This is a genomic window from Sphingobacterium sp. GW821-FHT03E03, from assembly GCF_059420745.1.
Window position 1 is genome coordinate 57672 of record NZ_JBWKUH010000011.1, and the last position, 115343, is coordinate 173014.

The 115343-nt window shown below is 38.9% G+C and carries 94 protein-coding genes (2 of these 94 cut by a window edge); 41 read left to right on the top strand and 53 right to left on the bottom strand.

The window, feature by feature from the left end; all coding sequences use genetic code 11:
• The 6 genes from AC07UV_RS13875 to AC07UV_RS13900 all read left to right on the top strand — a co-directional run.
• Positions 1–341 carry the 3' portion of an NADH-quinone oxidoreductase subunit 5 family protein gene (locus AC07UV_RS13875; protein WP_495184180.1) on the top strand. 1714 nt of this gene lie to the left of the window's left edge, so only the last 341 of its 2055 coding nucleotides appear in the window; its start codon lies off the left edge, out of view; its stop codon occupies positions 339–341.
• Positions 342–344: 3 nt separating this feature from the next.
• Positions 345–1946 carry a complex I subunit 4 family protein gene (locus AC07UV_RS13880; RefSeq protein WP_495184181.1) on the top strand — a complete coding sequence of 534 codons (1602 nt, stop codon included), beginning with the start codon at positions 345–347 and terminating at the stop codon, positions 1944–1946.
• Between the two features lie 6 nt (positions 1947–1952).
• Entirely contained in the window at positions 1953–3434 is a 1482-nt protein-coding gene (locus AC07UV_RS13885) for an NADH-quinone oxidoreductase subunit N (RefSeq protein WP_495184182.1), read from the top strand.
• A 110-nt stretch (positions 3435–3544) separates the two neighbouring features.
• Complete coding sequence (locus AC07UV_RS13890) at positions 3545–4150, top strand: DUF4254 domain-containing protein (protein ID WP_282252262.1); 606 nt, start codon at positions 3545–3547, stop codon at positions 4148–4150.
• 4 nt (positions 4151–4154) lie between these two features.
• Entirely contained in the window at positions 4155–5180 is a 1026-nt protein-coding gene (locus AC07UV_RS13895; RefSeq protein ID WP_495184183.1) for a glycosyltransferase family 9 protein, read from the top strand.
• Entirely contained in the window at positions 5177–6286 is a 1110-nt protein-coding gene (locus AC07UV_RS13900; protein ID WP_495184184.1) for a glycosyltransferase family 4 protein, read from the top strand. The genes AC07UV_RS13895 and AC07UV_RS13900 overlap by 4 nt, the downstream gene beginning before the upstream one ends.
• Here the strand turns inward: AC07UV_RS13900 and AC07UV_RS13905 are convergent.
• The 3 genes from AC07UV_RS13905 to AC07UV_RS13915 form a co-directional block, all read right to left on the bottom strand.
• On the bottom strand, positions 6283–6948 hold the full coding sequence (locus AC07UV_RS13905) for a glycosyltransferase family 32 protein (RefSeq protein ID WP_495184185.1): 666 nt from the start codon (positions 6946–6948) through the stop codon (positions 6283–6285). The two genes, AC07UV_RS13900 and AC07UV_RS13905, sit on opposite strands and share 4 nt — an antisense overlap.
• Positions 6949–6952: 4 nt before the next feature.
• Positions 6953–8020 (bottom strand): glycosyltransferase family 4 protein, encoded by a 1068-nt coding sequence (locus tag AC07UV_RS13910; protein ID WP_495184186.1) that lies wholly within the window; start codon positions 8018–8020, stop codon positions 6953–6955.
• Positions 8021–8124: 104 nt separating this feature from the next.
• Complete coding sequence (locus tag AC07UV_RS13915; RefSeq protein ID WP_495184187.1) at positions 8125–9303, bottom strand: glycosyltransferase family 4 protein; 1179 nt, start codon at positions 9301–9303, stop codon at positions 8125–8127.
• Between the two features lie 266 nt (positions 9304–9569).
• Here AC07UV_RS13915 and AC07UV_RS13920 point away from each other — a divergent pair, with 266 nt between their 5' ends.
• The 4 genes from AC07UV_RS13920 to AC07UV_RS13935 are packed head-to-tail and all read left to right on the top strand — an operon-like array spanning position 9570 to position 13683.
• Positions 9570–10814, top strand: coding sequence for a glycosyltransferase family 4 protein (locus AC07UV_RS13920; protein WP_495184188.1), 1245 nt, complete (start codon positions 9570–9572; stop codon positions 10812–10814).
• A 1-nt stretch (position 10815) separates the two neighbouring features.
• Positions 10816–11835 (top strand): glycosyltransferase family 2 protein, encoded by a 1020-nt coding sequence (locus AC07UV_RS13925; protein ID WP_495184189.1) that lies wholly within the window; start codon positions 10816–10818, stop codon positions 11833–11835.
• 2 nt (positions 11836–11837) lie between these two features.
• Positions 11838–12695 (top strand): alpha-1,2-fucosyltransferase, encoded by an 858-nt coding sequence (locus tag AC07UV_RS13930; RefSeq protein WP_495184190.1) that lies wholly within the window; start codon positions 11838–11840, stop codon positions 12693–12695.
• 19 nt (positions 12696–12714) lie between these two features.
• The gene (locus AC07UV_RS13935) at positions 12715–13683 is read left to right on the top strand and encodes a DUF6492 family protein (RefSeq protein ID WP_495184191.1); all 969 of its coding nucleotides are present in this window, start codon (positions 12715–12717) and stop codon (positions 13681–13683) included.
• Here the strand turns inward: AC07UV_RS13935 and AC07UV_RS13940 are convergent.
• From AC07UV_RS13940 to AC07UV_RS13950, 3 genes are read right to left on the bottom strand one after another with little or no spacing between them, the layout of a single operon-like run.
• Positions 13646–14734 (bottom strand): DegT/DnrJ/EryC1/StrS family aminotransferase, encoded by a 1089-nt coding sequence (locus AC07UV_RS13940; RefSeq protein WP_495184192.1) that lies wholly within the window; start codon positions 14732–14734, stop codon positions 13646–13648. The two genes, AC07UV_RS13935 and AC07UV_RS13940, sit on opposite strands and share 38 nt — an antisense overlap.
• Positions 14700–15101: a sugar 3,4-ketoisomerase gene (locus AC07UV_RS13945; protein WP_495184193.1), complete on the bottom strand. Its 402-nt coding sequence runs from the start codon at positions 15099–15101 to the stop codon at positions 14700–14702. The genes AC07UV_RS13940 and AC07UV_RS13945 overlap by 35 nt, the downstream gene beginning before the upstream one ends.
• The gene (locus AC07UV_RS13950; protein WP_495184194.1) at positions 15101–16090 is read right to left on the bottom strand and encodes a glycosyl transferase; all 990 of its coding nucleotides are present in this window, start codon (positions 16088–16090) and stop codon (positions 15101–15103) included. Before AC07UV_RS13950 ends, AC07UV_RS13945 begins: the two co-directional genes overlap by 1 nt.
• Positions 16091–16221: 131 nt before the next feature.
• On the opposite strand from AC07UV_RS13950, the gene AC07UV_RS13955 reads away from it, so the two are divergent.
• A complete protein-coding gene (locus AC07UV_RS13955; RefSeq protein ID WP_495184195.1) occupies positions 16222–16713 on the top strand; it encodes a SixA phosphatase family protein in 492 nt (163 codons plus the stop codon).
• Positions 16714–17006: 293 nt separating this feature from the next.
• Here the strand turns inward: AC07UV_RS13955 and AC07UV_RS13960 are convergent, their stop codons facing one another.
• From AC07UV_RS13960 to AC07UV_RS13975, 4 genes are read right to left on the bottom strand one after another with little or no spacing between them, the layout of a single operon-like run.
• A complete protein-coding gene (locus AC07UV_RS13960; RefSeq protein ID WP_495184196.1) occupies positions 17007–17825 on the bottom strand; it encodes a hypothetical protein in 819 nt (272 codons plus the stop codon).
• A 1-nt stretch (position 17826) separates the two neighbouring features.
• Positions 17827–20397, bottom strand: coding sequence for a TonB-dependent receptor (locus tag AC07UV_RS13965; protein WP_495184197.1), 2571 nt, complete (start codon positions 20395–20397; stop codon positions 17827–17829).
• A gap of 18 nt (positions 20398–20415) precedes the next feature.
• Complete coding sequence (locus AC07UV_RS13970) at positions 20416–21429, bottom strand: FecR family protein (protein ID WP_495184198.1); 1014 nt, start codon at positions 21427–21429, stop codon at positions 20416–20418.
• Between the two features lie 2 nt (positions 21430–21431).
• A complete protein-coding gene (locus AC07UV_RS13975; protein ID WP_495184199.1) occupies positions 21432–22046 on the bottom strand; it encodes an RNA polymerase sigma factor in 615 nt (204 codons plus the stop codon).
• A 235-nt stretch (positions 22047–22281) separates the two neighbouring features.
• Here AC07UV_RS13975 and AC07UV_RS13980 point away from each other — a divergent pair, with 235 nt between their 5' ends.
• From AC07UV_RS13980 to AC07UV_RS13995, 4 genes are all read left to right on the top strand, one after another.
• On the top strand, positions 22282–24282 hold the full coding sequence (locus AC07UV_RS13980) for a thioredoxin domain-containing protein (RefSeq protein ID WP_495184251.1): 2001 nt from the start codon (positions 22282–22284) through the stop codon (positions 24280–24282).
• Positions 24283–24319: 37 nt separating this feature from the next.
• On the top strand, positions 24320–24817 hold the full coding sequence (locus AC07UV_RS13985) for an FKBP-type peptidyl-prolyl cis-trans isomerase (protein ID WP_104383926.1): 498 nt from the start codon (positions 24320–24322) through the stop codon (positions 24815–24817).
• Complete coding sequence (locus tag AC07UV_RS13990) at positions 24798–25607, top strand: SMUG2 DNA glycosylase family protein (RefSeq protein ID WP_495184200.1); 810 nt, start codon at positions 24798–24800, stop codon at positions 25605–25607. Before AC07UV_RS13985 ends, AC07UV_RS13990 begins: the two co-directional genes overlap by 20 nt.
• A 578-nt stretch (positions 25608–26185) precedes the next feature.
• Positions 26186–26926, top strand: a complete 741-nt coding sequence (locus AC07UV_RS13995; RefSeq protein ID WP_495184201.1) for a hypothetical protein — start codon at positions 26186–26188, stop codon at positions 26924–26926.
• A gap of 118 nt (positions 26927–27044) precedes the next feature.
• Here the strand turns inward: AC07UV_RS13995 and AC07UV_RS14000 are convergent, their stop codons facing one another.
• The 6 genes from AC07UV_RS14000 to mnmC2 all read right to left on the bottom strand — a co-directional run bounded on the left by AC07UV_RS14000 (position 27045) and on the right by mnmC2 (position 35997).
• Positions 27045–28190, bottom strand: a complete 1146-nt coding sequence (locus AC07UV_RS14000; protein ID WP_495184202.1) for a metallophosphoesterase — start codon at positions 28188–28190, stop codon at positions 27045–27047.
• An 11-nt stretch (positions 28191–28201) separates the two neighbouring features.
• Entirely contained in the window at positions 28202–29653 is a 1452-nt protein-coding gene (locus AC07UV_RS14005) for a RagB/SusD family nutrient uptake outer membrane protein (protein WP_495184203.1), read from the bottom strand.
• Positions 29654–29766: 113 nt separating this feature from the next.
• Complete coding sequence (locus AC07UV_RS14010; RefSeq protein WP_495184204.1) at positions 29767–33114, bottom strand: TonB-dependent receptor; 3348 nt, start codon at positions 33112–33114, stop codon at positions 29767–29769.
• Positions 33115–33250: 136 nt separating this feature from the next.
• Positions 33251–34444 carry a FecR family protein gene (locus AC07UV_RS14015; protein WP_495184205.1) on the bottom strand — a complete coding sequence of 398 codons (1194 nt, stop codon included), beginning with the start codon at positions 34442–34444 and terminating at the stop codon, positions 33251–33253.
• A gap of 196 nt (positions 34445–34640) precedes the next feature.
• On the bottom strand, positions 34641–35219 hold the full coding sequence (locus AC07UV_RS14020; RefSeq protein ID WP_495184206.1) for an RNA polymerase sigma factor: 579 nt from the start codon (positions 35217–35219) through the stop codon (positions 34641–34643).
• Positions 35220–35331: 112 nt separating this feature from the next.
• Positions 35332–35997: a tRNA (5-methylaminomethyl-2-thiouridine)(34)-methyltransferase MnmC2 gene (gene mnmC2, locus AC07UV_RS14025; RefSeq protein ID WP_495184207.1), complete on the bottom strand. Its 666-nt coding sequence runs from the start codon at positions 35995–35997 to the stop codon at positions 35332–35334.
• A 284-nt stretch (positions 35998–36281) separates the two neighbouring features.
• On the opposite strand from mnmC2, the gene AC07UV_RS14030 reads away from it, so the two are divergent.
• A complete protein-coding gene (locus AC07UV_RS14030; protein ID WP_282252226.1) occupies positions 36282–37541 on the top strand; it encodes a dicarboxylate/amino acid:cation symporter in 1260 nt (419 codons plus the stop codon).
• Here the strand turns inward: AC07UV_RS14030 and AC07UV_RS14035 are convergent.
• On the bottom strand, positions 37538–38521 hold the full coding sequence (locus AC07UV_RS14035) for a lipid A-modifier LpxR family protein (RefSeq protein WP_495184208.1): 984 nt from the start codon (positions 38519–38521) through the stop codon (positions 37538–37540). The two genes, AC07UV_RS14030 and AC07UV_RS14035, sit on opposite strands and share 4 nt — an antisense overlap.
• 371 nt (positions 38522–38892) lie before the next feature.
• Here AC07UV_RS14035 and AC07UV_RS14040 point away from each other — a divergent pair, with 371 nt between their 5' ends.
• The 4 genes from AC07UV_RS14040 to AC07UV_RS14055 all read left to right on the top strand — a co-directional run bounded on the left by AC07UV_RS14040 (position 38893) and on the right by AC07UV_RS14055 (position 44284).
• Positions 38893–39300: a cytochrome c maturation protein CcmE domain-containing protein gene (locus tag AC07UV_RS14040; protein ID WP_120260530.1), complete on the top strand. Its 408-nt coding sequence runs from the start codon at positions 38893–38895 to the stop codon at positions 39298–39300.
• A 20-nt stretch (positions 39301–39320) separates the two neighbouring features.
• Complete coding sequence (locus tag AC07UV_RS14045) at positions 39321–41780, top strand: heme lyase CcmF/NrfE family subunit (protein WP_495184209.1); 2460 nt, start codon at positions 39321–39323, stop codon at positions 41778–41780.
• Positions 41780–42541: a Rossmann-like and DUF2520 domain-containing protein gene (locus AC07UV_RS14050; RefSeq protein WP_495184210.1), complete on the top strand. Its 762-nt coding sequence runs from the start codon at positions 41780–41782 to the stop codon at positions 42539–42541. The genes AC07UV_RS14045 and AC07UV_RS14050 overlap by 1 nt, the downstream gene beginning before the upstream one ends.
• 186 nt (positions 42542–42727) lie before the next feature.
• Positions 42728–44284, top strand: coding sequence for an FMN-binding glutamate synthase family protein (locus AC07UV_RS14055; protein ID WP_495184211.1), 1557 nt, complete (start codon positions 42728–42730; stop codon positions 44282–44284).
• Positions 44285–44425: 141 nt separating this feature from the next.
• Here AC07UV_RS14055 and AC07UV_RS14060 read toward each other — a convergent pair whose 3' ends face one another.
• From AC07UV_RS14060 to AC07UV_RS14070, 3 genes are all read right to left on the bottom strand, one after another.
• Positions 44426–44869 carry a MarR family winged helix-turn-helix transcriptional regulator gene (locus tag AC07UV_RS14060; protein WP_223582003.1) on the bottom strand — a complete coding sequence of 148 codons (444 nt, stop codon included), beginning with the start codon at positions 44867–44869 and terminating at the stop codon, positions 44426–44428.
• Between the two features lie 287 nt (positions 44870–45156).
• Positions 45157–45933: an amidohydrolase gene (locus AC07UV_RS14065; protein WP_120260124.1), complete on the bottom strand. Its 777-nt coding sequence runs from the start codon at positions 45931–45933 to the stop codon at positions 45157–45159.
• An 82-nt stretch (positions 45934–46015) separates the two neighbouring features.
• Entirely contained in the window at positions 46016–46984 is a 969-nt protein-coding gene (locus AC07UV_RS14070) for a polyprenyl synthetase family protein (protein ID WP_495184212.1), read from the bottom strand.
• Between the two features lie 110 nt (positions 46985–47094).
• Between AC07UV_RS14070 and AC07UV_RS14075 the strand changes: the two genes are divergently transcribed.
• Both AC07UV_RS14075 and AC07UV_RS14080 read left to right on the top strand, forming a co-directional pair.
• The gene (locus tag AC07UV_RS14075; protein WP_495184213.1) at positions 47095–48264 is read left to right on the top strand and encodes a glycosyltransferase; all 1170 of its coding nucleotides are present in this window, start codon (positions 47095–47097) and stop codon (positions 48262–48264) included.
• A complete protein-coding gene (locus AC07UV_RS14080) occupies positions 48261–48590 on the top strand; it encodes an iron-sulfur cluster assembly protein (RefSeq protein WP_282252209.1) in 330 nt (109 codons plus the stop codon). Before AC07UV_RS14075 ends, AC07UV_RS14080 begins: the two co-directional genes overlap by 4 nt.
• A gap of 117 nt (positions 48591–48707) precedes the next feature.
• Here the strand turns inward: AC07UV_RS14080 and AC07UV_RS14085 are convergent, their stop codons facing one another.
• Positions 48708–49949, bottom strand: coding sequence for a cation:proton antiporter (locus AC07UV_RS14085; protein WP_223581990.1), 1242 nt, complete (start codon positions 49947–49949; stop codon positions 48708–48710).
• Positions 49950–49952: 3 nt separating this feature from the next.
• Positions 49953–50432: a cation:proton antiporter regulatory subunit gene (locus AC07UV_RS14090; protein WP_077438826.1), complete on the bottom strand. Its 480-nt coding sequence runs from the start codon at positions 50430–50432 to the stop codon at positions 49953–49955.
• A 480-nt stretch (positions 50433–50912) separates the two neighbouring features.
• Here AC07UV_RS14090 and AC07UV_RS14095 point away from each other — a divergent pair, with 480 nt between their 5' ends.
• Together AC07UV_RS14095 and AC07UV_RS14100 are read left to right on the top strand one after the other, a co-directional pair.
• A complete protein-coding gene (locus AC07UV_RS14095; protein ID WP_495184214.1) occupies positions 50913–53942 on the top strand; it encodes a SusC/RagA family TonB-linked outer membrane protein in 3030 nt (1009 codons plus the stop codon).
• 13 nt (positions 53943–53955) lie between these two features.
• Positions 53956–55578 (top strand): RagB/SusD family nutrient uptake outer membrane protein, encoded by a 1623-nt coding sequence (locus AC07UV_RS14100; protein ID WP_495184215.1) that lies wholly within the window; start codon positions 53956–53958, stop codon positions 55576–55578.
• 78 nt (positions 55579–55656) lie between these two features.
• Here AC07UV_RS14100 and AC07UV_RS14105 read toward each other — a convergent pair whose 3' ends face one another.
• Positions 55657–56436 (bottom strand): MBL fold metallo-hydrolase, encoded by a 780-nt coding sequence (locus AC07UV_RS14105; protein WP_282256158.1) that lies wholly within the window; start codon positions 56434–56436, stop codon positions 55657–55659.
• A 114-nt stretch (positions 56437–56550) separates the two neighbouring features.
• Here AC07UV_RS14105 and recJ point away from each other — a divergent pair, with 114 nt between their 5' ends.
• The 3 genes from recJ (at position 56551) to AC07UV_RS14120 (ending at position 60672) form a co-directional block, all read left to right on the top strand.
• Positions 56551–58251, top strand: coding sequence for a single-stranded-DNA-specific exonuclease RecJ (gene recJ, locus AC07UV_RS14110; RefSeq protein WP_495184216.1), 1701 nt, complete (start codon positions 56551–56553; stop codon positions 58249–58251).
• Positions 58252–58403: 152 nt separating this feature from the next.
• Positions 58404–59138, top strand: a complete 735-nt coding sequence (gene lptB / locus AC07UV_RS14115; protein ID WP_120260132.1) for an LPS export ABC transporter ATP-binding protein — start codon at positions 58404–58406, stop codon at positions 59136–59138.
• Between the two features lie 19 nt (positions 59139–59157).
• Entirely contained in the window at positions 59158–60672 is a 1515-nt protein-coding gene (locus AC07UV_RS14120) for a GH3 auxin-responsive promoter family protein (RefSeq protein ID WP_282252199.1), read from the top strand.
• Positions 60673–60739: 67 nt separating this feature from the next.
• On the opposite strand, the gene AC07UV_RS14125 is transcribed toward AC07UV_RS14120, so the two are convergent.
• The gene (locus tag AC07UV_RS14125; protein WP_167457296.1) at positions 60740–60898 is read right to left on the bottom strand and encodes a hypothetical protein; all 159 of its coding nucleotides are present in this window, start codon (positions 60896–60898) and stop codon (positions 60740–60742) included.
• 318 nt (positions 60899–61216) lie between these two features.
• Between AC07UV_RS14125 and AC07UV_RS14130 the strand changes: the two genes are divergently transcribed.
• Positions 61217–62287 carry a branched-chain amino acid aminotransferase gene (locus AC07UV_RS14130; RefSeq protein ID WP_495184217.1) on the top strand — a complete coding sequence of 357 codons (1071 nt, stop codon included), beginning with the start codon at positions 61217–61219 and terminating at the stop codon, positions 62285–62287.
• A gap of 142 nt (positions 62288–62429) precedes the next feature.
• Here AC07UV_RS14130 and miaA read toward each other — a convergent pair whose 3' ends face one another.
• The 4 genes from miaA to pdxA form a co-directional block, all read right to left on the bottom strand.
• Positions 62430–63356: a tRNA (adenosine(37)-N6)-dimethylallyltransferase MiaA gene (gene miaA / locus AC07UV_RS14135; protein ID WP_495184218.1), complete on the bottom strand. Its 927-nt coding sequence runs from the start codon at positions 63354–63356 to the stop codon at positions 62430–62432.
• Between the two features lie 45 nt (positions 63357–63401).
• The gene (locus tag AC07UV_RS14140; protein WP_495184219.1) at positions 63402–63992 is read right to left on the bottom strand and encodes an IS1096 element passenger TnpR family protein; all 591 of its coding nucleotides are present in this window, start codon (positions 63990–63992) and stop codon (positions 63402–63404) included.
• Between the two features lie 46 nt (positions 63993–64038).
• A complete protein-coding gene (locus AC07UV_RS14145) occupies positions 64039–65472 on the bottom strand; it encodes a CCA tRNA nucleotidyltransferase (protein WP_495184220.1) in 1434 nt (477 codons plus the stop codon).
• 223 nt (positions 65473–65695) lie between these two features.
• On the bottom strand, positions 65696–66751 hold the full coding sequence (gene pdxA / locus AC07UV_RS14150) for a 4-hydroxythreonine-4-phosphate dehydrogenase PdxA (RefSeq protein ID WP_282252191.1): 1056 nt from the start codon (positions 66749–66751) through the stop codon (positions 65696–65698).
• A gap of 137 nt (positions 66752–66888) precedes the next feature.
• Here pdxA and rsmA point away from each other — a divergent pair, with 137 nt between their 5' ends.
• From rsmA to AC07UV_RS14165, 3 genes are read left to right on the top strand one after another with little or no spacing between them, the layout of a single operon-like run.
• Positions 66889–67668: a 16S rRNA (adenine(1518)-N(6)/adenine(1519)-N(6))-dimethyltransferase RsmA gene (gene rsmA / locus AC07UV_RS14155; RefSeq protein WP_104383896.1), complete on the top strand. Its 780-nt coding sequence runs from the start codon at positions 66889–66891 to the stop codon at positions 67666–67668.
• A 1-nt stretch (position 67669) separates the two neighbouring features.
• Positions 67670–68848, top strand: coding sequence for an FAD-dependent monooxygenase (locus tag AC07UV_RS14160; RefSeq protein ID WP_495184221.1), 1179 nt, complete (start codon positions 67670–67672; stop codon positions 68846–68848).
• Positions 68838–69782 carry an NAD(P)-dependent oxidoreductase gene (locus AC07UV_RS14165; protein WP_495184222.1) on the top strand — a complete coding sequence of 315 codons (945 nt, stop codon included), beginning with the start codon at positions 68838–68840 and terminating at the stop codon, positions 69780–69782. The genes AC07UV_RS14160 and AC07UV_RS14165 overlap by 11 nt, the downstream gene beginning before the upstream one ends.
• On the opposite strand, the gene AC07UV_RS14170 is transcribed toward AC07UV_RS14165, so the two are convergent.
• A complete protein-coding gene (locus AC07UV_RS14170) occupies positions 69779–70642 on the bottom strand; it encodes a UbiA prenyltransferase family protein (RefSeq protein ID WP_495184223.1) in 864 nt (287 codons plus the stop codon). The two genes, AC07UV_RS14165 and AC07UV_RS14170, sit on opposite strands and share 4 nt — an antisense overlap.
• Positions 70643–70827: 185 nt before the next feature.
• Here AC07UV_RS14170 and acs point away from each other — a divergent pair, with 185 nt between their 5' ends.
• Complete coding sequence (gene acs / locus AC07UV_RS14175; protein ID WP_282252184.1) at positions 70828–72744, top strand: acetate--CoA ligase; 1917 nt, start codon at positions 70828–70830, stop codon at positions 72742–72744.
• Between the two features lie 52 nt (positions 72745–72796).
• On the opposite strand, the gene AC07UV_RS14180 is transcribed toward acs, so the two are convergent.
• The 15 genes from AC07UV_RS14180 to AC07UV_RS14250 all read right to left on the bottom strand — a co-directional run bounded on the left by AC07UV_RS14180 (position 72797) and on the right by AC07UV_RS14250 (position 94982).
• Positions 72797–73024 (bottom strand): hypothetical protein, encoded by a 228-nt coding sequence (locus AC07UV_RS14180; protein WP_495184224.1) that lies wholly within the window; start codon positions 73022–73024, stop codon positions 72797–72799.
• Positions 73025–73069: 45 nt separating this feature from the next.
• Entirely contained in the window at positions 73070–73501 is a 432-nt protein-coding gene (locus tag AC07UV_RS14185) for a nuclear transport factor 2 family protein (RefSeq protein ID WP_282252182.1), read from the bottom strand.
• A gap of 842 nt (positions 73502–74343) precedes the next feature.
• Entirely contained in the window at positions 74344–75663 is a 1320-nt protein-coding gene (locus AC07UV_RS14190) for a DUF4302 domain-containing protein (RefSeq protein WP_282252181.1), read from the bottom strand.
• Between the two features lie 3 nt (positions 75664–75666).
• Complete coding sequence (locus AC07UV_RS14195; protein ID WP_495184225.1) at positions 75667–77037, bottom strand: substrate import-associated zinc metallohydrolase lipoprotein; 1371 nt, start codon at positions 77035–77037, stop codon at positions 75667–75669.
• A gap of 3 nt (positions 77038–77040) precedes the next feature.
• Entirely contained in the window at positions 77041–78513 is a 1473-nt protein-coding gene (locus AC07UV_RS14200) for a RagB/SusD family nutrient uptake outer membrane protein (RefSeq protein WP_495184226.1), read from the bottom strand.
• 11 nt (positions 78514–78524) lie between these two features.
• Complete coding sequence (locus tag AC07UV_RS14205) at positions 78525–82151, bottom strand: SusC/RagA family TonB-linked outer membrane protein (RefSeq protein WP_495184227.1); 3627 nt, start codon at positions 82149–82151, stop codon at positions 78525–78527.
• Between the two features lie 253 nt (positions 82152–82404).
• Positions 82405–83562: a FecR family protein gene (locus AC07UV_RS14210; RefSeq protein WP_495184228.1), complete on the bottom strand. Its 1158-nt coding sequence runs from the start codon at positions 83560–83562 to the stop codon at positions 82405–82407.
• A gap of 46 nt (positions 83563–83608) precedes the next feature.
• The gene (locus AC07UV_RS14215; protein ID WP_495184229.1) at positions 83609–84136 is read right to left on the bottom strand and encodes an RNA polymerase sigma factor; all 528 of its coding nucleotides are present in this window, start codon (positions 84134–84136) and stop codon (positions 83609–83611) included.
• 780 nt (positions 84137–84916) lie between these two features.
• Entirely contained in the window at positions 84917–85222 is a 306-nt protein-coding gene (locus tag AC07UV_RS14220; protein WP_495184230.1) for a hypothetical protein, read from the bottom strand.
• 837 nt (positions 85223–86059) lie between these two features.
• Positions 86060–86926: a DUF4302 domain-containing protein gene (locus AC07UV_RS14225; protein WP_495184231.1), complete on the bottom strand. Its 867-nt coding sequence runs from the start codon at positions 86924–86926 to the stop codon at positions 86060–86062.
• Positions 86927–86936: 10 nt separating this feature from the next.
• Complete coding sequence (locus tag AC07UV_RS14230) at positions 86937–87842, bottom strand: zinc-binding metallopeptidase (protein ID WP_495184232.1); 906 nt, start codon at positions 87840–87842, stop codon at positions 86937–86939.
• A 2-nt stretch (positions 87843–87844) separates the two neighbouring features.
• Positions 87845–89461 (bottom strand): RagB/SusD family nutrient uptake outer membrane protein, encoded by a 1617-nt coding sequence (locus AC07UV_RS14235; RefSeq protein WP_495184233.1) that lies wholly within the window; start codon positions 89459–89461, stop codon positions 87845–87847.
• Between the two features lie 11 nt (positions 89462–89472).
• A complete protein-coding gene (locus tag AC07UV_RS14240; RefSeq protein ID WP_495184234.1) occupies positions 89473–93024 on the bottom strand; it encodes a SusC/RagA family TonB-linked outer membrane protein in 3552 nt (1183 codons plus the stop codon).
• A 232-nt stretch (positions 93025–93256) separates the two neighbouring features.
• A complete protein-coding gene (locus AC07UV_RS14245) occupies positions 93257–94408 on the bottom strand; it encodes a FecR family protein (RefSeq protein WP_495184235.1) in 1152 nt (383 codons plus the stop codon).
• 52 nt (positions 94409–94460) lie between these two features.
• Positions 94461–94982, bottom strand: coding sequence for an RNA polymerase sigma-70 factor (locus AC07UV_RS14250; RefSeq protein ID WP_282252167.1), 522 nt, complete (start codon positions 94980–94982; stop codon positions 94461–94463).
• Between the two features lie 349 nt (positions 94983–95331).
• Here AC07UV_RS14250 and AC07UV_RS14255 point away from each other — a divergent pair, with 349 nt between their 5' ends.
• The 7 genes from AC07UV_RS14255 (at position 95332) to mnhG (ending at position 101117) form a co-directional block, all read left to right on the top strand.
• The gene (locus AC07UV_RS14255) at positions 95332–97641 is read left to right on the top strand and encodes a putative monovalent cation/H+ antiporter subunit A (protein ID WP_495184236.1); all 2310 of its coding nucleotides are present in this window, start codon (positions 95332–95334) and stop codon (positions 97639–97641) included.
• A gap of 102 nt (positions 97642–97743) precedes the next feature.
• Positions 97744–98163: a Na+/H+ antiporter subunit B gene (locus tag AC07UV_RS14260; protein ID WP_495184237.1), complete on the top strand. Its 420-nt coding sequence runs from the start codon at positions 97744–97746 to the stop codon at positions 98161–98163.
• A complete protein-coding gene (locus tag AC07UV_RS14265) occupies positions 98163–98519 on the top strand; it encodes a Na+/H+ antiporter subunit C (protein ID WP_495184238.1) in 357 nt (118 codons plus the stop codon). Before AC07UV_RS14260 ends, AC07UV_RS14265 begins: the two co-directional genes overlap by 1 nt.
• Positions 98516–100024, top strand: a complete 1509-nt coding sequence (locus AC07UV_RS14270) for a proton-conducting transporter transmembrane domain-containing protein (protein WP_495184239.1) — start codon at positions 98516–98518, stop codon at positions 100022–100024. The genes AC07UV_RS14265 and AC07UV_RS14270 overlap by 4 nt, the downstream gene beginning before the upstream one ends.
• A gap of 19 nt (positions 100025–100043) precedes the next feature.
• Positions 100044–100502, top strand: coding sequence for a Na+/H+ antiporter subunit E (locus tag AC07UV_RS14275; RefSeq protein WP_223581930.1), 459 nt, complete (start codon positions 100044–100046; stop codon positions 100500–100502).
• The gene (locus tag AC07UV_RS14280; RefSeq protein WP_259180157.1) at positions 100499–100774 is read left to right on the top strand and encodes a monovalent cation/H+ antiporter complex subunit F; all 276 of its coding nucleotides are present in this window, start codon (positions 100499–100501) and stop codon (positions 100772–100774) included. Before AC07UV_RS14275 ends, AC07UV_RS14280 begins: the two co-directional genes overlap by 4 nt.
• Entirely contained in the window at positions 100764–101117 is a 354-nt protein-coding gene (mnhG, locus tag AC07UV_RS14285; protein ID WP_259180156.1) for a monovalent cation/H(+) antiporter subunit G, read from the top strand. Before AC07UV_RS14280 ends, mnhG begins: the two co-directional genes overlap by 11 nt.
• A 141-nt stretch (positions 101118–101258) precedes the next feature.
• On the opposite strand, the gene AC07UV_RS14290 is transcribed toward mnhG, so the two are convergent.
• Positions 101259–102350, bottom strand: a complete 1092-nt coding sequence (locus AC07UV_RS14290; protein ID WP_495184240.1) for a lactonase family protein — start codon at positions 102348–102350, stop codon at positions 101259–101261.
• A gap of 412 nt (positions 102351–102762) precedes the next feature.
• Here AC07UV_RS14290 and AC07UV_RS14295 point away from each other — a divergent pair, with 412 nt between their 5' ends.
• The gene (locus tag AC07UV_RS14295) at positions 102763–104112 is read left to right on the top strand and encodes a peptidylprolyl isomerase (RefSeq protein ID WP_454881752.1); all 1350 of its coding nucleotides are present in this window, start codon (positions 102763–102765) and stop codon (positions 104110–104112) included.
• Positions 104113–104196: 84 nt separating this feature from the next.
• Here the strand turns inward: AC07UV_RS14295 and AC07UV_RS14300 are convergent, their stop codons facing one another.
• The 8 genes from AC07UV_RS14300 to AC07UV_RS14335 all read right to left on the bottom strand — a co-directional run bounded on the left by AC07UV_RS14300 (position 104197) and on the right by AC07UV_RS14335 (position 113796).
• A complete protein-coding gene (locus tag AC07UV_RS14300; protein ID WP_282252146.1) occupies positions 104197–105081 on the bottom strand; it encodes a DUF4440 domain-containing protein in 885 nt (294 codons plus the stop codon).
• A 172-nt stretch (positions 105082–105253) separates the two neighbouring features.
• The gene (gene cysS / locus AC07UV_RS14305) at positions 105254–106720 is read right to left on the bottom strand and encodes a cysteine--tRNA ligase (protein ID WP_282252144.1); all 1467 of its coding nucleotides are present in this window, start codon (positions 106718–106720) and stop codon (positions 105254–105256) included.
• Positions 106721–106741: 21 nt separating this feature from the next.
• The gene (gene der / locus AC07UV_RS14310; RefSeq protein WP_495184241.1) at positions 106742–108043 is read right to left on the bottom strand and encodes a ribosome biogenesis GTPase Der; all 1302 of its coding nucleotides are present in this window, start codon (positions 108041–108043) and stop codon (positions 106742–106744) included.
• 154 nt (positions 108044–108197) lie between these two features.
• Positions 108198–109055, bottom strand: a complete 858-nt coding sequence (locus AC07UV_RS14315) for a hypothetical protein (RefSeq protein ID WP_495184242.1) — start codon at positions 109053–109055, stop codon at positions 108198–108200.
• Between the two features lie 4 nt (positions 109056–109059).
• Positions 109060–110556: a hypothetical protein gene (locus AC07UV_RS14320; protein ID WP_495184243.1), complete on the bottom strand. Its 1497-nt coding sequence runs from the start codon at positions 110554–110556 to the stop codon at positions 109060–109062.
• Positions 110557–110599: 43 nt separating this feature from the next.
• Positions 110600–111727, bottom strand: a complete 1128-nt coding sequence (locus AC07UV_RS14325; RefSeq protein ID WP_495184244.1) for a TlpA family protein disulfide reductase — start codon at positions 111725–111727, stop codon at positions 110600–110602.
• Positions 111728–111782: 55 nt separating this feature from the next.
• Positions 111783–112043 (bottom strand): hypothetical protein, encoded by a 261-nt coding sequence (locus AC07UV_RS14330; protein ID WP_495184245.1) that lies wholly within the window; start codon positions 112041–112043, stop codon positions 111783–111785.
• Between the two features lie 115 nt (positions 112044–112158).
• Positions 112159–113796 (bottom strand): vitamin K epoxide reductase family protein, encoded by a 1638-nt coding sequence (locus AC07UV_RS14335; RefSeq protein WP_495184246.1) that lies wholly within the window; start codon positions 113794–113796, stop codon positions 112159–112161.
• A gap of 241 nt (positions 113797–114037) precedes the next feature.
• Between AC07UV_RS14335 and AC07UV_RS14340 the strand changes: the two genes are divergently transcribed.
• Positions 114038–115343 carry the 5' portion of a peptidase domain-containing ABC transporter gene (locus AC07UV_RS14340; RefSeq protein WP_495184247.1) on the top strand. Its footprint extends 881 nt past the window's final position, so only the first 1306 of its 2187 coding nucleotides appear in the window; its start codon is at positions 114038–114040; the stop codon falls past the right edge of the window.

A 115343-nucleotide genomic window follows, 5' to 3' on the forward strand; every position in this document is an offset into this window, starting at 1 on the left:
GCTTTGCACTGAAAGCATCGTTCAATCAAGGTTATATCAATGAACTATACCAATGGATATTTGTTAGTGGCACACTAAAACTGGCTCAGTTCTGTTATTGGTTTGATCGTTTTGTTGTAGATGCCCTAATCGCTTTTGTTCAGTTTATCGTCTTATCGCTCTCTCAGTTGAGTGTGTGGATAGACAAATATATTGTAGACGGCTTTGTCAATGCTGTTGCTTCTGTAGCTTACTGGACTGGTAACCAAGTTCGCTTGGTACAGAACGGCAAATTACAGACGACATTGTATTCCGTTTTTCTATTCGTTTTACTTGGTTTAATTTATCTTATATTTTTTTAGGAAATGCCTATTTTATCCTTACTGATATTTTTACCGCTTCTGGCGACGGCGTTTATCCTCGCCCTACCAACACGATATAAATCGAGTTACAAATATATTGCCTTAGCGTTTACAGCAGTGCAATTTGTACTTGCGGGTATATGCTATGCAAAATTTGACGCGAGCCAAACAGGCATCCAAGACCTGGCAGGATACCAGTTCGTTGAACAACTTCCCTGGATTCGCCTGGACCTCGGCTCCATCGGAAAATTAGAGATAGACTATCTCATCGGAATAGACGGTATTTCCATGCCATTATTACTATTGAGTGCTTTTGTGATGTTGATGGCGATCGGTGCTTCTTGGAATATACAGAAAAGCCCCAAAGGATATTTCGCCCTACTTATGGTCCTCAACATGGCTGTAATGGGTATTTTCTGTGCTTTGGATTTCTTCCTGTTCTATTTATTCTATGAGGTCATGCTTTTGCCGCTCTACTTCCTGATTGGTATCTGGGGCGGGGCACGCCGTGAATATGCTGCCATAAAATTCTTTCTCTATACGCTCTTTGGTTCGGTATTTATGCTATTGATCATTGTAGGCTTATATTTTTCGGTTATCAACCCCGAAACTGGGGCACATACCTTCAATATGATCTACATGATGAATCCACAGAATTATTTAGGGGACTCAATCTTCGCTTGGGATGGTTATCAGGAAATATTGGGTATTTCGGCCAGATTAGTTGGTTTTGTGGTGCTTTTTTTCGCTTTTGCAATCAAAGTACCCATTGTACCATTACACACCTGGCTACCTGACGCACACGTCGAGGCCCCCACACCGGTATCCATTATTTTAGCAGGTATCCTGTTGAAAATCGGTGGCTATGGTATTATCCGTATCTGCTATAGCATTTTCCCGGACATGGCCGCCCTGTCCAATTGGTGGCTTGGTCTGATCGGCGTCATCTCCATTATCTATGGGGCATTAAACGCCTTAACTCAAAAAGATTTAAAACGGATGATCGCCTATTCATCGGTCTCCCACATGGGCTTTGTATTGCTTGGTATAGCCTCATTGACAGCCGAAGGAGTTTCTGGTGCGATGTTCCAGATGATCTCCCACGGTTTTCTATCCGCAGCACTTTTCTTTCTTGTTGGCGTGGTTTATGACCGAGTACATGATCGAAATATCTATAGCTTCAGAGGTTTAGCCCAGCTCATGCCCAAGTATACCGGTTATGTTGCCGTTGCTTTCTTTGCTTCATTGGGACTTCCTGGCTTCTCCGCATTTATCGGTGAAGCATTTGTTATCATCGGTTCGTTCAATGCGGCGAGTGTCGGTACAGGGCTCCCTCGCTGGATGGCCCTAGCAGGTTCAATTGGTATTCTCTTGAGTGCAGCTTATTTGCTATGGACACTTCAACGGATGTTTTTTGGAGAGATCAGACTCAAAGGTGGCGAATCTTGGGCCAATGCATTGACCGATGTCAACAGCCGCGAACAGCTGATTCTATTTCCAACCTTGGCGCTTGCCCTTTTACTTGGTATTATGCCATCCTTGGTATTTAGCAATCTAAATGCAAGTGTATTGAATCTCGTCAGCTTTATCCAACAATTTATTTAATCCAGCATGCTCGCATTCAGTCCATATATCAGTTCATTTATTGATCAAATTATCGTTAGTATTCCCTATTTCAAACCGGAATTAACGCTGATCATTACTTTTATAGGTAGTATTATCGCGAGTCTTTTCGTAGATAAATACTGGGACAAAGCATCTTTTACGATTACAATAGCTGGATTATTGTTGAGTGGTTGTTATCTATTGGGACAAGGATTAAGCCATGTGGATATGGTTGGATTCTTCGACATGATCCACATTGATACATTCGCAACATCGGCACGTGTGATTATCCTGCTGTCGACCCTACTGATTACGATCTTTATTCAACAACGTCATCAGCATGATCGCCCTTTGGGAGATCTGTATGCTGTTGTATTGACCGCAACCTTGGGATTGAATCTCTTAACCATGTCGAGCAACTGGCTGATGATCTTCATCGCAGTAGAAACAGTATCGATCAGCTCGTACATTATGGTCGGTTATTTTTCATCCAATAAAGTACAATCCGAAGCAGCGATGAAATACGTACTCTTTGGATCTATATGTGCAGCCGTTATGCTCTATGGCCTATCGCTGCTTTACGGTTTCACGGGAAACTTAAATTTTGATGCGCCAAGTCATATTGCGGGTCTGATGGAGGCCCCGAAGCTAATGATCAGTATTGCCCTCTTATTTTTACTGACCGGTATTGGTTTTAAACTAAGTTTTTTCCCATTTCATGTTTGGAGTCCTGACGTTTATCAGGGGGCACCGACCGTGATTACCACGTACCTAGCGACTGTACCTAAAATTGCCGTTGTAGTCCTGCTATCTAAGTTACTTGCAGCCTGGCTTGCAGTATCCTTTTATTTCAGTGATTTCTTGGCTTATGTTATCATCATTATAGCTATTGCGACCATGTTGATTGGTAATCTGGCGGCCCTGCGTCAACAGGATGCCAAGCGCATGATGGCCTATTCTTCTATTGGCCACACGGGCATATTGTTGATGGCAGTACTGGTCTATCAAAACAATGAGTCAAACGTTTTGCTGTTCTATTTATCAATTTATGCATTGATGAATATCGCTGTTTTTATTTTTATCAACAGCTTAGAGGTCAGTCTAGGCAACACCTCAATAGACTCTTATAAAGGATTAGGTAAACAATCACCTATATTATTCACCTCATTTTCGATCGTCTTAATCGCATTGATAGGTTTGCCGCCTACTGCTGGATTTGTCGGAAAGCTACTCATATTTTCAAAAGTATTCGAGCAGTATCAGAACTTCCAATCCTTCGGTTTACTTGCTTTATTAATTGTAGGGGCACTAACATCCGTAATTTCACTTTTCTATTACTTTAAGATTCCGTTGAATGCCTTCTTAAGAGACAATCTAGATCATTATTTAGTCAAGTCCAATCCTTTACTCCTCGGTATTGGTCTATTTTGTACGATTGCAGTGATCTTGTTTGGATTATTCCCAGACGTCTTACTGTCTATATTTTAAAAAAACATTTTAATTCTTTTCTCAATAGTTGGTTTTTCCAATTCATTTTACTGTTTTTATACAACACCTGAAGTTAAGGATAACTCCATAATATATTTTATATTTGTAACATGATTAGTGCAATAGCAAATCCCATTTTTCAACGTGCTATCCAGGATTACCACGTATACGATCAGATTGATCATCCAATCCAGAATCCGTATGACAAACAATCCCTAGAACATCTACTGTACCTAAAGTGCTGGATTGATACCGTACAATGGCACATGGAAGATGTTGTACGTAATCCTGCCATTGATCCCAAGGACGGTTTATACTGGAAGCGACGCATCGATGAGTCTAATCAGTATCGTACAGATACAGTAGAATATATAGACAGCTACTTTTTACAGAAATACCAAACTATCGAAGCATTGCCTTCAGCAAAAATCAATACGGAAAGTCCAGCTTGGGCCATTGATAGACTGTCCATTCTGGCGCTAAAGATTTATCATATGGAGCAGGAGACACTTCGTTCAGATGCTTCTGAAGCCCATATCTCTGCTTGTCAGCAAAAATTGAACATCTTGCTGGAACAACGTACAGATCTTTCACAAAGTATCGACGAATTGTTGACAGCGATTGAATCAGGTGAAAAATACATGAAGGTCTATAAACAGATGAAAATGTATAACGATCCTGAACTGAACCCTGTACTTTATACATCCGGAAAATAAAGACATGTCTTTGCCGCAGCGAATCATAGTAACCCGGTTTTCGGCCATGGGCGATGTTGCCATGGTGGCCTCTGTGTTGAAAGAATTTTGTCAACAATATCCTACGGTAGAGATTATCATGGTCAGCCGTCCTTTTTTTTCACCATTCTTTGATGGCATAAAAAATATCAAGTTTCATGCAATTGAACCTAAGACAACCCATAAAGGCCTTTTTGGATTAATCAGATTAAAAAATGAGCTGGCTCAATATGGTACAGATGCTGTAGCTGATCTACATTTCAATTTACGCTCGCGTGTATTGGATGTATTATTTTCTCTTTCTGGAATAAAGGTCAAACAACTGGACAAAGGTCGTGCAGAAAAGAAAGCCCTGACGCGCAAAGAAAATAAGGTTAAGCATCAATTGAAGCTAACTGTAGAGCGCTATGCAGATGTATTCCGTGCTTTAGGTTTTCACTTTGAACTGAGTCACAAATTGGCTTCTAATTTGCAAGATGTCCCCAAAACGGCATTTAGCATGTTTGGCAATTTCGAACGAAAAAAAATTGGTATTGCGGCTTTTGCGCAACACCGATATAAAATTCTTTCGATGGTAAAGATGAGGCAGATCATAGATCACCTGGCACATCATGGATATGACATATTGCTTTTTGGAGGAGGTCAGGAAGAGTTTCAAATCGCGCAAAACTGGACCGAAAGTTTTCCAAACACCTACAATACCATTGGAAAATTTACGTTGAGAGAAGAACTGGATATCATATCAAATCTGGATCTGATGATCAGCATGGATTCCTCCGGGTTGCACATGGCTTCTTTGATGGGAGTAAGATGCCTATCACTATGGGGCGCAACTCACCCATACGCGGGATTTACGGGTTACGGGCAACAATATGAGGACTGTATCCAAGTGGAACATCCCAACCGTCCAAGCGCTGTCTACGGCAACAAACCTTGCGATTGCGATGGTACAGAAGCGATTGATTTAATTACAGCAGAAATGGTGATCGAAAAAATAACAGCGATAAGATGAGGTTAGGATTTGATGCAAAGCGTTTTTTCAACAACGCGTCAGGCTTGGGCAATTACAGCAGAGATCTGATACGCATTTTATCAACGTTTGCTCCGCAAAATGACTATATCCTCTATACGCCTAGTACCTCTGTCGAAAGGTATGCTAAGCTCGTCGACCCTGAGCAGATTAAGACGCCAAAAGGATATATTAATCAAAATTTCCCAAACCTCTGGCGCACAAAAAGAATAGTATCGGATTTGAAAAAAGACCAGATCAATATTTTTCACGGTCTTTCCGGAGAAATCCCTGTTGACTTGGCTCCGGCGAAAATTAAATCTATTGTTAGCATGCACGATTTAATTTTTATGCGATACCCTTCACTTTATCGTCCGATAGATCGGTGGATCTATAAAAAGAAATTTGCGCATGCCTGTCGCCGGGCAGACAAAATTGTCGCCATCAGTAAACAGACCAAAAATGATATTGTCGAGTTTTTCAATATCCCTCAAGAAAAAATAGACATCATCTATCAAGGTTGTCACGAGGCATTTAAGATAACAAAAACAGCCGATGAAAAGCAACAGCTCAAGAAAAGCTTAGGTCTTCCCGATGAATTCCTATTGAATGTGGGAACGATAGAAGAACGTAAAAACGCATTATCAATTGTGAAAGCGATTGAGCATATCGATATTCCCTTGGTTATTGTGGGCAGAAGCACGAAATACCAGCTTCAGCTGCAAGAGTTTATCCATAAACATCAGATGGAAAACAGAGTATACTTTCTTAGCGGCTTGAATATGTGGGAGCTGTCAGTACTCTATTCCTCAGCCCTTGCATTTATTTATCCATCTATTTATGAAGGGTTTGGTATCCCTATTATTGAAGCCCTATATTCAGGTACACCTGTAATTACTACAGATTCGGGCGTTTTTCCAGAGGCGGGTGGCCCAGCTTCGTTGTACGTACAACCGCACGATATTGATCAGATTCAGCATGCAATTGAATTTATTTTAAGCGACAGCAATTTACAGCAAGAAATGTCTGTAAAAGGATTAGCCTACGCACAGCAGTTTAACGATGATAACCTCGCTGCGCAATGGGAAAAACAATATTTAACACTTTAGTTCTCCGATTTCACAACAGTTACTACTTTCTGTAGTTTTTTCCAGTGTTGTGACCGATCTCCATAAATCAATAATTTACCAAGCTTGTATTTAAATTTCATTATCCCCTTGTAGTCATCCGGCACAATGCGATAAGAGACTGTTGGGTCTTCATTGATGACATCATTGACGGCCCTCGTATAAACTGTTGGTCCGGTCATGCCATGCACGTCATGTGGGTATTTATTTTGCTGAATATTTTCAACAATATACTTTATTGTTCGCTCCAGAAAAGGATGTCCCTTTTCAAATACCAACGCCCATTGCGCAAAAAGATTTTGGTGATTCTTTTCGCGTGTGATGACGGCATGGTCATCTTCTTGTAGGTATTTATCTAGATTAACGAGAATATCACTATCCAGATCCAGGTATACTCCACCATAGACATATAAGACGGCATAGCGAAAAAAATCAGCTTTTGCCGCTCCGATCTGCAATCTACTATATGCCTTATACACTTCTTTATCAAATGATTCCTTTATAAATGCATCTACGCGTTGGTCGTCATAAAACTCATAGCTGTAGCTCTTATTCTTACGTCTAAAGCGCTTGATATATAATTTCGTTAACCAAGGGATTTGGTTCGTCTTAAATGTCTGATAGATTACTTTTGGTATAGCCATTCCCTTATTTCAAAAGTTTCTTATAAAGTTCCCAATATTCACCTGCCGCCTTATCCCATGAAAACTGGGCAGCCCAAGATTTAATTTCAGGAGTACGATCCTCACCGTGGATAATACCAATCAGGCTGGATTTCCCAAATTCGATCAAATATTCTGGGTCTGTGGATTCTAAAAAGAATGCTTCAGGACCACCGATTTCAGGGAGACAGGTATAGGTAGATAGCAGTACCTTTTTACCAAAGGACATGGCTTCAATAACAGGTAACCCAAAACCCTCCGCGATAGAAGGAAAAGCAAATAAAGAACAATCTTTTAAGTAATTATATTTCTCTTCTTCCGTTATTGGCCCAGTGAGCCGCAGGCGTTCCGCAACCCCGAGTTCAGCGGCTAAATCAAGAATATACTGATTATAATCCGGCTCCGCGATAATTCCACTGATTATCAATTCCAAATCATTTCCCACCAATAAATAAAGCAACGTATGAAAATTTTTCTTACGGTTTATGGTACCAATAGAATAAATGAAGGGTTTATGTACACTATTGTGTGCTATATCTAACTGATCCAAATAGTACTGATCAATATTATTCCCATTATAAATTACATGAAGTGGTTTTCCCTTTAAATTACAATAATCTTCAAGGTCTTTCTTTACATAATGGGATATCGCAACAATAACATCTGCTTTATCCAAATTATTCTGCAAGCTTTTCAAGTACTTTTTTTCCTTTTCGACCGACTTTTTTTCCTTTAAGAAGTTCAGGTCATGGATCGTAGAAAGGACCTTGATTTTATTATTTCGTGGAAAATATGAACTAAGTTGGAACGTAGAATGCCAAAGATCACTATTGGAAAATCGCGGCATCCAGAACTTCTGCAGCGATTTTTGCTGGTAATAGTTTGCCTTGGAGCCAAAATCTTCATTGGCAGGGTTATTTGTATAAAATACCATTGCATAAGGATCGGCCGTCTTATTCAATAAAGCATTTCCTAGTTGTTTACAAAAGTGATATAAGCCCGTATGAGGATATTTCATCCGTTCGGCATCAAATATGATCTGTTTTTTCTTCATTCGCTATCGTTAAACAAAGATAGGCTGTTCGGTTTGTTTTTCATATTTTTTATCCCCAAATCAGCATTGAAATTTCCAGGATGGGATTTGCCTATTGAATCATTTTATGGATTTTCGGATAGAAACGTTGCATTCAAAAACTCTTCTTCCTGTGCTATGGTATGGTTCGCGGCAAAGTATGCCAATCCTTCCTGACGGATGGTATGATAGTAAAGTTCATCCAAAAAGAGACGATTGACCGCTGAAGCAAATTCTTTCCCAGATTCGGTCACGATACAACCGTTTTGCTTTTTATTAAATAAACCATCTATTCCACGCGGGTTAGTAACCACAGGCAGCCCATAGGACAATGCTTCAACAACCTTGATTTTTATTCCAGTACCGCTGATCATCGGACATATCGCTACTTTGACATCTCGATACTGCGCATCCAAATCGTCTACCATTCCTAATTTAATAATCTGTTTTGTATCTGGAAAGTGCCCACATATTTTACCAATGACAACAATCTTTATATTAGGGTCGATATACGGTAGAGCGTTCTTCAGGAACCAATCCGCTCCTCTAACATTATGTGGATTATCACTGGCGATATAGATAAGTTTAGCCGAGGTACTGTCTTCTTGTCCTTCTAAAACATTTTGTTTAAATGAGATGGGAAGCTGCTGTATTGAACAACTTGTAAATTGCTCAAAAATATATTTTTCCTCAACCGAATAGGTCCATATCTCATCAAATTGATTGAGAATTTTGAGTTCGTTCTTGAAGATCCCCGATATTCTGGAATGATTTCCTTTATGGCAGGTGGCGTATTGGCCGGTTATAAAATCGTGCGTGTCAATAATCGCCTTTTTGCAATTTTTCAGCTCGTTGATCAGATTTCCCCAATGGACATAGCTGATTATCGCAAAATCATATATCTCATCCTTTGTGATCGACCTGAAATTCTTTTTCAGGTACCAGGTTGTAAAATCTATTTTATGCCTAAAGTAGTTGAACAATACCTCGGGTATTTTATATTTGAATAAGTACTGAAGAAAAGTCGATCGAGGAACTTTACGGTCAATTATTTTAAGGTTGATTGCAGGGTAAGCAATCCTAAATTTTTCAATAGAGGCATCATCCCAATTCCCCCAGAGGCGCTCAGTCACATAGTCTACTGTAAATTCTTGGTTCTTGTGATTAAAATAATCAAGCATCTGAGTGAATCGAGTGATATTACCCGCTCGCCCCTGATAAGGATTATCTGGTACAAAGTAAAGGATCCTTTTTTTGTTGGACATTTTTGTTTAAGATCTATGAATGTAAAGTCATTTTAGCTATCGAAATAGATTACCCGCTTTCAACTAATGACAGGATTGTTATCATTAATAACGGCAATAACAACAAAAATGTGACATTGAAATAAAACAATTCTTCTACAGTTCGACTTTGGTAAAACACAGTAATAAAATATTTAAATATTACACTAGCCAATAGTGACTAAGGGACACCTATTTAAAATTCCTATATCCATTATATATAATTCCTTTAAATATTTACTATTTTTATGAGCGATTTTTTTCGAAATAATCTTTGTAAAGATATTAAAACTCCACGCCTTATCCCACTAAATAGATCATTGGAAATGCATAAATTAAAAAAATGGGCACTTACGATTTCTTCATTAATCAAATATCCCGTTATCAAACGAAAAATAAAAGCAATTGATTCCGAAATACTCTTTATTTTCCCCGTGATGGATATTGGAGGTGCTGAAAGAGTGCATATAGAGATTATGAAAACCATTAGAGATAAGCATCCAACATGCATTATAACAAATTATTCAAAAAATAATGACTTGAGGTCAGAATTCGAAGCTGTTGCGCATATTATTGAACTGGAACGGTGGGGATGGAAAGCAAAATTTCGTAGAAAAATGGCGAAAGAACTAGCTAAGAAAATCAATTCCAACCCAAATAGTGTGGTATTTGGTTCAAATAATTACTTTTTTTATGACCTTCTTCCTTCTTTAGATGACAACATTTTAAAGATAGATCTTTCACATGCATTTGTTGGTGAAAATACAGCGTCTTTTGACAATTATTCACTGCCCTATATTAGTAAGATAGACAAAAGGATAATCTTGGGCGAAAATCAAAGAAAAAAACAGATCCAATTTTATATAGAAAAAAATATAGACTCCGCATTTCAATCAAGGATCAAGATCATTAAGAATAAGATAGAAAAGCCAATCGCTATTTCAGAAAAAGATTATTCGAAAGATCTTACTGTTTTATTTATCGCGAGGAATTCTTATGAAAAGAGACCAGAGCTCTTAATTGAGATTGCAAATATCTGCTATAATCTGAAATTACCTTTTAACTTTAAGATGATTGGCGATTTTGAGAATTTTAAGGCAAAAATTTCACAAAATACAGCGATCATTGGAAGAATTTCGGACAGAAAACAACTAAACGAGCACTATAAATCTGCACATCTGATTGCCATAACGTCTCTTTTTGAAGGATTTCCAATGGTCTTACTTGAAGGTATGTCTCTAGGTGTTGTTCCTATTAGCACTAATGTAGGCGAAATATCTTGTTTTATTAGTGAGCAAAGTGAAAATGGTTTTATTATAGAAAATACAATGGACGATAGCGACATTATCAATGCATTTATTGATAAACTAAAATATATTAATGATAATCGCTCTCTATTAAATCGCCTTAGTAAGAATGCCATGAAATTGGTAGATGAGGAATTTAGTGAAACTATGTTCAACAAACAGTACAGAGAGTTATTAATTAAATAAAATGTTAGAAAAAGCAGATATCAAAACAGTCCCTACTATAACGGTATTTATGCCTGCCTATAACGCAGGAAAATATATTAAGGAATCCATCTCCAGTATTTTAAATCAGACGTATACCAACTTTGAGCTTTTAATTATAAATGATGGGTCAATAGATAATACGCTTGAAATCATAAGCGATTTTAAAGACAGGAGGATTCGAGTAATTAACAATGATCAAAATATGGGATTGCTGTATACGCGAAATCTGGCACTAGTAGAGGTAAATACTGAATTTATTGCTATTATGGACAGTGATGATGTTGCAATGCCAGAACGATTAGCAATACAATTAAAAGAGCTATCTGACAATCCGAATATTGCATTAATAGGATCACAAGCATCCATGATCGACGAAAATGGGAAAATTATCCAAGAAAAAATGTATCCTGTAATAGATGAAGAGCTCTTAAAGGCTTCTATTCCCTTTTATAATGCATTTGTCCATTCTTCAGTAATGATAAGAAGTAATGTTTTGAGAGATTTAGGTGGATATAAAGAAGATTATGCTGAAGATTATGATCTATTTCTAAGAGCCGCTACTCAATATCGAATAAAGAATCTACCGGACATTCTTATTCATTACCGAAATCATGTTTCAGGTATATCAAAGGAGCAAGTTAATCAAATGGATGGTAATATTGAGAAAATTAAAGCAAAATATCTTTCTCTTTTACAACTGCCTTCCGAAAAAAAATACCAGAAAATGCTAACACCGCCGTTTATATGGGATAATATTGAAATTAATGAATACAAAAAATTCTATATTCAATTGTTTGATCGTATTACTGACTCTAATAAACGTCCACTTTCGGTTCAAAAATTTATATTTGAAAAATGGCATGATGTGATCATGAAAAATGGAGGAAAGGATACGCTCATTTTATTTTTTACCAAACCATTCTTTAATTGGAATTATTCAACAGTTAAGCAGTTAAGAAGAGCTTTCAAAAATTCCATTAAAAATATACTAGAAAAATAGAAATGAAGATTGTTAAATTTTTAGGAGGCTTGGGTAATCAGCTATTTCAGTATGCTTTCTTTTTGGCATTGCAACAAAAGTTTAAGCATGTAAAAGCCGATTTAATAGATTTTGAAGATTATCATTTACACAATGGATTCGAATTAGAGCGTGTATTTAATATCATCCTTCCAGAGCTAAGCACATTCGAAACAAATATTTATACCAGAAACAATAACAAATGGCTATGGCGAAAATTAAGGCGATTATATAATACAAAACATATCTATATTGAGGAAACGATTCCGTTTTCTTATATGAAAGAAATTTTTGATGATAACAAAAGCCGCTATTATTGGGGATACTGGCAACATATTGACTATATTAATCAAGTAGTTCCAATTCTTCGCCAACAGCTTAAATTCCCCACCTTGGAGGGCGCTGAAAACATACGTATACAACATTTAATTCAACAACAGAACGCAATTTCATTACACGTCCGAAGAGGAGATTACCTTCAGGAGCCACTATTTAAAGATATCTGTACAGAAGAATACTATCAAAAGAGCATACAGTATATGCTTGAAACAAATGAATCACCATTATTTATAGTATTTTCCAATGATATAGGCTGGTGTAAAACGCAGTTTAAAAATTTGAATGCGATTTTTGTTGAACACAATAGTGGAATTAATAGTTTTAGAGATCTACAATTAATGTCGCAGTGTAAACATCATATTATTGCCAATAGCAGCTTTAGCTGGTGGGGTGCCTGGCTAAATGATAGTCCGGACAAGATTGTTGTCTCCCCACGAAAATGGATAAATGACCCCACGGTGGATACTTCAGGCATAGTTTTACCGACATTTATTACTTTTTAACTTCTTTTAATTACTATTGATGCAATCTTTAGCTAATAATCCACACTATGATGTAGTCATCTGCGTCGGCCCACAGCACATCGAAATTGCGAAGGTCGTGATCAATCAGGTTAAGCGATTTTTTCAGGCACAACAGATCTATGTCATAACAAACGCCTCTCATTTCGAAAAGTTTCAGGTTTTAAGTCTATCCAACTTAGTTCTTGTTAACGAAAATGAATTATTTGACCAATTCAATTTTCAATCCGTAGCTGACTTTCTAAAACAAAGAATAAATAATGGAGATCGAGCCGGATGGTACTTCCAGCAGTTCTTAAAAATGGAGATTTCCAAAATTATCCAAAGTGACTATTATCTGATATGGGATGCAGACACCATCCCATTAAAACCAATCGATTTCTTTGATAAAGAAGAAAGAGCACTTATCCACAAAAGTGAAGAAAATCACAATCCTTATTTTGAAACATTGGAACATATTCTTGGCCTGAAAAAAACAGTCAACTACTCATTTATATCTGAACATTTTATGGTTCAAACAAAGCTGATGCAAAAACTGTTACTTGAACTCAGCACAAATGCGGGGAATCAGGCCTGGTCGTATTATATCCTTGAAAATATAGCTACAAAAGATATTGCACTTTCGGGATTCTCGGAATATGAAACTTACGGTAATTTCCTTAATTCAACCTTCCCCGACGATTTTCGCTTACGAAACTCTCCTTCGGAATTATTAAATACAACTAGAAATGGCAGCATGATTTTGGGCACTCTACCAAATACAAAAGACCTCAATTTTTTAGAGGTCTTAGGTTTACATTATGTGACATTCGAAATCTGGCAAGATATTAACCCCAAAAAGATTAAAGCCAACAAAAGACGTATTGCCTTATTTTTTTTCTTGGAAAAAATTCCATTGATAAGATCTCTGAATAAATTAATTATAAAAAACTTTAGGAAAATTTATTCATTACCTCAACCACTCTATTAATATCCTCTTCTGTATGGCCATAGGAAATAGGAAGGCTAAGTATTGTTCGATGAATTTCTTTTGAGATTGGATAGCTTGCCTCGGATAAAATCCCCTCCATCGCCTTCTGTTGATGTGGAGCTATAGGATAGTGGATTTCTGTTCCGATACCATTATCAAAGAGATATTTTTTCAATCTATCTCGTTCAGGATGTCGTATCGCGAAGATATGGTAAACATCCTGCATATCTGCTCGTACAGTCGGAAGTATAAAATCAGACTTTAATGCACGTAGATAAATTGCAGCTAATTTCTGTTTATGTGCGGTAATTTTATCCAAATACTTCAATTTTACGGACAAGAAAGCTGCCTGCAATTCATCTAGCCTTGAGTTATACCCGACCTCGTCGAAAACATATTTAGCAGAAGAACCATAATTCCGTAAGGTACGAATAGATTTATTTAATTCCTGCTCTTTACAGGTGATAGCTCCCGCATCCCCCAAGGCACCTAAATTCTTTGTCGGATAAAAGCTGAATGCGCCAAAATTGCCAAATGAACCTGCCTTTTGGCCTTTATAAATAGCACCATGTGCTTGTGCACAATCCTCGATAATTTTTAAATCATGTTGATCCGCAAGCTGTAGAATTGGATCCATATCACACATTTTTCCATAAAGATGGACAACAAGGATCGCTCTCGTTCGCGCTGTAATAGCCACCTCAATTCTTCCAGGATCAATATTATAGGTATTCATATCTGGCTCTACCAGGACAGGTTTTAGACCAACCTGCATAATCGCGAGTATCGATGCAATGTAGGTATTAGCAGGAACAATCACTTCATCGCCCGGATTAAAACCAAAATAACGTAACGACAAAACCAGCGCATCCAAGCCCGATGCTACTCCGATACAATGCTCAACACCACAATAGCTCGCAAATGATTGCTCAAATTGTCCAACTTCTTTTCCCAAAATATACCAGCCTCCATGCAATACCCGCTGGAAAACGTTGGTATATTCATCCATAAATTCCTTATTGACTTGCTGTAAGCTCTCGTAAGCGATCATGTGTAAAATATGGTTCGTAGATATAATCTGTTAACTCAAAATATTCGGAGGCAAGGACCATAAGAATGGCATCTTCGGTAAAGTCAAACATCTGATGCCAGTCCTTGGGTTCCAAAATCAGACATTGATCTGGCGAATGCAGTTCAAAAATGCATTCATTAACCCCATCCTGGTTATAGATCGCACAACTTCCTTTTAAGCAAATTGCCGCCTGTATCGTTTGATGATGTCGATGTCCCCCACGGGTAGAGCCATCCACCCCATAGATATAAAATATCCGTTTCACATCGAAAGGAATTACTTTTTCGATCACCGTTAGATGCCCCCGATCATCGGTGAATGTTTTGAGATCAATTTGGTAAGCCATTATCTTAAAAAGTAGGATTGGTGATAATACTGTTGAAATTTTCCGAATACATATAACTTAAACATGCGGCGAAGTGAGGTTCTAATACGCGGAATTTCATCTGTTTCATGAAATTTAAGAGAATGCGATAGCAATCTGATCTCTCGACCAGAATCTTTCAAAACTCTTATATAGGGTTTGTATAAAAACTCTATATCATTATCGCTAATTGCGTAGCCACCAGCTAGTGTAAAAGAATTCTTTTCTGCATATTTTAAAGCTTGGAAATGATAGAATATAATGGGAAAGAAATGCTTACTAGCCAACTCCTTACCCCAAACTTGCCCTATTTTACAATCAAAATCATATTGTTGAACATTCCATGGGGCGACACCACCCCCTAAATGCTCCAAAACATGTACGCCCGTAAACATTGTCGTCCATAGATCCAAGTATTTTTGATCTCCAAAACGGCCCGGCTCTCTGCGATTATAACACCATTCTATACAAGCTGCACGCCACCATTCCAGGACTGCCATACCTTCAGGTGAATTTTTAAAGTAGACAAACTGAACACAGTAGGTTCCACCCGATTCACTATCTTCATACATTGGAGTATATCGGTGTGGTGTGATAATTACAGACGCACCTTTAGCCTCCTCTATTAAAACGTTAGGATCAGCATAGAAAAATAAATCAGCATCCAGATAAGTACAATTGGATAAACCAAACTTTTGAATGCTATGTAAAATAATTGAAGGTGTACAGGTCCAGCAATATTCGCCTGCTGTACGAGTAGGTTTTATAGCCAATAATTGCTCGTCTTCAAAATCTGATAAGGAAATAATAGTTGCTTTGGGAAGTTGCAATCTTCTCAGCGTATCATAACATTCATCATCAAATGCAAAAATATACAGATGAAAGTCCCGCGCGCACTTTTCAAGCGAACGGTACATGGCCAGTCCCCTTGACAGATACAGTGAATTAAATAGGGTGCAAAAATTATTCATATATTATGTACTTTTTTCAAAACTTCATTTATTATTATTTGTATTTATATTCAATACTTGCTGTCTCTTGTCTCAAACACAATGAAATGCAGAACAAAAGCGTTAATAGTATAGAATCAAAAATTTTAATCATGGACAACAGTAAGAAACTCTATATCATCCGACACGCCAAAGCCGAAACCATTCCCGGGATTAACGACTTTGATCGCGCATTAACATCTGAGGGCATACAACATGCGAAACAGGTAGCAGAGAAGCTGGCGACCAAAGTCACACTCAATGAAAACAGTCTTGTCATCAGTTCACCCGCCAATAGGGCCTTACAGACCGCCCATGTTTTTTTAGAGGTAATGGGCTCGCCCCAATTTGATATCCAGCTAGAAGAATCCATATATGAATGCACCTACAAACATTTACTGTCAGTCATCAATACCATCCCCGATCACATCGATCATGTATTACTCTTTGGACACAATCCGACATTAACTGACATGGTTGAATACCTGACACGGAAGTCGGCCTACCTGCGTACTTCATCATTTGCAGAGATTAAACTCGATACCGGTTTTACCTTTCAAATGCTCAGTGGTAATTGCGCGGATCTTTTACAGATCATTGATTAAAATTCTATTCAAAGAACAAATAAGCTCCAAAGGATAATCGTCTTATCTCTTCACTATGTTCAGCGAAGTTGATAAGACGTTTCAATAATGACATCCTTTTGTGGAAATAGTCCCAATACTTTTTTAGAAATTTTTATTTTTTTTAATCGGCCGTAATCGTTGTATTAATAGCTCCAAACTGGGCATCGCAGCTATTCAGATAATTAAAGAATGGAAAAGACCAAAGTGATTTCAGCAGAAGTGGTCTTCCGCTGTGAATGTATTAACCATAAGGTAAAAGATAATAGTTCGGACTACCTGCTGTTTCTAATATCTTTCATCGGGATCGTCCTATAAACTCCATCCATAGCATAGAAAAAACCAAGCGTATTACCCGAAACATTTCCTTCCACATTTGCAGGAACCGCAGACAATAGGCCCTTCCATTCCGTCTCTTGAAAGAGGTTGTAAAGGAATCGAGCATAGCGTGGTGAGACAGAAAGCTTAAACACCATCAGACTATCCTTTTTTGACATCTCGTAATTATAGGTACGTCCAAGCAATGTATTGAGTACATTGGGAGCACCCAAGCGGTAACTATAACTAAAAGGCAACCGGAAGGTAGAGATATCTTCATTTGAAAAATCTTTCTGGGGTACAATCAACCATTTATTGGAAGTTTTCATACCAAATAGATGTTTGCTTACCTTGACTTCCCAATTGTTATTTAAGCTGCTCTTTTCAACGGGTAAAAAAGCTTTTTCAATAGGTACAGTCGGCACTAATTGGTCCTCTGCTTCATACACCTTACCGTTCAATGTTATCCGTAACTGAAAGATATTTCCGACAGTATCCTTCAGATTAAATAGCTTACCCATATAGAGACCTTCTCCCAATTCTTCGAATTCGATTGTATTTGGTCCGTTAGCGATCTGGACAGTAGCACCTGTAACCCCGACAGTCATCCCATTTGAATGCAATCCATCTAATTTTTTCAATTGGATATACTGCTCTTTATACATCGTATTAATCCCACCTTCAACTATCATATCATAGGACTGTCCTGTATCCACAAGTGACTTCTCGCAAGAAAGTAGCAGGCAACAACCTATAAAAATCAAAAACACTCTCATATTAAAATCTCATTGCGTAACTGATTGATGGTACCCGTCCAGAGAACGAGTTTTTTTTGATAGCCAAGTTCCCATTGCCATCTTCCGAGAAACTATAATAAAGCGGATTCCGCTGATCAAAAACATTGTATAAGCCAAAATTCAATGTATGCCGTGTGCCCCGTTGCCGTTGTTTTCTAGTTTCCAGATCTACTGAGCAATTCAGATCCAATCGACTAAATGTGGGCATACGCTGAGAATTACGCCTGGAATAAACCGGTACATAAATTCCTTCATATTCCATAAATCCAATTGGATAAGTCAAAGGTCTACCGGTATGAATTGTATAGAAAACACTAAAATGAACACTGCGTCCCAAGTCATAAGACAAATTACTCTTAAGCACGTGAGGGATATCAAAGTTAGCTACATATTCCCTCCCTTTGTTGATTCCATTTATCTTGCGGAAAGACCTGGACCAACTATAGAGTACACTAGCTGACAGATCTCCAAAGCGCTGATTGATTGATAATTCCAATCCATAAGCCCGACCATTTCCTTGTCGCAACTGCGTTTCGATAAAAGGATTGAGAATGAGCTGTGCATGGTCAATCAACTCGACCTGATTTCCCATTTTCTTCCAATAGCCCTCTAGCCCAATATTGCCTTTATACATTAATCTATTGACCCGAAAAGAAAGTACATCTGCATACTGGGGTTTTATATTTGGCCCCGCGGGTACCCATGCTTCCAAAGAGGAAAATGCGAGCTCATCATTTTGCAAGAGTTGCAAGTATTGATAACTCCGACTATAGCCCAACCGTAATGCATAATCTGCCCCCAATTTATATTGTAGCGAGAGGCGAGGTTCCAAACCATAATACGATTTCTTTTTTTCGGCATCATTTGCCAATGGTTTGGACTGACCAACACCGAGTAGATAATAACGTCCAAAAGACGTATTAAAGAAAGCATTTACCCTAGTTCCGATGATAACGCGAAACGCAGAATCTACTTTCCAGTTGAAAGAAATATAACCCGCATAATCATAGGCCTGCGCCCTAAAGATATTATCTTCGTTATTGCCATTTATAGGAGATATCTCCCCTGGTTTAAAACGATGCAGTGTCCCCTGAAGTCCAAAATCCAAGGTCCGATCTAAACCCATAAAATAGGTGAAATCCGATTTCAAACTGAAATCACGTATTCGAGTCAGCCAGATTTGATTATCCGGAGATTCCGGTTTACTGATATCCAACTTATTATGGTAATCGCTGAATATCGCGGAGAGGTTCAGAAACAATCGCGAACTATGCACATGGTTCCAACGTAAGGTTGAAGTCCAATTGCCCCAGCGATTTGTATTTTTATTCGGTGAGGTAACTTTGTCCTGGCCATAATACCCAGATAAATAGATACGATTTCTATTGTCAAGTGTATAGTTCAATTTAATATTATAGTCACTATAGATACCTTTTACGTTAAACAGGCGGTAATCCGTGTTCAATACATTGGATAGGCTGGTCCGTGCAGTAGCAATAAAGGCACCTTTACCTTTTTTAATAAACGGTCCCTCTGCTCCCAGTCGTGTAACAAGCAAACTGGCTCCGCCAAAAACATGGAAATTATTAGCATCACCATCCCTCGTGCTCATATCCATAATAGAGGAAAGACGTCCACCTAAATTTGCAGGAAGTGCATCTTTATACACTTGCGTATTTTTTAAGATATCTGAATTAAAAACAGAGGTTAAACCAAATAAATGTGAAGGATTATAGACCACCGCCTCATCAAGAAGAATTAAGTTCTGATCCTTGCCACTCCCGCGGACAAATAAATTACTTCCTCCTTCCGTCAATCCGTTGATACCGTTTTGCATTTGTAAAACCTTCATAATATCGGCTTCACCTTTATAAAATGCATTTCTGCGCGCTCGGGGCCAGTTGATTTTGTCAGTAAAATGACCTGTATATTGGACTATCAATGAAGAATCTATATCCACCACAACTTCATTTAGGCTCAAATCAGCAGGTGCAAGCTTTATAAGTACGTAGCCATCCTCCAATTGGGAGCTCAAGCGAATTGCTCGAGTCTTATACCCCAAATAGCTGACAAAACAACTGTAATCTCCCTGTGGGAGCGTAAGTGAATAAAATCCATATTTATTGCTCAAGTTACTTTTATTCTTCTCAGGGATCATTAAAGTCGCACCGATCAAACTTTCTCCGCTCAAACTATCAACAACGCGTCCTTTGATGGTAAAACCCTTATCCTCCCTATAGAAAATCAATGCCCGATTGATCATCGTAAAACCGATTTTCGAATCCTTCAGCAAATAATGTAGAATATCTTCCAGACTGGACTTATTGAAATTTGTGCCATAGATGATATTTCTATTGAAGATCTGCTCATCATAAGACATTGACAGGCTATAATTCCGATGAATTTCTGTCAAAATCTGAATAATCTCTTTATTTTTGGTATCAATGGACACCCTGATATCAGATAAATTGTTTTGAGCCAGCGATTTCGATCCAGTCAAAATAATCAGCCCGAAAAAAACGAGAAAACGATACAGAAAAATACCCTTCATATCAATAATCCCCAATCGCTATTCGTAGATACTATATCCTTTTTTACTCGCTTTCCATTTCACATTTAAAGTCTTGGAAAGAATCTGCACAATTTCATTGAGCGATTGTCCATCAAAATACATGCTCAATTTCCGTGATTTCAGATCCTCACCGACCACAACGATATTCGACTGAAAACGCTTTCCAAGATCCAAACAGATATTATCTAAGCGTTCATTGGAATAGCTGAGTTTCTGCGCAACTTTATCATCATTGTCCGGAGGGCTAAGATCTATCTTTGACAGAGAGGCTGTCTCATGTTTAAAAAATCCTTTTTCATTCTTTCGCAGAATCAGTTCTTTTGCAGAAGGTCCTTTTCCACTGCTCAAGGCCACAATCCCCTCTTTCACCAACACTTCTACATCTTTGGCGATCAAATTGATTTCAAAGGCAGTCCCTATATCGCGTACATAATTATTGGCTAGATCAACTACGAAGGGCGATGTACGCTCATGCTTCACATCAAAAAAAGCTTTTCCTTTTTTTAGTTCAACAAAACGTTGCTGGTCGAACGTACGCTTATTGAATACAGCTTCAGCACCCGCATGTAGTACCATGACAGAACTATCGGGCAATACGATACGTTCCTGCGTGGCTGCTCCATACAATCTGACTTCATAGCCCATCCAACGGTCGAAGTTCAGGTAGCTAGCAAACCCAACCAATAGTAACACTGCTGCTGCAACGAGTTTTGTCCAGGGTTTCCAGATCGTTTTTATTGCAGGAGGTTTCTGTTCTTCTTTATCCGCAGTTTTTTCATCCAACTGATGTTTAAATCTTTCCCATTGACTATTGGTATCTACATTTTTATACTGCTCCAGCACAATAAGGTCACTGGATATCATTCTGACTTCATCGTATAGCTTACGGTTTTCCAGATCCTCAGAAAACCAACGTTCAAGCAACAGCCTTTCCTCTGCGGAAATAACCCCATCCAATTCTTTCTGGATCAGGTTATAAGGAATAAATCTTGAAGTATTGTTTTCTTCCATATCTATAAGATAATAAACTGAACAAAAAGTCCTAATGAAAAAAATAAAAAGCCAATTAAGAGCAATAGATAAGTTCTTTGTTTGGCCAATGCGACCCGAATTTTATCATAGGCGATGGTCAAATGATTTTTAACGGTTTTAATGGAAATCCCCAATTGATCTGCAATTTCCTGCTGCTTCATCTTATCATACTTACTCATCAGAACGATTTTTCGACACTGTGGCGGCAGACTCTCCAGTATACTTTCGATCATCAGCAGTTTAGACTCATATCTCGCAGCTAGGTCAGCTTGATCATTATCCTCCGCCAGATCCAGATCTTTGATATAATCATTATTTCGATCCAGCAGACGCTGATTCTTTTTGAGGTGGGTAAGGGAAAGATTGATGACACTGCGTGATAGATAAGCTCCAAGTGATTGATTAATTGCTAGCTTATCCGCATTTTCCCATAACATCATAAACACATCGTTTGTCAACTCTTCGGCGATCGCTTCATTTCTCACGTACCGAAAAGACAATGTATACAATTTACGGAAATAGGCTTTATAAATAGTTTCAAAAGCATCTCTGTCTTTATGAACTATCTTTTTGAGCAGGTCAACGTCGTTTGACATAGGACTTCGGTAAAGCTAATAATAATCGCATGTAAAAGTAATGAATTTCATCAAATTAACCTGTTCTTATTGAAATGAAAAAATAAAGTTATTCCCCCCCAGAAATAAGGTATTCTCCAAGACAAAACACCAAATAACAATCAGATTTCTTCTTCTGAATATCTCTTCTTAAACGAAGAAACAGAAAGCTATGCTACAACAATTATCTTTCCTCCATTTTCACTACCTTCGTCTTATGGCGAATCAACTTCAGTTTGAAAACTCCCCTTATCTTAAGCAACATGCACACAATCCCGTGGATTGGATGCCATGGGGAGCCGAAGCCTTAAAAAAGGCAAAAGACGAAAATAAACTTATCATTGTTAGCATAGGTTATTCGGCCTGCCATTGGTGTCATGTGATGGAACGAGAAAGCTTTGAAAACTCGGCTATTGCTCAGACCATGAACAAATTCTTCGTCTCCATAAAAATCGACCGGGAAGAACGCCCAGATATTGATCAAGTCTATATGCTCGCTGTTCAGCTGATGACCAACGCTGGTGGATGGCCTTTGAACTGTATATGTCTACCTGATGGCCGTCCGATTTATGGCGGTACCTATTTCAAACCGCACGACTGGCAGAATATCCTGTTGCAAATTGCTCAAATGTGGGAAGAGAAACCAGAAGTCGCTTTGGATTATGCTAATAAATTAACCAGTGGCATCCAACGGGCTGAGAAACTTCCCATCCACCCCATTCCCGAACAATACACACACAAGGATCTCGAAGAAATAATCAGTCCATGGAGCGAAACCTTCGATAAGAAAGAAGGTGGTTATACAAGAGCTCCTAAATTTCCGCTCCCCAACAACTGGTCTTTCTTTTTAAAATATGCTGTACTCACTGGCGATCAAGCCACATTGGATCATGTGCATTTTACCCTGAAAAAAATTGGTTCAGGTGGAATCTATGACCAGATTGGTGGTGGTTTTGCCCGTTATTCAGTAGACCACTACTGGCATATCCCTCATTTTGAAAAAATGTTGTACGATAATGGCCAATTACTTTCCCTTTATGCCGAAGCTTATCAACTGAATAAAGATCCATTTTATAAAAGAATAATCGAAGAAACGATTTCTTGGACTGAGCGGGAAATGCTTGCCCCCAATCATGGTTTCTACAGCGCACTTGATGCGGATAGCGAAGGTATTGAAGGAAAATACTACTCTTTTTCAAAAGCCGAATTCGATGAAGTGCTGGGCAAAGACGCCGAGCTATTTAGTCAATATTTTAATATTACCGAAGAAGGCAACTGGAAGGAAGAACATACGAATGTCCCCATTTGCGCCATTAATGCAGACCAGCTAGCGACAAAGGTCAATATGTCAGCTGACGAATGGGCAGATTTTTTAGAAACTACCAAGCGGAAACTATTTGATTATCGCGAACAACGTATTCGACCGGGACTCGATCATAAACAATTGACAACCTGGAATGCCCTCTTATTGAAAGGGCTAATAGATGCCTACCGCAGTCTTGGCACGAAGCATTTTTTGGATCTCGCGCTAAATAATGCCGCGTTTATTTGTGCAGAGCTAATTCGGGACGACAATTATTTATTGCATCAACCACAGGATGAAAATCGTGCAATAGCAGGGTTTCTAGATGATTACGCTTTTACCATAGAGGCCTTTATAGCACTGTATGAAGCTACATTTGACCAAAAATGGTTGACCATAGCCCAACAACTGGCAGACAGGGCTATTGCATTATTTTATGATGTGGAGCAAAAAACATTTTACTATACCTCGGCTGAAGCTGAAGAACTGATCGCCCGAAAAAGTGAGATTATGGACAATGTGATACCCTCCTCTACCTCCACAATGGTTCGTCAATTGAAACGCTTAGGATTACTTTTTGATAATGAAAATTATACCGCGATAGCCGATCAATTGCTGGCTAATGTATTTCCGCAAATCAAGACTTACGGTTCCGCCTATTCAAATTGGGCAATATTATTGCTAGAAGAAATATATGGGATCAATGAAATCGCGTTGACAGGCGAGGATGCTCTAGCTTTTCGCGAGGAACTGGATCAACATTATATCCCCAACAAAATTGTGCTCGGCGGCATGGAAGAAAATCTTCCATTATTAGAGAACAGAATTGGAAAGGAAACAAAAGCATATCTTTGCAAAAATAAGACATGTAGTCTTCCACAAGATTCCATTACAGCGTTAATAAATTATATTTAATAAACGGTAGCCTTAGGCTCCCAAAAATCAAAATCAGATGGCTATAAAAGCAAACGACGTCGTAGCATTGACGTACAGACTTCACACAGTAGAAAACGGTGAAAAAGTTTTCGTTGAAGAAACAACTGCAGAACAACCTTTAGACTTCTTATATGGTGTAGGTATGATGTTGCCTAAATTTGAAGAAAACATCGCTGACTTAAACGTGGGTGACAAAATTTCTTTCGAATTGGTTCCAGAAGATGCTTACGGTGAAAAAGACGAAAGAGCATTCGCGCAATTGCCTGTAGATATGTTCAAAGAAACAGGTTTACCTCCAGTAGGTGAAGTATTGCCTTTGCAAGATAACCAAGGAAACCAATTCCGTGCTGTAGTTGCTGAAGTAACTCCAGAAATTGTTATTGCAGATCTAAACCACCCAATGGCTGGTAAAACGTTGAATTTCGATATCGAAATCTTAACTGTACGCCCTGCTACTGAAGAAGAATTGTCCCACGGACATTCTCATGGTGTAGATGGCACGCAAGGTCACTAATCAGATCTCAAAATATAAACAAGAAAAGGGCGTCAATCGACACCCTTTTCTTGTTTATAATTCTCTTCAGAATCCGTATATTTCTTCCAAAGCATCCATTATGGTCACATTTGCCGAAAAAGTAATTACATTCAACAAACAGCTCGACTATCACGGGGATCTTCCTGTCGATTTCAATGTCATCAACCCCTACCTCGACAACCCCGAGACACTAATCGTCATGCAGCAATTTTACAATAAGTACTATAATGACAATCTCCAACGTAAATTTATCATCGGAATCAACCCCAGCAGACATGGTGCAGGCGTAACCGGCGTTCCTTTTACCGACACCAAAAGGCTATACAGTGCCTGTGGTATAAAAATGCAATCTGCCCATACACATGAAATCTCCTCGGTCTTTATGTATGATATGATTGAAGCTTATGGCGGTCCTGAAGTTTTCTATAGCCAATTTTACATCAACTCCCCTTTCCCGCTAGCCATCGTTAGACATACAAAACCTGACAATTGGATTAATGCAAACTATTACGACGATAAGCAGCTTTTTGAAATGGTCAGACCATTTATGGTTGAATCCCTAAAACAACATATCAACATGGGACTCGAAACGGAGGAAGTCTTTGTCCTCGGAAAGAAAAATGCAACCTTTTTAGCCAAAATCAACAAAGAGGAGAAACTATTTGGCAAGATGACCATCCTGGATCATCCCCGTTATATCCAACAATATAAATCAAAAGACAAACAACTGTATATTGACAACTATATCCGTCTGTTAAGTGGCTTATAAAATGTGGATAAGCATGTTAATTCACTGAACATCAATTCTATTTATGTTGATAAGTAATCTAACTTATTAAAGAACTATTTGGTCTATTTCTCCATTTACCAATTATAAATGCGTGGAGTAGCTCCAATAGTGTCTCATTGGTGTTACTTTTCAGAATGGAGTCCGTGTTTTATCGACTATTAACTCTCTTTCGAAGATGATTCGGGGCATCTTTAGGCCTTATTCGTACTTACGAGCAGATAAGAGCGTTTTCTGACAGCCATGCTACCGCCTTGTCTCCGTGTATAACTCGGACTCACCACGGACTCATGTCGCTCTCACCATGGATACACCCTTACCATGATACGGAGATGCATCGGAGGAGATGCGAAAGGGCATCGAAGCAGGGGGCTTGCGTCCATGCCATATCCGCTATAAATCTTTACTTGAAAGGTTTATCAAAAAATCAACTGCAAATTTCATAATGCTCATTTACCAGCCATTATCATTTTTATAAAGCCCCATACTTACCAATTTCCATTTTCTTAAAAAGAAACAATTATTTGTTTTTCAGAATTTTAAATACTTAAATTCAATCTATGGCTATACTAGAAAACGGTAGTTTGAAAGGCTTGGTTGGGAACCTTGTCTTTCGAAAATCAAATGAAAAAACAATTGTGCAAACTGGCCCAGGACATAAAACAAAACAAACGAAGGCAACAAAAGCCGCCGCGATAGATTTTGGACACGTTAGTACCGCAGGATCCCGTATCAGACATATAATGGGCGAAATACACCTGAATATGCACGACAGTACCATGCACAACCGACTCATCAATCACTTAAAAAGAGTGACCCGGGCAAACAGAGCTCTTGTGGGCGAAAAGACAGTCCGTGGTGGAAAAATTGATCGTCTCATCAATTTCCAGTTCGTCGAAAAATGCCACATACACGATTTCATGCATTTCGACCCAGAAATAAAATTGTTGGACACAAAGCAAATCGCCATACAGTTTCCAAAGTTTGATATGCAAAAAGATATTCATCGCCCGAGATACTGCAATCTCATGAAAATAAATTTGATGATCGCCATATTCAATTTTGACAAGCAGCAATATATTCGCTGGCATAAACACCAGATTCCATTAAACTTACAGGCATCTTCAAAAGATGTTGAATTGGAAGAATTACTATTTGATGTCAACTATCAAGATGCTGAGACAGTACTTATTGGAATGAATATCGAATACTATGAAAGATTTAGCGACAATTATACTCTGCTAAATAATAAAGATTTGCATCCCGCCGCAATTGTCGGTGCATTTATTATTGATCCCTAAATGATCGATCATTCGTATATAATCACTTTAAATGATGTTTCCTTTCTGGTATCGATAATACAACAAAAGGCCTGAATTAAATTCCGGCCTTTTATCATTAATGCGATGCCTAAGCGATCTAATTTACTGCTTTATTCTTGGTAATGTCATCGTAGATTACCTTAATTTTACCGCCCTCGATTAGCAGCCCCCGGCTACGTCCTTTCAGTCGGTTGGACTCGTTACTGACATTCACACCGTACACTTTTCCTTCATAAAAACTACTTACTTCAGGGAAAATGGTATGCCCAACAAAAATATGCTTAGCACCATATATTTTCATCATACTATTCAAATCCTCTTCACCCAACGGATGGTATTTTTCCTCCTTTACCACCATACCACGGTACCATAATGGGCCTTCGCTGCCAAAGAGAAATGATGCCGCCTCCGACTGCTGCCGCTCTTCCTTAGTATGAAACAGATAACGGCGAACAGAATCGTTGACTGCAGGAATAGTCCATTTTGGATCCAGCATTGCCGTACTCAGCCCCGCATGTACAAAAAGATAATCACCTATTTGCTCCATCGTATTCTTGCTCTGCAGCCATCGACCCAATTCTGTTTCGGATGACCAAAAATCACGGTAACTTTTACCAATGGAATCTGCTAATACCTTATATTTATCCTGCGTATATTTATAATTTCCACGCATCAACATTTCCTCATGATTGCCAAGCAAAAAATGAACCTGTCCTCCAGCCTTAACGGCTTCATGTTCCAATTTATAGATCAGCCAAAAAATCGGCAGGACATCTTTTCCCCGATCAAATACATCTCCTATAATGACAAGTTGATTTTTTCCAAAAGTCCATTCATAATTTGTACCGATCACCTTTTGCGCTTTTAGAATAGCATAAAAAGAGGCAAAGTCACCGTGCGGATCGGAAAGCACCATAATCTTGTCAGTAGGACGATAAACCCCTTTGGGAACTGTTATCGGGTGACGTGAAACCTCAAAATGATATTGACCATCTTCTGTGGACACCGAGAAAGGCTCTTTAAGCGAATTATCGATCTGTATCTTTCCATCAACTACGCGTACAGATTTGGTAGCTCCCGCTTCGTAGAATAAATATGGGCCATCATGTTGCCCCAGTAGTTGTTGGGTCTGTGCGCGCAACTGCTGAAAACCAAACAATATAAAAAGTAAAAAGTACCGTGTACTGATCCAAACTGGATCAGTACATAGGTGTTTAAGATTATATTTCCGATTGTTTTGCATTGTGACGTATTTTAATAACCTGTATTTTGAACAATATTTGGATTTACGTCTATTTCCCTTCTCGGAATAGCCATCTGCGTTTTGAAGTATGTTCGGTCAAATGACTTTGTCTCTGGTCGCAATAAGGGCGAAACGTGCGCCTTACCTTTACGTTCTATCCGCAGGTTATTGCGCATTGCATCAAATAAACGATGACCCTCACCAACGAGCTCACGACGACGTTCTTCCATCACACGGTTCAGGTCCACCGTTCCACTTACCGACTTTGCCGGATTGGCGCGTTTGACAATGGCATTTAAATAATTAAGCGCATTGCTATTATCACCCAATTTCACCGCTGCCTCAGCCGCAATCAAATATGCTTCCGATAAGCGAAGCACGGGAATATCAGCAAACTCTGGATTTTCGTTCTCCGCCATGTTGCCCGGATATTTATTCAAATAGTAATAATCGACCTGCTTGCTGGTATATTTAGTAATCACTTTTTGACGCACATCATTCGGATCATCTTTAAGCAAATTCATATAATCATCTGAAAGAATAATGTCATTGTACCCCAGGCGCCACAACAGGTTGCCAGTCCCCTCTTTTGAGTCACTGGCCTCTACTTTGGTATTTGACAACTGAAACAATATTTCGCTTGTAAAGTCCTTCGACCACACCGTCGCATACTCCTCGTTTTTCCACAATTGGTATTGCCCTTTTTTTGAACTTGCCGCTGCTTCGGCATTTTTGATCAACGCGGCAGCCATTGAAAAGGCCTTTGCATTTTCTCCAGTATAGAGATAAGCCCGCGCCAATACTTGCTCTGCAGCGAATCTATTCAGCTTACCATCATTTCTTGCTGTGCTCAATAGACTATCTGCCCCTTCAAGATCTGTAATAATCTGGGCATATACCTCCTTAACTGTATTTCGTGCAGGCTTACTTGTAGACACATGCTTCTCCGTCTCGATAGGCACCCCTAAAGAAGCGCCTTGATTTACCGCGTACGGTGCACCAAATACTTTGACCAAGTCGAAATGGGCTATCGCACGCATGGTTAATGCCTGGCCCTTGATGTCCTTGAGCACATCGGTCATTTGATCAACTGGCACACCATTTACATAGGCCAATACTCCGTTTGCATTACGGATCACACGGTAAGGTTGATACCAAAGTGAGGATGGTGTATTATCCTTATTAAAGTCAAAAAGATAATAACCTGCTGCACGCTTTGTGTCACCATTGGCGAGCATATCCTCGCCAGTGACATCAGCGTAGTACGTCATGCGCGCGCCGTAATATTCATAACCACGCATAATATCGTAAATACCATTTAATGCGTAACTCGCCTCATTTGCCGATTTAATGGCCTCCGAACTTTCAGTCGAGGTGCTTGGCTGTGCTGTCTCCAGCCATTTGTTGCCACAGCCTGTCAGCAATGTACAGGACAATAACGCTATTGATACTATATTCTTCATCTCTATTTTATTTTTTCCCATCATACTGGTGGGATGATTACCATGATTAAATTTTAAAATTCCCTTCATCTGAAAAATGAAATTATAATCATGAACGAATCAGTGCTTGCTCCTTAAAATTTAACATCCAAACCGAAGGTTACCGTCTTCAATTTAGGGGATTCGAAATATACCACTCCATTTACAGGTACCTCAGGGTCGTAGTTTTTATAGGCCGCAAAGGTCAGTAAGTTCATACCAGAACAGAAAGCTCGGATATTATTCACTTTTAGTCTACGGGAGATATGCTGCGGAATAGAAACCCCGAAAGTCAGGTTTTTCAAACGGATATGGTCAGTAGAATGCACACGGCGTGTATTGGCCACACTGCTCATGTCATATTTATTTCCGACCATAAACATCTCAATATCGGTTTCATCGCCTGGCTTTTGCCATCTCCGCTCGTAATATTTTGGAATATTGTCATAACCTGTTTTACCACCCAATTCCGTTTTCTGCGCACCACTGTCATAGGAATTTCCACCTAGGGAATAAGTCCAGGTGAAATTCAGATCCAGGAATTTATAACGGAATGTGTTGGTAAAACCACCCACAAGTTTTGGATCTGCACTCTTATACAATATCCGCGTTGCAGCAGTATAATCTTCGGTGGTTTCTCTAGAACCTGGTTGAGCAGGATCATTGATGTAATATTGTGGGACACCAGTTTCTTTGTTGATCCCTGCAAATTCAATTAAATAATAGCTATACCATGGTTGACCGATGCGGTGAATCTGTGTTCCATCCCGCAGTTCCAAACTACCATCAGATAAGGCAATCGTCTTATTACGGTTCATTCCAAAGTTTAAGCTCGATGTCCATTTAAATGCACCATTTCGTAGAATATCTGCATTCAAGTCGAGCTCAATACCCGAATTGCGAATCGTTCCAATATTGCTCAGATAGGATGAGAATCCCGTTGTATAAGATGTAGGAACATCGTTCAACAAATCCGATGACTGACGTTGGTACCATTCAAAGGTAAGCCCCAGTCTTTCAAACAAACGTAAATCTAAACCTATATTGAGGTTATTCTGTTTTTCCCATTTCAGACCCGGATTTCCAATCTGGATCTCCCTTATGCCAGGGTTATTCCTATACGGAAATCCAAAACCTGTCAAATCCATATAGGTATAGTAGCTGGATGGCAAAGTACCATTGGTACCATATGAAACACGGATTTTACCATCACTGATTACATCATTTAAAGATGCCATAAAGTCTTCTTTTGTAAACTTCCAAGCTCCGGACAACGACCAGAATGTTCCCCAGCGGTTGCTGCGGTGGATACGCGAGCTACCATCCATACGAATACTACCTCCTAAAAAGTACTTGTCATCAAAATTATAATTAGCGCGCGACAGGTAAGAAAGCAAACGCCATTCACTATTGGATCCCGAAGCATCAATCAAAACCGAACCATTGGACAATACCGTTTTATCCACGGTCGGAAAATTGTCCTTGGCACCGCTCAATCCTTCTTTACGATAAGTATTCACTTCATAGCCTCCCAATATATCCAAATGATGCTTCTCCGCCAATGTTTTGGTATAGGTTAGGCTATTGCGCCATACCATTTGTTTATAATCCGAAAAACTTGTGGTCAAGGAACCATTCGTTTTTTCGCCATCCGAGGTACGGGGATCCGACCAAGAGTTATAGCGGGTTGTTGTATGATCCAGACTAAAGGTTGTATTAAATACTAGACCATCAATGAATTTGTAGTTTGCAAAAACCGTATTGAATGAGCGGTCACCTTTTTCCCGTCGGAAATTGTATAAGGAAGAAGCCTTGGGATTACGTGGGCCATTGGAAAAGAAATCCAGGAAGAAAGATCCATCTTCGTTATAAACCGGCTCTGATGCCGTAATTTTATGCCGTGAAGAATAGATTGGCGAGGTATAACCTCCCCCTTCAGAATTGACGTCCTGTGTAATATTGGAATACAGGATATTGGCTCCCAATTCCATCTTTTCACTCATTTTGTACTTGACGTTCAACCTCCCAGTGAGGCGCTCGAAGCCCGATTGATAGGATAATCCCGTTTGGTTGGTATATCCCATGGATGTATAATAGGAAAGTTTGCTATCTCCACCCGAAGCAGATATATCTGCATTTCTGAAAGGTGAGTTGCGACGAAACAGTTCCTTTTTCCAATCTACCCAGCCGCTTGTCGGCTTAGGTGCATATTTATCAATATTTGCCTGCGCATAATCTTCAATCTGGGTCTCATCCGTTATCTTATCCAGGTAGCGAGCTCTATTGCGCAGGCCCTCCAAAAGCATCTCACGTCGTTGTGGCCCATCCATCACTTCACGAAAATCTGTTGCCTGACTTGATAATCCATAGTCTCCCTTCACTGAAAACACAGGTTTACCTGCTTTACCGGACTTGGTGGTAATTAAGATCACACCACCTGCAGCACGTGAACCGTAAAGGGAAGCTGCCGCCGCATCTTTGATGACGGTAATTTGCTCGATATCGGAGCTATTTATGGTCGACATCACATCCAATCCAGCATTATTCGACTCACTTGAAGCAATATTTTCGGACATCACAGGTACACCATCGATAACGAACAAAGGTTTGTTGGAGGCATTAATGGAACCCATACCACGGATACGGATATCGGTCGCTCCTCCAGGTTGTCCCGATAGGGAGTTCACCTGAACACCAGGTGCATTGCCCTGCAGCATGGTCGAAAAGTTGACTGCCGGAACATCCGCCATCCGGTCGGTACGAATCGTAGAAGCCGATCCCGTATAATCTGCCTTCTTAAAAGTTCCATAGCCCGTGACTACTACTTCCTCCAGATTGGATTGGCTAAACTGCAGACTTACGTTGTGTGTTTCCCCATTGACTTCAACCTCCTTGCGGTCGTAACCTAAAAAACTGAAAACTAGCGTCGCTCCGCGGTTGGCAGCAATCGAATAATTTCCGTTTTGATCTGTACCTACAGTCGCTTTTGTACCCTTTAAGGTAACACTTACACCTGAAAGGGCCTTACCCTGCTGATCGGTGACCTGACCATGAATGTTCTTTTGCAACTCAAGCGTGTTGTCTTTCGCTGTGCCATGCGAGCGATCAATCGCCAAATCAGTCTTTCCAGCCTTAACAACGATTGATTTCCCCTCCTTAAAATAGGTTAAACCATGTGGAGTAAGGAGCTCTGTCAAAGCACGATCCAAAGGAACGTTATTGAAATCAACCGTAATAGCAGGCGTATTATTTACGATTTCTGATTTGCACAGAACAGTATATCCGGTCTGCTTTTTGATTTCACGAAATACGTTGACGATCGAACTATTCTTCTTTTTAATATTTACTGTCTGGGCAAAACTTCCAGCATGGAGCTGCCCCAGTGTAAATAAAAGAAGCATAATAATCATTTTCATAATAATGAGGTATTTATACTTTTTCATTACATTTGATTGGTTTGTTAGTTTAATAAACAGTTAAGCGCGTTTTCATAAAATTTCGGACCAAAATGTGCTGGGGAAGTACCACCTTCCTCAGCTTTTTGATTTAACGAAATAGGATATAGGTTGTTTTTGGCTCTTATTTCATCAATCGGACCCTCCTTCCTTCGATTTGAACCTTAATTTTATCATCGGTCATCTTTATGATTTTTAACACTTTATCAAAATTATCAAGTCGTGAGACTGAGCCCCATAGTTTCATCTTGGCTAAACTCGGGTCGATATCAATCTCAATGTCATACCAGCGTGCTACCTGAGCGAGCGCTGTTCCCAAAGGCTCGTTATTGAACATAAATTCGTCATTCTTCCAAGCAATACTTTCATCCACGGGTATCTGTTGTACAGAAAGTTCTTCCCCTTGTACCGAAGCCTGCTCCCCCGGCTGAAGTAGCCTTGTCTTTCCTGCCGGAACGGAGACTTTTACTTTACCCTCCAGCAGAGAAACTTTGGACTCCTTCTCTTTTGGAAAAGAATAGACATTGAAATGAGTTCCCAACACTTCGACTTTTTCCTTTGCTGTAACGACGATGAATGGCTTTCCAGCTGCTTTGGCTACTTCAAAATAAGCTTCCCCATCCAGTTCTACCACACGTTGTTCATCCGTAAATTTATTTGGGTAGCGCAGGCGTGTATCAGCATTGAGCCAAACCTTGGTCCCATCTGCAAGGGCGATCTGATATTGTCCACCACGGGGAGTTGACAAGATCATCATGCGTTTTTCATCTTTTGCAGTCGCCAAGGCGACTGAACCATCTGTATAGGTTATCTCATCGCCCATCACGATCCCCATCTGCTGTTGATCAAGTCCGATACCGGTACCATCCGCAAGCTGAAGAGTGGCTCTATTTCCACCGGGAAGAAGATTTTCCGCCAATTTAACAGCATCAACAGGAGTAGCAGAATCCGACGTATTTATCCCATCTCGTTTATTTATTTGCCATATTCCCAAGCCAACAACAGCAATAAAACAAGCCGCGGCAGCATACCAACCATACTGCCTCCATCGGTGTTTGGGCTGTTGATCTGCCTGGGCCTCGATTTTATCCATAATATTCGACAGAATCCTTTGTTCTTGCGTCTGATCTGACGTCGAAAATTCCTCGTAAGCTTGTAATTCTTTCCGCAAATTTGCCGGATCTTCCAATTTCTTAGCCAAGTCCTGTAATTCTGGATATTTTTCAAACAGCATGCTTAATTCGGCATGCTTATCAGGGAGAATTTCCCCTTTTAGGTAAGCTTGAAGTAATTGAATAATATAATCTGTCGTATACATGGTGTTCTTTTCATTTCCTTGTTGACGATAGAAACACGAAGCATAAGATTATCTTACAGATAAAAAATACAAAAAGAATTAAAAGGCTGTGTATCAGGAAAATATTTTCAAAAAAAAAAAAAAAACATTAAACCTTATATTGCGGAAGCAATAGATGCTGTTAGACATTGATTTCCTGTTTTCTACTTGCTGTCTGTTACTTACTGACAAAGGATAGGAATGCAATAAGTGTTAAAGCATCCTTTGCCCCCAAAAGCCCTCTAATAGTATTCACTGCGCGGGAGCGGTTCGTGTATACAGCGGCTGGACTCATTTGCAGTTGGTCTGCAATTTCTTCTACAGTCTTATCTTCCAGATAAGTTAGATTAAAGACTTCTTTTTGTTTTTCAGGCAATTTTTCAACTTCATTGAAGATGGCATGTACCAGTTCTGCATGAATCATCTTTGAAAAAGCATCGTGGTCATCCGTAAGTAGATCCTCATAATTGGATAAAGGTTCTTGAATACCTTTTGTACGTTTGTCCCGAATAGCATTGAGGCTGGCATGTTTTGCCGTAATATAAATAAAAGCTCTCAGACTTTCCATCGAATGAAAATCGCATCGACGGGACCATACCTTAACAAAAACATCCGCTACAATCTCTTCCGCGACATCGACCTCTTTCAGATATCGAAGAATAAAGAAAAGCAGCTGTTTGTAGTACTTATGATAAATAGCCACAAACCCTGTCTGGTTGTCTTCCTTCAAACTGTCTATCAACTGTGAATCTGTCATGAGGTAGCGGAAAGTGAACTATTAGGTTAGCCTTAATATCAGGGCTAAATTAGAAAACACTTTTTAGATTATCAAACAGTTAACAATAATTTAAAATGGAACAACAGGCTGTTTAGAGTTTTGTCGCCCGCAACATTTCTCTTTTTCCCGGAGCCCCCGGAGCCTTCTCAATAGAGAAACCCAGTGATTTCATACTGCGTTTGAGATTACCGGTAATGGCATAAGTAACAAAAACACTACCTGGTCTAAGGAATTGCGCGACATGCGCCAATGCCACATCGCTCCACATTTCGGGCTGATGTATGGCTGCAAAAGCATCAAAATACACCACATCGAATCTTTTTTCGGATTGGAAATCCATCAATAAGGTATGGGCAATGGTGAGTTGTAAGCGTTCGTGAATTTGCACCTGTTGCTGCAATGCGGCTTCATAATTATTCAGATAAGCCGACCAGACAGCTGCATCCACGTTCTCATTATACCCTGTCTCAGCGATAGTCGTTAGAGGCAATGGGAAACCTTCAATTCCGACATAGTCTACCTGATAAGACTTGTCCCCAATGTGTTCAGCTGTTTGCAGAAAGTTCAATCCTGTACCAAATCCCACTTCCAAAATAGCAACCTCCGAAGCTCCCGTTTGTTGTACGAAATGATCCAAACCGGTTTTGATAAATACATGTTTACTTTCCTGAACAGCGCCATGCTTAGAATGGTAGCATTCACCTATCTCCGCATTGTACAATGTTTTGGAACCATCTGCGGTTGTTACAAAATCCATCTTAGTCATTATATTTTTGATAAAGTAAATATCCCATACGCATCGCCCGATCCAACACGCTGTACACCAGATCGCCACAAAAACAGCATAAGCCTGTGACACAAGCTGCGCTCACATTCTCAGGTTCTCCCAGTCACAGTGATGGTCTTCTGTATGTATATCCGCTCAAAGATAAAAAGCTGGGTCGAATAAATCCCGATTAATCTTTATCCAAGTGTTAAAATGAAAATAATCGATAAAAAGATTATTTTAGCGTCATAAACGCTAAACAATCACAGAACCTAATGGAATACTCTGCAAAAACTTTTATACAGAACTATGGCAGCATCCTGCTCCTCCTTCTTGGCATCGGTATCGGAAGTTTAATTGGGGTCTTTTTTCCACATTTTGTGAACAACCTGAAGCCAATTGGGGATATCTTCCTAAATCTGCTCTTTGTCAGCGTCATACCGCTGGTCTTTTTTGCCATAGCTTCGTCTGTAGCTAATATTGAAGGGGACAGCGTATTGGGCCGTATTATCGGCATGATGTCACTCGTATTTGTAATCGGCATTTTGGTTGCAGGTATAACAAGTGTTATTTTCCTCTACCTATTTCCTGTTAGTTCCGACCTCCCTATTGAACAAGCGAAGGAAATCATTGACACCGCCTCACAGGACTCTTGGGGTGAAAAGATGGTCCGGTTCCTGACTGTTAGTGAATTTTCCAGTCTATTGTCCCGGCAAAATATGCTGGCCTTTGTAATATTTTCATTTTTAGTGGGGATCGCGACACGTAAATCAGGTTCCTCAGCAGATATGTTCCGAAAATTTATCAACTCCGGCAATGCCGTCATGGGCAATTTATTGGTCATGGTAATGCAGTTGGCACCCATCGGATTGGGGGCTTATTTTGCCTATCAGGTTGGAACACTCGGCCCACAGCTCTTCGGCTTTTACGCCAAACCTATTGGTCTGTACTATATCTTCGGCCTACTCTATTTCTTTACAATATTTAGTTTATTTGCGTTTCTCGCTTTCGGCATCAAAGGAGTCAAACGCTACTGGCAAAACAATATTCTCCCCTCATTGACTGCACTGAGTAGCTGCAGCAGCCTCGCCACCATGCCGGCCAACTTACTGGCTGCAAAACAAATCGGCATCCCCGATACTGTCGCAAGCGTGGTCATCCCTTTGGGCACAACGCTGCATAAACATGGTTCAGCTATTGCTTGTATTTTTAAAATTTATATCGCTTTGCTGTTGAGCGGAAAGGATTTTTTTGACCCAACCAACCTGGTTATGGCTGTAGGGATCACCTTATTGGTCAGCATCGTGGCTGGCGGCATTCCTAATGGCGGATATATCGGCGAAATGCTGATCATATCAGTTTATCAGATGCCCACAGAAGTCATTCCATCCATTATGATTATTGCGACATTGGTAGATCCACTAGCCACAATGCTCAATGCGACCGGCGATACCGTTGCTGCTATGTTGACCACGCGGCTAATCGGACAAAAGCTCTCAGACCCGATCGCAGAAAAAACGGTTAGCAGTGGTTAAAACCGATATGCAAAAAATAGCTGTCCATACTGATGCCGGTGAAACACCGACTTAAGTTCCTTGGAATTAAAAATATAATTAATACCATAATTGACCTTGTGATTGGACCAACTGAAACCTATGCGATGACTTAGCATCCAAGGTTCGATCTGATATAATCCGCCTATAGGATCATCTTTCCCCAACCCTCCTTGTATCGTTGAATTATAAAAGATCCAGGCCAAACTAGGTTGATAAACAAAGTACCATTCTTTGTCATCATTACTTCTAGCCTCTGTCAAATGCCCATGTGTAAAGGTCGATGCATGGTACGATTTAAGTTTACCTGCACGGATTGGAATTCCAACCTCCATATTAGTATTGTTCATCCCCAGAGTGCCTCTAGCCATTATCCCGAGATCGAATGCTCCTGCTTGATCCCGATAAATTCCTTTCAGATATTTCGCCTGTAGATCTACACCAAAGGCATTGCGCAATGCGGTATCCCAGCCCGTAGCCTCATACATTCCAAACAGATGATGGATAAACTTCTGTGCATCTTCGCCATAAGACCGGGAACCAATCTGCCCCAATTCGACTTTAAGTTCAACCACCTGATCGGCTTTCAAAAAACGAGTACCCGATGCGCTCAAATAAAGGTATCCGGCGAAAGGTCTGTCGTATTTCTTATTCTGTCTACGATAATCTATAATACTAATACCATTGTAGATGCGCTGTCCGACTTCGAAATCCAATACGGTCTTCGAAATCTCTGAAGCCCCTCCTGTTGGTAGTGCAATACGGTAATTGACATTGATACCGTTGGTATAATATCGGTCCTGGCCAATCAATAGATAGACATCATTGTCATTCTGAATGGAAAGTTCCTGATTGCGCAACCTTACCTGCCCAAAAACCAAAAAAAACGGAAGTATAATCCCATATAAGAGCAGTAAAGACCGCAAAGCAACACTCATATTAACAGGCAATTGTAAATTCATGCGATATAAACTGCGACAAAATATTAAATCTCCTTTTAAATTATTCAAAAGCATCCAAATATACCTCATTTTTTAAGGCAAAACAATCTATTTAGAACAAATATAAATAATATCGAAAAGTTGCATTATTCCTTTCTTCGCAAATCTATTTGTAACTTTGCATTCGATTAAGTGTCAGCTTTTGTCAAAATGAATGCTTATAAGGGATTCATTGCTATCGATACACAAGCTTTTACTGGGAACATGAAGATCACCAAAGGTTGGCACAATAGCATAAACAAATCATACGAATGAAACCGTCATCAGTTTTAGTTCATCGTTCGAACAATTGCTCATGATAGTTTCATTACCGATAAAAACAAATAATACTAATGAAAAAAAGTTCCATCATTCTAATCGCTATTATTGCAGTGGCTATTGCCATGATACTTGTCATCTATACGGATTCAAGTACCTACTCGACATTTACCGAGGCAAAAGAAAAGAAAACAGAACTATATGTGGTCGGCCAGCTCAACAAAGATAAAGTACTTCACTATGACCCGAAAACAGATGCCAATAAATTCAGCTTTTTCATGTACGACAATGAAGGTACAGAATGTGAGGTTGTATTCAGAGGCGCAAAACCTCAGGACATTGAGCGTTCAGAACAAATTGTATTGACGGGCAAAATGGACGGGAATGTGTTTAGAGCGAGTAAAATATTGATGAAGTGTCCATCGAAATACAACGATAAATCGGTCGTGACTGAAATCAATGCCACAGCTTTCAATAATTAATTTGTAAAATCAATTTTTCAATGGACGTTAATTACGTTGGTGAGCACCTGCTACCTGGGCAGATCGGACAATTCTTTATTGTTCTTTCCTTTGGTGCCGCACTTTTATCTTGTATCGCTTATTTTTTCGCGACTAAAAACCCTGAAGAGACTTCATGGAAAAAGATCGCCCGCATTGGATTCTGGGTGAATGCAGTCTCCGTCGTAGCAGTCGGGGCAACTTTATTTTATATTATTTACAACCACTTTTTTGAATATAATTACGCGTTTGCACACTCTTCGAGAGACTTACCTACATATTATATCATTTCCAGTTTTTGGGAAGGGCAGGAAGGTAGTTTCTGGCTCTGGATGTTCTGGCAAACAGTACTAGGAGCAATATTGCTATTCAAAGCCAAAAGCTGGGAAACTTCCGTGATGACTTTTGTGATGCTTTGTCAAGCCTTTTTAGCCTCGATGATCATTGGGGTTGAATTATTAGGCTTACGCATTGGAAGCTCCCCATTCATCCTCTTACGTGATGCGATGGATTTCCCTATACTAAAGCAAGCAAACTATTTGTCTCTAATTAAAGACGGCAACGGCTTAAATCCACTTTTACAAAATTATTGGATGGTGATTCACCCACCGACCTTATTCCTTGGTTTTGCATCCATGATTGTTCCTTTTGCTTATGCCACTGGAGCCCTATGGACCAAACGCTATAAGGAATGGATCAGTGCTGCGCTTCCATGGGCTCTATTTGCGGTTATGATTCTTGGAGCTGGGATTATTATGGGTTCATTCTGGGCATACGAAGCACTTAACTTTGGGGGCTTCTGGGCTTGGGATCCGGTGGAAAATGCGTCTATTATTCCTTGGTTCACCCTGATCGCCGCAGTACATGTGATGATCGCCTATAAAAATTCGGGACATTCTTATTTCACAGCAACATTTCTGGCTATGATCAGCTTTGTGCTGGTGATCTATGCCTCCTACCTAACGCGTAGTGGCGTCTTAGGCGAGACTTCGGTACACTCGTTCACCGATTTAGGTATGAGTGGGCAGTTAATTTTTTTCAATGTAGCATTTTTAGTAATTATGGTTGTCTTTCTTGTCATTAAGAAGAAAGAGATGCCGATTACCGAAAAAGACGAAGAGATTTATTCGAGAGAGTTCTGGTTGTTTATTGGTGCTTTGGTCCTCACTGTTGCCTGTGCACAGATCATCGCCTCCACATCTATTCCTGTATTTAACAAAATCTTCGGCACCAAGGTGGCGCCACCTTTAGAACCAATTCAACATTATAATAAATGGCAATCTGGATTCGCCGTTATTGTCATGATCATGACCGGGTTTACCCAGTTTTTAAAATACAAACGCAGCGATAGCCGTAAATTCTTGGCTTCTACTGTAGCATCTCTTGCTGTAGCCATTATCCTAACAGCAATTATTTCATATTTTACCAAAACATATACCAACCTGATCTATATCCTGATCACCTTTGCCAGTATTTTCTGTATTCTGGCGAATGTCCGGGTATTGGGTGATGCAGTCAAAGGTAAATGGAAATTAGCGGGTTCCTCGGTCGCTCATATTGGTTTTGGACTGTTACTTATCGGAGCTATGGTTGCCGCAGCAACAAATGAGGTTATCTCTGTCAACAATACGGGCTATATCGCTGTATCTGGCTTTGACAAAGTCGAAAAGCCGGGAGAGAACCTATTCTTAACCGAAGGAGAACCTGTACAAATGGGCGAATATAAAATCACCTATATCGGTGATAGCATTGCTGCGCCAAATACCTATTACAAAATCAAATACGAACGCGTTGATGAGGAAACAGGTAAAGTGAAAGAACAATTTGTACTACAACCTTTCGCACAAAACAATGCCAAAATGGGTGGTTTGATCGGTACTCCAGCAACCAAACATTACATTACGCATGACGTATATACGTTGATTACAGCTGCGGCAGCGGAGAGTCAGGCACAACACTCGAAAACAGCGAACGAAGAGAAAACAGGCTTTGAGGATTACGAAGAACCTGCGACCTATCAAGTCAATATCGGTGACACCTTACGTTACCGCAATGGGTACTATGTGATTGAAGGGCTCAATAAAGAGGCTCAACTGGAGAAAATCCCAAAAGGTCCTAACGACGTCATGGTGGGTTTAAAAATAAAAGTGGTTGCAGCGGATAACAAACAATACGAAGTACAGCCCATTTACTTGATTAAGGATGGTGGAATCTATGATTTTAATAAAGATGTCACTGATCAAGGCCTTAAATTTAGGTTTACAGGTATCAAACCGGACAAAGACAAGTTGGAAATCATGGTCTATCAAAAACCATTGCCTGAGAAAAAATGGGTGGTCTTCAAGGCAATCAAATTTCCATACATCAACTTCTTTTGGTGTGGAACGATTATCATGACGATCGGTTTTATCATGTCCATTGTCAGAAGAAATAAAGAAGAGAAACGAAAATTAGCGAAATAATGAACATTGTCATTTTAGGAAGCGGAAATGCCGCAACACATTTTGGACAAGCGTTTCAAGCGCTAGGACATCGGATCGTTCAGATCTATAGCAAAACAAAGGCCAATGCGGATGCATTGGCCTTTGCGCTTCATTGTCCCAGCACAGATCAGCTCAGCCAACTGCAGCGCGATGCAGATCTCTATCTTATCGCTGTGTCAGACCAGGCTATTCCTACCCTTGCAGAAACGATACCACAGGATATCAATGGGATTGTAGTACATTGTTCCGGAGCAACGGATCTAGATGTCCTGAAACGATTTAAGAATGCTGGTGTTATCTATCCACCACAATCGCTATCCAAAAGCAAAACTATTGATTTTTCAGCAATTCCATTTTGTGCTGAAGGCAACAATGAAGGCAATACAGCGATTTTACTCCAACTTGCAGGTACCTTTTCACCCCAGAGTATCTATTGCAATTCAAAGCAACGGCTGGCGATCCATCTGTCTTCGGTCATGGTCAATAACTTTTCGAATATCCTTTATCAGTTTGCTTATGAACTATTGGAAGAACATAATCTTTCTTTTGACCTGGTCAGGCCGATCATTTTAGAAACGGCAGAAAAAGTTCAAAATCATGTTCCAATAACAGCTCAGACAGGTCCAGCGATCCGGGGCGATGAAGCGACACAGCAAAAACATTTGAAATTTATTAGTAATAAACCGGATTTACAGCAAATCTATCAACTTTTATCGCAACAGATTACTAAAAGAAAATAGTTTGTTAGAAACAGTTATAAACTTATCAAAACTTATTCTAGCATAGTAAATATATCCATTTACTTGGGGAACTTTAGTACATTTGCTCTGTCCAACAGCGCATTTTGGAATGCTAATTGAGCAGTAATATATTCAATTGGACTAAACATTAAAATAGCGAATTAAAACTAAACAATCGTATTTTCTATGGAAGTTAGAAAACTCATTATTTCAATAATGATTGTGATTAATTTAATCATTGTATCATTTGGCTTAATATTTACATCAAGCTGGTTTTGGTTATTGATCTTTCCATTCCCATTATTATTGATCGCCTTATACCATAGTTTCCAAACCAAACATGCGATTTTGCGAAACTACCCTCTTGTTGGATACTTTCGTTATATCTTCGAATCGATCCGTCCTGAGTTGAGACAATACTTTTGGGAATCGGATATGGATGGTCGTCCATTCAATAGAAGACAGCGTTCCATTGTTTATCAGCGGGCAAAAAATCAACGCGAGACCGTAGCATTTGGTATGCAAACCGATCCACAAGCGGTCGGTAACGAATGGGCAGCACATTCCGTTTTTCCCTGTCATATCGAAAATCACGATTTACGTACGACAGTTGGAAACGAATCCTGTAAAAAACCTTATAGTTTAAGTGTTTTCAATATCTCAGCGATGAGTTACGGTGCTTTGAGCAAAACAGCTATCACTGCATTAAACAAAGGCGCCGCCTTACAAAATTTCGCGCACAATACTGGAGAAGGTGGTATCAGTGACTATCACAATAACGGTGGTGATCTGATCTGGCAGGTTGGTACAGGTTATTTCGGATGTCGTAATTCGGAAGGCAAGTTTGACGCTGAGCTATTCCGGGAAAAATCAAACCGTGAAAACGTGAAGATGATCGAGCTTAAGCTTTCACAGGGCGCGAAACCTGGTCATGGGGGTATCTTACCAGCTGCTAAAAATACACCTGAGGTCGCGGCAATACGCCACGTTATCCCTAGTACGGACGTCATGTCGCCGCCAGCGCACAGTGCTTTCTCTTCACCAACAGAAATGATGCGTTTCATCCAGCACATGCGGGAACTATCTGGAGGAAAACCAATCGGATTTAAAATATGTATAGGTGACAAGCATGAGTTTATGGACATCTGTCATGCCATGCAGAATACGCAGATCTTCCCAGATTTTATCTCAGTCGATGGTTCTGAAGGTGGTACAGGTGCTGCACCCTTGGAATTTACAGACAACCTAGGGATGCCTCTTTATGATGCATTAACTTTTGTAACCAAAACGTTGATCGCATTTGGTCTGAAGAAACACATCAAAGTGATTGTGTCAAGCCGTATTGTTACTGGGTTTGATATCCTAAAAGTTATTGCTCTAGGTGCTGACGCATGCTATAGTGCACGTGGAATGATGTTCGCTTTGGGTTGTATTCAAGCCTTAAAATGTAATGAAGACGTTTGTCCGGTAGGTGTTGCAACGCAACAACCGCACCTGTACAAAGGGCTAGATGTTAATGACAAGTATGTACGCGTAGCCCAATTCCATCGCAATACATTACGCGCTACCGTTGAGATTATGGAAGCCTGTGGTTTCAAAACCTTATCTGAAGTATCCGCAGATAAATTCTACCGCAAAGTAGATGCGATACGGACGTTAAGCTTCCAAGAAATCTATTTTGGTACAGAAGGAAAACTGGTCAATAGCCATACAGATTTCGAAAGCAAGCTTTTCGAAGACTAGCCATTGGATACATATCCTATACAGGAAGCCCTCAGTCGTTGTTAACGCTGAGGGCTTCCTGTTTCTTTTCTTTCCCCTATTGGCCTTTCGACCTAGATAATTTCATAATCAATGTGATCAGTAGTAATTTACTTGCACATACTATTTCAGATTGAACAGCACACGATGTAAAGTGGTATGAGATAAAGCAATCTGATCATCGGTCAGTCCACCTAAAGCCTGTTCGATCGTATTCGTGGCTTGCTTCATCCCTTCGTCTTTCATCTTCCGGCCAATTTTAGTTAAATAGATCAAATTAGATCGTCTATCATTTTTGTCATTGACACGGATCACCAGATTAAGTCGTTCCAGATTATTGATCAGGCGCGTTACACTCGGTTTGTCCCGGAATGTCCGGATAGCCAATTCCTGCTGGGTCAGTCCCTCCTCTACCCACAGATTGTACATAATACTCCATTGCTCTGAAGTAATACTTAATCCCGCTTCCCTGAGATTACGCTGTAATCTCCGCATAACAGCAATTGAGTATTTCCCGGTCAGGAAATTATAAAAATACTCTTGCGATACTAAATCTTGGTCTAACATATAAATAATGGTTATGGTTGTTTACGCAACTTATGTTACTAATAAATATTATGCTCAAATCAAAACAAAGAAAACTAAACTTATTTTGGCTAATATTTAGCCTAAATTACGTTTTTCTACAGTTGTGTCAAACAAATTTTATCAACATGCAATAAATAGATGTTAATAAATCATCATAAACGATTTACGGTAGACTGAATTTAGCAATAAAAAAGGAGACAAACAAAATAAATTGCTTGTCTTTATACCTAAATTACAAGAAAGGTTTATCCGATTGTAAGAAAGAGTTATCCGATTGTAAATGAATCTGAATCTCTTAAAAACGGGAATTTTTCTCGAGCCTCCAAGAGATCATTCGGATTTAATGTAAAGGTATATAAATCTTCATCTTCGGGCTTATAATAAACGACATCACCCAATGGTGATATACACATTGACCCACCGGAGTAATAGATATCGTTACCATCATGCCCCACACGGTTCACGCCAACGACATAAGATTGATTTTCAATGGCACGTGCCGGGATCAGTGCTCTCCAATGTGCTGAACGCTTATCTGGCCAGCTTGCTGTATAAACCAAGATATCGTAGGCAGCATTTTGATTCTTGGACCAAACAGGGAAACGAAGGTCGTAACAGATCATAGGGCAAATTTTCCAACCCTTGATATCCACTAAAATACGTTCGTTGCCCGGTTCAAAATACTCGCTTTCTTTGGACATGCCAAAAAGATGGCGCTTATCGTATTTCACATATTTGCCATCAGGAAACATCCATAAAAAACGGTTGTAATATTTTCCCTCCTCTTCAATGATTAATGAGCCGGCAACAACACAGTTTAACGAACTTGCCATTTCAAACAACCATCTTGTGGTAGGACCATTGGCGGGCTCGGCACATTTCTCAACGTTATTCGTGAATCCCGTATTAAACATCTCCGGTAAGATAATCAAATCTGTTTTCTCGCGTAATGATGAAAGTCGCAACGCCAGATTATTCAGATTTTTTTCAATATTTTCCCAGAATAAATATGCTTGAAATACCGTGATTTTTAAAGGATCCATGAACGTTATCTAAAATTTATTTAATTATTTAGTACAAAATAGCCATTTATTGGCAAAATACGAATTTTAATAGAATTTCTATCTACTGTTGTCTTACCAAAAGATTGTTTGCTAACAGTAATAACGCTTCTTTACGTTCATTTGGTACATCCAAAGCATCCATTTTTTCAAATGCGCGCTGCGTGTATATATCTTTTAATTCATCCGCTGCTTTTCGGACCTGATACTTATCATATAAGGTTAGCATATCTTCAACTTTTGTCGGAACAGTCTCGACGGTTGAATGTAATAAGCGCTGCATCGTAGGGACATCCTCCTCAGCAATAACTTCCATCAGTTTAACCAATAAAAAGGTTTTCTTATTGATCATTATATCACCACCAACGATTTTCCCGAAAGTATCCGGATCACCATAAGCATCCAATACATCATCCTGCAACTGGAACGCCAAGCCAACATTTTCCCCAAAATCATAGATCAATTGTTGTTGTTGTTCATTCGCTCCGGAAAGAATGGCGCCCAACTGCAATGCTCCGCCCAATAGTACCGATGTTTTCAAACGAATCATCTCTAGATATTCGGGCATAAACAATGATGCGCGACCTTCATAGTCCATATCCAATTGTTGGCCCTCACAGACCTCCATGGCTACTTTGCTCAAAATGCGTAAAGTTGCAGGTAGATAAACCGGATTACATTTGGAGATTTCCTCATAGGCCTTCACTAATAACCCGTCTCCAGAGAGAATGGCAATATTTGCATCCCATTTTTCATGGACGGTAGTTTTTCCTCTCCGTAAAGGAGCTTTATCCATCAGATCGTCATGTATCAAGGAAAAGTTATGAAAAAACTCTACAGCCTTTGCTGCCGGAATAATTTCGTCCATCTCCTGCATACCGAATAACTCGGCCGCCATCAATGTTAGCACTGGCCTAACCCTCTTGCCGCCCAAAGTCAATATATACCGTATGGGATCATATAAATTTGTTGGAGTTTCAGGAAATTGACTTGTCTCTATCGCCTCTATCACGAGCTGTTGTAAGTGTTGCATATATCTTTACGATCGAATCATGCGAATATAGCAATAATCATATAGAAATGGCAATTTTGTGCCGTCAAAGCATTCGGGGCAAAATCGTACATTTGTATAAGTCTTTTGTTATGCGCATACTAATTATCCATACATATTATCAAACAGCAGGTGGAGAAGATACTGTCTTTCAACAGGAATTGTCGCTCCTCTCGCAAGATCACCAAGTCCGCACCCTGACCTTTCAAAATAAAAAAGGCTGGCGAGGTGCCTTACAGACCCTAGGTTCCATCTGGAATATTTTCGCTGCAAATAGATTAAAAAAAACAATCCGGGAATTCAAACCGGATGTCGTCCATCTCCACAATACACATTACGCTGCTGGGCCAATTCTAATACGTACGATAGCCAAACAAGGTGTTCCGCAGGTGATGACCCTGCACAATTTTAGGTTACTTTGCCCCTCGGCAACACTGTATCATCACAATCATCTGTTTCTGGATTCTCTAAAAGAAGAATTTCCCTGGACTGCAGTTAAGGAAAAAGCATTTAATGATTCCGTTATTAAAACATTCCTCCTTGCCTTTAACTACTGGTTTCACCGCAAAATAGGTACATGGCAAAAGGTCAATCGGTATATTAATTTAAGCAGCTTTGCCAAGTCGATATTTGTTGACTCAACGTTAAGGGTACCCGCAGAAAAGTTTGAAGTAAAAGCTAATTTTGTTTTCCCTTCAACTCTGCCAGTAGAAACTGCACAACCTTATTTTATATATGTTGGCAGACTATCGGACGAAAAAGGAATATTAAATCTGATTGAGTCTGTGAAAGGAAAGGATCTGGAGCTCCGCATTATTGGTGGTGGTCCTCTCGAGGAGAAGGTCAAAAAAAGGATAACAGATCAGCCCAACATCAGTTATCTCGGATTTAAACCCCGATCCGAGATTTTACCACTCGTTGCTGCAGCACAAGCCCTGATCGTCCCCTCCATTTGCTTTGAAGGAATGCCAATCACAATCCTCGAGGCCTACTCTGTGGGAACTCCGGTACTCTGCTCAAACCTTGGGCCTTTACCTGAAATGATTATCCCGAATAAAACCGGGCAGACATTTGATCCACACAATAGAAACGAAATTGTTTCTTGCCTGACACAATGGAATGCCAAGCCAACCGATGAAAAAGATGAGATAAGAAAGACCTGTATGGCCTATTATTTTAGTAATTTTACTCCTGATATAAATGAGAGCAAATTATTAGCGATCTATAAAAACGCTATTGAAGATAAAAAATTAAACAAATGAGTATTATTGTAATGGATAAACTGGGTTTGGCATCTCAAATCCAAGCTACACTGGAGACGATCTATGATCCTGAATTAAAACCAGCAAATATTGTCGATCTAGGACTTGTCTATGAGATTATTACCAAGGAAGATGGCATAGCAAAAATTGTCATGACCCTAACGGCTCCGGGCTGTCCAGTTGCAGGAGAAATCATGAATGAAGTGCAGGAAAAAGTTGCTGGAATAGAAGGTATTAAAGAAGCCTTGGTGGAATTAACTTTTGATCCACCTTGGACCAAAGATATGATGTCTGAAGAAGCAAAGCTTGAACTTGGGTTCCTGTAGAAATCGTTTGAGAAATATTTAATGCCTCCTAATAGTCTTTCGGAGGCATTTTTATTGTGATGTTATTTTAAATATATCGTAACTGCTAATGGTCAGTGCAAAAAAGTAACATTAGCATTAACCGGTACTATTATTTTCCAGGTCGCTCAGTTTCTTCAGCGGTTTGGCTGTATTGGCATCACTTCCAAAGAGCAATTTCCATAGATTGCGGGATTCTTTGGTCAAGAGTGGTGACACAATAGAAAGAATCAAAACGTAAACCACAACGAATGATTGGATAACAGGGAGCAAAGCACCTGCTTTACCGATATTGGCCATGATAATCGAAAACTCTCCCCGTGCCGACAGCGTAAAACCAATATCAAAAGATGTTTTCGGTTTCATCCCAGAAAATTTAGCAGCAAAATAACCTGAGGCGAGATTCCCCATCACAGTTACTAACGCCGCTATTGATGCCCAAAATACGGCACCTCCCAACGACATAATATCTATGGATAGTCCGAAGCTAAAGAAAAACATCGCCCCAAAAAAGTCTTTATAAGGCAGCACCATTGCTTCAATTTTTTTGATATACTGCGAATCCGCTAGTACCAATCCTGCCATTAATGCACCAATAGCCTCGGCAACATGGATAGTCTCCGAAAATCCGGCAACGATAAAAAGCAGTGCAAAGATAACAAGTATAAATAGTTCAGAAGTTTTTTCCTTTAACAAACGGTCTATGGCTGGCACCAGCTTGCGCCCCAAAACCAAAAAGGCTAAGATAAAGCCCAATGCCAATAGGGAAGTCCCAGCAACCGTCCAAAATGAGCTACTACCCGTCAATATCAATCCTGACAGAAAGGAAATATGCATGGCAATAAAGAGATCATCAAACATGATCATTCCCATAATGACTTCTGTCTCTGGATTTGCCGTCCGTTTAAGATCAGTGAGGACCTTCGCCACAATTGCTGTCGAAGAGCTCGTCATGATACCACAAAGGACCATCATCTCTTTAAAAGGCATATCCATCAGCCAGCCTATCAATAGTCCCGAGGTAAAGTTGAGCAGGACATAGATTGTTCCGCCAGTTACGATGGCTTTACCAGATTTGATAAGCCGATTGACTGAAAATTCTAGTCCCAAATAAAACAGGAGAAATAATACCCCCAGCCTCCCCATAAAATCTATAAAGGGTTTGCTCTCGGTAAAGGTCAGATCCACCAACCCAATCTGCGGTGCGTGTTGCCCCAAAACCATTCCTATAATAATAAAAAAAGGAATAACGGAAAACTTAAGCTTGTTGGCAATCAATCCAACAATAGCAACAAGTCCGACAGCGATTCCAATTTCTAATATTAAGGTATGTGATAGCATAGATTACAGTAAAATTTCCTTTAAAAGTTTGATATTGTTTTTCTTTCCGGCAATGACCAAAGTTGTGCCTGGAGTAATCAGATAAGATGGCCCGGGGTTGATGACCGTTTCGTCATCTCTAATCCCAGCAATAATGGAAGCTCCAGTACGTTGTCGTACCTCTAGTTCACCAATTGTTTTTCCTGCTCCTTCCCATTTGCCTTCAAGCTTGTACCATTCGATACGCAAGTCATCCAAAGCCACTTCAATTGTTTCCAATGCCTTGGGCTTATAAGACAAACCACCTATAATACCCGCTATCTGACGTGATTCATCATCATTGAGTGTCATCACACAACGCGATTCATGTTCTTCGTCATCATAACGATACAGTTCCCGTCGACCATCATCGTGGATCACAACAACCATATTGTCACCCGCATCGGTTTCAATTTGAAATTTCTTTCCAATTCCTATCAGATCGGACTCTCTTACAATAGACATAATCTTCTATTTAAATAAATACCAATAATAACAGCGTAGCGCTGTTTTACCAAAAACAAATTTAACCAAAAATTCAATCTTAAACGAATCCTCGTCGCGCGACGGCAGGGGATGTGAACATGCAGATTACCCCAAAATACTAAAAAAAGACCAGAAAAGCGAGTTTTTATACGTTCTATTTCGATTCAAATGAATAAGGTCATCTGAATACCAAGGTTTGTACGTGATAACCAACCTGCCTGAATCGACTGTATTTACAGCAGTTAAAAAAAACAATTACCCCTTTATCATAAGCAATTTTCAGGTTCAAATATTAGTTAAGATCACTAAAATCCATTATTCCCTTTTTTATTACAAAGATGAATTTCTATAACGTTTTCGTAGTTAGTGCAATCGTTTGTTCAAAGATGCAAAGAAACGGCACCGCTTAATTTCTTTATACTTGCCGCCAATAAAACTAGCGAATCTAAATTACACACTATGGTCAAAAAGAGTCACCTCATTCTACTGACACCCCTAACAATTCTTTCAGTAGCAGCGCCTTTTTATGTAGCAGCGCTTCCTAATAATGCTAGGACATCAATTGTTCAAGTTGCCCCTCAACAATCCATTTCGGGAAAGGTGGTAGACGAAACGGGAAAACCTATCAGCGGTGTTACAGTATCAGAGAAAGGCAAAACAGCAGCCACCACGACTGGACAAGATGGTGGATTTACACTGACAGTCACATCACAAAATGCCACATTGGTCTTTAATTCCATCGGATTTATTGCAAAGGAATTACCGGCTTCCCAAGTAGCTCAAGTAACCCTGAAAAAATCCGAAGACATGCTGGAAGAGGTTGTCGTAGTCGGTTATGGTAAACAGAAGAAAAGCGACCTTACTGGTAGCGTTGCTACTGTGGAAGCTAAGTCTTTGGAGCGGATCAATTCTCCGAATATCGTGGACAAGCTTCAGGGCAAGGTCTCTGGCTTAGCAATAAACTCTGGAAATGCTAAACCAGGAGAAACCGCAGCGATCAATATACGTGGTGAAAATTCAATCTCCGCTTCCAACAGTCCATTGATAATTTTGGATGGAATCCCTTTCAGCGGATCATTAGGTGATATCTCCTCCAATACCATTGCTAGCATTTCCGTATTAAAAGATGCTTCTTCTACCGCCATTTATGGATCACGTGCGGCAAATGGCGTCATCCTAATCACCTCCAAAAAAGGTGCTGCCGGAAAAGCGCGAATCAATTACAATGGTTATTTTGGGCTCCAGAGCGTAGAACGTCGTCTGAAATTGATGAATGGTCCACAATACATTCAGTTTATGCGTGACTATCAAGCCTCTAAAGGCAAAACAGGTGATCAGCTTAATCCCGAAAACTACCTTTTTGCGAATGTACTGGAACAGTATAAGAAAGGTGAAGAAGTCAATTGGCAAAATGAAGCCTTTAACAGCGCAGCTCCCATTCACGAACATCAGCTCAGTTTTTCTGGCGGTACTGATAAATCCGATTACTATGCATCGGTGAGTTACCTCAATCAGGATGGTGTGGTTAAAAACACACCATACGAACGCTACAATGTCAATCTAAATCTCAATCAAAGCCTAAACTCTTGGCTCAAACTGGGTATGACCATGCAAGCTTCACAGGGCAACCGTGATGGTATACAACCCAACCTGGAAAGCGTGGTAAAACTAGCTCCTTATAGTAAAAACCGGGACGAAAACGGTACAGCTGTCACCTACCCAATGTACGCACAAACACTATGGGGTCACCCTTTCGCCGACGAAAATGGTCAATGGGATGAAACTAGACGGACTGTTTATGCAAACTCTTGGTTAGATGTCAAGCTTCCGATTGAAGGGCTAAGCTTTAAGTCTACCTTTGGTACGAACTACAGAAATATCAATGAAAACTCTTATTACGGTTCAAATACCCTTACAGGCCGCGGTGTGAATGGACGGGGTGAGATAAAAAATGATCATTTGTGGGATTGGACATGGGAAAATCTCCTGACTTACGACCGGACTTTTGGCGATCATAAAATTAACGTGGTCGGGCTTTATTCCTCTCAAAAGACCAACTTCAAGACATCTAAAATGACTGGAGATGATTTTGTTTCGGACGCCGGCTACAACAACATGGCTTCTGCTTCTAAAAACCTGAAAATGGAATCTAAGCTTGAGAACACTGCGATGATTTCTTATATGGGACGGATCAACTATGCATTCAAAGATCGCTACTTATTAACTTTAACAGGTCGTTCGGATGGTTATAGCGCTTTTTCCATTGATAATAGGTATGCCTTCTTCCCTTCTGTCGCCGGAGCATGGGTAATTTCCAAAGAAGGTAATGTACAAGATTACTTTGATTTGTTAAAACTACGTGCTTCGTATGGTAAAAATGGGAACCAAGCCGTGTCTCCCTATCAGACGTATGATCGCTTGACGAACGTAGACTACATATATGGATTAGATCCTGTCAAAGGACTCGTGATGAATTTCAATGGGCGAGGGAGCAATTTGACATGGGAAACTACCTCTTCCTTAAATGTCGGTTTAGATTTTGGCATTCTCCAAAATCGTCTTTCTGGAACGATTGATTATTATACATCCAAGACAACAGATCTCTTACTGAGCGAACAAGTCCCAGTGATGAATGGTTACAATACAATTTTGAATAATATTGGTGAGACTTCCAATAAAGGATTTGAGGTCACATTGAATGCTGTTCCCATCAAAAATGACAATTTCCAATGGAATACAACAGCTAATTTTGCATACAACAACAATAAGATAACCAAATTGCGTGCAGATGGAAAGGATGATTTGACTAATGCCTGGCTTATTGGCAAACCAATACGTATCTTTTATGATTACAAAGTAATCGGCGTATGGCAGGAAGGTGACGATATTGCAAACTCTTATCAGCCAAAAGCGAAAGCCGGTGATGCAAAATTAGCGGATTTAAATAACGATGGTAAAATCGATGCGAATGACCGCACGGTCATGGGCAACAAGATTTCACCTTACACCCTTGGTATCGGTAATGATTTTACCTACAAAAACTTCTCGCTTTCTATTTTTATGAACGGTGCCTTTGGCGGCACAAAAGTGGATGATTTTAAAAATATAGAACGTTTTTTACCAAATAACGGTGCCAATTATCTCGCAGATATGCCTTACTGGACGCCACAGAATCCAAGTACAGACATACCTTCTCCGGGTTACACGCCTATCAACAACCATACTTATTACATCAATTCAGCATATTGGCGGATTCGTGATCTGAGTCTGGGCTATACCTTTGAAGGCGATTTTCTAAAGCGATTGAATCTTTCCTCCGTCAGAGCATTTATCAACGCCCGCAATATCTACACATTCTCCAAAATAAAAGGATACAATGTGGAGGCATTGGGTGTCAGTTCAACAACAGGAAATCCAACGACAACAAATATCGCCTACCCTTATCCTGTTGCCCGAACGGTCTCATTGGGATTAAATGTTCAATTTTAAACACCTCTACATCATGAAGAAAAGAAATACAACTTTATATGCATTCGTTGCCGGTATAAGCTTAATCTTTATCGGTTGCAGCAAAAATTTTTTAAACGAAGACACCAGCAGTTTTCAATCACCAGACAATACCTATATCAATACAAAAGGTTTCGAAACTGGATTGAATGGCCTTTATTCTTATGCCCGGATGGAATTCTGGACCTGGAACGGCAGTATATTCTCTCAGGGAGCTACCCCACAGGAGGCTTTACAGGTCGGTACAGACATTGTTGCGATCAAAACCACAGGAACCGATGCAACTTTAGCGCCTTTTAGCAATTACAGTCTAAATCCGGCTTCGTCGTATGTGCGCAATTATTGGAAGTACGCCTATGGTTTTATCGGAAATACCAATATTATCCTGGAAGCATTAAGTAAAAACACAATCCAATGGACAGACAAAGAGAATGATCCAAAACGTGTAGAAGCTACGGCCCGTTTCTTCCGCGCCTATAGCTATCGTTATTTGGTCAACCTCTATGGAGATGTGCCATGGGTAGACAAGGTATCGGCAACACCGCGCCGCGATTTTACCCGTACACCCAAAGCTGAGATATTGGCACATATGATCGATGATCTCAAATATGCTGGAGACAACCTTCCGGACAACCCTGGAACTGTACAGGAAGGGAAATTGACAAAATGGGCCGCATTACATTACCTTGCAGAGGCCTATATCGAAGCAGGACAGCCAGATCTGGCAGCTGAAGCAGCTAACAAAGTGATTCAAAGTGGTTATTTTAAGTTGAACGATCAACGTTTTGGAGCTGAGAAAGATAAAGCCGGCGACTATTTCCACGATATGTTTATCGAAAACAATCAAAATCGCTCATCCGGCAATCAAGAAACCATTTGGGCAATCCAGCTGGAATACAATACCCAGGGAGGTGGAGACAATTATACGGACTGGAGTAAACGCGCATGGGTTCCTTTTTATTCCCAACAAAAAGGTTTTGTTCTTGCCGACTCACTTGGCGGAAGAGGCCTTGGCCACGTACGTCCTTACCAATGGTGGCTGGATAGTTATGAAAAACAAGATATTAGAAATTCACCTTACAATATCAAACGGGACTGGTATTATAATGACCCTTCCGTTCCTGAACTTTACGGTAAGAAGGTTGAGCTAACCGATGCAATCATTGCTTCGGGCAATGTATTCCCAACCATTACCAAATTTTTCTATGGAAAAACAGCGGCAAACCCTGCATTTGAAGGAAACATGAAAGATCGGGTCAAAATACGATTGGCAGAAACCTATCTTTTATTGGCTGAGGCATACATGCGAGCGAATAAACCTGACCTTGCGAAAGATGCGATCAATGCTGTACGCGCCCGTGCAAAAGCTGCTCCAATAAATGCCTCAGCAATCAACGAAGATTTTATATTGGATGAGCGTGCAAGAGAGCTAATGGGGGAAGAAATGCGCAGAATGACATTATCTCGTTTCGGAGCTGACGTTTTTCTACGCCGTGTAAAGACGCTTAACCCGCAATCTAAAGACGTGGTCAAGAAAGAATTTATTCTTTGGCCAATTCCACAGGAAGTCATTGATAGCAATACTGGCGCTGCTTTCCCGCAGAATGCCGGATATTAACTCTTACATCAAAAAAGCCTCATAGATCCGAAAGTCTATGAGGCTTTTTGGTTGGCATATCACCCATTTTCGCCCGCACTACACTGCATCAACCAGTTTATAACTTCCATCAGGCCGCAGTTGGCTATGGCCAATGGTTATATTTTTGGAGTGATAGAATAAAAAGGTCCAACCTTCTGGAGCTCCTTCTCCCCAATAAGCTTGCCGTAGCTCCTTCGAGCGCCGACCATCAAAATCATATTTAGCTACATAATTATGAAAAATCTCTTCTGGTTCAGGTAACACATCGCCCCCGAAAAAATAATGCATTCCACCTGTACGGATATGAAAAGCTTGGTGATGTGGCGTATGCCCACCATTATGAACATAACTGATTTCAGTATTTACTTGCCCCTCTCCTTCTACCAATACCAAGTTTCCACTTCGTTGGACAACATCAAAAATTTCTGTACGGTATGAGCTCGAAATCCCGGAATAGGCATCTTCCCATTCTCCCCTTTGCACTATATATTCAGCTTCGGGAAATGCAATTCGGGGGGAGCCACTTTCCATACTTACCATACCACCGGCATGATCCTTATGCAGGTGCGACATTAATACGTATTTCACATCGTCTGGCTCATAACCCAATTTCCGGATATTGTTGTGCAACTTCAGCACACCACTGTCATCGGTATGCCCCAAACCGGTATCACAGATCACAATACCTGATTCTGTTTTGATCAAAAAAGGATGGACATGGATAAACATGGATCCCGGACGATCTTTCGGATCATCCACAGATGGATCAAAGGGAACGAATTTTCTACTCTTATCGACAGAAAAAGAACCTTCATATAGAGAATAAGCCTGTACCATATTTAAAACATTGGGAATATGCACTTTAAGCGACAGGCGGCCAATACAAGGTTTAGGAATTAGGTAAGTCCAGCCTGAAAACGTATATTTACACTTAAAATATTGTGCAAAGATATGCAAAAAAGGTGGGTACTAAAATCTAAAACTGATGTCAAAATAACCAACAAACTGCGCGAGGAATTAAACATCAACGCTGTGTTAGCAGAGTTGCTCGTCAACAGGGGAATTGGAAGTTTTGACGAAGCGAAACAGTTTTTTAGGCCACAATTGTCCGATTTGCACGATCCTTTTTTGATGAAGGATATGGAAAAAGCCATATCTCGAATCATTCAGGCTATCGGCAATAAAGAAAAGATCCTGATCTATGGTGATTACGATGTTGATGGCACTACGGCAGTTGCTGTAGTCTACAGTTTTTTCAGAGAATTTCATAGTCAACTGGAGTTTTATATTCCGGACCGTTATGCAGAAGGCTATGGTATATCTACGCAGGGCATTGATTATGCCGCTGCCAATGGCTTTTCTCTTATTATTGCATTAGACTGTGGGATAAAAGCCATTGATAAAATTGACTATGCCAACACGAAGGGGATAGACTTTATCATTGGCGACCACCATCTCCCAGGTGAAGAACTTCCAAACGCTTTCGCTGTCTTAGATCCAAAACGTGTAGATTGTGATTATCCCTACAAGGAACTTTCTGGTTGCGGTATCGGCTTCAAGATCATCCAGGCGTTCATACTGACCAACGGAATGGATATCAATGCCTGTTATCAATTTTTAGATCTGGTTGCAGTGAGTATAGCATCAGATATTGTCCCAATCACTGGGGAGAATAGAATCTTAAGCCACTTTGGGTTGATCAAGCTCAATACCAATCCCTGCGTGGGATTAAAAGCATTGGTTGACCTATCCAACAATAGAACAAAGATTTTTACGGTCAATGACATCGTATTCCAAATCGGCCCACGCATCAATGCAGCCGGCCGCATTGACCACGCTAAGGATGCCGTCAAATTATTAATTTCAAAATCCCTACAGGAAGCGAAAGACTTTAGTTCGAGCATTGATGATCAAAACAATGTCCGCAAGGATTTTGACCTTAAAATAACGGAGGAGGCGCTGGCGCTCATTGAAGAAAATGTAGTTCTCAAGAGCCGAAAATCTACCGTATTATACAAATCAGACTGGCATAAAGGTGTAATCGGTATTGTGGCTTCACGATTGACTGAGAAATATTACCGTCCCACCATTATATTGACGGAAACGAATGGCCATATCGCGGGCTCGTGTCGATCAGTAATCGGATTTGATCTATATGAAGCATTAAACGAATGTGCTGATTTACTGGAGCAATTTGGAGGGCACAAATATGCTGCTGGACTGACCATGTCACTGGACAATGTAAGCCTGTTTCAAGATCGATTTGAAGAGGTCGTGGCTCGTAGGATCAGTCCCGAAATGCTGACACAAGAAATTCAGATCGATGCTAAACTCCATCTGAAGGATATAGACGCTAAATTTTTTCGCATACTCCAACAGTTTGAACCTTTTGGCCCACAAAATGAGTCACCAATTTTCTTGAGTAAGAAAGTGAGTTCAGTAGGGTCGGCTTTCCCTGTAGGTACAAATCATTTAAAAATGACAGTTGTCCAGGAAGACTCTCCATCTTTTGATTGCATCGGTTTCGGATTAGCAGAACATATTGATCATATCAATTCGGGGCAGAGTTTTGATATCTGTTATAGCATTGAAGAGAATGTGTGGCGCAATAAAAGAAACTTACAGCTTAACATCAAGGGAATTCGATATTAGCGTTTTAGCATCTAAATACTTAATACTAAGAAGATATTAAATATATTTACCATAGATTTGCATTCAAATGCTCCAACGGTAAATTCAGCATTATCTGGCATTTTGCGGAATAAGTAGAGCAGAAATTTATAGTGACAAGATAAATCAAGAAGATGATTTTAAAGGCAGAACATCTCATAAAAAAATATAAACAACGTACTGTTGTCAACAACGTATCCTTTCATGTAGAACAAGGAGAGATTGTCGGGTTACTGGGGCCCAATGGTGCTGGTAAAACGACCTCATTTTATATGATTGTAGGTCTGATCAAACCCAATGACGGAAAAGTATTTTTAGATGATCAAGAGATCACGCAAGATGCGATGTACCAACGCGCGCAGCGTGGAATAGGTTATTTGGCACAGGAAGCTTCTGTTTTCCGCAAGTTATCCGTAGAAAACAATATCCTCGCTGTACTGGAGATCCACTATCCCAACAAAGAAGAACGTATGGCCAAGTTGGAAGAATTGCTATCCGAATTCAGTCTGCATCGTGTCCGTAAAAACAGAGGTGATCTTTTGTCGGGGGGCGAGCGCCGACGTACGGAAATCGCTCGAGCATTGGCCGCAAATCCATCGTTTATCCTATTGGATGAGCCATTTGCAGGGGTTGACCCTATTGCCGTAGAGGAAATCCAAACGATTGTTGCTAAACTCAAAACACGTAATATTGGCATCTTAATCACCGACCACAACGTACAGGAAACTTTATCCATTACGGATAGGGCCTACCTTTTGACCGAAGGAAAGATTATGCTTACGGGCACACCTGAAGAAATCGCGGATAATGAACTGGCCCGAAAATTCTATCTTGGTCGTCATTTTGAATTAAGAAGGAAAAAATTTTAAAGCATAACGAATACCCTCTATGGCCTTATTAAACTCCATTTTTACTTGGTTCATGAAAAAAAGGATTCACCAAATCGAGCTTTTCATGAAATATCCCCACGATGTACAAGAGGAATGGTTCCAAAGTTTAATTTCTACTGCCGAGGCGACGGAATGGGGAAAAAAATACGACTACACCAGCATACTCACCCCAGAAATCTTCAAAGAGCGCGTACCTATACAGGATTATGACGATATCAAAGGTTATGTAGATCGGATGATCAAAGGTGAACAGAATATTCTGTGGCCTTCGGATATCAAATGGTTTGCAAAATCTTCTGGAACAACCTCTGATCGTAGCAAATTTATACCGGTGAGCGAAGAGGCCCTAGAAGAATGCCACTTCCAGGGAGGGAAGGACATGTTGACTATATACTGTCACAATAGACCTGAAAACCGTGTTTTTACAGGAAAGTCTGTTGTCATCGGCGGTTCATCGCAGATCAACAACTTTAGCCCAGACTCCTATTATGGAGATCTATCTTCCATCCTGATCCGCAACCTTCCATTTTGGGCGGAATTCAAACGAACCCCAAACATGGAGGTGACTTTAAATCCCAATTTTGAAGAGAAAATTGAGCAGATCGCGCAAATTACCATCAAAGAAAATGTCACTAGTCTGGCGGGTGTACCAACATGGAATATTGTGATGGCTAAACGTGTACTGGAAATCACAGGCAAGAACAATCTATTGGAAGTATGGCCAAACCTTGAGTTTTATGGTCATGGAGGTGTGAGTTTCAAGCCCTACCGCGAGCAGTTCCACAAACTGATTCCTTCAGATAAGATGTACTATCTAGAAAACTACAATGCCTCAGAAGGGTATTTTGGGTTACAGGATGAATCGGATTCTGAAGATCTTCTGCTCATGTTGGATTATGGGATTTATTACGAATTCCTTCCCACGGAACGAATGCATGAGGAAAACCCGACAACGCTACGTTTGGATCAGGTAGAAATCGGCAAGAACTATGCGCTGATCATTTCCACCAATGCCGGACTATGGCGTTATAAAATAGGCGACACAATCAAGTTTACGTCTTTGTCTCCCTACCGCTTTCAGATATCGGGACGTACAAAACAATATATCAATACATTTGGTGAAGAAGTGATTGTTGACAATGCCGAACAGGCACTAGCCGAAGCAAGCAAACTGACAAATGCGCGTATAAAAGATTACACCGCAGGACCAGTTTATTTTAGGGATGCCGAAGCAGGCGCGCACGAATGGGTCATTGAATTTGAACAGCAACCCAACGATTTTAAACGTTTTTGTGAAATATTGGATGCCAAGTTGAGGGAAATAAATTCAGATTACGACGCAAAGCGATTCAAGAACATGGCACTTCGCCCGCCAATTGTCCATAATGCACCATCAGATACTTTTTATAAGTGGATGAAATCTAGAGGTAAACTGGGTGGACAGAATAAAGTCCCTCGATTGAGCAATAATAGAGAATATCTTGACCCGCTTTTAAAGATTTTACAAGATTGACCGAACGTCTATTCTTGGGGAGATTAGCCAAAATTTTTCGAGACTATCTTGGCTAATCTCTGTTTTTTTAGGGTTTAATTGCGGTTTTATACAAAAACACAAAAAAACCAAGAATAAAATTCACAGAAATACCTTTCTTTTGAATTTCAACATCACGCTGTAACAATTCGCGAGTTTCACCCGATGTTACTTCATTGCTTTTGTTAAGACGGTGAGTCAATTCCATACTAAGTTTATTTTATGATAAGTGATTTTATAGCGTAAAGCGACCCAATGCCCATCTACGGTCGCAGTCTTTATTGCCAAACTTTATGCCACAAATACAGAAACAGTATTAATTAACACAAAATTAATACAATTAATTGAAAGCAGGTTGCTTCGATAAATTTTATCGGTTTATTTTTCATTTTCATAGGGAAGTGTAGTAAATAGGAGAATGACTGTCCGAAATAAAAGGCATTTTTCTAAACGGGAAATTATCGTAGCAAAGTGCGATTTATATTTCAATTTTTCCTAACTTAGCCTAAGTAATATAAAAAATAAGATGAACGCGACAGAGAACTATTCAATTCGCGTAGAGCCAACTCAAAATTCAAGACTCTCGCAAGTAGATTTCGACAATCTAAAATTCGGAAAGATATTATCCGACCACATGCTGGTCGCAGACTATGATGATGGTGAATGGAAAGATGTCAGCATCGTCCCTTACGGAAATATCAGTTTCAGTCCTTCCATGTCAGCTTTACATTATGGTCAAGCGATCTTTGAAGGTATTAAAGCCTATAAATTCGCAGATGGTACAGTGAGCATCTTTCGTCCAGACAGAAACTGGGAAAGATTCAACAAATCTGCAGCACGCCTTCAGATGCCTGAGGTTCCTGAGGAAATTTTTATGGATGGTCTGAACAAACTATTGGATATTGACCGTAATTGGGTTCCTGCTAAAGAAGGTTCTTCTTTGTATATACGTCCATTTATGTTCGGTACTGAAGCTGCGTTGGGCGTACATCCATCCAAATCATACAAGTTTATCATTATCACGGGCCCAGTAGGTGCTTACTATAGTAAACCGATTAGCTTAAAAGTTGAAACGTACTATACACGTGCAGCTGAAGGCGGTGTTGGATTCTCGAAAAATGCAGGTAATTATGCGCTGTCGCTTTATCCGACCCAATTAGCTAACGATGAAGGCTACGATCAAATTATGTGGACTGATGCTTCAGAACACAAATATATCGAAGAAGCGGGTACCGCAAACCTAATCTTCCGTATTGGTGATACCATTATCACGCCGCATGGCGATACCATCTTACATGGTGTAACGCGTCGTACGATTATGGAATTGGCAGAGAAATGGGGTTATAAAACTGAGCAGCGGAAAGTATCCGTACAGGAGCTTATTGATGGGATTAAAGCAGGTACAGTTACTGAGGCATTTGCTGCAGGAACAGCTGCTACGATTACTGACATTAGCCGGATCGGTTTTGAAGGACAAGACTACAATTTACCTCCAGTTGAGGGCCGTGAGTTCTCCAATAGAGTTTTACATTATCTAAATGAATTGCGCTATGGTAAAGTAGCCGATCCATTTGGATGGAATTACTTGGTAAAGTAAGCTAATAAGGTTCATAAAAAAGGCTCTTGGTGACCACCAAGAGCCTTTTTCTTTGTATTGGCTAGAAAGAATCTTCAGTTAATTTTTATAACTGTTGTTCCTCTCGTGAGAGAATGAAAGTTTTATTGTAATGAGATGCTGATTAACTTATTATGTTCCCTTCAATTAGCTTAGCATTTATGAAATCAATAACCGTCCCTGTTTCATCAGGTTGAAACCACGAGGTATTGCCATATTTTTTAAACCAGGTAATCTGCCGCTTCGCATAGCGTCTTGAATTTTGCTTGATCCTCTCCACAGCTTCTTCCAAGGAAATATTTCCGTCGAGGTAATCAAACAATTCAGCGTAGCCTACCGTCAACAAAGCCGGCTTGTTTCTAAAGGGAAATAATGATTTTACCTCTTCCAACAATCCCAATTCCATCATACGTTCCACCCGAAGATTAATCCTTTCGTACAACTGCGGACGTGCCATATTCAATCCGATCGTCAGGATATCAAATGGTCTCTTACTTAGGTTTTTTTTGTGATAAAAGGACATGGGTTTGCCTGTTGCCTCAAATACTTCCAAGGCACGAACGACACGCTGTGGATTATCAATATCAGCGATTTGATAATAGGCTGGATCAATTGTTTTTAATCGCTCTTTCATCTGTTCAAGCCCCAGCTGTGTCATTTCATTGTTAAGTCTTTCACGTACCTCATCTCCTGCCTTAGGGAGATCATCCAAGCCTTCACAGAGCGCACGTACAAAAAGTCCAGATCCTCCGACCATAACGACCACATCATGTTGCCGGAAAAGGTCATCCAACTTGTGTAAGGCTTCCCGTTCAAAATCTCCAGCAGAATAATCTTGGGTAATGGAATGTGAATTTATAAAATGATGCGGAGCACGAGCCAGTTCTTCTAGATCTGGCTTTGCTGTACCAATCGTCATCTCGCGATAGAACTGCCGGGAATCGGCAGAAATAATTTCGGTCTTAAAATATTGAGCTAATGAAATAGCCATTGCAGTTTTTCCAACAGCAGTCGGACCTACAATGGCTATCAGTGTTTTCTTTTTTGCCATAATATTTGCTTCAAATGCTCAAATATGCATTGAAAGCATTTTCAATTAATATTCGTCTTCATAGCCGTTAGATCCCTCGCGCTCTTCCTCGCCTTCACCCTCTTCGTCTTCATCTTCGCTATCAAAGCCATCTAATTCGTCTTCGTCATCCACACCATATTGTGTATCATCTTCCTCAACAAATTCATCCTCCTCAACAGCATCGGATACCGGGAAGTTAGCGGCAGTCATAGTTTTAGGCACCTGGCCAACAGATTTGAATAATGCCGGATAGTCTTTACCCACTTCCTCTTTCAAAATCTTGATCAGCTCCACTTGAAAATCATAAGGGCGGTCAAAATTATAGACGTAATAAAACTTTTGGTGAGGATCATCAATAAACTTGCTCAGGCGAATATTCTCCATTAACAAAACTTCAGCATCTTTTTTTCGCTGGGTCGGTTTAAACGCTATTTCTGTCCCTTTTTTCCATTGATCATTGCTCACATAAAAAGAGGAAGAAGTATCCGTCGCATAACCTGTCGTTTTATGGATTTCCTCGTGCATGTCTAAAAATGTACTTTTCGAAGGCATATCAATTTCACGATATACATCTTCATAATCTTCAAAAGTAACTCTAAATCTATAAATTGCCATCTTCTATGTATTCTTCTTTTTAGCAGTTTAAAATTAATACTATATTTTAAGAATTGGAAATTTCCAACTGGATTTCTTGTTTGACCTCCAAACCCATGTCTCCAGCCTTTTTTACTAGATATTGATAGGCTTCAATCCGGGAATTCGGAATCTCACCCTCCAAAATAGCCTCGCGGATCAAGTTTTTTAATTGCCCAACAGCGCGGCCGGGTGTTAATCCAAAAAGTATCATAATATCTTCTCCACTGATCGGCGGTTGCCAATTTCGTATCTTGTCACGTTCCTCTACATCCTTTAGTTTCTGCTTGACAAGTTCAAAATTTTGGCGGTACTTTTTCTTTTTAAACTCATTCTTCGTTGTCACATCGGCGTGGCACAGCATCATTAATGCATCAATGTCATCACCTGCTTCAAATAATAAGCGTCTGACAGCAGAATCTGTCACAATATCCTGAGCAAGGACAATCGGACGAAGATGCAATTGTACAAGTTTCTGTACGAATTTCATCTTTTCATGAAGCGGCAATTTTAGTTCAGCAAAAAGCTTAGGCACCATACGTGCGCCACGGTCTTCATGCCCATGAAATGTCCAGCCCAATTTCTTATCAAAACGTTTTGTCGCAGGTTTAGCAATATCGTGCATAATAGCAGCCCAGCGCAACCAGAGATCCCCTGATAATTCACACACATTATCCAGTACTTCCAATGTGTGGTAGAAATTATCCTTATGTCCTTTTCCATCAATAATATCAACTCCATGCAGGTTGTACATGGCCGGAAAAATCAATTCTAATAAGCCTGTATCAAAAAGGTATTTAAAACCCACCGAGGGTTTTGGGGAAAGAATGATCTTATTGATCTCATCGATAATCCGTTCCCTCGAAATAATCTTAATACGTTCTTTTGTATCAGTAATTGCTGTAATAGCCGCAATGTCAATCTTGAAATTTAGCTGGGTTGCAAAACGGATCGCACGCATCATACGCAATGGATCGTCTGAAAAAGTTTCAATTGGATTAAGAGGCGTCCGAATCACACGGTGCTCGAGATCCTTTACCCCATCGAAGGGGTCTACCAATGTACCGTAATCGGCTTTATTCAGCGAAAAAGCCATGGCGTTGATGGTAAAATCACGACGGTTTTGATCATCGGTCAATGTGCCATCCTCTACAATTGGTTTTCGGGAGTTCGCTCGGTAAGATTCCCTCCGCGCACCCACAAACTCTACATTCAAGCCCTCAAAAACGAGCATTGCAGTTCCAAAATTCTTATAGACCGCCACTTTAGTATGAAGCCTTTCACCTAATAAAGTTGCAAATTCAATACCACTTCCCACCACAACAATATCCACATCATTCTTGAATGGACGCTTCATAATGTAGTCGCGTACATACCCTCCGATGACATAACACTCCGTATTTGTCTGCTCGGCAAGCTCTTTGATGATAGAAAATATTGGATGTTGTAAATTATCGCACATAGTTAGAACAGCAGGTAAAAAACCAAACAGTTTGCAAAAGTAATACTTTTTTTAGTATTAAGTATTGAGATTTTGATTATAGAAGCTGTAAGCTGATACGATTTCTGTTTTACTTATCCCTCGAGAATCATTACGATCCTTAATGACGGCTATGGTTCTCGTCACCTGCTTAACCTGACTTATATAACCTTATAGATCAAAAAAATCATCAATTATTATCAACCTAATCCCGATCTTTGGACAATTTGCGGAATGCCAATGGATTTTTCAGTAATTCAGCCTGTTCCCTGCGGCGTTTTACAATATGGACTGCAGTGAAAATTGCTTCTACAAATGAGCTTGGTGAAGCCAGATTTTTTCCAGCGATATCGTAGCCTGTACCATGATCTGGCGAAGTACGTACAATAGGTAATCCTGCTGTATAATTTACACCAGCACCTTTTGCGATATGCTTAAACGGAATTAATCCTTGATCGTGGTACATGGCCAATACGGCATCAAACTTTTCATATGCTCCTTTTGCAAAGAAACCATCTGCCGGATAGGGTCCAAAACAAAAAATCCCTTGCTCATTTGCTTTTTCTACTGTTGGTCGAATAATCTGGTCGTCCTCCGTACCGATAATTCCATGATCCCCAGCATGTGGATTAAGTCCTAAAACGGCAATTTTGGGTTTCTCTACCCAGAAATCCTTTTTCAAAGACTCATTCATGAGGATCAGCTTTTTCAGTATCGCCTCTTCAGTAATATTCGCAGCCACATCATGTAGCGGAATATGTCCTGTCACCACACCAATGCGTAGTTCGTCACATACCATAAACATCAATACATCATCAGCTTCAACTTTGGCCTGCAAATATTCGGTATGACCAGGAAATTGGAATCCCTCCTGTTGAATATTATGCTTATTGATGGGTGCAGTCACTAAAGCATCTATTTTACCAGCTTTCAAATCCTCAATCGCTCTTTCCAAAGACAAAAAAGCATATTTTCCACCAATTTCGTTCTCCTCTCCCAAAGAGATCTTGACATCTTCCTGCCAGCAATTGATCATATTTGCCCTTTTAGGATGGGCTTGTTCAGCATCATTGACTACATTAAAACTAAAATCGTTTATTCCCACCGCTTTCCGATGAAAAGAGGCAACTTTTGTATTTCCATAAACAATTGGTGTGAAAAAATCGCACATACGTTGATCTACCAATGACTTGATAATTACTTCAAGTCCAATACCATTAATATCCCCTACGGTAATTCCGATTTTTAGTTTATCACTCATCCTTTTTAAATGCTTTGAATCAAAAATAGGGATTTTTTTTTAGTATTGAGTAGTTAGATATGAGTATTGAGATGTTGATTAGGCTTTTAATTTCGACTTTTTACTTTATAAAGCTTTTTAATTTCTAATTTTGCATCATGAGTACAGTTAGAGCAAAAAAACATCTAGGACAGCATTTCTTAAACGATAAGAATGCCGCACAACGTATTGTAGAGGCATTGGATCCTAAATTGGGTTTCAGCCAGGTACTCGAAGTTGGTCCGGGAATGGGTGTCCTTTCCGACTTTCTATTACAGAAAGAAGAATATGAGACCTATCTGATCGATGTTGATGATGAATCGATTGCCTATTTGGACGATAAATACCCACAGCTGGGAAAAAGATTGATCCACGGCGATTTTCTAAACCTTGATTTTTCACAATATTTTGGCGAAAAGATGGCTGTCATTGGCAACTTTCCCTATAATATTTCCTCTCAGATCCTCTTCAAAATTTTGGACGAACGTCAACGTGTTGTTCAGATGACAGGTATGTTTCAAAAAGAAGTCGCTGAGCGCTGTACAGCGAAAGCAGGCAGTAAAGAGTATGGAATTCTGAGTGTGTTTTTACAGGCTTACTATAAAGTAGAATATCTCTTTACTGTAAAGGCTGGCGCTTTTAATCCGCCGCCTAAGGTACTGTCGGGTGTCATCCGTATGACCCGCAATGACCGTGAGCAACTGGCCTGTGATGAGAAGCTATTTTGGCGCGTCGTCAAAGCAGGATTCAATCAACGCCGCAAAACCTTACGCAATTCCCTTTCAGGGGTTGTCCCAAAAGATAAGATGTCAGATAATCCGCTTTATGAGCTGCGGGCCGAACGGTTAACTGTAGACGATTTTGTCAGCTTGACTAACGAGATCGCAAATTGCCTTTGATATGAATTTTGCAGATAACACTTTTATTATTGTTGGCGGTGGGATCGCTGGATTATGTGCCGCGATAGGCCTTCAAAAATTGGGTCTTAAAGCCCATGTTTATGAAAGTGTAGCTGAACTTAAAGGTATAGGTGCAGGTTTTGGGCTCGCCGCCAATGCGATGCAGGCCCTAGATCACCTAGGTTTAAAAGATGAAATCAGTCAAATTGGACATTATCTGGGCTCCTATAATGTTTTGGACCAAAAAGGAAATATTTTGGTCGAACCGAATACCAAATCCATCAGCAAAAAATACAATCAGGACAATTTTGCGATACACCGGGCAGACCTACACCAGTTTCTTTTGTCAAAAATCCCCGATAACCAGGTTCATCTTGGCAAACGTGCGACTTCCTTCGAAAGGTTAGGAGAACAAGTTTGTGTTCATTTTACCGACGGAAGCCAAGCTGTAGGAGCTGCATTACTTATTGCCGATGGCGTACATTCACTATTACGTCAACAACTGATACCGGCCTCAAGCCCCCGTTATTCGGGTTACACCTGCTGGCGGGCAACAATAGATAATAGCAGTATCCAGCTCAAAAAAAGTACTGAAACCTGGGGTGCAAAAGGTAGATTTGGAATGACACCCCTTGTTGGTAATCGCGTGTATTGGTACGCCTGTATCAATAGCATACAGCAAAATCCGACGCTAAAAAACTGGACTACGGCAGAATTATTGAACAACTTCAAGGAGTACCACGATCCTATTCCAACGATTCTATCGGAGACTAAGGATGCCGAACTGATCTGGAATGACATTATAGATATCGCCCCATTACAACAGCTTGCTTTTGACAATATCCTTTTGCTTGGAGATGCTGGTCACGCCACTACCCCCAATTTAGGACAGGGAGCCTGTCAAGCAATAGAAGATGTTGCTGTGCTGCTGGACGAACTCAAAACAGCCTCATCCATTCAACATGCCTTCTCTCGATTTGAAATACGTCGAATGGAGCGCGTCAACTATATTACGAATACTTCTTGGCAGATCGGGAAGATCGCTCAATGGGAGACCCCATTTCTGATCGGTATGCGCAATTTCATCATGAAAATCATGCCGAATAGACTCAAGCAACAACAGTTAAACAAGTTACTGTCAGTAGACTTTATGCAAATCAACCGTAATCATGAAAGCTAATATTTTGATTGTAGACGACATCCACGAAATTATGTTGGAGAAATTTGAACAGGCGGGGATTCCCTATGACTACCAACCTGACATTGACCGCCAAGAAACGGAAAAAATCATTGCCAACTACTCAGGCATGGTCATTCGGTCCAAATTTCAGGTAGATAAGCCGTTCTTTGACCTGGCTCCTAGCTTGTGTTTCATCGCCCGGGCAGGAGCCGGAATGGATAATATCGATGATGAAATTGCCGCACAGCGACAGATTACATTAATTCCCGCAAACGAAGGTAACCGGGATGCGGTGGGCGAACATATGATCGGAATGTTATTGAGTCTGATGAATAATCTCAACCGCAGTGATCAACAAGTGAGAGGTGGTCAATGGTTACGCGAAGCCAACCGAGGCTATGAACTTAAAGGTCGTACTGTTGGCTTGATAGGTTATGGACACAATGGCATGGCAATGGCCAAAAAGCTTTCTGGCTTTGACGTGAAGGTACTCGCTTACGACAAATATCGTACGAATTATACTGACGAGTATGCAGAAGAAGCAAGCATGGAAAATATCTATGAGCAAGCCGATGTTATTAGTTTCCATATTCCATTGACCGCCGAAACAAAGGGAATGATTGATGATGCCTATTTATCGAAGTTTAACAAACCTATCTTTTTCCTATTGGGTGCCAGAGGTGGGATTGTACAAGTTCCGGCTGTATTAAACAGTCTTAATAAGGGTAATATTCTCGGAGCGGCCTTTGATGTGCTTCCTGTCGAAAAATTCCCCAAACTTGCTGAACAAACCTGGTATCCCGACCTTATCAGTAGGGATAATGTCATTTTATCTCCCCATGTAGCGGGCTGGACGTTTGAAAGCTATTACAAATTATCAGAAGTTGCTGCAGATAAGATTATCGCATTTTTAGGACAACAGGATGGGGTTTAAATATTAAACAACACTACGATCAAAAATTGGAGTACCAGACTTCCATCTAGTAAGTAAGCATAGTGATAATGCTCCTTGGTCTTGAAGACCGCTAGTTTCAAAAGAGCAAATATCACAAGATTGGTCAGGATCAACCCAATCTTGATTTCCATCAGATATGGAGCAATAAGGATTAAGAGACTATGTAACACCAATAAAGTATAGGTAAGTCTTTTCGCTTTCTGTTCCCCTAACATATTGGGCAATGTCCGCAAATGATAGTAGGAATCCTGTTGAATATCCCGAATATCAAAAGGCAAAGTGCAAATAATCAAAAATATAAATTTCAGCACACAAAGTGCAACAAGTACCCAAGAGTCTGTCCTGTCACCCGTATTGAGCAATTCAACATAAGGAAGTACCACACTACTGCATACCCAAACCAAGGCGATATGGAAGATCTTCGCCCCAGGAATTTGCCGAAGCCCAACTTTGCGATCGTGAAAAGTGAACAGCGGCATCCCGTACAATAAGCTCAATATTCCAATAAAACCTAAAAATAAGAACGAATAAAGATGGATGTCTAGCAAACAGCAACCAAGAACAACCAATGCGATGACATTATTCAGCCACATCACCCACTCGTGGTTAAATATCCAGCGAGTACGGGCAAATTTTGATTCTTTTGGATTTTGGGGTTTAGACCACCATAAGCTAAAATTATAAAGCAATAATGTTGCTGTCCCCTCAACTAAGACAATTGACCAATTGATCGGCCGTTCAAATATGATATAGGTCAATGCACATTGAGCCATAGCAGCCAATGCAATCAAAATATTCGTATAAATGCTGATATAGAATATCTTTCTTAGAAACAACATCTGTGTTTAATCTTGCTGCAATATAACAATCTTGATAGATAAAAGTAGTTTAACATTATATTAAACATCAAATTGTTGATAAAATGGGCAAAAACCGCTAAATTGTACACCGAAATTGAGCTATTAAAAACAATTTCGCAACGATAACTTTATAAATTAAAATAATTCATAATAATCCTATAACAATGAGCCTACAAATAAAATCATTTGAAGAATATCAAAGTGAATATAAGCGAAGTGTAGAACAACCTGAGGAGTTTTGGGCGAGCATAGCGGATCATTTTTTCTGGAAGAGAAAATGGAACAAAGTGCTAAACTGGAATTTTGAGGAACCTAATATCAAATGGTTTGAAGGTGCAAAATTAAATATTACAGAAAACTGCCTGGACCGTCATATTTATGCGAATGGGGATAAACCTGCGATTATTTGGGAACCAAATGACCCGAATGAAGCACACCGCATCCTTTCTTATAAACAATTGTTACAGAAGGTCGAGCAATTTGCCAATGTATTAAAGAACAACAACATCAAAAAGGGCGACCGGGTCTGTATTTATTTACCGATGGTACCTGAACTAGTGATTGCGGTATTGGCCTGTGCGCGTATAGGTGCTATCCACTCGGTTGTCTTTGGTGGATTCTCCGCGCGTTCGATCGCGGATCGTATTGAGGACGCGGAATGCAAATTGATCGTTACTTCCGATGGTAGCTACCGTGGTAATAAAACCATTGGACTTAAAAATATTGTTGATGATGCATTGATGCAATGTGATACTGTAGAGAAAGTCATTGTATTGACACGTACACGCACACCGGTATCCATGATCAAAGGCCGTGATGTATGGTGGGAAGATGAGATCAAGAAGGTAGAGACTCAAGGCAATCCGGCTTGCCCGGCTGAAGAAATGGATGCAGAGGATACGCTATTTATCCTTTACACTTCTGGATCTACAGGTAAGCCAAAAGGAGTTGTACATACCTGTGGTGGTTATATGGTCTATACGGGATATACGTTTATGAATACCTTCCAGTATCAACCAAATGATGTATTTTTCTGTACAGCTGACATTGGTTGGATTACTGGCCATAGCTATATTGTTTATGGACCATTATCCCAAGGTGCAACGTCATTGATGTTTGAAGGTATCCCAACATTCCCAGATGCGAGCCGTTATTGGGATATTGTTGACAAGTATAAAGTCAATATCATTTACACGTCCCCTACAGCATTACGTTCTTTAATGGCTTTTGGAGATCAGTTTGTAGATAAAAACGACCTTTCGTCACTGCGTGTACTGGGCTCAGTGGGCGAACCTATCAACGAAGAAGCCTGGAACTGGTTTAATGAAAAGGTCGGTAAAAAGAACTGTCCTGTCGTTGATACTTATTGGCAAACGGAGAATGGTGGTCACCTGATCACCTCTTTAGCCGGTGTTACGCCAGAAAAAGCAAGTTATGCGATGTTCCCAATGCCTGGTGTACAACCAGCGTTGATGGACGAGAATGGAAAAGAAATTGAGGGCAATGATGTCACCGGAAATCTATGTATCAAATTCCCTTGGCCAGGTATGCTACGTACGACCTGGGGAGACCACGATCGTTGTAGACAAACGTACTTCTCAACCTATAAAGACATGTACTTTACCGGTGATGGTTGCTACCGTAGCCCAGAAGGATATTACAAAATCACAGGTCGCGTGGACGATGTGTTGAATGTATCTGGTCACCGCATTGGCACTGCTGAAGTAGAAAATGCTATTAATATGCATGCTGATGTTGTGGAATCTGCTATCGTCGGTTATCCACATCCGGTGAAAGGCCAAGGCATCTATGCTTACGTTATCGCCAATCACCACACGGATGCAGAAGCGACCAAGAAAGATATCATGGAGACTGTATCGCGTATTATCGGTCCTATTGCCAAACCTGATATTATCCAGTTTGTCAATGACCTTCCAAAGACACGTTCCGGAAAGATCATGCGCCGTATTCTACGCAAGATTGCGGAGGGAGATATCAGTAATTTAGGTGACACATCTACTTTGCAGGACCCTACGGTGGTTGAAGGTATCATACAAGGTGCTGAAGGTCTAAAAAAATAATTTACAATACATTTTAGTAAGAAAACCTCCCATGTGGAGGCTTTCTTATTTTTTATCTCAATTCAACCTGATTGGCGCGGGATATGCGCCCCGGACAGGCACTCCACGCCTTATGCCGGGATTCCATTTTCCCTGTATTTACCACAGCAATCCCCGCTTCCGATGTATTAAACCCTAGGTTATGTTTTCCACACGATGTTAATAACATTGTTGATAACTCATCACCGTCCTTCTCCTTTTCGGAACCGAACAATCTGCCATAACAAAAAAGCCACATCATCACGACGTGGCTAAAAATAAACATATGAATTTAATTAAACAGTTGCTATTTATATGAGTTTACTGAACTCGCGACCTTCCAGCTTCCGGCTTCATTTATTAAAGTAACTAGATCGGTTTTTGTAAATGTTTCGAATTTCATCGTGATGCGTGCCACCATATAATTTTCGGATTCCTCCAGAACCTCCGTATTAGTACTACAGTTCAGTTTTTCACCTTTTTGTTTTTTCAAAAAAGAAATTACCTCTGAACGCGTATTGGTACGCCCAGTTTCGCCTTGAATCTTTTGGCTGAAATCGGAAGCGAATAGGTGCTCAACACCCCCCGACACACCTTCTGTCATCACCGATAGATAGCTATCAATAGCCAAGTCTGCGGTGGATAGGTTCAACGTTTTACCAGGGTTACCTGCAGCCATCGTACATGTTGATACTGCGATCAAAGCGGCTGCTACAAATGTCTTTACTAAAGTTTTCATCGTTATAATTGTTTTTAGTTGTGATGAAGCTATCAGATTTATTCATTTCTTATTTATTGAATAAATCATGATGGTTTCATAATCGTTTCTACTTTATAGTGTTAGTTTTTTATTGTCTCTTTCCTAGTTGTCGCAGGAATATTGATTTTGTTGCAACATTTTCTTCAGTTTCTGATTCAAAAGTAAAACAACTCAGCATGCGATTTTATTACATTTAGACTAACCTTCGGAAAAAGTCGGTGAATGAGGGCGATGGAGCGGTAAAAGATTATGGCGATAGAAAAATTGCACTACATTTAATTGGAGGCAAATTCCTTGTTAAGCGACCTTCATACCTTGGCGATCAAGATGGCTGTCACTTCAGAGGAAATCACTTCGACGCCATGACGTCCATAGCAAAGTAAAGTGTAAGATTGCAGTCCGAAAGCTCGATTTCGCGCTCGGACATTAACATTTCCCAGAGTATCTGAACGATTTAGCCCTGTGTCGGAATCAATTCAACGGACGGCAATTTAACATTTTCTCAGGTCAGAATGAGTTAGTTGCCCTTCAGAATGAAAAAGTCGCCCATTTGTATGGCACAGACTGGACACTTTTTCGCTTAGATAGGCGTCGAAATGAAACAGACAGAGGAGAAAACGATTCCGCCATAGTGCAATTTGAAACATTTTCGCGGCGGAGTCATCCAGGTGGGCTTAAAAGCAATTTTTCCACATTGTTATTAACACGATGTGGAAAACTCAGAATAGAATGCATTCAGCGCCATCGAGCTGCGGTATTAAATACAAACGTCCTGTGATAACACTATTCACTATTATCACAGGACGCAGTTACAGAAAGTATTATTGCAACGTAAATGTCATTGAAACATCAGGTCTATCTATACCTATGATTTTTGCATACAGATTTTTTCCATCAATTACATACTCCAGTTTAAAGCTGCTATTGAGCAGAAAATCGTCAAGCTGGTCCATAATCTTGGCGCTGTATCCTCCAGAAGCAGCTGACCTCTTGGTTAACTTCAATACACCTGTCGCTTCGTCAATAGTATAGTCGTACACAATTGTTGTTGACCAACCACCGCCACAGTTATTTTGACTGGCGAATCCAATGAAAGAAATCCTCTTATTCGCGAGATTCCAAGCCAAACTGATATCACCGCAATTAAAAACATAACCCGTAGCACCATTTCCCAATCCTTTGAAATACCGATTTAAGATATCTGTTCCTTTTGGAGAATTGCCAGGCAGTAATATATTGAACGGTAAATATAATTTAGAATATTTTGTTCCCATCAACAAATGCAGCGGAATTAATGGTTGAACTGAATTTTTTACTTCAAATTTTCTACCATCTGCATCATACGCAGTTAGCTTATCATTATCCCATCCAATTTTTACAATATTAACTTTTCCCGCCTTAAGTGGAGACTCCGCATTACAACCAATGCCATCTAAGGTATAATAAAACTTAGCTGACGAACTCTCTACTTTATTACCTGCTAGAATGGTAGTCGCACCAACTTCCTTGGAATCATTATTAATTGTAATTTGATATTTCTGTCCGTTTTCTTCAATATATGGATTTGAATTTTCAACGAAGAATTTGTTAATCTTTTCAATTGCTTGTGCATACCCTTTACTCGTATACACTTTTGCTTCAGATTCTTTTGCTTTTATCAAGACAAGAGGTTTTTTAAATTTCCTACCTTCAAAAAATAAAGTATCGCCATGAGTCTGGATATAGTCAAATTCAACGTCACTTCCCAGCCCTTTGCCAGCCTGACCTCCAAACACATCTGGATTTGGATCTTGCAACATCGTTAAATAATTATAGGTATCAAATGATAATGTCGCATACATGATTTGCCTGATTCTGTATGTTGATTCTTTGAGCTCAGATGAACTCTGTTCATTTAAATCTGCGACCATTTTTAATCTATCATTTTCCTGAAATTGCATATAAAAGCCATAACCTCCCGAATACTCCGTGCTTAAATAAGCCTTCCAGCCAAAAGGTGCTTTCACTAGGGTGGACTTTACATAAGCGAGAGTATCTGCCACCCTTTCAGTTGGATCACCAAATATTTGATCCACTTCCCGTGGTTTACTACAACTGAAAGCCAGTAATACCAAAAACATTAAATAAAATATCTTTTTCATAATTTAATACTTCCTCAAATTTACTTTACCCATCAATGTTGCATTTGGATCCTTTGTATCTTTCAAGATAAAATATTGTAGATAATCACTAGGATTAACAGTTAAATCAACTTTTTTCCATTCTGCAGAAAAACTCGTACTACCTAAATAATCTATTAAGGGTTGTGTATCTTTCAATACCCAACCTATATTTCCATTATCGTAAATGGCACCTGTTCCTTGTGTCCCAGACTTGGAAATATTAAATGTATTGTCCGCATTCCTTTTAATATCAAAATCATAAGCTGCAGTATAGGTGACGCTATTATCGCCAAAACCGATCCTTAATGTCGCTTTTGTCGCAGAAACAAATTGGAATTCCATTGTTTTCGTAGTCCAGCCTCCCAATTCGTCCAAAATCGCCATAAAAAGATTCTTTTGTTTATTAGAAAGCGTATTTTCTAGGCCCCAAGTACTCCGAATATCCCAATCTAAAGAGTCCAAATAATTATTTCCCAATGCTGTTGCTGCTTCATATCGTGTAGAATGATACTTTTCAGCCATGATACGCTGAAATTCAATCTGCAACTGCGTTACATCGATATTAAAATTCTGAACCATGTAATCGCGTACAATAGACTCCTTCTGTTTAAATTTTGGATAAGCATCCTTGCCACTATTATAAGCAAAGTCATCATAATATAATTGCCCCGCAACAATCAAGTGCGACAGGACTTCCGCAAAATCCTCACCAATTGCTTTTCTCGAATAAGGAGTAATAAAGCCCAATGACCTCGCTTTTGCTTGGGTATTCTCCTGCGCCGTCCAGTTTGAATAATAATCTCCTACACAAACCTTCCCAAACTCACCAGGAATAAATCTCATCTGGTTAAGTATATGCGTAAATTCATGGTGGATAACTTGAAGATTTCCGCTGACTGAATTGGCATTTGTAGCATCAAAATTATTTATTCCGTACAAGGTGATACGCCTTCCTCCATCTGCTGTCCCTCCTTTCACAGACCCATCGACATCATAATCACCTGACCCAAACAAAGCAAATTGTTTTGGTGTATAGGCCTTTATAAATGGTACGCCGCCAATTTTCTTATAAACATCCAAAAATCCATTAATCACCACGTCCATTTGTGGAATTACCTTATCCTCATTGGCCGGCGCTATATTCTTATTGATATCATGCATATTACGCTGGTACCGATAGACAACCTCAATATTGTAAGGATCAGTTAAGTTTGTTTTGATCCACTCGTCAATTTTCCCGGGCACAAACGTATCGTAGTTTTCAATTTTCACATTAAGTTTCTCCTCTTTCGTACAGGAGTATAGACCAGCCAGTAAAACAGCTAGTAGGGTTGCTTTTATAATCGTTTTCATAAATTACCTTGGGTTTTGTTCAACACCTGACAATTTTGCTTCTTGCGGGATCTGGAAAACGCGTCGCGGATCCTCTGGTTTTAATTCGATATAACTCTCCGTTTCATCATTTGCAATGAGGAGATGTCTTACCGTTATACCCTTACGGATAATATCGAACCAACGCAAGCCCATTGACATAAAGCCAACTTGCTTAAATTGTAAGACCGTCTGAATCAGCGCTTCCTTATCATTTTGTAGGTTAAAAAATTGCTTGGATTTTGCTACTGTCACTGCATGATTTGCGGGGTTGTAATTATCAATTCTGTTGCTTGCCATTAAATTCATATCGGCAATACCAGCAGCATTATTCCCTAGTTCCAAATAGGCCTCAGCTCGGTTCATCAGTGCTTCATCTGTAATTAAGACCGGTACCATAAGCATTGGAAAACCCGTATTTGCAGTTGCATTTGTCACATACCAGAATTCTTTCCAGATATAAGTTGTATAATGCGGGGCACCATAGGATACTCCGAAATTATAAAACTTGGCTCCCGCTGCAGTTTCGCCATTATAAATATTCTGGAAAACATTGATACCCATTGAATAACGATTATCCCACCAACGCTGATAACCACTATAGGTTTCATTGATCAATAAGCTATAGGGCTGATCTGCTTTGGAAAAAACATTATGCACTTCTTCAAAGGTCATCTTTTTAAAAGTGGAGTTATATGGAATCAATTTTCCTGCGAAATTTCCCCCTGCGAAAATTTTGTTAGCATTGTCTACCACTTTTTGCCATTCACCGGTAAACAAATAAAATCTTGTTGCAAACGCGTGAGCAGCGGCGGGTGTAAAATGGTATTTAGGTACATTCCACTCTGCTGGATTTGCATCCAAAAGAGCTAAACCTTCTTCCAGATCCTTCCGAATATTTTCATAAACGGATTTCACTGTCCCGCGGTCATACTTTTTGATAACTACGGTCTCTGGTTCCGTCACATAAGGAATACCTGGTGATGTATTGCTCTCAGGCTTCTTGTAGTCATATACTTTCGCAAAGAAATTGACCAACATAAAATGTGCATAAGCCCGCGCGACTAATGCTTCGCCTTTGAAGGCTAAAATATCATCGCCAAAATTATTGGATTCTATCGCAGCTAGCGCATGATTGGCAGCGGCAATAGCTTCATAACAATTGTTCCAATAACTATTGGGGCTATCAGTATCGCTATTATTGATATCTTGCCAACGATACAGGGAAGGCACCGGTTGATACAATCCACCAACGCCTTTATCTTCCACATTATCCGAATATGTTTCAGACATCGCTAAGTAATTACCGAACGGATAAGCCGATGTGATCAGTCGCTTGACTTTATCAACCGTATTGATTTCCGCTCGCATATCTGGTTGCTGATCCAGGTATTTACTGCAACTGCTCAATACCAGCGCAGAAGAAATAAATAAATATTTAAGGTGTATGAGTTTCATAATTTAATCTTTTAGAATCCTAATTTCACAGATAAGGTCACTTGTTTCGGAACTGGTAGCGCTACACCACCATTGCTATAAAATTCTGGATCAACTCCATTTAGCTTTTTATCCGCGTATATTAACCACAGATTATTACCAACAAGATTTACTTGTGCTGTTCTAAATTTAATTTTATTGACGACAGATTTGGGAATATTATAACCTACAGAAATTTGTGATAAACGGAGATAATCACCCTTTGCAACCCGTTCAGATGAATAGTTATATGCATTGTAGGAGTAAACAGATGCTGTACGATCACCAACTGCATTCTTAATATCAAATTCTGCTGTTAATCCATCCAGTGTAGATGGGATCACAGTTAGGTATTCATCGCCGTGATAAATAAAGCGATTTATCAGCTCTCTTGACACATTGTACATATCCAGGTAGGCTGGTGAATAGTTAGGTTGTAAACGAACCATATTACCTAAACCAAATTTAAGCAGAAAGGATAAGCTAAAATTTTTGTATTCCAGTCGGTTGTAGTAACCACCAGCGAGCGTAGGATCCACTGGTCCCTCATATTTCAGGAAGTTCGTCTGATTATCTTGAAACCAAAAATAGGTTTCACCAGGCGTACCATCCGTACCAATATAGGTGGGATATCCTCCATTAGCTGCCAATTTATCAAAATCCAAGGAATATAAACCTCGATGCGGCATACCAATCATTGCTCCACCCTCACCCGAAATCAAATCCCAAATATTACGGGTTACATTCAATTTCGTAATTTTCGTTTTGTTAAAGCCCAATGTAAGCTGGGTACGCCAAGTAAAGCCATCCGGATCTCTAAATGGGTATCCCCCAACTTGAATATCAACACCATGTCCCTTCATATCCGCATAATTGGCTAATTTTTCAAATTGTCCACCAATCCCAGAGGTACGAATCGGCCCTATTAAATCAAATATATTACGTCTGTAATAATCAAAATTCAGATCAATGCGATCATTTAAGAAACCCAAATCGGCACCAACATTAAGCTCATACATCTTCTCCCAGGTCAACTCAGAGTTTTCCAAACCACTTATGTTAATCTTACCTTCTTTTTCTCCATCATAAGGCCTGTAGGTAGCGACATTATAAAATACAGCGGTTGAATTAGATGCATTCCCCATATTGGCGACTAAACCATAGGTTCCCCGTAATCTGGCACGCGAAAGAATTTTATTGTCTTTATTAAAAAAATTCTCTTGATTAATATCCCATGCCGCCGATAAGTTCCAGGTCGGCAACCATCTTGCAACATTGGTTCGACCCATTTTATTCGATCCATCATAACGGGTAGTGAAGTTAAATGAATACTTATCTTTATAGTTATAAGCACCTCTCAACGCATAAGCCAGTTTACGATCATAGGTATAATTCATCGCGAATGGTGTACCGCCAGATTCAATTTGTTTTTTATAATACCGATATGCCGGTAAAACTAAATTGCCATTGCCATACTCTATTCCCGGACCATTAAAATCATGACTCTGTTTATCCGCATATTGGAGTTCATATGTTCCAAACAAATTCACTGTATGGTCATTCCATTTTTGATTGAATTCCAAATTATGACGCATATAATAACTGATCATATTATTATTTGCCAAATTGAAAAAACCTCCACTTGGAAGAATAACATACTTATCTGTATTTGGAAAATCAGGGTCAGCATATAAAAAACGATTTCCGCCATTCACCGTTTGATCTTGATTTGCCCGATATGCTTTGGAAAGATTGGCGTTCTCTGTGATCATGTGCTGTCTTTCGGAATTATAATACCGATACATTCCATTAGCAGAGTAGGTTAGTGTAGGAAGTATTTTATAAGTAATCCCCCCTTGCACTTTAATATCCATTAATTTGAGTTTGATGTAATTATTATCGAGCTCATTTAAGATATTGAATGGAGCATAATCCCGTGTAAAATATTCCCGATCGCCATTTTCATCAAACGGGGTAATAATACGGCTGGTATTTAAAGAATATGAGTATGGATTGATATCGAAATCCCGGGAATAGCTACCATAAACCGCATCAGAGTTACGATTTAGGGTACCTGGTGTTCGTTGATCCCGAATATTCCCCTGAAAAATAAGCTCTGTGCTGAGTTTATCATTGATTTTGTAATTGTTTCGAATATTAGCTGTAAAACGCTTAGCTTGGTTACCAAGAGTGTATCCCGGATCATTCATATAACTGGTCGAAGCATAGGTCTGTGCTTTCTGTGTTCCTGTACTCATACTTAATGAATGGTCATGCACGAAACTGTTCTGAAACAATAAATCAAACCAGTTTGTATTTACATTTGCATAGCGCTGCAAAAAATTATAACGCGAAGGTGCATCATTTCTAAGTTTAAACGAATCCGTTTTTGGATCATATTCGTACATTAAATTGTACATTTTGGTAAACACACCACCGGTTCCGGCTCTTGATACCTGAGAGTGGTTCAGGTAACCCTTATTTTCCATATCAATGACCAACTGCATCTGCTCGGCAGAGTTCATGATATCAAATTGATTATAATTGGGTTTGATATAAGTGGTATAATTACCCGAATAGCTAAAATGAGTTTGGCCTTCTGTATTCTTTCCTTTCTTTGTATTAACTACGACAACACCGTTCATGGCTGCTGCACCATACAAAGCCGTAGCCGCCGCATCTTTCAAGACTGTAATGGATTCAATATCGTCCGGATTTAAACCGGCAACGGAAGAGCCCAATAAGGTATTTGCATCCCCTGTTGACAAAGCTTCGTTTGAGATATTGACAGCTTCGTCCAAAATAACGCCATCGATTACCCACAATGGTTTGTTATCTCCCGTAAGCGATGTCGCGCCACGCACCCTAATTTTGGGTGCGGCACCAAATGTACCCGATACGTTTTGAACGGAAACACCCGCTGCTTGACCCTCTAGCATACGCGATACGTCTGGAACTCCAGCACGTTCTGCTTCCTTCGCATCTATTCTAGAGGCGGCACCAGTAAACAATTTCCGATCAAGATTTTGGTATCCTGTTGCAACTACATTCACCTCCTCCAGTGTACGATCTGCTGGTTCCAGCGTGATATTGATATCTTTTTTTCCTCCAACGGCGACTTCTGTACTCACAAAACCAACATACCGAATCACCAAGGTGGCATTAGATGAAGCGTTAATTTTAAAATGACCAGCTTCATCCGCTTGAGTAGAAATTGATGTTCCTTTTACAGTCACTGTAGCTCCACTCAACCCCTTCCCATTTTTATCTTTAATAGTACCTGTGACAGATTGTTGCTGAATCTCTGTAAAGCTGCTGTTACTAATTTTTGAGTTGCTATTGACAGAAATCGTATTGGCAATGATCTTATATTCAATATTATTATTTTTTAATACTGCATTTAGTGCTTCTTCTACAGAAGCATTCTTGACATTGACAGAAATCCGCGCTTTAGCGTTCAAGTTCTCACTGTACAGCACACGTAGGTGAGACTGTTTGGAAATAGCAGACAGCGCTTCTTCAATTCGTGCATTTTTCATATTTAAAGTGACTTTCTGAGCCGTACCTTTCGCATGTACGCCTGTCACAAATGCAAATAAAAGACATGTACTAATTTTCATAATACGTAGGGGTTTGCAAAATCGCGGATCTTGAGGGATCAAGAACCACTTTTTGCCAAATGGTAAGTTATTCATACATTTACATGTTTGTGGTTAATTGGGGTTTTTAATTGTTACTTCTAATTTAGACCTGGTTATCACATCTTTTCTGAACAGGGATGCGCCAACATTCCTGTTCTCTTTTATTAGGTCATTTGGTTTAGTTATTAATTTATCATAAGCATTTGGTATTGGTGAAAACTCTGTATAATTTTTAGTTTTTTGTCTCGATAGTCAATTTTTTACCATCCACATCAAATTTTAGGTCACTAACATAGGACAACATCTCCAGGACCTGCGATAGTTTGACATCGCGCTCAATACTTCCAGTATATTCTTTATCCATCTGTACATTTCCTCTAAATTTCACATCCAAATCGTACCATCTTGATAATTGATGTGCAATATTCACAATTGTTTCTTTTCTAAAATAGAACTCATTGTTATGCCAGGATAGATCTTGCTGTAAATTCGCTTTTCCCTTTATCAGACGCCCCTTGGAGACGGCCGCATATTCTCCCGGTGAGAGGGCAACATGCTGATTATCTTGCCATACTTCTACCCGTCCCTCCGCTAATGTTGTACGCACTAGATCGGTATAGGAATTCACATTAAAATGTGTCCCCAATACCTTAATTTCATTCCCTTTAGATTCTACTATAAATGGATGATCTGGATCATGTGCTACTTCAAAATAGGCTTCTCCATCTAAAAAAACCCTTCGTTCAGTAGTCGAAAATTGGGAAGGAAATTTCAATTGGGACAACGCATTTACCCATACTTTCGTTCCATCACCTAAAGTCATTTTATAAAAACTAGCCTTTGGCACAATTAGCAAATTGTACTGAGAGGGAATCGGTTTATCAATATCTTTCACGATTAATTCGCTACCATTACCGATCAAATTATTGTTTTTACTCAAGGTTTTTGTTGAATCTCCATTTAGCGGCACGTTCGTTCCATCGGCCAATACTAAAACTGCTCCACTTGTCGCTGGTGCAATATCTTGCTTTTTATTAATAGCGACATGTATTCTTTCAGAATGACCTTGCGAAAACTTGGCTTTCCAGAATAGGAAAGTACCCATTAGAAAAATAATTGATGCAGCTATTCCTAACGACCATTTCCCAAATGGCTTTATGGTTTTGCGATTTTTATTATTCAACTTATCCCATGCCTTATTCGAATCCAATTGCCGAATAATGGACAAATCTTCTTCTATGTTTCTCGCATCACGAAATGATTCCAAAATTTGTCTATTCTGTGCATTAGCATTCAGCCATTCGTCAAGTTCAATTTGCTCTTCTATAGTCAATTGGTCACTAAGGAACTTTCGGATAATGCTCGCAATATGTCCTGTGTTTTCTTTCATATATTATACTAAAGAAACGCAAGACGGAAAAAGGGGTGACAAGAATTTAAATATTTTTTAACAAAAAAATAACAAGAGGGAGAAATTCAGGGTTTAGGCGCTTTAGCAGCATTTTCATGCCGCGTTGTTTTTGTGTTTTTACAGTATTAATACTAATCTGTAATTCTTTCGTAATCTCCAGATTGGATAAACCTTCGAGATATCCCAATCGAAAGACTTGCTGGCAGGAGGCGGGCATTTGTTCAATGATTTTGTATATCTCTTGAATAACTTCACTATGAATCATGTTTAATTCAAGTGCTGTATTATCTTCTTCGCTAAAACCAACTACATTCCAATACTTTTGTCTTACTTTTTCGTGCCGAATATGATTATAACAAGCAAAACGGACAGAACTATAGAGATAATTCTTTATTGCAATATCATTGGAACTAACCTGATCTGTATTCTTAAAATAAGCAATAAATGAATCCTGTACGAGATCCTCTGCTGTGGTGAGATCTCCCAATATCTTCCAAGCAAAATGACAAAGCCCGTTATAATGTGTCTTGAATAATATTTCTTCCTTTTGCATAGTTTAGATTACATCGATATCCGCAGTACTATTGCATTTCATAGATACTATAGTTTAGGATGTTAGGTACAAGTGATCACAGATTCAAAATAACTGTGTCATAAAAATGACTAATATTTTTTATTATTCACAAAAAATATATTCCAAAATCCAATTTTTATCTATTTTACGTTCCAATAATTGATTTATACCAGAAATAAAAACAAAAAGAAATCGCATTAAGGTTATTAAAAACAAAATATTTACAAAAAGTTGAGGAATAAATTATCAATGAAAAAATATCAATCATTTGGGATTTGATTGTCACAAAACATTAGCGAGACATGTCACTTGCACAGTCTCACTAGTCGTAAGACATCCTATTTTAGGATATCTGAAATAAATATTTTATTTATAATTTGGCCGCAAAGGTCTTTTTTTCTATTATCGACCAATTCCCCATGCTAGCTGTACATAGAAACTTGCTAATCTATCTGAAGGTATATTTGTGGCTTTTGCGCCGATAATCTTCCATTCATTTTTTGTTATGGAGGATTTATAGCCAACTCTACATTCGGGGTAAAATATTGTTCTGTTTTTATTCATTGACTTCAGTGTAATATTGAAATCTACAATCACTGCATTATGCTCCATTTGAGTCTGATTAGATGCGGAAGTTAGGAAGTCATCAAATGAACCAGACTGATTGTGTTTTTGAATTGTAAAAGTGGACCATTGGCTCCCAACACCGAGCTGTGGACTTACTATTAGATTGCCGGCATGAACCGCATTGGTTGCAACTTATACGATGATATCCCCAGTGTTCAGTGTATTATCTTTCTTACTATTTGTGGATAAACTAAGACTGCCTCCGATTAGAGTTTGTTTGATACGGTAAGCTACGCCTGCACCAGCATTCCACCCAAAGCCTGGAAATTTTCCAACCCCTTCTTGCCTTAAGATTCTATTCAGATTACTCGCGTTGTTAAATTGAATTCCGCCGAAATAGATCACTTCAACCGGTAAATGCTTAATTTTATTCTCTTTTTCTTGCGCAACTAGGTTTGTAGCACATAGGGATAATACTACGCTTACAATATATTTCATAAAATTTCAAAAAATGTTAGTTTAAATTATATAGAATGCTCTACAACGTTCATTAACGAATGACATTTCAGAACACTATTTTATTACATTTTTCGGAAAGAAATTTTATAATTAATAACATGCTACCAAGATATAAGAACCAGCATCATACGTACCTATCATGTTTATAAACTGAAGCTATTTATTTGATTTAGTTTGTCTAGTCCTCCCATCAATAAATGTTAGGGTCAAACCACCAAGGATTATCCATACAAATGCTGACGCCATCCAACCTGAAGTATATTCTCTAACTTCATCTCGAAAATAATAGTCTGTGCATTCCTGACCAATAATAATAACAAGCATTGTTAGACAGTATCCTAAAAATAGCTTATAACGACTTTTTATAATTAACATCTTTCTAATTTTAAACACCAAGTTCCTTACATTATCTTAATACATTCTTTTGAGAAAGAAAATTCTTTGTATTCACATAAAGAAATTTTCACCAAAAAATAACAAGAAGACGCTAATAAAATTGCAAAATAAGGTTACGAAAAATATAGGCTTATTTTGCTTTTTCACAAAAACGTGGTAAAAAGAGATCCCGATACAGATCAATATTAAAACTAATATAGGGATTGTAAACAATTCAACAATAACACCAATTACAGTTTCTATATTTTCAGGTATTGTAGAAATGAGGTAAAAATGAGCTATTAAAAGCAACACATAAACTAAGCTACTTATTGAACCAATTAATACTATTTTTAAGTTTGAATCATTCATACTTTAAGAATGAAAATAGCTCCTCCATACAAGGACGGAAGAGCCATTAAATAAACATAAACAATTAAACTATCCCATTGGAATATATTTCACAGTCTTTTCTGGATTTTCAAAATATCCATTTGGGTAGGCGGTGGTTGCATTAACATAAGTCATTTTTTTAACCTTCACCCCTTTTATCGAAAATTCCTTATAAAATTCTAAACCAGTTTCGGTATATACGTATGCATACACATTCTCATCTTCTGGATCGTCAAATACAAACGCTCGTTTTAAATCAGAAGGAGGAAATGCGTCATAGGACTTCCCTGCCACCTCGACAGCATACTCTTCAAAAGCATCAAATTTTGCTGCATTTTGTTGCATTTTCTTTGCTAAGATTGCAATATCTGATTTTACGGGTAGCATTACAATTCTATTCATGGTCTTACGTCCTTGAAGAACTACTGAATCGGCGGTCGCTTTCAATATCAGAAATTCGAAGTCTCCTTTTGTACCGCTATCAACAGCACCTTCATCCGTATAATAGCCGGGAAGTCCAAAATAATGAATCACCTCATTATAGGAGTCAAATGTAAATATAGGACCAGCTCCAGGATACACCTTATAGCTACTCGAAAAAACGGCATAGGGTTTTGGTCTCCACCCCTCTATTGTATTATCATCAATAATAGGTATATAGTCACTTTGAAGATCTACTTTTTCATCTGAGGTGAATTTAGCAAACAAATTATAACCACCGAATTCAAGATCAGCACTTGGATAATATTGCATAATCCAGCCGTCCGATTGAGATTTTAAAACTTTGTAAGCGTTATCAACACTTAGATTCAGTCGTTCAGTCGGATTATCCTCAAAGAAACGATCACGTTTTTTGTCACAACTTGTTAATACAACAAGTAATGAAAATATTATATAAAATGAATTATATTTCATAATTTGTGTTTTAAATGGTTGTCTGATCAAAATTATCCAATTTTGCCATTCTATCTAGAATATTCCCACGCAGAGTATCCATATCAATTCCCCAAGCATCCTTCATATATGTTTTCACTATATTAAGTTTACGCGATATAATGGCTCTACCAGCATCTGTCGCATCCTTCACTTTTAATCTAGCATCAAAATCGGCCTGACTTCTAGAGACATAGAAAGAAAATAATTCTGCAAAGTCTTCTTCCGGTGAATTTGATGCGTAAGGAGATACATAACCTGCTGCTACTGCTAAACCTTCTTTTCCAGGCGGATAGATTGTATTCCAAGAATCGTTGACATATGTCGTTCCTGTAATTGCGGCAAAATCAGTAGGAAAAGGTTTTCGTTGATTTAGGATATGCTGAAATTCATGATGAATTGTTTTAAAAAATCTGTCATTCAAGAAAATTGGATCTTTTCCAGATGTAGCATTCAAATTCAATAAATCATACAAAGTCATCTTCGCTCCATTTTCAGCTGTTCCCAGTACCACTGTTCCATTATTTCGAACGGCAACGGAACCAATAAAATTTAATATTTTAGGAAAATTTGATCGGAGAAATTCTTTACTACCTGTAATATCATTATAGGGTTCAAAACCAAGATATTCAATTAATTTCACTAACCTTACAGACGATTCATAGGGTGCAGGCACAAGATGGTAATCCAAATCAGATTCTCGATCGACGTACTTGTACAGGATATCAACATTGTACGGTTTTATAAAATGACTATAGATATATTTATCTAAATCATTCTGTTCGATTTTAGAGTCAACAAATACACTATTGGAATCTAGTTTATCCTCCTTTTGACAAGAATAAGTAAAACTAACCAATAATAGGCCGCCATAAACAATATTTCTTATTTTTTTCATTTTTATCTCGGATTTGGGGTTAAGCCTGCACTAATGACATCCATAGGTAATTGAATAGCTCTACGTTTATCATTTGCCTTTAATACATTAGAAGAAACAGAACCAACTTTGCCACCGGACATTGTCCTCCTATTTACCTCAATACCATATCTCTTAAGATCAAACCATCTTAAACCTGTGTGCAACGTTTGGATGCGTCGCATAAATAATACAGCATGCAACATATTTTCTTGTGTTCCTGTTTCAATTTGATAATCTTTATTATCGAATTTTTTCTTAGGTGTTGGTGCTGTAGGAGTATAATATGCAAAATGGTTTGCCCAATCATTGACTAGATCTACAGTCATATTAGTCGCAAAGTTGACTGTATTCCCTGCCCATAATTGCATATCAGACAATGCATCTGTATACTTTTTCAACTGAATATTTGCTTCCGCACGAGTTAATAATGCTTCTTCTGATGTGAATTCTGTAATTAGTGCTCGCCAATATCCGATTCCTGCTACAGGATCTGTAACTTCGGCTAGATAAGCAGTATGAGGTAGCAGTGTTTTATCCAAATTGGTACCGCCATACACATACGCCCTAATTCTATAGTTTGCTGAATTATGAGCTGTTCCACCTGCATCAATAAGAGGCCAGTAGCTTTTAAGCAGATAGGGAGGAATTGTAAAAAGTGTTTCCTTACTAGCAATAAATCCATTATGATTAAATCTTGAATTATCATAGAAGGCACCGAAAGTACGACCTATAGCTGAATATGAAGTCAGAACCAAATAATTAGCTTTCAGAGAGCTAGAATTATATTCCCGAGCTGTATTTGAATAAACCGCGGCGAAAGCTGCTACTTGCGCATAATTTCTCAATGATTCAGTCGGGTTACCTAATGCTTTCGAAGCGTAATCAGCCGCTTTCTGCCATTCTCCCATGTAAAGATATAATCTGGCTCCAAAAGTATAAGCTGCCGCTTTATTAAAGTGATATTTTGCTGCAGAACTACTCGCAAATTTTGAGTCATCTATTAATGGAATGCCTTCTTCCAAATCTTTTACTGCTAATTCATACACTTCTGCCACAGTATTTCTCTCATACTTAGGACTAAGTGTTGTTTCTGGTTTAAGCATATAAGTAACTCCTAAATCTGTTTTGGAAGTTGATTTATTGTAATGTAAACCAAAGATATTGACTAACATAAAATGATTGTATGCCCGAGCCACAAGTGCTTCTCCCTTTTGTGCTTTTAAAGCCTCAGGATTTGGAGATTCGGCAATTGCGGCTAATGCGGCATTACAACTAGCAATTGCAGAATAAGAGGCCTCCCAAAATTTATTTGCACCATCATCGTCATTTTCAGTTTGATCTTCCCAGTTATATATTTGTTCGAGAATTCTACTGGAATAAGGATTCGTAACACCATAATCGTCTGTGTTATCTGATGACAGTTCGGCCATGGTTCCATAGTTACTTTGCGGATAAGCAGAAACTAGCATTTTTGCTATTTTCTCCGTATTATTTAGTTCCGCACGGTTATCTGGTAATTCATCTAAATATTTATTACATGAAGATGCCAATAAAATAACACCAGATAACATCAGTATATTAAAAAATCTTTTTTTCATTGTTAGAAGTATTATAATCCTAAACGTACTGTTAAAGTATATTGCCTAGGTATTGGCAACGCAACTCCCCCTGCATTAATAAATTCAGGATCTTGTCCATTTAATCTTTTGTCCGCATAAATCAACCATAAATTGGTAACGTTAAAACGAAATCCTAATGAGGATACCTTAAATGAATTCACGACATCTTTTGGTAAGTCATAACTCAAGGAAAGATCTTTTAGACGAACAAAATCACCTTTGGCAATATTCACCGTTGAATAATTGTAACCATTATAAGCATACCGATAATCTCTATCATTTCGGATAAAACGATTATCAATAATCACCGGCACATTGGTTTTCAATTCATCACCAGGAACCGTCCAGGCGTCATAAAACTCACGTGTAGTTGCTGTTAGGTCAGAATAGTTGGTCTGATAAACTGGGTCAAGCCGAACAACGTTTCCATAAGAATAGGTAAAAAAGACATTTAACTTAAAGTTTTTATATCCAAAAATATTTCCCAAACTTCCCATTGTTGTTGGCTCAGTAGGACCTTCATATTTTAAATAACTAATGTTATCTCGTTCCTGAAAATAAATACCTGTAGTTGTCGGACCATTCGGCCCTCTAAAAACAGGTAATCCATTGATATCTAAACGTTCAAAAGGGATAGAGAACATTGATCTTACAGGATAATCTTTTATACCAAAACCAGTGCCGGAGATCAAGTCCAAAACACGTTTGTGATTTTCCATTTCCGTAATTTTATTTACAGCTCTGGTAAAAATAAAATTAGAATTCCAAGTAAAATCCCCCTCTCTCATAATAACACCAGAAACACTTAATTCAAGGCCATGAGAATTCATTTTAGCAACATTACCATACTTGCTAATTTGTCCCCCTAAGCCTTGCGTATTAGTTTCTCCAATTAAATCATGTTGCCTTCTTGTATAATAATCAACGTCAATTGCCAAACGATTTTGAAACATTCCAATTGATGCCCCAATATTCAACTCTTTCTTCTTTTCATAAGTTAACAAAGAGTTTTCAAGTTCTTGCAATTGCAATCCTGTTTCCTTATCTACAGTATTAGGTCTCCACGGATTAAAGCTCTCATAGATTGCCTTAGAATTTGTTACAAAAGATGGTCCTCTATCAGCAGTCAAACTATAAGAAGCCTTTAATGATAAAGTATTGATTGGTGAATTTAAATCTTTAAAGAATTTCTCATTATGAATATTCCAAAGTCCTGCCACATTCCATGTTGGCAACCATCTTGCAGAAGTACTACGACCTAATCGATTCGTACCTTCATAACGTAGTGTACCATTAATAGTATAGCGATTATCATAGGTATAATTTGCTTGTCCAAAGAAGGCTACCTCGCGGTTTCGAGTGTTAATTACCCTAAAGTACTCTGTATTCTGTTCTTGTCCTTGCTTAAAAACTTTATAATCCGTGAAAGGAATTTCACCCAAATTATACTGTATCCCCCAACCTCTGTAACGCTCGTTATTACGTTTATCACTATTTACCGTCGCCCCTCCAAATACATACAATTTGTGCAACTCGTTAAATGTATTGTTATAATTAAAGTTAAACCGGAAATTTTCAGAAGTCATCTTGTAATCTTGACGATTGTAAATACCACCATAAGGAAGTACTGAAACTGGTACCGCATAAGGATCATCTGGATTTTTATATAAATATGGATTTTTATCCCTAATTATTGTAGTGGGCATCCAACGATACGCCAACGCTTGATTGGATTCATCTTTCACATAATGTTGCTGCGATGTTTGCTGATAACGCAGCGCCCCCATTGCGGTTAATTCCAACTGTGGCAGAACTTTCCAAGACAATTCTCCCTGAAATTTATATTCACCGACATTAATATCCATATAGTTGTTATTCAACTCATGAAGAATATTAAATGGCGCATAGTTTCGAGTATAAAATTCCTTCGGATCCAAAGTTCTGGAGGTATTAAGCGCGTAGGCATAAGGGTTAATATCGAAATCCCGTTTTACCTGCATACTTACAACATCAATTGTCTGACCTAATGTACCTGGTGCTCGTTGATCACGATAGGAACCGGTCCCTTGCATATTAAATTTTAAATTATCCAGTAAATTATAACTTGCATTTAATAAAGCTGTATAACGTTTAACACCACTCTGCTTTGTCCACCCAGGATCGTTAATTGCACTTAATGAGGTATAATATTGTGCTTTATCTGTACCCGAGGTCATACTTATAGAATGGTTTTGCATGATTGATCTACTAAACAATTCTTTAAACCAATTCGTGTTACGATATTCCGCTTGACGCAAATAAGCATTCCGAGCTGATTCTGTATTCTCTAGTTGCCCCCTATTAATTAAATCATACATTTTACCATACACTCCACTTTCTGAAGCCGTTGCTACACTAGAAAGGTTAAGCCATCCACGCTGTTGTAATGATTGATAGAAAGACATTTGTTCCTGCGAATTCATGATATTGAAGTTCGAATAAGAGGGAATATCTCGAGAAGTAAGCTCATTTGTATAATTAAATGAATTTCTGCCGACAGTTCCTTTTTTTGTTGTGATAACAATCACCCCGCCCATCGCACGTGCACCATAAATAGATGTTGCCGAACCATCTTTTAATACTTGAAACGACTCAATATCATTAGCATTTAGACCAGCGACTGCGGAGCTAATTAATGTGAGGGCATCACCCGAAGAGAGTGCATCAGAAGAAACATCCCCTACATCTTCTATGATAATTCCATCAACAACCCAAAGCGGTTTAGAACTCCCGTAAATTGAAGTCGCACCACGAACTCTAATTTTAGGTGCTGAACCAAATGTACCTGTGGTATTCTGCACTGATACACCAGCGACTCGCCCTTCCAGCGAGCGACTGGGATCGGGCAGTCCACCTAATTCAATATCTTTCATATTTACTTTAGCCGTTGCACCGGTAAAATTCTGACGGTCGATTTTTCCACCAAGCCCAGTTACAACAACTTCATCAATCTGTTTTTCATCAGAAGTTAATACAATTGATATTGTGTTTCTGTTATTCACAGGTACTTCAAGAGATGCGTAACCCAGAAATCTAATCACTAAAATAGCATTCGATGACGCAACTATTTTGAATCCCCCACTTCCGTCTGTCTGAGTGGAAACAGAACTACCCATCACTGTCACTGTAGCTCCGGCCAATCCCTTCCCACTATAATCTTTAACAGTTCCAGAAATCATCTGTTGTGAGGAATTAGATATTTCATGATCTACCGTTTTTCCATTGACAGAAATCGTGTTAGCAATAATCTTATACTCAATATTATTGCTTTTCAGAACAGCATTTAATGCATCGGCTACAGAAGCATCTTTCAGATTGACATTGACCCTCGCTTTGGAATCAATATTTTCTCCGTAAAACAACTGCAAATTGGACTGTTTAGAAATCGCGTTCAGCGCCTCTTCAATCCGTGCATTTTTCATTTTCAACGTAACTTTCTGCGCAACGCCATTGGCTTGGACTCCGGTCACAAAGGCGAAAAGTAGGCAAGTACTAATTTTCATAATACGTAAAGGTTTGCAAAACCGCGGGTCATGAGGTATCAGTCGCCACGTTTTGCCAAATGGTAAGTTATTCATACATTTACTCTTTGTGGTTAATTGGGTTTAATTAATTCGCTTTTTTAAATTTTTTAGCCTTTTTAATCATCTACGGACAGGGATGCTGCAACATTCCTGTTCTATTTTTTTCTAGGCTATTGGTTAGGTATTGATTGATTACATAAGCACTCCTTTTTTATTTATTTTCTATTGTTAGTTCCTTTCCATTAAGTTCAAACTTCAGATTACATACATAGGTCAACATTTCTAGCACTTCCGAAAGCTTAACATCGCGTTTAAAATTCCCGGTATATACTTTATTTAATGCCACATCTTGCTTAAATTTAACATGGATATCATACCATTTGGAGAGAGTGGATGCAATCTCTACAATGGTCTCTTTCTTAAAATAAAATTGATTATTATGCCAGGATAGATCGTGTTCTAAATCTGCCTTTCCTTTACTCAGTCTCCCGCTTGCAAGATTCGCATATTCCCCAGGCTCTAAAAATAATACCTCTTCCGAATGACTGACCTGAACCCGCCCAGAAGAAAGAGTTGTACGCACATCAGCGTTATAGGCGTTAATATTAAAATGTGTGCCCAATACTTTGACTTCATTCCCTTTAGACTCGACATAAAATGGTCGCTTTGTATCATGCGAGACCTCAAAATAAGCCTCACCATCTAAAATTACACGGCGTTCATTTTTATCAAACTTGACAGGAAATTTGAGCTGTGAATTTGCATTGACCCAAACTTGTGTACCATCTTCCAGAGATAATTTATAGAAATGTCCTTTCGGTACGACTAATGTATTGTATTCGATTGAGGGCTCCGTAGTTGGTGTTGCTGTTAGACCAGCCCCCACTTTAGTCTCCGCTATAAAAATTTTTGGATCTAAGTTTTTAACAGAACTTTCCAATGGTACAACAGATCCATCAGCCATCAGCAGTAAAGCACCAGACTGTGCTGGCAAAATATCTTTTTTAAGAATTTTATTATTGGCTGTTTTACTCGATTCGTTTGTTTGCTTATGGCGTAAGTAAAATAGCGCCGTACCGAATAGCATCACGAAAACTGCAGCAATACGTAGAAAAGGCCAATAATTTATCTTTTTGATATGTCTAACAGCATCTACTTTTCGCCAAGCTTCTCCCTCGTCGAGATCTGCAAAAAAATTCAGGTCTTGTTCAATATTTTTTGCATCCCGAAAATCCTCAATCAGATTATCATTTCTTTTATCAGATTTGCGCCAATGCTCAATTGAATCACGCTCTGCAACAGTTTCCTGTCCACGAAGTAACTTTTGAATTAATTTGGCTATGTAATTGGTATTAGCTTTCATATCTATAGGTTAGAAACCCTATAGATCAATATGGGGTGACAAGAATTTAAAATTATTTTAACAAAAAAATAATAATGGGCAAAAATTCAGGATGTAACTTTTCAAGTAGCATCTTCATACCACGTTGTTTTTGTGTCTTAACGGTATTAATACTGATCTGAAGCCTTTCAGTAATCTCTAAATTGGACAAACCGTCTAAATATCCCAGCGTGAAAATTTGCTGGCAGGCAGTTGGCATCTCTTGAATAATTCGGTAAACTTCATTTATTACTTCTGTATGGATCATAGATAGTTCAACAGAATGATCGTCTTCTTCCGTAAAACCAACTTGCGACCAATATTTTTCCTTTACCTTCTCGTGTCGAATATATTTTAAACAAGAAAACCGGACAGCAGTATATAAATAATTGCGAACAAAATTCTCGGATTCATCCATACGCTGTTTTTCCCTAAAAAATGTAATAAAAGCTTCCTGTACCAGATCTTCTGCAACAGATGATTCTCCTACAAATTTCCAGGCAAAGTGGCATAAGCTTTTATAATACTGTCTAAATAACTTTTCTTCAGGTCCCATAGCGTAAAACGGGTGTATAAAACAATTGATTAGTCACTATTGATGGAGTTCAGTAAACTAGTCTAGCGTAAAGATAGAATTTTAATCTTACTTTAACAATTATTAACATGTTTATTACATATATTGCAAAAACAATACTTAAAACACTGCTTATCAACAAATTAACACCATCCCTTTCCAAATACTATTTTCACCACCGCTCCACTTTCATCCATAAATAAACCTTCCCTTCAACAAAAACAAAACCTCAGTTTTTTGTATTTATACTAAGCAAAACATGCAAAAATCTCCCGTTTTTCGAGTTTTTTTACTATATTGTAGACTTTCAAAAAATTTAAACAAAGACTAAATGCTATTTACTGTTCTATCAGGATTAATAACATCGAGCCTTATTGTTCCGTTTGGTAGATTCCTTAAAACCAAATGGGGTTTTATTCTCGCATTTTTACCGGTACTCTTATTTCTGTATTATATAAAACTTGTGATACCCATTAGTCAGGGATCTTATTTTGTACAGTCGACAGCGTGGGTCCCCTCGCTAGGCATTAATCTGGATTTCAAATTAGATGGTCTGTCACTGCTCTTTACATTATTGATTACCGGAATTGGAGCCTGCATCTTTTTTTATGCAAATGCCTATCTTAAGGGACATAAATACATCGACCGTTTTTTCGGCTACCTCTGTTTGTTTATGTCGGCCATGTTGGGTCTGGTGCTTTCGGACAACATGCTATTGCTTTTTATATTTTGGGAATTAACATCTATTAGTTCCTTTTTTCTAATTGGATTCAACAATGACAACGCTGATTCTCGCAAGAGTGCGATGACCGCGCTATCCATTACAGGCCTGGGCGGTTTCTTTCTACTTGCTGGCTTTATATTAATGGGCAATATCGCCGGTACGTATAATATCACCGAACTTGTGGGCAAGGTTGCTTTGATTCAACAACATCCACTCTTTCCCCTTATTTTTGGATTGGTAGCGCTTGGTGCCATCACAAAATCAGCACAATTTCCTTTCCATTTTTGGTTGCCTGGGGCAATGAAAGCCCCTACACCGGTATCTGCATATTTGCACTCAGCCACCATGGTAAAAGCAGGTATATACCTGCTGGCTCGCTTTTCACCGATCTTGGGTGGAAACCCGATCTGGACATATTCGCTTATGATCATCGGTGGTATTACGATGCTCTACGCTGCATTTCACTCACTTTTCAGAACGGATCTCAAGGGGGTACTTGCTTATTCTACAATATCCGCATTGGGGATCTTGGTCTTCTTACTCGGTCTTGGATCCAAGGAAGCAGTGATCGCCGCCAGTGTCTTTATCCTTGTGCATGCTTTATACAAAGCAGCTTTGTTCCTAATTACGGGTATTATCGACCACGAAACCGGCACACGTGACTTAACTGTCTTGCGCGGATTACGCAAGGTCTTAGCCCCTGTTGCGATTACAGGGTTTCTAGCAGCATTGTCAAGTGCGGGAGTCCCCTTGACCTTTGGATTTATCGGAAAGGATCTGATCTACGACGCCACTTTACAAAGTGACTCACAATTATTCTTTTATTTGACAGCAGCTGCAGTCCTCACCAACATCCTCCTCGTATCTGCTGGATTTATGGCCGGAATCAAACCCTTTACAGGCAAATTACCGGAACAGTTCGCCCATGTGCATCTACCCTATAAATCCATGTGGATTCCCCCTTTGCTACTGGCCGCATTGGGTGTCATATTCGGCTGTATTCCGGGCCTTATTGGTGACTGGATCTCCGGACCAACCGCAAATAGTATCTTAGCTCAACAGGAAGTTTTTCATCTAAAAATATGGCATGGTTTTAATCTGATACTTTTACTGAGTGCCATAACAATTGTGGTCGGAACACTTGTATTTATTTCAAACAAACCAAGTGGGAAGAAATTGGCATGGATTGCTACTTTTGATAAAATTTCCCCAGAGAATATTACTAAGGTCTGTGCACAGGAGATTGTCCTATTCTCCGCTTTTTTTACAAACAAGATGCACAACGGTTACCTACGTTCATATCTTTTGAAAATCATCTTGTTTGCTGAATTATTGATTGGCTATCAATTATACCTGGGCGGACCACTTCATATCAAATGGGAAACCTTGTCACCTGTTAGCTTTTATGAAGTGACAACAGTATGTATTCTGATCGGCGCTATTGTATTAACGATCCGAACTTCATCTAGGTTAACCGCAGTCGTAGCAACTAGTGTTGTTGGCTATGCAATATGTCTCATCTTTGTTTTTTATAGCGCTCCAGATTTGGCAATGACTCAATTTACAATCGACACCCTAACAGTTGTACTGTTTGTATTGGTCTTGTTCAAATTGCCTTCTTTTTTAAACTTGGCAAACCGTCGTACCATCATTCGGGATGCAGTGGTCGCGATTATATTTGGTAGTATGCTATCTATGGTTGCTTTACGTGTACTACATGAACCTACAACTACCAATATCAGTAAGTTCTATGGTGATTATGCATACGTACTGGCCAAGGGAAAGAATGTTGTCAATGTACTGCTTGTTGACTTTAGAGGCTTTGATACCATGTTTGAAATTGTGGTACTGAGCATCGCTGCACTTGGAGTGTACAGTTTATTGAAATTACGTCTAAAATCATCTGATAAAGAATAAAAATAAAAGGTTAAAAATTAAGTAAAAAAAGAGAATCAGTTGGAATGCCACAGACTTGCACAACCAAAATCTCAATACTCAAATCTAACTACTCAATACTAAATGAATAGTACCATATTACAAACCGCAACGCGGTATCTCTTACCGATACTTTTATTGTTTTCGGTATTTCTCTTGCTTCGGGGGCATTACTATCCCGGAGGAGGATTTGTAGGTGGTTTGGTTGCATCCATAGCCTTTGTGTTGCATAGTTTTGCTTTTGGCCCTCAAAACACCATGAAGCTCATTCAATACAAACCCTTATCCCTTATTCCCATTGGATTGGGAATTGCTGCTATGAGCATGTTTCTACCTACCTTTTTTGGCTATCCGGTTATGACTGGACTTTGGTTGGAGGAAAAGATTCCAGTCATTGGCATGATTGGCACAGCTTTATTTTTTGATCTCGGTGTATACTTTGTCGTCATTGGGGTTGTATTGACTATTTTATTCACAATTGCTTTAAATACAGAAGAGGAATAATGGAGCTGATTCTCGTTTTATTGATCGGTATTTTATATGCCGCCGGTATATACCTCATCTTGCGTCGCAGCATGGTGAAACTGTTATTAGGAATTATGTTATTGGGAAACGGAACCAATATATTGATCTTTCTGTTGGGTAATATTGTCAAAGGCAAGCCACCGATAATTGACCCCGACTTAAAGGTATTTACGGATATCTATGCCGATCCCATACCACAAGCTCTTATTTTAACCGCAATCGTAATCAGTTTTGGACTGACTTCGTTTGCTATTGTACTACTTAAACGCGTTTACGCTTTACTGGGCACAGATGATTTGGATAATTTGAACACGCCTGAGGAAGAAGATATATGATAGACAACCAGATTATTGCCACGGTTATCGTGCACCTTTTTATTGCTATTGTCCAGCTAATACTCTGGAGAAAGTCTACTGCGCAGCGTTTTCTGAGCGTCGGTGGAAGCCTCTTGGCACTTATTCTCGCATTTAAGCTTTTTTTCAAAGTCTATGATGGTGAAATCTTGACCATGAATGCCGCCAATTGGAAAGCTCCATTTGGAATCGTCTTTGTCGCTGATCTTTTTAGTAGTACCCTGGTCGTCCTCACCTCAATTGCTGGACTTGCAGTTTCGATTTTTTCTTGTGTCGGCGTTGGAAGACAACGTATTTTATACGGCTATTTCCCTATTTTTCATTTCTTGATGATGGGATTAAATGGAGCATTTTTGACCGGAGATATTTTCAATCTCTATGTCTGGTTTGAGGTGATCATTATTTCTTCCTTTGTGTTGATGACGCTTGGTGGTCGTAAATCGCAATTGGAAGGTGCCGTAAAATATATGGCCATGAATATATTGGCCTCCACTTTTTTCTTGACAGGAATCGGTATCCTGTATGGCATCTCGGGCTCCCTCAATATGGCTGACCTTGCGCTACGTATCCCAAAGATACAAAATCAGGCACTCGTTGAAATTACAGCTACTTTTTTCCTTATCGGCTTTGGAATCAAATCGGCTGTATTCCCGCTTTATTTTTGGCTTCCCTCCTCCTATCATACACCGCCTTCAGCTGTTGCCGCAACTTTCGGAGGACTATTGACCAAAGTTGGGATTTATGCCTTATTCAGGGTATTCTCTTTATTGTTTATTCCAAACCATTTCACCAAAGAACTGTTGGTCATATTGGCGATACTCACCATTTTGACGGGCGCCTTTGGTGCATTGATTAAAACCAATATCCGCAGGTTATTTTCCTATTTGATTGTTTGCCATATTGGTTTTATGATTGGTGGTTTAGGTTTATATAGCAAATGGGCGCTGTTGGGTGCTATTTTTTATCTTATTCATGATATTATGGTAAAAACCAACTTGTTCCTAATGGCAGGTGTTATTCGTCAGCTTCGGGGTACTATGGATATGAACAAGCTGGGGGGACTATATGCGCAATACCCAAAGATTTCTTTACTTTTTGCAATCGTACTTTTTTCCCTGGTCGGCATCCCGCCCTTATCGGGCTTCTGGCCCAAAATCTATCTTTTTAGAGATGCCTTTCAATTGGAAAAATATGCTTTCGCAGGAGCATTGATTATCGGTAGTTTTATTACACTCTATGTTATTGCCAAAATGTGGGCCCAAGTATTTTGGAAGGATGCTCCCGAGCCTGAGATCATCGAAGATAAATTTGCTGGAATGATAGGCTATAAAAAAACGATGCTACTCTTGCCCGTCATTATATTAACTTCGGCATCCCTTTATATCGGATTTAATGCAGAAGTCATTATACATGTTGCAGATAAGATAGCGACACAATTACTGGATACTTCACCTTATATAAATGCTGTATTAGGAGGGCAGAATTGATATGATAAAACAGTTTTTAATGAACCTTATGCTATCTTTTATTTGGGTAGCACTGACAGGATCAATGTATTATACGAATTTCATGTTCGGTTTTTTACTTGGTTTCGCGATTCTTTGGATCATGAACAAAAATGAAGCCGATCAACGTTATTTCTATCGTGTTCCCAAAACGGTGAGTTTTATTCTATTTTTCTTATGGGAAATGATTGTCGCTAATGTGCAGGTTGCTTATGATGTGATCACCCCAAAGTTTTTTATTAAACCTGCGATCGTTAAGTACCCGATGGATGCTAAGACAGATCTGGAGATTAATTTGCTTTCAACTTTTATATCATTAACACCCGGTACGCTTATTTTGGATGTGAGTGAGGATAAGAAAACTCTTTTTATTCATGTCATGTACATGAAGAGCAAAGAACAATTTGTCTCCACGCTAAAAAACAATGTTGAACGAAGACTTTTAGAACTCTTACGATGACTTTAACTACTTACTTCGATTATGTTATCCTCCCGATATTAACCTTATCGGTTATTCTGGCTTTTATCCGTTTATACAAAGGTCCACAGATCTTTGATCGCGTCATTGCCCTGGATCTCATTATCACAATTGGAATTGGAATTATTACAGTCTATAGTATACGAACTTCACAAGAAGTATTTTTAGATATTGCGATGATTTTGGCACTGATCGCATTTCTAGGAACTATAGCCTTTTCATTTTATTTAGAAAAACAACGCAATGATGACTGATATTACTTTAGCAATTTTAAGCACCATTGGCGCACTGGCCATATTATTTGCGTCGATTGGCATATTAAGGATGCCCGATTTCTATTTACGCCTTTCAGTAACTGTAAAAGCAGCAACTTTAGGAGTCGGTCTCTTATTGATCTGCGCCGCAATGACCTTCCCTGACGTGTCCGTGACGACCAAAGCAATAGCAATTGGTTTCTTTTTAATCTTGACCGCACCTGTTGCCGCCCATATGATTGGACGGGCCGCTTACATACAGCGTGTAAAGACCTGGAAAGGGACAATCTTAAACGACCTGGAAAAAGAAGGCCAACTAGATTGTAGGAAAGAAGATTTTTAGACTCTTCTGTTGATATTCGCAAAAATAGTACTATCAACAGAAGTTCATCACAAACAATTAAGGCATCAAAACCAGGTTTTGATGCCTTAATTGTATAAGACCTTTTCAATAGATGAGCCTCTTCGTCCTTGACTCGAAAGACTAAAATATAATACAGACCGGAGCCGGAACTTTGATTTCTTTACCAGCATCTGTCAGCAATCCAGTCTTTGTATCTCGATTAAACAGTACGATATTATTGGTATATTGATTCGCCACAAGCAAGTATTTTCCATCGGGAGAAAGATTAAAATTCCGCGGCCCTTTCCCCTTTACCGATGTATTGGACAATTTATTTAACCCGCCGTCTTTTTCCACTGAGAAAGTCGCTATTGTATTTGCGTCACCGCGGTTGGTCGCGTATAAAAATTTGCCATCAGCAGAAATTTTTATGTCTGCCCCACCATTTTGTCCCTTGAAGCCCTCGGGGTTGATTTCGTAAGTACTCTGATACATCCAGTCATTACCCTCCTTTTTATAGCTAGCAACCTGTCCGGTCATTTCCAATACGACGTAGAGAAATTTTTCCTTTTTATCAAAAGCAATATGACGAGGCCCCCCACCCGCGGGTGTAAAGAAATCCTCAGATTCTTCAGCGAGACTATATGCAGTTCCAGATTTATTAACAGGAAATACAGAAATTTGATCTAACCCTAGATCCTGCACATATAAACGATCGCCCTTACTGGAAAAAAAAGTTGAATGTACATGTGGTTTCTCCTGACGGACTGGATCTACACCTTTACCTTCATGTTGAATCAGTCGATTTCTTTTACTCAAAACACCATTTGTTTCGAGATCAAATAATGCCGCCGATCCGCCGGTGTAATTTGCTACAGCCAATAGATTACCTTTAGGATGCACTTCAACAAAACAGGGTGATTCCCCGCCCGTAGGAAGTGAGTTCAGAAAAGTCAGCTGTCCATCCTTAAAAGAAAAGGCAGACACTGTACCCTCCTGATTTGGAAGTTCATTGACAGCATAGACAAAATTATTATTTCGAGCCAGAAAAGAGGGGTCCTTACTTTCTTGGGTGCTGACCAAGGTGGCTTCACCCGTTTTTGTATCGAAATTATAGATATAAATACCTTTGCTTTCTGTTTTGTTCGTATAGGTTCCAACAAACATTGGAATCTGTTGCGCAAAACTAGCCAAAGGCAGGAATGTCATCAGATAAATAAAAGCTTTTTTCATGTGTATACAATTTATTAAAAATAATTGTTCGAATTTCCCCGTTGCTCGCTACGTAGCACAAAAAATAAAGATACTTTCCTAAGTCATTACTATTGCAGATAAACTTGTTAAATTAGGTTAAAACCGCCCTTTCTAATAGGCAAATCCGTATTTTTAGCGAATCAATTTTAACAAGTCTAGAATCTCCTTTTGAAATATTGGGATTATAAAAATATTGTTAAATAAAAATACGAATAATTGATATAATCTGATAATTTTGTGCTGTTGTTCAAAATAGTATATATTGAATGATAGAATCGGGAGATTATTAGTGATTTAGATGATTTCATCGTGACATGGATCTGTATGACCAGTACAGGATCTAAAAATTGTTCATGATTGTTTCATCAGTGTTTAGAAATATATTATTTAGATGAAAAAAAACATATATATATTGTTTTTGTTGCTGTTTGTATCAATTCAGGCCAGCTTTGCACAACGTCAGATTGTTGACCGAGTAGTGGCAACGGTTGGTTCGGGAATTATTCTGCAATCCGATCTGGACATGCAATATTCACAATGGCTTGCGCAAGGGAATAAACCCGATGAAAAGTTTAAATGTGGTGTTCTTGAGCAATTGATCATTCAGAAATTACTTTCCCAACAGGCGGTAATTGACTCGATTGACGTCACGGAAACAGAAGTGGATGACAACTTAAATTCCCGTTTACGCCATATGTCCCAACAAGCTGGTGGACAAGAACGCTTAGAGAAATTCCTGAACCGTTCTTTGTTACAATACAAAGAAGAAATGCGTGCAAGTGTTTTTGAACAGCTGAAAGCAAATAAAATGCAACAAAATATCGTTCAGAAAGTGGATGTAACGCCATTGGAAGTAAAACGTTATTTTGAAGGACTGAATAAAGATAGTCTTCCTTATTTCAATACAGAAGTTGAAATCGGTGAAATTGTCATGATGCCGAAATTGACCGACGAAGAGAAAAAGGAACAACGGGAGAAAATCGAAGGTATTCGCAAACAGATTGTCGATGGTTCGGATTTCGGAACAATGGCGCGTCTATACTCGCAAGATCCAGGCTCCGCACCTTATGGTGGTGACCTAGGCTTCGGCACACGTGATAACTACGTAAAAGAGTTCTCCGCAATGGCGTTTAAATTAAAACCGGGAGAAATATCACCTATTGTAGAGTCAAAATACGGATTTCATATCATCCAGGTACTGGAAAGACGTGGAGAAGAGGTGCATACCCGTCATATCTTGATGAAAATGAATCCGGGCGCTGCAGCATTGGAACGAACCAAAAATAAACTGGACAGTATCTACAAATTGGTTGTTGATAAGAAATTAGATTTTTATCACGCTGCGACCAACAATTCCGATGCTGAAGAAAGCAAATTTAATGGAGGTATGGTCTTGAATCCTCAAGGATCCAGCCGTACAACTTTAATTCCTATGGATGGATTGGAAAAGGCCGTATTTACAACCATTGACCCGTTAAAACCAGGTGAATATTCTAAACCGGAGCAATTCACAGACAAAACTGGAGATGTTGGTTACCGTTTCAACTATTTAAAAACCCGTATCGCACCACATAAAGCAAATTTGGATCAGGACTTCACAAAGATCAAAGATGCTGCGAAAGAAGATAAAGTACGTCGTAACCTGAGCAAATGGTTTGACGATAAGGCGAAGAACACATTCATTGATATCAGTGATGACTTTGACGCCTGTGATGAACTAGCAAAATGGAGAAAGAAATAAAAGACTTTTTCTTACCATAAATAAATAAGGCCTGAATATGAATATTCAGGCCTTATTTATTTATGGTAATCACGCTCGCGCGACTTATTTCTCAAACATCATTTCTATCAGGATATTCCAGTTCGCTTTCTTCACATCATCCTTCGCTAATTCGCTTAACTGCCATACCCGAATATAATTATACTTGACGACCTTATCTTTTTGTCGTACAGTTGCAGTTCCCTTTGTATACGCAAAATCCCCGCTATAAGAACGTTTGACCTCCTCCGGCACTGTTTCTATCGTCATACGTTGTTTCTTCAAATAAGCCATCATTTTGCCCTTTCCTTCCATTGGACTGGTCCAAGGAAACAAAAAACGAACATCCTCACTCAAAAATTCTTTATAAGCAGTAGGATTGTCGGCCTTAAGGACAGTAGACATCAATTTATCTGTTTCCAGGACAATATCTTCCCGCTGATTCAGGCGTACTTTAGAGCGGTGCTTTAGGTACCAGGAATCAGTTGGTTCAATATATTCCAGGTCAAACTCACCATCCTTACCGTTATTTTCTACTTCGGCACGAATATCGACTAACCATTTGCCTTTCTTGTTACGTTTCCAAACTGTCAAATACTCACCATGACGCAGCCTCGCTCCCACTTTCTGAAAATCCAGGGAACCAGATGTTACACCAAACTCCAAGCTCTTCGCGACAAGAGCAAAAGTAGGCTGCCAATTTAATACATCTGGAATATTGGGTCTATTATTAAGATAATTGTATGCATTTACCGCTGAAGGAACATAAAATGTGGATTCCTTGTCGATAATAGATAAAAACGCTTGATGCGGTGTAGAAGCTTTCGCTAATGCGGCAGCATCTTTATCTGCCTGCAGTAAGCTTCCTACTTTTTCGGGTATCTGTGCGTACAATGTTGTACCTACTGTACTCATTAACGCGACAATGGATAACCTATTCCAAAAATTCATATGCAAATGATTATTTATCAGAGTTCATCCTAATTATTTTAAATGAACCCATTACACTCGGGTTTTATTTTAAAGGCAAGAGGAAATATTCTCTGGTTTCAAAAGTATCTAGACTTTCTAACGATAAATATTCCCTTCAATTCCCTCTTTTTTTAATTCGATCTTTTATCTATCAAATCTTATTCCAAAGTGTTCCTTCTTTACTATCTTTCAGTTGGATACCAATTGCATTAAGTTCATCACGGATACGATCCGAAGTGACAAAATCTTTATTTGTCTTCGCTTCGTTGCGTAATCTGATAACCAGATTCATCACATCATCAATATCATCTGTTCCAGAAGCCTGATCATTTCTCAGCCCAAGGATGTCTTCGACAAACTCCTTCATGAAAACTTTTAGCTTTTCCAATCCCTCTTCCGAGACCTTTGCTTTGCCATCATAGATGGAATTGATGATCCGCACCAGCTCAAACAGTTCGGCAATCAAAACCGGACTATTGAAATCATCATCCATCGCTGCATAACATTTATTTCGGATCTCAGCCAGATTGAATGAATCAGCTCCCTTTGAAACTTTTAGTTTATCCAAGAGTCCTATTGCACTCATCAAGCGCTTATATCCTTTATCTGCTGCATCAAGTGCTTCATTGGAAAAATCCAATGTACTTCTATAGTGAGCCTGCAACATAAAGAAACGAACGGCCATCGGCGAATACCCTCTATTTAACAAAGGGTGGTTACCTGTGAACAATTCCCCTGGTAAGAATCCATTACCTGCAGATTTGGACATCCGCGCACCATTGACTGTCAACATATTGGTATGCATCCAATATTTGGCAGGTGCGGTGTGATTACATGCTTCGGACTGCGCGATTTCGTTAGTATGGTGTGTAGCAGCCAGATCCATTCCACCACCGTGGATATCAAACTGATCTCCTAAATACTTCCTGCTCATCGCCGAACATTCAATATGCCACCCTGGAAAACCTACACTCCAAGGAGCTGGCCAGCGCATAATCGTTTCGGGCTTGGCTTTGATCCAAAGCGCAAAATCCAAACGACCTTTTTTCTCATCCTGACCACTCAGCTCACGTGTATTGTTCAACATATCTTCCAATTTACGATTGGTCAATACGGTATAATCATACTGTTGTACATATTTCTCCACATCGAAATAGACAGTACCATTTGTCTCATAAGCATAGCCGTTATTGATGATCTGTTCAATCATTTCGATCTGCTCCGAAATATGTCCTGTCGCAGTAGGTTCGATGCTAGGAGGCAAAGTATTAAACAGACGCAAAACATCATGAAAACCAATGGTATATTTCTGTACGATTTCCATTGGTTCCAGCTGTTCCAATTTAGCCTTTTTCGCAAATTTGTCATCTCCTTCGTCACGATCGCCCTCCAAATGCCCTGCATCTGTAATATTCCGTACATAACGTACTTTATAACCCAAATGACGTAGATATCTAAAAATCAAATCAAAAGAAACAAAAGTTCGGCAGTTACCTAAATGTACATCACTGTAAACGGTAGGTCCACAGACATACATTCCAACAAGGTTGGGGTGGATTGGTTCGAATTTTTCTTTTGTTCGCGAAAGCGTATTGTATAAAAAGAGATTATGGTCCATGTTTGTTGTCTGCTTGGAAATCTATTTTTGTCTGAAATATATTTGAATAGGCACGCCTGTAAAGTCAAAGTGCTCACGCAATTTATTTTCAACAAAGCGTTTATATGGATCTTTGATGTATTGTGGCAAATTACAGAAGAAGGCAAACATTGGTGCTCTTCCTGGCAATTGTGTCACATATTTAATTTTGATATATTTTCCTTTTAGGGAGGGTGGAGGATAATTTTCGATAATATCCAACATCACTTCATTCAACTTCGATGTTGGGATCTTTTTTGTTTTGTTGGCGTAGACCTTATCAGCCACTTCCAATACTTTTAGCACACGTTGTTTTTCAGTTACGGAAGTAAAGACAATCGGCACATCAGTAAATGGAGCAATTTTCTCCCGGATGCGGTCTTCAAAAGCTTTCATGGTCTTGTTGTCTTTTTCGATCAAATCCCATTTATTGACAACAATCACAATACCTTTGCGGTTCTTTTCTGCCAGGTTGAAGATATTCACATCTTGAGCCTCTAGGCCATCCTGCGCATCCAACATCAAAATCGTCACATCAGAATCCTCGAGGGCTTTGATGGTACGCATGACCGAATAGAATTCTATATCTTCGTTTACTTTTGACTTACGGCGAAGACCAGCTGTATCAATCAAAAGGAAATTATGTCCGTATTGATTGTAGTGAATACGAATAGAATCGCGTGTTGTACCTGCCATCGGCGTTACAATATTACGGTCTTTACCGATCAAGGCATTTGTAAGTGAAGATTTACCCACATTTGGGCGTCCTACAATCGTATATTTAGGTAAAGCTTCATCTTCCTCTTGCTCTTCTTCAAAATGCGATACAACAGCATCCAGTAATTCTCCTGTACCAGAACCAGTAGCAGAAGAAATATTAAAGACTTCACCTAAACCGAAAGCATAGAATTCGGCTGATTCATGATGCAATTTAGCATGGTCTACTTTGTTGGCAACCACATATACAGGTTTGGAACTTCTTCTAAGGATATCAGCGATTTCATCATCCAGGTCAGTAATACCAGTAGTAACATCTACCATGAATATAACGACTGACGCTTCTTCAATAGCGATATATACCTGATCCCGGATTGCTTCTTCAAAGACATCATCCGAACCATGGACAAAACCCCCTGTATCGATTACTGTAAATTTCTTTCCGATCCACTCCGCCGTCTCATAATGACGGTCACGCGTCACCCCGCTAAAGTCATCAACAATCGCTTTTCTACTTTCTGTAAGACGATTGAATAAGGTAGATTTACCAACATTGGGACGACCAACAATTGCAACAATATTTGCCATATTTATTTTATTTGATCCACCCACTATCACAGCAGATGGCACTTTTATGCTAAATTACACGTTAAGGGTACAAAGATACGGATTCAAAAGGGATTCTGGAGACAGAAAAACAAAAATGGCTTTACCGTGAAGTAAAGCCATTTATCCGAAAAAATCAAGCCTTGAAATCAAACAAGTATTTTGGATCCATTTCATACAAGTTGGCGGATAGAAATAAAAACATATAATTCTTAGCATTAGAATTCGTACAACTTTCGGCCAATAACTTCTCCTTCTTAATAAAAAAATTTAAATATATCTCTTTTAAAAGATCTATTACACAATTACTATTGATTTTAGAATTCAGCATTTGTATTATCACTGTGCTCCAATAAGGATTACCATATTGTTCTGCACTAAATAACAGATAATACAATGTCTCGATGTCATCTTCTTGAAGTTCACTCCCTTTAATTTTATAATTAGACAGCAAATTTTCCACACTATTGAAAAAGAACTTCTCAATTTGTGTCACACAAAAACTTGTCGTCATTAAATAACTAAACTTTAAAACAATTTTTGACATCTGGAAATCTGATAGCTGAATGGTTTTATTTTCCACTAGTTTTATGAGCTTATTTAATAATAATTTCAAACACTCGTTTAAAGAGAATCTTCTGTAAAAATTATAAGAAGAAGGGAGAAGTAATAGTCTTTGATGATAATATGTAATTAGATCCAATATATTCTCAATATCTGGTTCAAGCTGACCAACACTATTAATCGCAATTTTATAAATATTGTCGTCAACGTCATACAAGATATCATCTATATCTGTTTTCAATATATTATGATACTGTAAGTACGCAATCATCCATGCAGCTCCCAATAGCCCTGTAGTGAAAGTATAGTCCTTTTCCAAAACTGAATCATTAATGAAACCATCTAATGTCGCATGACGTATTCCTTCTTCGTTACAACGGAGATAAAAGCAAAATAGGTCATCGATACTTCTTTTATGCAAAGTATTCATTTGGCTACACTATTAATAAGTATGGATTTAAGGACTCGGATCTTGTTTCTATTACAAAGCTCCCACCTAATAAATGTCGCATCAAGTTAGACCGATCAAAAACAAAAATAGATTCGGAGATCGGAACTTTATTAAATTTCCCAAGGTTCTCATCTAATAATGATATATCCAATATTTTCGAGAAAGCTACGTTAAATAAATTATCTAATCTATACCCAAAATCTGATCGAAATAAACAGTTTTTACATTCAAAACCAAGTATGCTTAACCACTGTTCTACACGAAGAATTTGATGTACAGGAATTACAACAAATGACAGTAAATACTTATTTAAAAGCAAACTATTTTCAAGTATATTGTCTTTTTTTAAAAAACACGATGACTCCTCGATTTCATCACAAATTTCATTATAAAGCAAGAAAACATCGATGTTAAAATATTTTTCAATATATTTCTTATTAATCTTAAAAGTCTCGTATTTACTTTTATCAATGATATCGACTTGCAATAAAATCCCCTTAGATTCAAATTTACTCCTCCTCATATCTAGCTCTTCCTTCTTCCGATTTATAGCCTGAACAATTTTACAGCTACAACTGCTTTTAGGAATATCCATTAAACTTTCATCATACCAAGGCATAAAGTTCATATAATTAATTTTTCTAAAAATCTGCTTATTGGAATCCATATTCCCAGAATAATGAAGCATTGAAAATTTCTCCCAATTTTCAATAGGACTATCAGGCCAGGAGAAACTCATTTCAAAATGAATCTCTACTTTTTTATCTAATAACCAAAGATTCCAAAGCACTGCCCACATATCAGCGCACCAAGCCTGAATACCCTGAAATGTACTTCTTAATTCCTTTTCAACCTTGTACCTCTTTCCCCAAACGTCTTTATTATATTCTAGCATTAGAACGTATAGGCTCTCAGAATCATATTCTATTTTTTTCCAAAAATTTGCTGTAATTCCTTTGAGAATATATTGAGCTCCGCCTGTATTTAGGTCTTCTTCCTCAAGTTTTCTTTTTGTCAACCCAACAATATCCAACATTTTATCTAACAAATCCTCACATCCAACTCTCCGAATATAATTCGCATCAAGATAACTCCTCGTATCTGAAACGTAGCAAGTATCATTTGATTCTACATTTTCAATATTTGGAATCCTTGAAAACAACACATCTGAATCATAATAAAATAACGTTTTTTCACTGAGCTCAGGAAATTTAAGAAAATGCTGATATAAAATATTTGGCCGTATAGAAGATAAATACTGTGGTTTTATTCTAAGATCCTCATAGGAATAAAAATTTGCGAGAGTCTCATTTTCTTCAATAAATTTCCTAAAAAAAGGATTAAGGCCAATTTTAGAGTTAAAACCAACTAAAATATGTATTTCCTCCTTACCGATTCCCAAATTTCCTAAATTTTTTATTTGCAACTCAAGTTGCCAAATAAAATATGAATCATCGGGTTGTGCAGATATAAAAATCATAAGAAGAATTTTACCGTATAAATAATAGAATTGTAATATAAAATCAATCAAATAGCTTTTTTAACATATCTGACAATTGAGTTCCCCTTAACCCTCTTCCTATTATTATCCCATCAGGATCTATTAAAAAATTGTCTGGTACTGCATGGATATAAAACTTTTTAGCCACGACATTATCGAATGATTTTAAATCGGACAACTGCACCCAATCCAAACCATCCTTATTAATCGCATCTAACCATAATTTTTTATTATTATCCAATGAAATACCAATTATTTGTAAACCTTTTGCATGATATTTTTTATAAGCCTCAACTAAATTCGGATTCTCTTTACGACAGGGGATGCACCAAGATGCCCAAAAATCTATCAAAACGTATTGGCCTCTAAAATCAGATAATTTGACCAAATTCAAACTGGTATCGGCTTGTTCAAAATCCGGTAATTTAGCCCCAATTTCGGTTTGAAGCTTAATATAAACTCTATCTTTTGTTTCCAATCCCAGGTATGTATTCTTTAATTCATCAGGATATTGGTCAAATATTTTTCTCAGAGATACGGCATCAAAATTCCTTTTTTTCGATTCTTGATGAAGCAAGTACAATCCATAATAGTTTAAAGGTTGCAGAGAAATAAAATTATTAACAATACTATCATATAGCCTAATTCTTTCTTTGCTATCCAAATCAGCTTTTTTCTCTTTCCCTGCAACTTCGATGGCTACCGTGATTTCTCTCTTAAAGGATTGTTCAATATCTTCAAAATCTGAATTTTCGATTGTAAACTGCTTGTCTCTTGTCACAAGCCCGTTCGCACCATTAACTAGCCACCCTCGCATTCCTTTCAAATTTATAGTTTTGCCAGGTTGCACCCAAAAACTGTACACGGTGGCATCACCAATGAAATTACTATTAAAATCATTTTTGATATTTAACCTGAAAATAGTTGGTTCACTTATTCTTCCTATATAGGTAAATCTACCTTTTTCATCCAATGAAATAGTATCACGAAAAACCTTACTCTTGCTTTGAAAGGACACAAAATATTGAGCATTTGGAATTGTGTCAATCACTCCATTTAAAATAAATTGGTTATTAGATTGCGCACTAAGATTTCCAATAAATAGAAAAAACACAACAATCTTTATAAAAATCAAGGTATTTTTCCACATATATTTTTAATTTTATTTCAGGTTACTCCTTATAAGAAATAACCTGAAAAAACAACTACTTACCTGACGTACCATCCCAACTACAATGCCCATACCCAACTCCTCCTGCACAATTAGCATTACATTTTTGCGGTCTGTTCGGATCAGTTTGACTACACTGTTCTGTTGTATTACAATCACAAAGTGGAGGAGATGTTGGAGGATCAAATGCTTGTGTCGCTACTCCAGAATAGCCGCCCAAAACATTTTTTAATTCCTCATTAGACAACATTTCTACGTCACTTTGATTTAAATTACTTAATGAAATTCTTTTCATGATTTTAAACATAATTTTAAGCGATGTTCATTCTCTCCCGAGCATCAATGAGAGGGGCTTTAACAGAGATCCTTCTGTTTGTTCGAGTTCATTTGCAACTGACCCGACACTTTTTCTAGAAAATATTAATTAAATCTTCGATTGAATAACTTTCTGGTATTTTTTTTCCATTCACAAAAAAAGTAGGCGTAGCTCTAATTTTCATATGGTCGCACCAATTATTCATCGCTAATACCTTCTCTTTTTGACGTTTTATTTCCCCATTCACGGGGTAATCAGCCAAGAATTTATCATAATCCTTGCTTTCGGCAAGATACCAATCATCAAGAGCGTTGTTCACGGTTTTGTTTCCATACTTTTCCTCTATAGCGAGAAAGTGATAAATTGGTTTATTTAAAAAACTATCTTCATCTTTAACTGCTTTGAATATGATTCTAACCTTTACGTCCGAGTTCTTTTTTATAATTTCCTCAAGTTGTGGATGAGCTTTGGAGCAAGGGCCACAATACGGGCCACACACTTTAATAATTTCGTTCTTTGCAGTTGGATTTCCAATCACAATACCAAGGTTATCTACTGATAAGCTAACAGATTCTTCTTTATTTAATAATAATTGAAAAACACCAAAACTATAACGTAATTTTTTCCATTTTCTCTCATAGTTTTTACTTGAATTCGCTTGTTGCAAAATGGGAATACATATATAGGAAATTGAAAGGAAAAACACCCCTAAAAACACCAGAGCTACCAAATTCTTATAGTTTATTTGATATCCCACAGAAGAAAAATCTTGAAGAAGAAAGATAATTGCAAAAACTGTATTAATTATCAGAATTAGCTGAACACCTAAGCAAAGTCGACACCATTGTTTCACAACTTTCCATTGATAGTAGATGGAAAAAACAACATAAGGCACAACAATAACCGAAATAAGAGATGTAATAAATAATTGATCAATTTGTCCAACAAAAATAATTTGCAAAACGAATAACGTCAACATATAAGCAAAACCAATAACAGACCAACTTATCCCAAGAAATGAAGATCTTGAAGATGCTAGCACCGCTTGACAATTAACTTTCCCACCTCCCCCACATACTTCTTTAAGAAATGGGTTATATGCGTCAACTTCATACCAGATCAATAGTGTTGTTATCACTAATCCACCAAAAAAGGACAGCAGAAAACCTGTTCCTATAAATGAATAAATTAAACTTTGTTGCGCAAGAAAAATGATTGACATTACTATGATTAATATACACAAATAAAGAGGAGTGTTTTTTATAAAATTTGTCGTTCTTTCAGTGTTACGATTTGAACTATAATTCTTTTCATCTTTTTTTGAATGGTCATCAATCAACAATACTATATCTTTATCCATAGTTTCGAAATCTTCTACTGAAATTTCCTTGAATTGATTATTAATTGGATCGAGGTATTTTATATAGTCGTTAGTGGCTTCAATTATTATTGTAAAGCTGGCATCGGGCCAATCTTCTTTCTGAATCACACTAACAAAAGGTGTTTCAAAATCGGAGTAAGAATAGTGTCCTTTTCTAATAGCTAAGCTTTCTATACCGTAAGCGTAAAATATATCTTTTATTGCCAACAAAGAATTGGGCTCCATATGATCTTCTATCAAATTGCGAAGATGATATCTTGTGTGTTTGATTGAAAAGTTACTAAGTGTAGTATCACATAATTGCAAGACATTGGTCTCTCTAGATTGGTGAATAGACTTAAAAAAAATCATGTTGGTTTATAAATCTTTACAAAAGAATTGATAAAAAAGCGTTTTATGCAATTTTATTTTAATAATAATCTAATATAGCAAGTATTATATATTTTCGCAAACAAAAATATATAATAACGACTTTTTTTTAAAAATTTTGTTTATTTACAGAAAATCGATATTATATTTACAGGAGTTAACGTTTAATATTAAATTATACTTATTATTCAATCGAATTTACAATATTTTTTTTCAAATTACTGTGATTGTCAAATTCCCTAATTATAAACAAATGGATGTGATGGACTGTGGTGCCACCTGTCTACGTATGATCTTTAAATACTATGGCCAGTCTGTATCCATTCATAAAATCCGTAAACTCTGTCAGACAAAAAATACAGGAGTTAATTTATTGGGTATAAGTGAAGCTGCCGAAAAGCTGGGATTCCGAACTTATGGTGTTCGATTAACTCTGGAGCAGTTGCAAGAAATTGAACTTCCCTGTATCCTCCATTGGAACCAGAACCACTTTGTTGTCTTATATAAAGTGAAAAGGGGTAAATATTACATTTCTGATCCTGCTCTCGGCCTTGTTATTTATGATAGCAAGGAATTTGTGCTAAACTGGTACTCGGCAAAAGAACTGCATTCGGGCCTCTCGCTGGTTTTAAGCCCTGGCCCGGAATTTTATCAGCTAGACGAGGATGAACCCGATCTATCTCTAGGATGGGGGAAGATGTTAAGATACTTCTATAAATATAAGCGTCTTTTTATCCAACTCATACTGGGGATGGTGCTGGGAACCATTCTGCAATTGATCACTCCATTTCTCACACAGTCGGTCGTTGATATCGGAATTAATACAAAAAATATCAGCTTTATCAATCTGATCCTGATCGCCCAATTAATGTTATTTGTTGGTAGTACCTCTGTATCATTAATTCGGTCCTGGATTTTGCTACACATCAGTACGCGCGTCAATATTTCCATTCTGACAGATCTATTGATCAAAATCATGAGGTTACCTATGAATTTCTTTGATATAAAAACACATGGAGATCTGATGCAACGTATGGCCGATCAACAGCGGATTGAAGCTTTCCTGACAGGGAACACATTGAATACACTATTTTCTATAATTAATATGCTGATCTTTGGTGCTCTTCTCATCGTTTATAACAAAATCATATTCTTAGTATTCTTTGCGGCAACAGCCCTCTATATATTGTGGATCCTATTTTTTATGAAGAATAGACGTGAATTAGATAATAAGCGATTTAAAATATCTTCCGAAAACCAGACCTATATGGTCGAGATGATACAAAGCATTAAGGATATAAAACTCAACAATGCACAGAAGCAAAGGCGTTGGGGGTGGGAGGCTTTACAGGCAAAACTTTTTAAATTTAAAGTAAAGAGTTTGGCGCTCTCCCAATACCAATCCATTGGATCTATGGCCATCAATCAAATCAAAGGTATAATTATCACCTTTATCAGTGCAAAGGCAGTCATTGATGGCCATATGACACTTGGCGGGATGATGGCCGTTCAATATATCGTTGGGATGG

Bases quoted from the DNA above. Each gene is read 5' to 3' on its own strand.
- AC07UV_RS14220 (WP_495184230.1), bottom strand. From the start codon at position 85,222: ATGAAATATATTGTAAGCGTAGTATTATCCCTATGTGCTACAAACCTA.
- AC07UV_RS14320 (WP_495184243.1), bottom strand. From the start codon at position 110,556: ATGATTTTTATATCTGCACAACCCGATGATTCATATTTTATTTGGCAA.
- AC07UV_RS14020 (WP_495184206.1), bottom strand. From the start codon at position 35,219: ATGACAGATTCACAGTTGATAGACAGTTTGAAGGAAGACAACCAGACA.
- AC07UV_RS13935 (WP_495184191.1), top strand. From the start codon at position 12,715: ATGCAATCTTTAGCTAATAATCCACACTATGATGTAGTCATCTGCGTC.
- AC07UV_RS14260 (WP_495184237.1), top strand. From the start codon at position 97,744: ATGAATAGTACCATATTACAAACCGCAACGCGGTATCTCTTACCGATA.
- AC07UV_RS13895 (WP_495184183.1), top strand. From the start codon at position 4,155: ATGTCTTTGCCGCAGCGAATCATAGTAACCCGGTTTTCGGCCATGGGC.
- AC07UV_RS14235 (WP_495184233.1), bottom strand. From the start codon at position 89,461: ATGAAAAAAAGATTTTTTAATATACTGATGTTATCTGGTGTTATTTTA.
- AC07UV_RS13950 (WP_495184194.1), bottom strand. From the start codon at position 16,090: ATGAATAATTTTTGCACCCTATTTAATTCACTGTATCTGTCAAGGGGA.
- AC07UV_RS14080 (WP_282252209.1), top strand. From the start codon at position 48,261: ATGAGTATTATTGTAATGGATAAACTGGGTTTGGCATCTCAAATCCAA.
- AC07UV_RS14095 (WP_495184214.1), top strand. From the start codon at position 50,913: ATGGTCAAAAAGAGTCACCTCATTCTACTGACACCCCTAACAATTCTT.
- AC07UV_RS14200 (WP_495184226.1), bottom strand. From the start codon at position 78,513: ATGAAACTCATACACCTTAAATATTTATTTATTTCTTCTGCGCTGGTA.
- AC07UV_RS14210 (WP_495184228.1), bottom strand. From the start codon at position 83,562: ATGAAAGAAAACACAGGACATATTGCGAGCATTATCCGAAAGTTCCTT.
- lptB (WP_120260132.1), top strand. From the start codon at position 58,404: ATGATTTTAAAGGCAGAACATCTCATAAAAAAATATAAACAACGTACT.
- AC07UV_RS13970 (WP_495184198.1), bottom strand. From the start codon at position 21,429: ATGGAAGAAAACAATACTTCAAGATTTATTCCTTATAACCTGATCCAG.
- AC07UV_RS14050 (WP_495184210.1), top strand. From the start codon at position 41,780: ATGAACATTGTCATTTTAGGAAGCGGAAATGCCGCAACACATTTTGGA.
- AC07UV_RS14240 (WP_495184234.1), bottom strand. From the start codon at position 93,024: ATGAAAATTAGTACTTGCCTACTTTTCGCCTTTGTGACCGGAGTCCAA.
- AC07UV_RS14035 (WP_495184208.1), bottom strand. From the start codon at position 38,521: ATGAATTTACAATTGCCTGTTAATATGAGTGTTGCTTTGCGGTCTTTA.
- AC07UV_RS13920 (WP_495184188.1), top strand. From the start codon at position 9,570: ATGAGCGATTTTTTTCGAAATAATCTTTGTAAAGATATTAAAACTCCA.
- AC07UV_RS13985 (WP_104383926.1), top strand. From the start codon at position 24,320: ATGGCTATAAAAGCAAACGACGTCGTAGCATTGACGTACAGACTTCAC.
- AC07UV_RS13975 (WP_495184199.1), bottom strand. From the start codon at position 22,046: ATGTCAAACGACGTTGACCTGCTCAAAAAGATAGTTCATAAAGACAGA.
- AC07UV_RS14090 (WP_077438826.1), bottom strand. From the start codon at position 50,432: ATGTCTATTGTAAGAGAGTCCGATCTGATAGGAATTGGAAAGAAATTT.
- cysS (WP_282252144.1), bottom strand. From the start codon at position 106,720: ATGGACCATAATCTCTTTTTATACAATACGCTTTCGCGAACAAAAGAA.
- AC07UV_RS14065 (WP_120260124.1), bottom strand. From the start codon at position 45,933: ATGGATCCTTTAAAAATCACGGTATTTCAAGCATATTTATTCTGGGAA.
- AC07UV_RS13890 (WP_282252262.1), top strand. From the start codon at position 3,545: ATGATTAGTGCAATAGCAAATCCCATTTTTCAACGTGCTATCCAGGAT.
- AC07UV_RS13880 (WP_495184181.1), top strand. From the start codon at position 345: ATGCCTATTTTATCCTTACTGATATTTTTACCGCTTCTGGCGACGGCG.
- AC07UV_RS14185 (WP_282252182.1), bottom strand. From the start codon at position 73,501: ATGAAAACTTTAGTAAAGACATTTGTAGCAGCCGCTTTGATCGCAGTA.
- AC07UV_RS14120 (WP_282252199.1), top strand. From the start codon at position 59,158: ATGGCCTTATTAAACTCCATTTTTACTTGGTTCATGAAAAAAAGGATT.
- AC07UV_RS14265 (WP_495184238.1), top strand. From the start codon at position 98,163: ATGGAGCTGATTCTCGTTTTATTGATCGGTATTTTATATGCCGCCGGT.
- AC07UV_RS13965 (WP_495184197.1), bottom strand. From the start codon at position 20,397: ATGAAGGGTATTTTTCTGTATCGTTTTCTCGTTTTTTTCGGGCTGATT.
- der (WP_495184241.1), bottom strand. From the start codon at position 108,043: ATGGCAAATATTGTTGCAATTGTTGGTCGTCCCAATGTTGGTAAATCT.
- AC07UV_RS14315 (WP_495184242.1), bottom strand. From the start codon at position 109,055: ATGAATACTTTGCATAAAAGAAGTATCGATGACCTATTTTGCTTTTAT.
- AC07UV_RS14140 (WP_495184219.1), bottom strand. From the start codon at position 63,992: ATGGCAATTTATAGATTTAGAGTTACTTTTGAAGATTATGAAGATGTA.
- AC07UV_RS13910 (WP_495184186.1), bottom strand. From the start codon at position 8,020: ATGAAGAAAAAACAGATCATATTTGATGCCGAACGGATGAAATATCCT.
- AC07UV_RS14100 (WP_495184215.1), top strand. From the start codon at position 53,956: ATGAAGAAAAGAAATACAACTTTATATGCATTCGTTGCCGGTATAAGC.
- AC07UV_RS14085 (WP_223581990.1), bottom strand. From the start codon at position 49,949: ATGCTATCACATACCTTAATATTAGAAATTGGAATCGCTGTCGGACTT.
- AC07UV_RS14205 (WP_495184227.1), bottom strand. From the start codon at position 82,151: ATGAAAATTAGTACATGTCTTTTATTTGCATTTGTGACAGGCGTACAT.
- AC07UV_RS14300 (WP_282252146.1), bottom strand. From the start codon at position 105,081: ATGAATTTTTGGAATAGGTTATCCATTGTCGCGTTAATGAGTACAGTA.
- AC07UV_RS14125 (WP_167457296.1), bottom strand. From the start codon at position 60,898: ATGGAATTGACTCACCGTCTTAACAAAAGCAATGAAGTAACATCGGGT.
- AC07UV_RS14045 (WP_495184209.1), top strand. From the start codon at position 39,321: ATGGACGTTAATTACGTTGGTGAGCACCTGCTACCTGGGCAGATCGGA.
- AC07UV_RS13945 (WP_495184193.1), bottom strand. From the start codon at position 15,101: ATGGCTTACCAAATTGATCTCAAAACATTCACCGATGATCGGGGGCAT.
- AC07UV_RS14145 (WP_495184220.1), bottom strand. From the start codon at position 65,472: ATGTGCGATAATTTACAACATCCAATATTTTCTATCATCAAAGAGCTT.
- AC07UV_RS14105 (WP_282256158.1), bottom strand. From the start codon at position 56,436: ATGGTACAGGCTTATTCTCTATATGAAGGTTCTTTTTCTGTCGATAAG.
- AC07UV_RS14165 (WP_495184222.1), top strand. From the start codon at position 68,838: ATGAAAGCTAATATTTTGATTGTAGACGACATCCACGAAATTATGTTG.
- AC07UV_RS14280 (WP_259180157.1), top strand. From the start codon at position 100,499: ATGACTTTAACTACTTACTTCGATTATGTTATCCTCCCGATATTAACC.
- AC07UV_RS14075 (WP_495184213.1), top strand. From the start codon at position 47,095: ATGCGCATACTAATTATCCATACATATTATCAAACAGCAGGTGGAGAA.
- AC07UV_RS14215 (WP_495184229.1), bottom strand. From the start codon at position 84,136: ATGCAAAAGGAAGAAATATTATTCAAGACACATTATAACGGGCTTTGT.
- AC07UV_RS14070 (WP_495184212.1), bottom strand. From the start codon at position 46,984: ATGCAACACTTACAACAGCTCGTGATAGAGGCGATAGAGACAAGTCAA.
- AC07UV_RS14130 (WP_495184217.1), top strand. From the start codon at position 61,217: ATGAACGCGACAGAGAACTATTCAATTCGCGTAGAGCCAACTCAAAAT.
- AC07UV_RS14160 (WP_495184221.1), top strand. From the start codon at position 67,670: ATGAATTTTGCAGATAACACTTTTATTATTGTTGGCGGTGGGATCGCT.
- AC07UV_RS14255 (WP_495184236.1), top strand. From the start codon at position 95,332: ATGCTATTTACTGTTCTATCAGGATTAATAACATCGAGCCTTATTGTT.
- mnmC2 (WP_495184207.1), bottom strand. From the start codon at position 35,997: ATGGATTTTGTAACAACCGCAGATGGTTCCAAAACATTGTACAATGCG.
- AC07UV_RS14245 (WP_495184235.1), bottom strand. From the start codon at position 94,408: ATGAAAGCTAATACCAATTACATAGCCAAATTAATTCAAAAGTTACTT.
- AC07UV_RS14275 (WP_223581930.1), top strand. From the start codon at position 100,044: ATGAACCTTATGCTATCTTTTATTTGGGTAGCACTGACAGGATCAATG.
- AC07UV_RS13940 (WP_495184192.1), bottom strand. From the start codon at position 14,734: ATGATCGCTTACGAGAGCTTACAGCAAGTCAATAAGGAATTTATGGAT.
- miaA (WP_495184218.1), bottom strand. From the start codon at position 63,356: ATGGCAAAAAAGAAAACACTGATAGCCATTGTAGGTCCGACTGCTGTT.
- AC07UV_RS13930 (WP_495184190.1), top strand. From the start codon at position 11,838: ATGAAGATTGTTAAATTTTTAGGAGGCTTGGGTAATCAGCTATTTCAG.
- AC07UV_RS13995 (WP_495184201.1), top strand. From the start codon at position 26,186: ATGGCTATACTAGAAAACGGTAGTTTGAAAGGCTTGGTTGGGAACCTT.
- AC07UV_RS13955 (WP_495184195.1), top strand. From the start codon at position 16,222: ATGGACAACAGTAAGAAACTCTATATCATCCGACACGCCAAAGCCGAA.
- AC07UV_RS14015 (WP_495184205.1), bottom strand. From the start codon at position 34,444: ATGTATACGACAGATTATATTATTCAATTACTTCAAGCTTACCTAAAA.
- AC07UV_RS14180 (WP_495184224.1), bottom strand. From the start codon at position 73,024: ATGATGTGGCTTTTTTGTTATGGCAGATTGTTCGGTTCCGAAAAGGAG.
- AC07UV_RS14330 (WP_495184245.1), bottom strand. From the start codon at position 112,043: ATGAAAAGAATTTCATTAAGTAATTTAAATCAAAGTGACGTAGAAATG.
- AC07UV_RS13960 (WP_495184196.1), bottom strand. From the start codon at position 17,825: ATGAGAGTGTTTTTGATTTTTATAGGTTGTTGCCTGCTACTTTCTTGC.
- AC07UV_RS13905 (WP_495184185.1), bottom strand. From the start codon at position 6,948: ATGGCTATACCAAAAGTAATCTATCAGACATTTAAGACGAACCAAATC.
- AC07UV_RS14295 (WP_454881752.1), top strand. From the start codon at position 102,763: ATGAAAAAAAACATATATATATTGTTTTTGTTGCTGTTTGTATCAATT.
- AC07UV_RS14055 (WP_495184211.1), top strand. From the start codon at position 42,728: ATGGAAGTTAGAAAACTCATTATTTCAATAATGATTGTGATTAATTTA.
- AC07UV_RS14250 (WP_282252167.1), bottom strand. From the start codon at position 94,982: ATGGGACCTGAAGAAAAGTTATTTAGACAGTATTATAAAAGCTTATGC.
- AC07UV_RS13980 (WP_495184251.1), top strand. From the start codon at position 22,282: ATGGCGAATCAACTTCAGTTTGAAAACTCCCCTTATCTTAAGCAACAT.
- AC07UV_RS14190 (WP_282252181.1), bottom strand. From the start codon at position 75,663: ATGAAAAAGATATTTTATTTAATGTTTTTGGTATTACTGGCTTTCAGT.
- AC07UV_RS14325 (WP_495184244.1), bottom strand. From the start codon at position 111,727: ATGTGGAAAAATACCTTGATTTTTATAAAGATTGTTGTGTTTTTTCTA.
- AC07UV_RS14195 (WP_495184225.1), bottom strand. From the start codon at position 77,037: ATGAAAACGATTATAAAAGCAACCCTACTAGCTGTTTTACTGGCTGGT.
- AC07UV_RS14290 (WP_495184240.1), bottom strand. From the start codon at position 102,350: ATGAAAAAAGCTTTTATTTATCTGATGACATTCCTGCCTTTGGCTAGT.
- AC07UV_RS14010 (WP_495184204.1), bottom strand. From the start codon at position 33,114: ATGAAAAAGTATAAATACCTCATTATTATGAAAATGATTATTATGCTT.
- mnhG (WP_259180156.1), top strand. From the start codon at position 100,764: ATGATGACTGATATTACTTTAGCAATTTTAAGCACCATTGGCGCACTG.
- AC07UV_RS14030 (WP_282252226.1), top strand. From the start codon at position 36,282: ATGGAATACTCTGCAAAAACTTTTATACAGAACTATGGCAGCATCCTG.
- AC07UV_RS14000 (WP_495184202.1), bottom strand. From the start codon at position 28,190: ATGCAAAACAATCGGAAATATAATCTTAAACACCTATGTACTGATCCA.
- AC07UV_RS13915 (WP_495184187.1), bottom strand. From the start codon at position 9,303: ATGTCCAACAAAAAAAGGATCCTTTACTTTGTACCAGATAATCCTTAT.
- AC07UV_RS13900 (WP_495184184.1), top strand. From the start codon at position 5,177: ATGAGGTTAGGATTTGATGCAAAGCGTTTTTTCAACAACGCGTCAGGC.
- AC07UV_RS14335 (WP_495184246.1), bottom strand. From the start codon at position 113,796: ATGATTTTTTTTAAGTCTATTCACCAATCTAGAGAGACCAATGTCTTG.
- rsmA (WP_104383896.1), top strand. From the start codon at position 66,889: ATGAGTACAGTTAGAGCAAAAAAACATCTAGGACAGCATTTCTTAAAC.
- AC07UV_RS13925 (WP_495184189.1), top strand. From the start codon at position 10,816: ATGTTAGAAAAAGCAGATATCAAAACAGTCCCTACTATAACGGTATTT.
- AC07UV_RS14005 (WP_495184203.1), bottom strand. From the start codon at position 29,653: ATGAAGAATATAGTATCAATAGCGTTATTGTCCTGTACATTGCTGACA.
- AC07UV_RS14170 (WP_495184223.1), bottom strand. From the start codon at position 70,642: ATGTTGTTTCTAAGAAAGATATTCTATATCAGCATTTATACGAATATT.
- AC07UV_RS14060 (WP_223582003.1), bottom strand. From the start codon at position 44,869: ATGTTAGACCAAGATTTAGTATCGCAAGAGTATTTTTATAATTTCCTG.
- AC07UV_RS14040 (WP_120260530.1), top strand. From the start codon at position 38,893: ATGAAAAAAAGTTCCATCATTCTAATCGCTATTATTGCAGTGGCTATT.
- acs (WP_282252184.1), top strand. From the start codon at position 70,828: ATGAGCCTACAAATAAAATCATTTGAAGAATATCAAAGTGAATATAAG.
- AC07UV_RS13885 (WP_495184182.1), top strand. From the start codon at position 1,953: ATGCTCGCATTCAGTCCATATATCAGTTCATTTATTGATCAAATTATC.
- AC07UV_RS14225 (WP_495184231.1), bottom strand. From the start codon at position 86,926: ATGAAATATAATTCATTTTATATAATATTTTCATTACTTGTTGTATTA.
- AC07UV_RS13990 (WP_495184200.1), top strand. From the start codon at position 24,798: ATGGCACGCAAGGTCACTAATCAGATCTCAAAATATAAACAAGAAAAG.
- recJ (WP_495184216.1), top strand. From the start codon at position 56,551: ATGCAAAAAAGGTGGGTACTAAAATCTAAAACTGATGTCAAAATAACC.
- AC07UV_RS14270 (WP_495184239.1), top strand. From the start codon at position 98,516: ATGATAGACAACCAGATTATTGCCACGGTTATCGTGCACCTTTTTATT.
- AC07UV_RS14230 (WP_495184232.1), bottom strand. From the start codon at position 87,842: ATGAAAAAAATAAGAAATATTGTTTATGGCGGCCTATTATTGGTTAGT.
- pdxA (WP_282252191.1), bottom strand. From the start codon at position 66,751: ATGAGTGATAAACTAAAAATCGGAATTACCGTAGGGGATATTAATGGT.